Source organism: Sphingomonas sp. BK580 (genome assembly GCF_014194975.1).
GTDB lineage: Bacteria > Pseudomonadota > Alphaproteobacteria > Sphingomonadales > Sphingomonadaceae > Sphingomonas.
The window spans coordinates 1-111,734 of sequence record NZ_JACIAY010000011.1 but is presented as its reverse complement, the minus strand read 5'-3'; the positions used below and the strand labels follow the sequence as shown (position 1 = coordinate 111,734).

Sequence of the window (111,734 nt, the reverse complement as noted above, 5' to 3'; positions counted from 1 at the left end):
TTCCCGCCTCCGCCACGATCGCGCCCGCGCGTCGCCGTGCCATCTTCGCCGGCTACACCGCGCAGCAGCTGCTCCTCGGTGCGGCCCTCCTGGTCGCGCTGGTTTGGGCGATGTGGATCACCAAGGCGGTGACCGCGGAGAAGCCGCAGCACATCGTCAAGGCGGATCTCTCCAAGATCGTCGGCGAGTACGTCCAGGCGCAGGCGCGCAGTGCAACCCCGCCCGAGCAGGTCCAGGCGCAGATGCGCACCTTCATGGCAACGCTCGACGGCGAGCTGCAGCGCCGCGGCGCGGCTGGCCAGGTGGTGCTCGTCGGTGAGGCGGTGCTCTCCAAGAGCGTGCCCGACATCACCGCCGAGGTCGCCAAGGCGGTCTATGCCGCGGGCGTCAAGGTGCCGCAGGCGGCATCGCCCGCGCAGATGGGCGCGATGATGCGCGGACAGGCACCGGTTGCGCAGGTCGCGCCAGCCGCAGCCCCCTCCCCGGTCGAGCTCGCGCAGACGCCGACCAACGTTCCGGCCGGCTCGCCGTTCGGGCCAGTGCCCTCGACGGACGCGAGCGTTGCAGCGCCTGCCCCCGACATGGCGGCTCAGGGCGCCAGCGTCTCGACCTTCGGTGGTCCCGGTGGCCAGTAAGGCCGCCGCCCTCCCGGCGCCGGTCGCCGGCGAGCGCTTTCGCCCGCGCAAGCGGCTGTGGGCGGCGCTCGGGCTCTTCACGGCAGGCGGGTTGTCGTTGAACGCGCTGGCGAGCTGGCGCGAGAACCACGCGCTGCTCATCAACTCCTCGCAATCGCTGCCCAACTGGGCCTTCGTGATCCACAAGACCGCGACGCCAGCGCGGGGCGAGTACGTGTTCTTCGTGCCGCCCAAGGCGCCGCTCGTTGTGCGCCACTTCGGCGCCAAGAAGCAGATGTTCGGCAAGATCGTCTACGGCATGCCCGGAGACCTGGTCGAGCACCGCGGTGCCGACGTCATCGTCGCGGGCAAGCTCGTCGCGCACATGAAGCCCGTCAGCAAGTTCGGCGAGCGTCTCGTGCCCGGGCCGACCGGCATCATCCCCCGCGGCTGCTACTTCGTCGGCAGCCCGCACAAGGACGGCTTCGACAGCCGCTACGCTGCGATCGGTTACGCCTGCACCGCCGCGATCGTCGGCGTCGGAAAGCCGATCCTGTGAAGCGCGCGCTAGAGTCCGCCGCCATTGTGGCGCTGCTCTCGATATCGCTGACCTCGGCGACGCGCGCGCGCGATCATGGCGTCGTGGGTCAGACCTTCCCGATCGCGGAGCCCGACTTGCTGGCGACGATCGAGGCGAAGCTGCAGCGCCTGCAGGCCGAAGGCGAGATCGACCGCATGAACGCCGCCTTTGCCAAGCGGACCGAGGCGCGCGTGCGTCGGCCCAAGCCGGTCGCGGGGATCACGCCGGCGTCGGAAGCGCGGACCTGGGCCTATGATCCCACGATCACGATCGAGCGCGACGTGCAGGATCAGAAGGGCAATTACATCGCGCGCCGCGGGCAGACGGTGAACCCGCTCGACTTCACCGCCGTCACCCAGGCGCTCGTCTTTATCGACGGTGACAACGACGCCGAGATGGCGTGGGCGACGGCCAACTACAGCGATCTCAAAGCCAAGATCATCCTCGTGAACGGCTCTCCGATCGACGAGATGACCCAGCGCCAGCGCCGCTTCTACTTCGACCAGGAGGGTCGGCTGACCGGCAAACTCGGCATCCGCCACACGCCCGCGGTCGCCATCCAGGACGGCCGCGTCATGAAACTCTCCGAGATCAAGCTGAAAGGGAACAGCTGATGCCGCTCTGGCTCGACATGATGAAGACGCCGATGGCGGCGCCGGAGACGGACGAGCTTCGCGGCATGCGCCGGACCTTCCAGGTGCTCTGCGTGGCTTCCGCGGTCGGCGTTCTGTCGATCAGCACGCTGGTGCAGCTGTTCGGTCGGCTCGCCTCCTTCGTGGTGGCTGCCGTCCTCGCAGTGACCGCGCTTCACACGACACTCTACGTGTTCCGGAAGAACCGTGCCGACAACGCCTACCTCGACGCCGCCACCTCGTCGGAGGAGGTCGCGTGAAGGCGCTGCGCCTTCTCACCCTCGCGCTCTTCGCCTTCGCCCTGTCGGCGGTGCTGAGCCCGCGCGCGGAGGCGCAGTCGAAGTGTACCGGCAAGTTCGTCAACCCGATCACGGACGTCTGCTGGTCCTGCCTCTTTCCGCTCTCGGTAGGCGGGCTGAAGATCTGGCCGAGCAACCGGCCTGACACCGACAACCCCAACCTGCCGGTCTGCGCCTGCGGCTCGCCTGTGCCGCGGATCGGCATCGCGGCGGGCTTCTGGGAGCCTGTGCGTCTAGCCGACGTCTCCACCAAGCCGTGGTGCTTCGTGAACCTGGGCGGCACCAAGATCTCGCCCGGCTTCGACATCGGCCAAGGCCAGCTCTCCGGCCCGTCGCAGAAGGGCGGCAATGGGCAGAACACGTCCAAGTGGCACGTCCACTGGTACGTCTACCCCCTGCTCTACTGGATGGAGATCCTCGCCGATTTCGCGTGCTTCGAGCAGTCGTCGTTCGACATCGCCTACATGACGGAGGTCGACCCGCTCTGGCAGGATGACTCGCTCACCGCCCTCATCAATCCGGAAGCCGTGCTCTTCTCCTCGCCGATCGCGCAGGCGGCGTGCGCGGGCGACTGCATAGCTGCGACCGCCAAGCTGCCGCTCGATGCGACCTTCTGGTGCGCCGGCTGTCAGGGGCCGATGTATCCCATCAACGGCAACATCGCCGCCTCGGTCGGTCACGTGCAGGCGTCGCGCCTCGCGCTCGCCCGGTTCGCCTTCAAGATCCACCGCGAGGGCCTCGCCTGGGGGACGATGGGCTCCAAGGGCCTGTGCAACAAGTACCCGATGCCGGTGCTGAAGAAGCAGCAATACCGCGTCCAGATGACCAACCCGATCCCGACCGTCAGCGGCAAGGCGGCGTGCTCGCCGCTCGGCGCCTCGACGATGCCGCCGCAGGCCGGCCGTGCCTTCCCCGTGAAGGGCGAGGACATGGGCTACCTCGTCTGGCGCAAGCGCAACTGCTGCGTGCTGTGAGGAGACCCTGATGCGCCGCTTCCTCCTTGTCGCTGCCGGGATCGCCGGGCTCGCCGGCATCCAGGCCATCGGTCAGACGGTCGACGGGCTCGACCTCGAGGCGATCAAGCGCCGCTCGGCCGCCATGCAGGGCGATGCCGAGACCTTCGCCGAGCAGGTCCGCAACCGCGGCGACGCCTTCCGCCAGGAAGCGGTCGCGGTGCAGGACAAGGCGACCGGCAACCTCACCGAGCTGGCCAAGGCCGACCTACCGATCAACGGTGACGGTGCGTTCGACTTCGACGAGATCATCAAGGGCGCAAGCCAGAACGTGTCGTCGACCGGCCGCGGTGACGCGCCGCAGTTCATCACCTTCGCCAGCCTGTCGATGCCGGCGCCGGCGCTGCGCCAGCTCATCGCCGACACCGCCAAGGCGGGCGGCGTGGTCGTGTTTCGCGGCTTCCCGAACAATTCGATGAAGGCGTTCAGCGAGGCGCTGAGCAAGGTCGTGACCGAGAAGGATCAGCTCTCCAACGTTGGCATCGACCCGCGCCTGTTCCGCGCCTTCGATGTTCAGGCGGTGCCGACCTACGTCGCGGTCTCCTCCGACTTCGACCTGTGCTCCGGCCTCAACTGCCGCACCGCCGTCCCGGCGTTCGATCGCATCACCGGCAACGTGTCGGTGCGCTATGTGCTCGACACCTTCGTTGACGGGCGCGGACCTGGCGCTGGCGTCGCATCCGTGGCGCTGCGCAACATGGGCAAGGGCGCGTAGGTGAAGCGCCTCGCCGCCTCGCTTTTCCTCGCCGTCATTGCGGGCGGCGCCAGCGGCGTCATCGCGCAGACGACGATCGAGCAGGCGCGCCAGGAAGGCAACGCCATGGGCAAGGCGATGCGCGCGGACGAGAGCCTGGGACCCAGCGACGCCAAGCTGCAGGAGCTGCCCGGCTACGGCGGCACGGACCTGCCCGAGAAGGTCTATTTCGACGATCCCGACAAGCTGACGATGGACGGCAAAGGCGCGGCGCCGACCAGCGACGCCTATGGCACCGTCGTCGACACGGCCGGCACCCGCCCGAGCTTCAGCAACTCGGAAATCCTCGCGGCGACCTCGCGCGGCACCGCGATCGAGAAGGACCCCGAGACCTACCTCGGCGGGCAGAACATCGGCGGCACGACGGGCACCTGCACCGCTCTCCCGCCCTCGGTCGGCTCGAAGGGCTATTACGAGGCGACCTGCAACAAGGGCTCCAAGGTCACCCAGGCCAACGAGACTTGCCGCGGCACCATGGTGCCGAGCGTCATCAACACCTCACGCTGGTTCTACTACGGTGCGCCGGACAAGAACGAGGGCAACGGCTTTGCTCGCAATACGGTGATGCAGGCCAAGGTCGCGGCCGGTATCTGCCGCGCCGAGCCGGTGTCCAAGCACGTCTGCGATGCCCAAATCGAGATGGGCGCCGGTGGCACGAACATCGAGGACTACCGCAAATTCTGTAAGAGCAAGGTCAGCGGCACCGCGCAGCTTTACTCCTGCTCGACCGAGATCCCGCAGGGCGAGATCCCGGCCCACTTTAACTTCAAAACGAACACCGTCTTCCTCAAGAAGGAGGGCGAGACGACCGTCACCGTGACGCGCAACGAGGGCACGTGCCCCGCGTTGGCCGCCGACACGAGCTGCACCGCACAGGTCGCCGAGGTGTGCACAGAGGGGCCGGAGACGCGCACGATCGAGGGCGTGGCGGTGACGCAGAGCTGCTGGGCCTGGTCGCGGAGTTTCACCTGCCAGCGGCTCCAGCCGGCGAGCGACTGCAGCGCGCTCGACGACAACAAGCAGTGCAAGTTCCTCCGCGACGAGTGCCTCGACGATCCGAGAGACGGCGCCTGCAAGGTGTCGCAGCGCGTCTACAGCTGTCCGCTGCCTGACGATCCTGCTGCGACCGACAAGCAGTATGTCTGCGGCAACGACGTCTACTGCATCAACGGCGATTGCGAGCAGATCGAGCGTGAGGCCTCGACCGAGTTCAAGGACGCGCTGGTGGCGCTCCACGCGATCGGCGATGCGGGCAAGCAGTTCGACCCGGACAAGCTCACGGTCTTCTCGGGCGAGCGCAACACCTGCAACAAGAAGATCTTCGGCGCCTCCAACTGCTGCTCCGGCAAGGGCGTGCCGCTGTTGACGCCGTGGCTGTGCAGCTCGGCCGAGAAGCAGCTCGACGAGAAGGACGACAAGGGGCTCTGCCATAAGGTCGGATCCTACTGCTCGGACAAGATCCTCGGCGTCTGCGTAACGTCGAAGGACGCCTACTGCTGTTTCGGCAGCAAGCTTTCCCGGATCCTGCAGGAGCAAGGTCGCCTGCAGATCAACAAGCCATGGGGCAAACCCAAGGACGAAACCTGCAAGGGCTTCACGATCGAGGAGTTTCAGCGCCTCGACCTGTCCCGGATGGATTTCTCCGAGGTCTATGCCGAGTTCATGGACGCAGCGAAGCTGCCGGATGAGGTCAGCGTAATGAACGACATCCAGCAAAAGATTCAGGGGTATTATGACCTTCACGGGCGCAAATGATGCGGACGGTCCGGGGGGGCCGTGCATGATCGACATGTCGGTGCTCGATCTGGCGGTGTTCCTTCGTATTCATCGCTCGAGCCGCGGCACCTCCGCGGGCGAGGTCGCGCAGACGGTTAGCCACTGGTTCCAGTGCGACGTCGACCCGCGCGAGGTCGAGCGCTCCTTCCCGCGCATGGTCGATGCCGGGTGGCTGGTTCGCCGCCCGACAGGCATGCGCGCCACGATCAAGGGCCGCAAGCACGGCCGCAGCCACCTGCGCGGGATCGTCCGCATGCTCGATCAGGGCACCAAGATGCTCGACGTCGCGCGGATGATGTCGGTCCTTCAACTCGCAATGATTGAGCTCGACGGGGAGCATGACGATGACGACGATCAGGGATAACCGCCGCGGCCGCTTCGCCGCCACGCTCCTCATGCTGCTCGCCGCGGCCGCGCCGATCGCGGCGCCCGCGCAGTCGTTGGATCTCCAGTCCGCCTCCATGGCGGACGTTGGCGAAGGCGAAACTGCCGAGGACCAGGCGCAGCCGGAGGTCCTTGAGGTAAGCGCGGCTGGGCCGGCGCAGGGTGACGACTTCTACTGCGGCCAGCGCCGTCTAGGGCAGTGGTTCTACTGCGAGCGCCCCAAGGCGCTCCCTAAGACGCCGCAGGCCGTGCAGCAGGCGCAGGCTTCGGCAACCGATCGCATGAAGGCCATCACGCGGCAGCTCAACGAACTGAAGAACAAGGCCATCCTCGAGCCGACCGAGGCCAACGTGATCGCCTACGTCCGCTTCCAGCGTGAGCAGCTCGACCGCGCCTCGGTGTTTTCCGACACCTGGCAGCGCGCGCTCTGGCAGAACCCCGACATCGACTACACGCTGCAGCGACCGGTCTCGACGGTTGGCAAGCGCGCGTGGACCGACAACCGCAGCGCGACCCGCGATCAGGCGCTGGCGCGTATCGGCCAGCGCTACGGCATGTTCTATTTCTTCGCGCAGAGCTGCGCGGCTTGTGAGGTGTTCTCGCCCATCCTCCGCTCGGTCGCCGACAGCCACCGCATGACGGTGATGGCGGTCTCGACTGACGGCGGGCCGAGCCGCTCCTTCCCCAACTACGTCGTCGACAGCGGCCAGCGCGAGCGCATGGGCGTGCCGCTCGCCACGCCGGCGCTGGTGCTCTTCGACACCGTCACCCGCAAGACCGTCCCCATCGGCTTCGGCGTCATGTCGGCCGACGAGATCATGGAGCGCATCTTCATGCTCACCAACACCAAGCCCGGCGAGGACTTCTGATGCCCGCCCGCTCCCCTCGCCCTTCACCCTTCCGCGTGCTGATGCGGCGTACCGCCGCGGCCATCGCGGTGCTCGGCGCCGCGAGCATGATCCCGGTCGACATCGCTCGTGCCGACGTTGCCGGTCAGATGAACAGCTTCTTCCAGGATGCTGGGGGCGCAGCCAATGTGACCGGCCCTTCTGCCTACCAGGGGCAGACCGCAGGCTATTACTCGATGGGCAACGTCTGGACGCGCTTCCCGCAGAAGAGCGTGCAGCCGTTCAACCTGCAGATGCCGAGCGTGCGCGCCGGCTGCGGCGGCATCGACATTTTCACGGGCTCCTTCTCCTTCATCAACGGCGCCGAGATGGTCGCCATGCTGAAGGCGACCGCCAACAATGCGCTCGGCTTCGCCTTCCAGCTCGCTATCGACAGCGTGTCCCCGGAGATCGGGAAGGTCATGGACGGCATGGCCAACAAGGCGCAGCAGATGAACCAGATGAACATCTCGTCCTGCGAGGCCGCGCAGGGTCTGGTGGGTGGCCTGTGGCCCAAGATGGCCGGCGCACGCTCGAACGTCTGCGCCGCGATCGGCAACAGCGAGGGCATGTTCTCCGATTGGGCGCGCTCGCGGCAGGAATGCGGCCCCGGCGGCAAGCAGGAAGCGACGATCGACGCCAGCAAGGACCCCAAGATGGCCGAGAACGCGGCCGGCGCGCCGCGCAACTACACCTGGGACGCAATCCAGAAATCGAACAAGTTCGGCACCTACGACCAGGGCTTCTCCGAGTACCTGATGACGCTGGTCGGCACGATCGTCGTCGACCCGAAGGGTGCGCCGGATGGCGGCCCAATGGTCGCCTTCCACGGTCCTGCCGAAGAGGCGGTCGTCACTGCCCTGCTCGACGGCACCGGCACTGGCGGCACACCGGTCAAGTTCCTGAAGTGCGATGAGCAGCTGAAGTGCCTCAAGGTGACGGAGCAGCAGCTGCAGATCGCCGTCGGACTGCGGACGAAGATCAAGGGAATGATCGACTCGATCAACTCCAAGATCCGCACGGACAGCGCGCTCGACGTCGCGGAGCAGCAGCTGCTCAACATGACCTCGCTACCGCTCTACAAAATGCTGGCGGTGCAGGCGATGGCGCACCAGAGCTTCAACCCCGGCGAGACCAGCGCGCTCGCCGAGATCGTGGCGATCAACCTGCTCTCGGCGATGATCGACAACATGCTCGATCGGATCAGCCAGTCGTCGGTGCAGGTTCAGTCGGGCGATGTCGATGTGAGCAAGGCGTGGCGTGAGCAGCTTGCGGCCGCGCGCGAGCGCTATGCGCAGCGTGACTTCAAACTGAAGGACACGCTCAACCAGACGATCTTCCTCATCAACAAATCGGTGATGCTCGAGTCGACGCTGCAGAACAGCATGTCGCCGGCGATGGCAGCGTCGCTCAACTTCTCGCGCGGGCTGAGCGCGCAGGGCCTCAACTAAGGACAGCGAGCGATGGTCGAGGTCTTCACGATTGGTGGCGGCGAATACATCGTCAACACGTTCAACGCGGTTGCCGCGTGGACAGGCGGAGGCGGCTATCGCGCCCTGCTACGGGTGGTGATGATCCTCGGCCTGATCTACACGCTCATGTCGGTCGCGTTCACGATGAACTGGCGCGTCTGGATGAACTGGTTCCTCGGCTCGACGCTGATCTACTCGTGCCTCATGGTGCCGACCGTCAGTGTGAAGGTGACCGACCGCATCAATCCCTCGCTTGCGCCTGCGACGATCGCCAACGTGCCTCTCGGGCTCGGCGTCATGGCGAGCTTCACCAGCCAGGTCGGCGACTGGCTGACGCGGACGGCCGAGACCGTCTTCACGATGCCAAGCCAGCTCAACTACTCGACCAACGGCATGGTCTACGGCGCACGCCTGTTCGACGCGACGCGCAATTTCGAGATTCGCGACGCCGAGTTCGCTACCAACCTCTCGGCGCACTTCAAGAACTGCGTCTTCGGCGACATCATGCTCGGGCAGAAGTCGATGACCGACCTCGCCAACGCCAAGGACCTCTGGAACGCGATGGGTCCGGGCTCAGTCGCGCGGTCGCAGCCGTGGACCAGCCGCGCCGGTGCAGCGGTCACGACCGACATCATCACCTGCAACAACGCCTACAACCTGCTTTCCGAGCAGTGGACGCCCATGATCGCAGCGCACACGCCGCTCTGGTCGAAGCAGGCCTATCCGAAGCTCTCGACGGCAGTCGCCTCGGCTAAGCTCCGGGAGGACGTGCCGATCGTCAATCAGGCCTTCACCGCCGCGAGCCCCAACTTTGAGGCTGTCATGCGCCAGAACACGGCCATCAACGCCTTTATGCAGGCGCGTGACGGCATGGCAGGCGGGCCAGGCGCGGCGTCGATCGATACGTTCGCCACCACACGCGCGGACATTCAGGCGCGCAACACGTACAACTCGATCGCGCAGCAGGCGATGAGCTGGGTGCCGATCCTCAACATCGTGCTGACCGTCGTGTTCTACGCGATGTTCCCGGTGATTTTCCCGCTGTTCCTGATGCCGCAGACGGGTGTCGGAGCACTGAAGGGATACCTGACCGGCTTCTTCTATCTCGCCTCGTGGGGACCGCTCTACGTCATCCTTCACATGATCTGCATGACCCGCGCGACGATCGCGGCGAAGGGCGTGGCCGAGGGTGGCATGACTCTTGGCACCTACGCCGGGATCGGGGCCGTCAACGCCGAGACCGCGACGATCGCGGGGTTCATGCTGATGAGTGTGCCGTTCCTCGCTGCTGGTCTCGCCAAGGGCGCGATGAGCATTTCGGGTCAGGCGACGTCGATCCTCAGCCCGGCGCAAAACGCCGCGGAAGCTGCCGCTGCCGAGCAGACGACCGGCAACTACTCGTACGGGAATACGAGCTTCGCCAACTCGACCTCCAACATGCGCCAGAGCGACCAGTGGTCGAATGCACCGATGTTCTCCTCAGCTGCGACGGCGGGCTCCTCGTTCCGCTACGATGATGGAACCACAACGAGCAGCTATGGCAACGGCCAGTCGGTCTTCGATGTCACGCCCGGCATGAGTAAGCTTGCTGTTCAACCGACGATGTCCTCCGGGTATGTCGCGGAGATGAGGCAGGCAGCTAGTGACGCTGAGAGAGCGTCGCGAAGCGAGCTGGAAGCAGCGGCCGCAATCAGGTCGGCTACGCACACGAACCGGAGTTCAACCGGTCGATCGACGACCATCGGCTCCGGCTTCGAGACTGGTCAGGGCGGCCAAACAGGAACCTCGTTCGAGACGTTTGATCGCGACACTGGATCTGTCTCTAACGGTATTGAGAACCGCTCGTCGACCGGACAGACCCTTCGATCGACAGACGCTAAGAGCCGCAGCGCAGAAACCCTTCATCAAGTGCAAGGAGGCATCGAAGCGGGCTCTCCGACGCGTACACGACGTGCGGAGCCAGCCCAAAAAGCAGATCAGGGCACTGGGACTGCTCCAGCGGCCAACCAAACAACGAATGCCCCACGAGGTCGGTTGGATCGAATCCTTGACGCTGTCCCGATCCCAAAGGTTTCAGGGAGCGTCACTTGGACTGGTGCTCAGCGTGATGGCCTCAACCATAGTGCAGATCGCACCCGGACTGACGATACGAATAGCAGCTCTTCTGACGCAGCTCGCAATGAGCATGCGAACGGTGATTCCGCCGGAACCTCAAGCGGTACGTACACCAAAGTAGGGACCTACACGCGCGCCTCTACGGATCGCACATCTTCCGTGAGTGAGGAGGACGCGCTCGCGATGGCATACTCACATGAGCAACGTGCTCAGAAGCTACACGAACTATCCCAGCAGCTGACCCGCGATGCTAGCTTCGCTGAGTCCCACGGTCTCCAAATGAGCGAGAACCTTAGTCAGGAATTTAGCCAATGGTACACTCGGATGGCGGCAGAGAAGCCCGGACTTAATGCGCCAAGCCTCCATCAGGCCACTTTCACTCAGCAAGAACGACTGACAAGGGACGGTATGCTGGCGACATTCCTGGCGCAGAAGAAGCAGGAAATTTATGACCAGGTTGCTCCAAGTTTGCATCAGCCGGACTTGGTGCAAGTTGCGCCGCCCCCGGTCAGCTCAGATGCAGACGTCATAGCAAGGCATCATCCGAAGGGCCTAGCGTCGCTCCCCGCAGCGCCGACGCTACCGAGTGGCGAGCAAGCGCGGGAGCGTGTCCGGACTGGAAAGGCCGCGTTGCAGTCGGAGCAAGATGCTCAGGGCGTTATGCGGCAAGGTGCTGTTCAGGCAGGAAGTCAGGTCCAGTCGGAGGTGAACAAGGACTTAAACCGCCAATTCTTCACCGACCCAACAAGGCGGGAATAGTGCCTACAGGGCAAACCAGCAGTAGAGAAAGCCGCTTAGCAATACGATAGAACCGATCATCTGTCCAAGGCGCACCCCACGGCTTGTTGCTGCTTCATCGTTGCAGTATTGTGTGTCAGCATCATCGTCCGTCGACTTTGTCGCGTACACCGGTCCGCCAGGACTATCTACGGTCAAGTAGTATAGGGTATTATCGAACTTTTGCATGGCAAACGCCTCCGCGCGGAGGCTATGCTAAGGAGGGTTTTTTGGCAAGCGCGCAAACCTCGCCCGAGGCTGGTTCAAGGGCGCAAGCCATCGACGGCCTGCTGCTAGCGTTTTCGTGGCTGCTCGTCACCGCGATCGGATTGATGCCCCTTGCGGAAGCAGGGCTGCAGCGATCTCCATCTATAGCCTTTCCCACCACGGTTGCGTTCTTCGTAGCCGTTGGCAGCGGAATCCTGCTGCGTCGGAGATTTTCATGGGTCGGCGTAGTTCTTCATATCTACGGCCAGATTGCGATATGGCTTTCGCTATTCGTCATGTCGCTCGCGGCTGTCCTGGCGCTTCTCGGTGCGAAGTGACGATCGGATCAGGCCTGAGAGGTAGTGTCCCCGAATGCCTGCGTCACGAGCTCAGCAACCTGTTCCTCGGTGATGCCTGAGAGGCCCTCGAGTGTGCCAATGACCTCGAGTTTAAGAAGGTTGTCGACCTCTTCGCGCAAGGCCTCCGAGCTGTCACCGCGAGCGGCACGGATCAGCTCGAGCATGACATCGAGCGGGATGGTGATTGAGGTGCTCTCGAGCAAGGTCGGCAGGTCGGTCAAAGCGGTCTCCTTCGCCGCGTCAACGCGGTAGACCCGCCTTTCGGCGCACTCCGCACAGCTCCGTCACATCGACCAGCGAAGCATGACGCACCTTGTCGCTGCCCTTCAGATGCCGAACCCGGACGCGCATCTGCGGCTCGATCCAACGTGCCTTTTTAGATCTCGGCATCCCGGCAAGCGGCTTGTCTCGCCTGAGCTGCTCCGTTGCAGCGTAGAAGACCTCTCGGATCGGAGCTGCGAGCGTCACCGCTGCTCCGCCGGCGTATTCTAGGCCACCTTCGGTCTCGCGAGCCAGGAGCGCGGACACCGGCTCGCCCGGTGTCACTTCCGTTCCTACGACCAGGAACTCCTCCTCGGTCCAAGCCTTGATCTTGAGCCAGCTTTTGGTCCGCCCGCTCTGGTAGCGGCTGCCGCGCTTTTTCGACACGATCCCTTCCAGCCCCATCCGATCAACGGCCGCGAAGAAGTCAGGGCCGCCCCCACGGACCTCCGCGCTGTAGTGGATGGGATTGCCGGGATCGAAGGCGCCGATGATCTCCTCGAGGCGCTCGCGACGCTGCTCCAGCGGGAGTGATCGGAGGTTCGTCCCATCGGCATGGAGGCAGTGAAGGCCATGAAGACGAGGCGCTCCGGGTTACGGCCGATCGCCAAGCGGAGTGAGTTGAAATCGCTCCGCCCGGCTTCATCCTGAACGATCATCTCACCATCGATGATCGCGCGCGAGCAGTGGAGCTGGCGAGCCGCCTCGACTACCGGCCGGTACTGCGCGGTCCAATCATGACCGTTTCTCGTGAACGCGCGCACGCCAGTCGGCTCGATCACAAGCTGTGTCCGGTAGCCATCGTACTTGATCTCGTGGCTCCAGCCATCCCCGTCGGGAGCCACATCGACCAACGTCGGGAGCATGGGCTCGACAAACGCCAGCGGCGGAGCCGCGGTGGTTGGCGGCAGGGGCTCGTGGCCGGGCTCGTCATGGTGAAGGACGTCGCCGAGCTTGCGGCAGTCCACGTCCTGGCCGCACTCCGGACAGGTGATGAAGTGCATCGCGTCGACCGGAAGATCCGGCGCCGTGACGGGACAGGCGTTCAGCGCCTCCCGCGTCGAGGATCGAGCTCGCTTCACCGGGATGAATCACCCGCGGCGCGGACTCGTTCCTTGAGCTGCCTCAGGTGACTCAGGCGGCGTGTAAGGTGTTGTTTTTTCTCGCCCCACGGGAACGGGGTGGCCCGGGCGAGGTTCAGAGGGTGACCGTAGCCGACCCCATTAGCCGCGGTTCGATTGGCGCCTCGCCGCTCCTCCCCCCCCCCAGATCGGCGGGGCGCCACTCACCCCGCCGTCTCGAGCAGGTCACTCCACGAGCGCAGCTCTTTGCGCACGCGAGCGCAGGAAGGCTTCGCCGCGCTCCGCCATTCGGTCCCACGTCGCGGCCGATTGCAGGTGACGCTCCTGAACCCGCGCCAGATCAGTGGCAGCAGCCGCGCGCCGCTCGACCTCGGCGCGTTGCCGGCAGAACTTCGGATCTTCGTTCATGATCGTTCCTCCCGCGTCACAAACGCGAGCCTGCCACCTTGGATGCGGGCGGCAATCTCGTTTCACCGTAGGAGGTTAGCGAGTTGCCGCGCCCAGACCGGCTGAACCCGACCAATCCCTTGATCGTTAGGAGCACCAACGATCCAGGAGTGTGTCATGGCTGACGATAAGACAAACCGCGGCGAGCAGGATCGCGCCCGGGTTTCCGGCAGCGAGCCGTACGAGGTCGAGTATTTCGCCTCCAAGCACGGCCTCAGCCAGGAACAGGCCCGGGAGCTGATCGCCTCCGTCGGGAACGATCGAGAGAAGCTCGACCAAGCTGCGGCCGGCATCAAAGGCGAACGTGGCAACGGGTGAGCCGTATCACCTAAAGGAGATATGCATGTCGGATGATGCGCAAGCTGGCGAGGGCGCGTTCGAGCGCGACGCCGACATCGAGGATGATCCGCATGAGGCTGGGACGAAAGATCCGGGCAAGGACGGCGAGGACGAGGACATCCTCGGCAAGAAGCAGGACGAGCTCACCGCCGATGATCTGCGCGGAGACACTCGCCAGAAGCAGGGTCAGTAGCCCGAGCGGATCGGCCCTTCCCTGTTTGTAAGGAGAGCACCAGTGGCACGATCGAGCGAAAAGCCGGCACGCCCCGGGCCACGTGACGGGTCCCGGCTGTTGTTTAGCACGCTGGGCGGTGTTGTGGTGGGTCTGATCGTCTACATCTTGAAGCTTGGGATTGCACCGGCTGCGCCGCCTGAGAACGTCCTTTTCTTCGTAGCGGGCGGAGCGATCCTGGGCCTTCTCTGGGCCTTTCTGCTCGGCCGCAAAGACCGGAGTCGGGCTCCGAGGATCTGAGTTGGCAATCAGTGCTCGCGCGGCATGAGGGAGCGTAAGCCCGATCGATCGGGCTCGAGGGCTGAGCCCATCATCCAAGGCTACGAGTTGCACCGGGGGAGCGGCCTTTCCTCGATGGGATTAGGCCGCGCATCAAACCGGAGAGTGCCATGGCCGTGAGCCTGAAGCCTATTGCCGAGCAGATCATCGTCATCACCGGCGCGAGTAGCGGCAACGGGCTGGCAACGGCACGTGAGGCCGTCCGCCGCGGCGCTGCAGTTGTGATTGCGGCGCGCAATGCCGAGGCACTGGAGCGCGTCGCGGCCGACCTCAGGACTGCAGGAGGTCGCGTGGCTGTCGTCGCGGGCGATGTGGCCAACGAGACCGATGTCGAGCGTATCGCTGACACCGCGATCGAGACGTTTGGCGGCTTTGACAGCTGGGTGAACAACGCAGCGGCCGCAACCTACGGCACCGTGGAGCAGGTGCCGGTCGCAGATCACCGCAGGGCGTTCGACGTGAACTATTTCGGCACCCTTCAGGGCAGCCTCGTCGCAGCGCGTCATCTACGCACCCGCGGAGGCGGCGCGATCATCAACGTCGGCTCCATCCTCGGCGATCGCGCCATCATCCAGCAGGGCCCGTACTCCGCGACAAAGCACGCCGTTCAGGCCCTGACCGATGCCCTTCGGATGGAGCTGGAGCGTGACCGCGCCGGCATCTCCGTTACCCTCATTAAGCCCGGCGCCATCGACACGCCTTATCCTGAGCACGCGCGCAACTTCATGGACAAGGCACCGCGGCTGCCCCCGCCGCTCTACGATCCGTCACTGGTCGCCGACGCGATCCTTTTCGCCTGCGCCAATCAGCGCCGCGAGCTGTACGTCGGTGGTGGTGGCGTCCTGTCCTCGCTGGTGGGTCAGATCGCCCCCCGCCTGACCGACCTCGCCATGGAGGTGATCGGCACTCGGATCCAGCAGAAGCCGAGCGACCCAGGCGACCCTGATCGTCGAGACAATCTCTACGAGGCACGGAGCGACGGCACGACGCATGGCTCGCAGAAGGTGCATGCGAGGTCGACGAGCCTCATGCTGGAGGCGCAGAAGCTGCCTTGGGCCGCCGGTGGGTTGGTGGCGCTTGGCGTCGGCGCGATCGTGGGGCTGAGCCGGGCGGCAACGCCGAAGCGCTGAGTTTGCGAGCCTCGGCCTGTAAGGAAGACCGTTCAATCCGGTTCATTCGTCCAATGCGCACAGCGGCGCGCCTGCTAGAGCGCGAGGGCGACCCGAAGGGCTTCCATGAGGGGGGGCTCTTTCTGGGGGCGGCGCGAAGGCGTCGCCCCCTTTTTTGCGACTGAAGCCTACGGCTTCTTCTCGGCGGCCAGCTCTTCGAGCATCTGGACCAGAGCGCGCGCGCCGGCGAGCGCCTCCTCGGCGCGGCCGTGAACCTCACCCAAGTCCTCGACATCGTGGCTAAGACGCATTGCAGCGAGCTTGGCGTACGCTTGATCGAGCGCCGCCTGCGTCTCCTCGATTTCGCGAAAGGCGTCCATCATCCACTCCCTGGCTAACAGGTGATCTGGTCGACCTTTGCGCGTGTGCGCAACCCGTCGCGACCGATCTGGACCGTATTCTTCAAGGCTGTCTCCGTCCGCTGGAACGCTCGCCGGCGATCTTGGTTAATAACCAAGCTGGGTCACTACGGATGACGTACAACTCCCTGAAGCCCTGGTACGATGGGCCCAGCCATTTGCCTCAAGATCTGAGGCCCATCGATGCGTCCTTCTGCAGATCGGTGGGCCACCTTTTCGGCCGGCCCCAGCTGCCGGCTGACCGCTATCGCCGCAATGCCGGGATCGCCGAAAGCGAAGCGTGCCCGCGCCTACCGCACCCACGGCAGCGTAACCGCACCATCTTGGTCGCAATCTCGCCGTCGCCTTTGAAGCGCTCAAGGATCCGCTCGGCAGGGAAGTTGATGGTGCGGCCGCACGCGCAGACGATCCGCATGTCGGCGCGATCAGCCGCCCACTCGCCAAGCGTTCGGTAGGAGGCGTCGTTCGTCGTCCGGCTGCTCACAGTGGCGAAACGTCCTCGTACCGCCCTGCTTTCCGCAGCTGCCGCACGATCCCGTTGAAGGCGGCGGTCACGCCCTGGGCGCGCCCGATCTCGTTCGTCTGCGAGGCGGCGTCCCAGTAGAGTTCGAGCGGCCAGCGCTCCGGGCAGTGCGGCAGCAGGCAGCGCAGCGCGAGCCGCACCTCTATCCCGTCGACCGTCGTCTCCGAGCATTTCGCCACGCCGGCGCGCAGGATGTGCACCGATAGCGCGATCACGACGCGCTGGTGCCGAGGCAGCGTCGCCACGGATCAGTGAAAGTCGTGCGACTTGAAGCGCACGAGTTCCTCAGGATCCATGCCCTCGGCGTGGGGCGGCCAGTAGCAGTTGCGCGGCTCCGGGCTCCACTCCTTGTCGCCGCGATCGGGTGAGCCGAGGTGCTGGGCGGCGTCGCCCCGGCCGGTGCGATGCGGGAACGACATGTCGCCGACGCGATGGAGCAGGTCGCCATGGTCGACGATGCGGTCGCAGATGACGTGGATCACCTCGCCTTCCTTCTGCACCCGTCCTTTCAGGCCAACCATGGAGGCCGACATCACGGTGCGGCGCTGCGCCTCGAAGCGGTCGGGCCAGAGGATGCCGTTGGCGATGCCAGTCTCGTCCTCGATCGTGATGAACAGCACGCCCTTGGCCGATCCGGGCTTCTGGCGGACCAGGATGATGCCGGCGACCTCGACATGGCGGCCGTCGCGCACGCTGGCGAGATCCGCGCAGCGCGTTACGCCCCGGCGCGTCAGCTCGTCGCGCACGAATGACAGCGGATGCGCGCGGAGCGACAGCTGCAGGTTGCGGTAATCCTCGATGACCTCGCGGCCGTCGGTGAGCGAGCGGAGCTGGACCTCGGGCTCGATCCCCTCCCCGCTCTGCGTCTCGGCCGCGCGATCCGCCGCGGCGAACAGTGGCAGCGGTGCCTCGCCGAGCCCCCTCACCTTCCAGAGCCCCTGCCGGCGATCGGCGCCGAAGCTGTGGAAGGCATCGCCATCCGCGAGCTTCTCGATCGCGGCGCGCTGCGCACCCGAGCGGCGCCACACGTCCTCGACGCTGTCGTAGGCGGTGGTGCTGCGGGCAGAGACGATCTTGGCGCCGTCAGCGTTCGACAGCCCGCGGATCTGCCGGAGGCCGAGCCGCACGGCCAGGTAGCGTCCGCCTGTCCGCTCAAGGGTGCAGTCCCAGCGGCTCGCGTTGACGCAGGGCGGTCGCACCTCGACGCCATGCTCGCGCGCATCGCGGACGATCTGCGCCGGCGCGTAGAAACCCATCGGCTGCGCGTTCATCAGCGCGGCGCAGAACACGTCCGGATGATGGTGCTTCATCCAGCTGCTCGCGTAGGAGATCTTGGCGAAGCTGGCGGCGTGGCTCTCGGGAAAGCCGTAGGAACCAAAGCCCTCGAGCTGGCGGAAGGTGCGTTCGGCGAACTCGCGCGGGTAGCCCCGCTCGACCATGCCCCCGATCAGCTTCTCGCTGAAGTGGCTTACACCGCCGGTGAACTTGAAGGTGGCCATGGCGCGGCGCAGCTGGTCCGCCTCGGCCGGCGTGAAGCCCGCGCCGACGATCGCCACCTTCATCGCCTGCTCCTGAAACAGCGGCACGCCGAGCGTCTTCTCGAGCACCGCGCGCAGCTCGGGGCGCGGGTACTCGGGTCGCTCCAGCCCCTCACGCCGGCGCAGGTAAGGGTGGACCATGTCGCCCTGGATCGGACCCGGCCGCACGATCGCGACCTGAATGACGAGATCGTAGAAGCGCCGCGGCTTCATGCGCGGCAGCATGCTCATCTGTGCGCGGCTCTCGATCTGGAAGGTGCCGAGCGTGTCGGCCTTCTGGATCATGGCGTAGACGTCGGGATCGTCGTCCTGCAGGTCGGCCAGCCCGACGCGGATGCCCTTATCCTGCTCGAGCAGGTTGAAGGCCCGGTTCATACAGCCGAGCATCCCCAATCCGAGGACGTCGACCTTCATGAACTTGAGGGAGTCGATGTCGTCCTTATCCCACTCGATGATCTGGCGATCTTCCATGGCCGCCGGCTCGATCGGCACCAGGTCGTCGAGGCGGTCATGCGTCAGCACGAAGCCGCCCGGATGCTGCGACATATGGCGCGGCACGCCGATGAGCTTGCGCGCGAGGTCGAGCGTGAGCCGCAGGCGACGATCCGCGATGTCGAGGTTGAGCTCGTCGACCTGCTTCTCGCCGACACCCTCGGCCGACCAACCCCACACAAGGCCGGCGAGCGATGAGGTCAGATCCTCTGGCAGGCCGAGCGCTTTACCGACGTCGCGCACGGCGCCGCGCGCGCGGTAGCGGGTCACGACCGCGGTCAGCGCGGAGTGGTTGCGACCATAGGTCTCATAGATCCACTGGATGATCTCTTCGCGGCGCTCATGCTCGAAGTCGACGTCGATGTCGGGTGGCTCGCGGCGCTCGCCCGACACGAAGCGCTCGAACAGCAGCTCGTGCTTGATCGGGTCGATCGAGGTGACGCCGAGCACGAAGCATACGCAGCTGTTCGCGGCCGAGCCCCGGCCTTGGCAGAGGATCCCGCGCCGGCGCGCCTCGCGCACGATGGCGTAGACTGTGAGGAAGTAGGGCGCGTAGCCAAGCTCGCCGATCAGCCGCATCTCATGCGCGATCTGCGTGGTGTAGGCCTCCGGCACGTTGCCGTCGAACAGCCGCTCGACCGCCTCGGTCGCCAGCTTCTGTAAGGCCTCTTGCGCCGTCAGTCCCTCGATCAGGCGCTCGTGCGGGTACTGGTAGGCCAGCTCGCCGAGGTCAAAGGTGCACAGCTTCGCGATGTCGACGCTCGCCTGCAGCGCGTCGGGGTAGGCGCGAAAGCGGCGCACCATCTCGTCTGGCGATTTCAGCGCTCGGTCGGCGTTCACCTCGCGGCGGTAGCCGAGCTCGTCGACGGTGCATTTCTCGCGCACCGCGGTGACGACATCCTGCAGCAGCCGCGCCTCGGGCGCGTGGTAGAGCACGTCGCCGGTCACGACAGCGCGCACGCCGGCGCCGCCCGCCTGGCGCGCGAGCACGTCGATGCGCACTGCGTCGCCCGGTCGGCGCCGCTGGTAGAGCGCCATGTAGCCGCGGCGCCCGTAGACGGCCTTGAGGTCCTTCAGCGCCGCCAAGTTCTCCTCGTCCGCCTCATGGGGCAGCAGGATAGCGATGACACCCTCGGACCATGGCTCGAGGTCGTGCCAGTGGAGCAGGCATGCCCCCTTCCCTGCCCGCTTCTTGCCGACGGTGAGCAGCCGCGTGATGCGCGACCAGGCGGGACGATCGGTCGGGTAGAGCAGCAGGCGACGGCCGCAGGACAGGTCCACGCGCGTGCCCGCGATCGAGCGCACGCCGGTCGCCTTCTGCGCCTCCCAGGCACGCACGACACCCCCGACCGTGCCGATGTCGCTGACGCCGATCGCGGGATAGCCGAGCAGCGCCGCGGCCGCGAACAGCTCCTCAGGCGACGACGCGCCGCGCAACAGCGAGAAGTGCGTGAGCACCTGCAGCTCGACATAGTGGGTCATCCAAAGACCCCGTGCATCCACCAGCTGAGGTCGCCGGTGTCCTCCTCGAAGCCGTCACCGCGGCGGAACACCCAGTAGCGGCCGCCCTCCTCGTCCTCGACGCGGTAATAGTCACGCACCGCCCACACCTCCGCCTCCCGGCGCCACCACTCGCCATGGACGCGTTCGGGACCGTCGCCAGCGACGATCTTGTAGGTCTTGCCGCGCCACTCGAAGCGCCGCGGTGGCTGGTCGGGCATCAGCGCCATGACCCGCGCGAGCGGCTCGGGCCGCGCAAAAAGTCGGATGGGTCGCGGCCACTTCGGCCAGGGTCCCGGCGTTTCGTTCGGGTCGGAGCGGGCGACGGCTCGCTCCGGCACATGGCTCTCGACCGGCGCAACACGGAACACCGCGCGCGGGCCGATCCTGCCAGCGATCACGTCGACGAGGCGAGCGGGGTCGCGCACCAGCGTCTCGCCGGCGAGCACCGCGCCGAGGTCGACCGCGTCGAGCGGCTCGGTGTGCGGCGCCACGAGCCAGAATTGCTCCAGTCCCATGCCTGGGTCGATCCGCTCGATCTTGAGCTTCAGCAGACGGAGCAGGTGCGCGACCTCGCGCGTCGGCCGCGACGTGCCGACGGCGACCACCTGTTCGGTCCCGTCGACGCGCAGGCCGGTGAGCCGGAGGGCGCGCGCCCCAAGGCCGCGCTCCTGCAGCACGCCGGCGAGATCGCGCAGCAGGTCGCCCATGACCTGCTCTATCGCCTCGGCCGTGCCGATCGGCTCGAGCAGCCGGCGCTCGACAAGCGGCACCTCAGCATCCTCGCGCGGCGTGATCGGCTCCGCGACGGCGCCGAGCGCCTGGTCGAGCCGCGTGATCGCCGGCAGGCCGAGCCGGCGCCCGAGCGGCCCGCGTGCGACCGGCAGCAGATCCGCAACCCTCTCGAAGCCGAAGCGGCGCGCGGCACTGAGCGCATTGGGTGCGAGGCGCAGCGCCACGATCGGCAGCGGGGCGAGCGCGCTGGCCGTCGTGCCCGGCTCAGCGCGGATCAGGTCGCCGCGGCCGAAACGTGCGAGCGCGTGCGCGGCGCCCGGCGTGTCTGCGACTGCCACCCGTGCGGTGAAGCCCGCGCGCCGACAGAAGGCGAGCAACCGCCGGCAGAAGCGCTCCTCGCCCCCATGCAGGTGCTCGCAGCCAGCGAGATCGATCCAGAGACCATCACTTGGGGTAACCGCAGCGATCGGCGACCAGCGGCGTACCGCCAGGAGCGCGAGCCGATCGAGCAGCGCGGCGTCGGCCTCCGGCTCCGCCGGACGGAAATCGAGGTCGGACACGAGCGCGCGCGCGTGGGTCGCCGCCATGCCCGGATGCACACCCAGCGCACGCGCGCCGTCGCAGGCGGACACCACTTCTTCGCGTCGGCCGACCTTGCCGATGAGCGCGAGTGGCGCGTGCTCGAGCGGCTTGGCCGCAGGCACGCTGATGCGCGGCGCTGGTGTGGCCGCCTTGTAGGGGTGACTAGCAGCCTCCGAGCGCCGGCCGAGCTCGCGCATCGGCGGCTGCGCGTGCGTCGGCAGCGTCGCGATCTGCGCCTCGACGTCACCGCGCGATGGCATGCCCTCACGCGCCCAGCGCGCCCCTGGCCGCCATCCCCCGCCCCGCGGCACCGAACAGGCGCCGGGGTCGTCGTCTACCGGCAGCTCGAGGACTTGTCCGTCAGGCTGCCGCGAAGCGGACCGTTCCAACCGTCTCAACCGCTCCACGGCCAAGCTCGGCAGGAACAGCGAGACGACCCGTCTCATCGCTGCCCTCCACAATTAGGGAGAAGCCTTCACCCCCACGCTGACGGACGCACTCCACCGCCCATCTCGCTCTTCCTACACCCGCGACACCCAACCGCTCGGACGGCGCGGCACCGATCCGCCAGCGCGTCCACGCGGCCGAGGGTTCGGCGAACACGTCCTGGTTGAGCCCGCGCGCGCGGCGCAGCAGCAGCACGGGCATGTCGGCGTCGGCCGCAACGAGCTGCAGGCGGCGCGTCGCGACCATCGAGACCTTGCTCGCCTCCGCCACGATCGCAGCCGGCGTGCCGTCTCGCACCGCATCCTCGACCACGGCGAGCAGCGCGGCGTCGTCGCGTGGCTGGGCGTAGATCACGTTCGCCGATGGCAAGCCGGCCTGCTCGAGCGCGGGAGCGTAGAGGTCGGCGCGGCAGCTAGCCCACAGCACCGGCCCCCCTGCCCCTGCGGCCTCGCGCGCGGCGATGCCGGCGAGGAAGAGCGTGGTGGCGGCATCGTCGACCAGCGCTGCGCTCTGCGACGTCGCCTCATGCAGGGCTCCGGCGCGCAAGCCCCCTGCTCCAAGCTTGCTATCGAGCGCGTCCACGCCGAACGGCATGACGCGGTAGTCAGCGGCAGGCGTAGCGATCGTCCGCAGATGCGCTATGCTGGGCGCGAAGGAATCGAGGGCGGCGGACATCGTTTGCTAAGACTCTACTCGTTCCCTTTATGTTCCGTAAATGGGAGCCGCGGGTCAAGCTCCGATCGGCTCGGTTCATCGATTTGAGGAGAACGGCACCGCAACGAAGCGCCAACAATGCGGGAAAAGGCGCTTTCCAATGTTCCCGACGTGACTCATAGCATGCGGATGCCGATCCGCGCTGAGAACCGCTGGCTCTACCCGATCGACTGGCAGCAGCTGTCAGGCAGGATCCGGTTCGAGCGCGCGGGCAAGCGTTGCGAGCAATGTAGCCGGCCGCACCTTCAGCGTGTCGCACATCTCGGTGACGGCCGCTGGTGGGACGCGGAGGCGGCTTGTTGGAGATCGGACCGTGGCAAGCGGATCGCCGTGAGGGGCGGCTTCACGCTCGCCAGCGTACGAGTGACTTACGTCGTCCTTGCCTGCGCGCATCTCGATCATGATCCGAGCAACAGCGCACCAGCCAATCTCAAGGCGCTATGCCAGCGGTGCCACATGATCCACGATGCCGCTGAGCATCGCTGGCAACGCTGGTGGAACGCTTTCCGGCTGCGCGCGCTGCGCGACCTTTACGAGGATCCCAGGACCACAAGGGAGCGCCAGGTCGGGCGATGATCGCGCGGGGACAGCCATTGAGAACTCGCGATCATGCATTCGCCAGAGGAGTGGCGATCACGATTCCGGCATCAAAGAAGGTCGCGTCCACGCATGCCAAGGTCCTGAGGACAAGCTCTAAGGCATGCGCGTCGGTAGGTTAGCTCGCCGGCGCTGATGGAAGGTCTGGCTCCTATTTAGGTGCTTGCCGAGCGCTGAGGAACCGAGCCTGCGACAAGCGGAACAACGGTCGCAGGCTCGGAAGATCGAAATTGAGATTTTAGCCTAAACAAGCGATGGCCGGAGGCCGCCGGGCAAGCGCTGCCGCCCGTCCCGCGGTCGTCTAAGGCACAGTCCCATAAGCCCAAAGCCAACGATCATCATCATCCACGTCGCCGGCTCCGGCACCGCTGTGGACCCAGCGAGGACGTCGAACATTCCCTGACCGATCAGGTTGTGAACCTTACCCGTCGGATGAAAATTGTTCCAGTACGCCAGCTGGCCGATGTTTTCAGCCTTTTCACCGCAAGCCTCTGTTGTTTTAACTCCGGCGGGATCGGTTGGGGGCAGTCCTATGTCGTAGCAGTATCCAACAGTGTTTGTGATACCGTACGATGACGCGTTCGAGATGATCTGTTTTGAATAGCCAAATAGATCAAACTGCCGAATAGAAGCACCGCTTCCAGTTAGCTTACCAAGCTCACTTGCGAGAAGCCCGTTGTAGGTTCGAGAGTTTGCCGTCGCGAGCTCCGATAGGGCCATACCACCAGCTAAGAATGCAGGAGTAGCCCCGACATCGGGAACGTTCACGACGAAGATGTTTTTAGCACCAGCGTTCAAAAGACTTTGAATGCTCGAAATTTCCGACGAGACAGCGGTCGTAAGCGCGATCGCCCCAGTTCCGGAGCGGGTCGCGTTCGCAACATCATTTCCACCAATAAAAACGGTGTAGAGTGCGTCCCCGTCAGCTACCCCACTGCTCCTGTCGAGATAAGCGTCGACCTGGAAAGGTAGATTGATTGCTCCGATTCCTCCGCCGGCGGAAGCAGTAGCGTCCGCGACAGCGTAGTTGGTACCAGGAGCATAGCCCGCTGGGAATAGCCCAGCATCGTCATTGAAGTTGTTGAGCCAAAGAGACGGGTCGGCCTTAAGATCGAGCTTGGACGCGAGCACACTGACGGCGACGGGCCCATCTGTGAAGCTATAATGAAAGCTTGGTGGATCGATCCACCGGGCGCCAAAGGCCTCAGCCAAGTTGCCGCGATCTGATAGGCTATCTCCGAACACGTACATAGCCGAGTACTCACCAGCTGACGCTGTAGGTGCAGCAATCAGCGCAACGGCAAGGCCCAGCGCTTTCAAATAGCTATTCATTCTACATCTCCCTGCTAACTACCTGCCTGCTAATAGCTCAACACCAGGCGTTTCTTTTTCCATCTGCAGGCAAGCTGCCGAGACGCTGATGGACACGCTCAGAAGTTTACGGCTGCTCTAATTGCGAGGCTTTTGGAACGGTAGCCAGAGCCGCCATCCTGCGCATACTCAAGGCTGAACCGAGCTTTCCGCGTTTCTAGTACGAATCCAAGGCGCGCCCGTGCGATAACATCCGCAACAGGACTCGCCACGCGAAAGCTGCTACCATCTTCGACAGCAAAGTTCGCTCGAGAAACCCATTCGCTCTGGCTAGCAAACTGAGCTCCGACGTTACCAAAAAGCCTAAGCACATGTTCCTGTCCGACGGAGATTTTGGCCCCCATCTCCAAGGACGGATCCAGAAGCGCGACTACGTGCGTATCACTAGCAAAGGACAATCCAAGCTTCTGAAGACTGTGCTCCCGATGGAATGGGGTGTGTAGTCCCAGCACACCGATGGACAAGCCCGGACGTAAGTAAGCTACGCCCAAGGAGATGTCGTTCGAGACCGAGAGCCGAGCCGCGAGCTGGAACTGCGTTAAACGGCCGTCGGCTTCTCCCGCTACATCTCCCACCGCGATCGTTCGCAAGCTTCTATAACGCCCAATGCCGCTAGCTAACGCCGCCTGGAATGACCATTCGGAAGGCGAGTATCCGATTGCGAGGCCAAGTCTGGCAGATGAACCGCGAATCTGCGTGAAACTTTGATTTCCGGTAAAGTGGTTCTCGTCGTAAGAGAGTCCACTCGAGAGCGTCCAATCCTCTCCTATGGCTGCTTCCGTGCCAAATTGCATAGCCCACCCGCGCTGCCGGAAGCCGCTATCGCCAGTCTGGCTAGAATCGCTATCTACAATCCTGCCCCACGAACACGCGTCTGCTTCCCCGGCATCACCACAGCCAACCTCAAGATTGTTCAAGAACACACGAGCATTAGCAAACTGAAAGGTAGCGACTGATTCAACTGCCCCGCCGGAAAGGGCAGCCAATGATTGCTCATAGCTGCTCGTTTCATCTATCGAAGCCAGAGCCGTGAACAGGCTGCTCGCATCCACCCCATCGTCCCACATAGTTTGCAATGCCTCAGCGAGCGCCATCTCGTTGGCATCGAGGCCAGCAGTAGCCTGCTGAAAATGGGCGTGAGGCGTCACTACAAGGGCGTTTCCTGTATTCTCCGCCGTAAAGGTGTATAATTTTGTCGGCTCGATTTGAACCGGCGAGTTAGTGGTAATGCCGCCGGCCGCGTTGATTAGGACGACTGACTTATTCCGTAAGCTGCTGGGTTCAATCTTGAGACCACCAAAAAGTATCGCACGCCCCGCGACCTCTATTGCAGGCTCACTAGACTCCAGATCCGCGGCCACGACAATCTGTCCGGTCGCCTTGCCGACGTAGTCTCCTCCTAGGATCACCGGACCTCTGCTAGCATCGACAATCCACCTTCCGGCATTCTCAAAACTGCCGCCCCCAAGCCTAATAGTTGAGGCCTCTATGATACCTGTGTTCTCTAGCGAACCGCTTCCGCCATTATTGGAGAGATTGACGGATCCGACGATTACGCCTGAATTTGTAACGATTGTTGTGCCATAATCGCCGAAGATTGCAGTGCCTCTAGCAGCCCCTAAGGAGGTTATTTTGCCGCGATTCGCTACGCGGTTCGGGCTGGATACAGTCATTCCTCCATGATCAAGATAGATTGCGGCTGTGGGATCACCGCTGCCATTGACCAGCGGCCCGCCAGAGATGCTTCCGGTTGATCCCACGATGATCGTAATAGGGGAGCTGGACGTCCTGTCACCAACACTCTGGGCAAAAATACCCCTCGACGCAGGGCCGTTGGCACTAACCTTCCCGTCGACTAAAACGTTGATAGCTCCCCCTCTACCGGTTCCTCCTGCGGTACCACTGAAGACGCCAGACTTGGTCACGACACGGCCGCCGCCTCCGCCAATGCTCTGCAGGATGAGAGCGGGCGCATTAGTACCCGATGTCGCGATTATCGAGGCAGGCCCGACCTTGATGTCAATGGCACCGCCACTGCCGTCGTGATTGACGCTCGCCTGAAAAGGCAATAGCTGCTCTGTCGCACCGCTGTCCCCTGCCAAGCCCCCTCCGCCGCCGATAGATTGGGCAAGGATGGCTGCTGCTCCCTGGCCGGTGGTGATGATGTTGCCGCCTGTTTCGATCCACAGGCCACTGTTTCCGGAATTTCGCTCCATATCATCGATGACAGATCCAGTCATTTTGCCGACGCCGAAATAGTCTTTGCTCGGCCTGACTGTTGGCGTTCCGCCGAGGAACAAACCGCCACCCCCAGCAATCGTTTGAGCCACGATCCCAAAGGAGTTGTCGCCAGAGGTTCGGATATCTGCGCCGCTGCGAGTGGTCACACGAACTAGCCCGCTTGCGCCATTTGTTGCCGCCGGCCCTCCAAAGCGTATGTTGGCGTCAAACTCTTTGGCTACGCCGCTATTTGCCTCTGTTTCGAGGCTGGTTGACATGAGCTTAACGATGCCTCCGCCACCTGCGATGCTTTGAGCGATAATGCCGGGGGAGTCATGTCCGCTCGTCTCGATATAACCGGTGTTCTCAACTATGGCTTGTCCCGAAGTCCCACTTGCAGCTCCGCTCCCCCCCACACTCAAGGAGGCAGAGTTGAACAAGGTGCTGGCGGCGGTACCTACACCAGCTGTCGACGCTGAAAGCCCTCCCACACCGCCGCCGCCAGATATGCTCTGCGTTATTATTCCTGCAGCCAGAGGGCCGGCTGTGGAGATCGCGCCTTGGTTGAGCACAATGGGCTGCCCCCCATTTCCGCCCGCGCCGCCTGTACCGCCGACAACAAGCTGTCCTGTGTCTTTCGCCGACTGAGCTGGGTTCGACGCGCCGCCCTTTCCGCCACCGCCGCCAATGGCTTGAGCGACGATCCCGTCCGCAAGCGCGCCTCGCGTCCGCAGCTCCCCGGTATTGGTGACGGTGATCGCACCGGCCGCGCCCCCTGTTCCTCCCTTTCCACCTACGGCGAGTACGAGGTTGATGGCGCTCGATGGCTCGCCTCGGATCGAAGTTTGCGACTGCAAGCTGGCTCCCGCAGCCTTGCCGCCCACCCCGCCGCCCCCGCCAATACTCTGTGCGAGAATACCGGCCGCGTCTCCGCCTGCGGTTTCGATCAAGCCCGTGTTGTCTACCCGCATCGTGCCCGTACCGAAGGTGCCGCCTCCGGAGCCGGCAAGGCCGCCGACGTTCAAGGAAAGCGAGTAATCCCCACTTGCCGATCCAGCTCCTCCACCCGCCCGCCCTCCGCCGCCTCCTACCGTTTGAGCGGTTATGCCGTTCGCTCCTGCACCCTGCGTGGAGATTCGACCGCCATTGTTGGCGATCACAGGCCCGCCGCTACCGCCACCGCCGCCATCGCCGCCGATTGCCATAGTCAAAGCCACATTGAGTTTGCCGTCGCTGCTCTCCGACGTGCCGTCGCCGAAGCCACCACTTCCGCCGCCACCTCCAATCGATTGCGCTAGCAGGCCGTCCGCATCTGCGCCCGCTGTGGCGATGTCGCCCAGGTTCTCGATCGTTACGGCACCACCTTCCCCGGCCGCCTTCCCCCTTCCACCCACGGCGATGCTGGCCGAAAGGTTGACGCTCTTTCCGGAAGATGAGGCTTGTGCAGAGGCATCCCCAGCGACGCCACCGCCGCCGCCAATGCTTTGCCCTGCGATGCCTATAGCGCCGCTTCCGCCCGTCACAATCGTACCGGTGTTCCCGAGGCGCACAGCGTTGCCCCTTCCACCCTTGCCGCCGGAACCACCGACCGCGAATGCGATCGACAGCGTAGGAAAATCTCTGAAGCCTGACGTCTCTGCGATAGCGATTGATGAGCCGCCTGCTCCACCACCGCCGCCGATTGATTGGCCTAGAATTCCGAAGGCATCGGCACCGAACGTCTCGATGCTCCCGGCGTTCGTTGTGTCTCGCCCTGAAGCGTAGTCTACGATCCCACCGGCGCCGCCGTCGCCGCCTGATCCACCAACGCTCATTGATAGCCCGAACACCTTCGAGCTTATTTTGCCATACGCTGAACCTCCGTCACCGCCTCCACCACCGATGCTCTGCAGCCGTATTCCGTCTGCATGATTCCCGCGCGTGACAACGTCACTTCCAGTGTTGAGGGATCCATTGACGGCGCCTCCGGAGCCCCCTCCGCCAGCCGTGCCGCCGATGACCAGTCCGATACCCAGAGATGAACTTCTCGCGTCGCCTCCACTGCCACCTCCGCCGCCAATGCTCTGCGCGGCGACGCCCGCGGATTTGTAGCCGAACGTCCCAACCGATCCGGCGACATCGATTGTCACGTCTCGGCCTGTCACAGCGTTCGCCCCGCTGCCGCCGATCGAGAAAATACCGCTGGCACTGCCACCGTTGCCGCCCCCCCCACCGATTGATTGTGCGAGGATGCCGGGCGCGGTCTCTCCGGAGAAGGGCGCGCCGTCTGTACCGGTCACGATGGAGAAATTACTTCCCTTGATCGTGACGTTGCCTGATGCACCTCCACGGCTACCAGCGCCCCCGTTTGACCCTACCGCCCACGGAGAACCGCTTCCGCCATTCGCACCGGCGCCGCCGAGCGACTGAGCCAGAAGGCCGGGAGAGAAGCTGCTCTGCGTCCGGAGAGAGCCTCCAGCGATGTCAACGATGACGTTCGCCGCCGCTCCGCCCGTACCCGCGCGCCCTCCTGAGCCCCCGCTGCCGCCGCTTCCTCCCGCACCACCCTGAGATTGCACCAACAGAGCGGCATAAAGAGGTGTGCTGCTGTAGACATCTGCCGCGCGCCCTATAGTAACCGCAACGTTCCCCGCGGCTCCACCATTGCCTCCGGCACCTCCACTGCCGCCCGAGCCGCCTCCACCGTCACCCCCGGCGCCCCCGCTACCGCCTGCACTAAGTATCGACGCACCGGTGAGCCGACCATAGAGGAGGGCGTTCAGCGTAGCTCGGACCTCACCCCCGGCTCCTCCATTCGTACCATCGGGCGCAAGCGTACTGTACCCTGCTGCGTAGGAACGTCCCCGCCCTCCCTGACCACCTGCGCTCTGTATGAAGAGGCCAGTGCCTTGAGTGGCATTCCAACCGCCATTGATCTCAGCGTCGATCCGACCTGCGTTCCCGCCGAGTCCGGCTCTCCCAGGAGGACCGTTGTAGTTGCCTATGCCGGCAGCCCCGCCCACTCCCCCGACGCTGACGATAGTCGCCGCGTTCGCCGCTGAGATCGACAGACCACCGACGTCCGCTCCTGTTACGGCCCGGATCGCGCCCGCGTCACCCCCTCTGCCGCCGTCGCCGCCGTGTTTCGAGAAGCTCCCCTGTGTAGCATTCGATCCCTGTTCGCCAGCCGCACCGCGTGAACTAAGGTCGAGAGGAGACGTCAGACCACTCTCCCGGAACACGCGCGCGCCTGATAGATCCAGCTCAATGCCTGTAGCGCTGCCGCCATCGCCGCCCGCATTACCGTCACCATCAAGCGGGAAGGAGGGCGCGCCCTTTGCTGGTGTGGCCGCCCTCCCGGTACGACCGACCGTGCAAGCCTGGCCGACCATCACGCAATCGTCGGCCGCGGCGACGCCCCCGGTTGTGAACGCCACTAGGCACAACGACGCTGAAGCCGATGCCCGCACCACAACCGTCATCCCCGTCATAAGCGCTCCTGCTTAGTGGGATAGCTCGAAGGTCACGCAAGCTCCTCAACGACCCGGCAGAAACAATGCGCCGCGGATCAACAAACCTAGGTTCAAAAGCGGTAGGTTAGTTTCGCAACACCAGTCTGCGACGTATAACGATCTCCGAACTCGGGAACGTACTGCACCGACAGATCTACGTTCTTTGCCCCAAGTAGGTCTACACCAAGCCTAATCCGCTTAAGGGTGCCTGGAACTGCGGTGCGAGCGGTGAAGGCGCTGCCGCCTGCTTGAGAGGCAAAGCGGGCAGTGGTCACCCAATCCGGATCATTGCTGACGTCAACCTCTCCTCCGAGATATGGCTTTAGATATGAACCGTTACCGAGGGGAACTCTGCTGCCAAGTTCGATGCCGAAGCCACCACTCAGCCAGGTGTCGCTTTTCCCCTCAACCGCGAGGTTGAAGGGAGAATTCCCGCTCTCGAGATACGAGTTCGCTCGGACGCGAATGGCGTGAAGGTTGAGACTTGGCTTAACGTAAAGCTGGGAAAGGTCGATCATATAGGACACTTGCGAGTGTAGGCCGACACCCCACTCTCTCGGCTTGGCGCGCGCAACATCTCCTGTGCCACCGACGGCGATAGTGCGCTTGCTTCGGAACCAATCATATCCCGCATCGAGCGCGGCACTGGCGCTCCATTGGCCGCTGACAAATTTAAGGCTTGCGCCGGCGATCACGCCGTCGCCCTTCACACGCGCAGTGCGTCCGTCGTCACGGAATTTGGTGCTTTGGTACGCCGCCGCCACTGCGACCGACAGGTTAGAAGAGAGCTCGTGCTCGGCACCAAGCTGAAATGCTATCGCATCCGCATGATAGCCGAGCGAGCCCACGGTCTGGTCTTGCTGCGTCCAGGTACCGTACGCGCGAGCCCAGACGCAATCGGTCTTAGCTCGATCGCTCTCCGGATTACATCCGTTAGTGAGGTTGTTCGCGAAGGCCCGGCTGGCATTGTAACGGAACGCTCCGATGGCGCCTAGGGCCTGCCCCGCGAGCGCATCGAGCACAGCGGAATATTCATCAGCTCCAACTGCAGAAAGCGCCGTGAAGCCGCCGTCCATCGAGGCGCCGCTATCGAATAGGCGTTGGAGATTGGTCGCGACCGCCTTTTTCGTGCCGCCGAGATTAGAGGCAGCGTCAGCCAGCCTCGCAACCGGCTGGATCCGTAGTTCGTTGCCATCGGCGATCACAGGGAAGTCAAACAGCGCTGACGAGTCCGTCTGCCGTAGCTCGGGAACAAGGGTTACTCCCTCCGTCGCGGTCAGGACGGACACCGGCTTGTTCGACACGGTCGTCGGTGCCACGACGACGGTGCCCCCCAAGGTCGCGGCGCCGTTGATCTCAAGACGATCGGCCTGGCCACCAGCAAGATCCGCATCGATGTGTAGCGTGCCGCCCGCCTGTTGGATTAGGCTTCCGGTCATAACTGTTTTCGCGATCTGGCCGCGTCCTCCAATGCTGAGTGCACCAGCGTTGTTGAGCACGCCGCTGCCTAGACTCAGCTCAGGACCCGCCTCAAGAAGGCCACCCGCGAGATTATTTATTGTGACAGCCGACCCAAGGCTTCCGCTTTCCTTCAGGATGCCGCCACCCGTAACGCTGCCCCGGATGACTCCGGAGTTGTTGACCGTGTAGGGCAGTTCGCGGCCGCTTGACCCGCCCCAACCCGTCACGGCTACCTTGTTCTCGCTTTGCGAGCCGTCGATCAAGCCAGCATTATCGAGAATGCCCTGGTACTGGGCCGCAACGAGGACTCCAGCGACAGCCTTTCCGGTCGCGAGAATTCTGGCATTCTGATTTACGATTATATGAACGGAGTTACTGTTCTGCACTCCTCCGACCGAGATACCCGCAACGCCGATAGCGGAAGCCCCGCTCACAGCCACAGTTGTCGGGTTTGTTCCATCGCCGATAGAAACCGTAATGTGCCCGGCACAGAGTGAGTTGTTGCCACATGACGTTCCTCGGTTATCTGGCTGAAGGCCGAAGAACACAAACCCATACCCGTCTTCTCGACCTAGGATTCCGCCGCCGTTCTGCGCAGCTTGTGCGAGGATACCATGAGCATAGTTTCCGGTGGTGGTAATGTTACTATTTACCTGCATCGTAATGGCGCCGGCATCACCGGCATTCCAATCATTGCCGGTTTGGCCGCGATCGGGAACGGACGAGTTTATGTGACTCGTATCGAGAAGATTAACGCCCCTTAAGCCATTGATGTTGAGACCGCCTCCACCTATTGTCTGCGCGACGATGCCCGCTGCGCCTGCCCCCGTGGTGGTAATTGAGCTGCCCCAGTCGGTGTTGATGAAGACGTTTCCGCCATTGTTCTGGTTCACGAACTCATTGGCGCAGCTTTGGAACAGGTCGCAACTTGCGTTGATTGTGCTGACAGCGTTTACAACGGCGACGCCGCCGCCTCCGCCGATTGATTGCGCGAATATGCCAAATGCGTTCACCCCCGATGTCGCGATGGTGCCCGTTTCATGAAGGTTCACTGTCGCAGTGCCCCCATTGCTGCCGGCGCCAGGGTTAGTGAGCTGAACAGCGACGTTCTGGCTCAGTAGATTGGTCGCGCTATGGGCAAATCCTAGAGCATCATAGACTTGGCCCGTCAGCGAAGCGAAACCCCCGCCGCCGCCTATTGACTGCGCGAACATGCCGTAGGCGTCGTTGCCATTGGTGGTGAGGTGCCCGTCGTTGTCCAACTGTACTGCGCCGCCAGCGCCTCCTGAGGCGGCATCGGCGCCCATGGTGATCGACAACCCGCCTGGCGCCGATGCTGTCGTCGCCTTCGATGCACCGCCAACTCCGCCGCCACCACCGACAGAAAGCCCATACATGGCATGTGCGAGATCGCGCGTTGTCGCGATCGAGGCATTCGGCGTGTTTGCACCTCCGTTGGTGAGGGTGACGAAGCCACCATCACCACGACTGCCATTCTTACCGCCAAGGCCAATGGCCGCCGCGAAGGTCGACTCCTCTGGCCTGTCGTTGGTCGATGCCGCTGTCGCTGCACCGCCAGTTCCGCCGCCCGCACCCACGGACTGGCCGAACATCCCGTACGACCCGGATCCGAGGGTCTGGATAGCGCCATTGTTGGTCAGGTTGACCGAGCCTCCTCCGCCGGCAGCTCCTCCGTTTCCGGCGCGGCCGGCGCCGATATCGATCTTGAAATCAGCCTCCTGCCCTCCGTTCGCCTCCGGCTCCGGGGCCTCTTCGTCGTTCGAAGCTTTATATCCTTCGAACAATGAATTGAGCTTCTCGAGATCATCGTAGCCGTTGGTGACGGTCTCCTTCCAATCCCAAAAGCCCTCGTTGATCTGCGTCACAGCGTCGTTGCCGAGAGCATCTGCTCCTTGGGTGGCGAGCCACTGAGGGTAATACTCCTTCGGATCGTTGCCGGACCCGGTTGTCGCGTTACCGCCGTTTCCACCGCCGCCCCCGACTGACTGTCCAAAGATCGCCGGCGAGTTCGCCGCCGCGGTCAAGATCGCCCCTTGGCCTGCATCAACAATGACCGAGCCGCCGTCGCCGCCGGCGCCTCCACTGCCGCCGATCGCCACATTGACGGAGATTTTACCACCCCCGCCGTTTCCCACTCCATCACCTGCGTTGCCGCCTCCCCCGCCGATGGACTGTGCAAGGATTCCAGGCGCAGAAAGTCCCGCGGTCAGAATGCCGCCCTGGCCGATCTTGCTGGAGTCAGGGGCATTGCCCGCACTGAAATTGTTATTGGCGTTGACGTAGTTATAGACCAGGACGTCTCCACCGTCGCCGCCCTTGCCGCCCTTGCCGCCAATACCGACGGAGCTCTCGACGCTCCAGCCCTCGGCTTCCTCAAACGCCCCCTGATTGGTTGAGCCGAGGCCGCCAGTTCCCCCGCCGCCCCCGACCGATTGAGCGAAGACACCGACGGACCCCCGACCTAGCGTTTGGACAAGGCCGCTGTTCGCGACGGTGACCGATCCGCCGGTGCTTCCATCACCACTGTCGCCGCCGAGAGCTACGTTAGCCGTAAGACTGGACTGAATGTAGGCCTGGCTTATGGCGGTAGCGTCTCCGCCGTTGCCGCCACCACCTCCGATGGATTGTGCCAGGACACCGAACGCCTGAGCGCCTTGTGTGGCGATCAGGTGAGTGTTGTAGAGCCTGACCACTCCGCCGTAACCGCCAGCCCCGCCCTTACCTCCGATGGCTAGATCGAGCGTGAACGTGGGGATGGGGCTGTCCGGAGGGTTCACAGCGAAGGCTTCGGCAAGGCTCGAGCCAGCGTTGCCTCCTCCGCCTCCGACGGATTGCGCCACCAGTCCGATCGCATTGTTCCCGGTCGTGACCACCTGACCCAAATTGTAGATTTGCGCGAGATCTCCATTACCGCCTACGCCGCCGGTCCCGCCGATCGCTGTTGCCGAGGTAAGGACCGATCCGATGGTGATCGCGAGGGCAGACCCTCCGGCACCTCCGCCGCCCCCAATCGACTGAGCGAGGGCGCCAATCGACTGGTCACCCTCAGTCTGGATTATCCCGAAGTTGGAAATCGTCGCATCGCGTGCGTCGCCGCCAGAGCCACCATTGCCGCCGATCACCAGCGAGCCAACGCCCGCAGCTGCACCAGTCGCATTGCCGCCGCGCCCTCCGGATCCACCGATGCTTTCAACGAGGATGCCGAACGAGTTCGCGCCGAGCGTATGGATCTGGTAACCTTTGACAAAGTTCGCGCCGTTCCAGACGCCGTTGTCGATCCCTGTTGATCCGCCGACGCCGCCGCTGCCGCCGCTGCCGCCGTGTTGGACCGTAAAGCCGAAGCCGCCGCCATTCACGTCGCCGCCGATCCCGCCGCCGCCCCCGACAGACTGGACGATCACGCCGTCAGATTGGGTGCCGTTCGTCGTGATTAGCGCATAGTCGTTGGCGGGATCGAAGGATGAGGATTGCAGCAGCGAGACATAGGCTTGCCCGCCGTTCCCTCCCCGGCCACCGCTTCCGCCGTATTTTGCGAAGGCTCCACCAACGTCCTGCGTGCCGCCACCTGCGCCTCCTACGCTCGACGCGATGACACCAACCGCGTTATCACCTGTCGTGCTGACCACCCCTCGATCTCGGAACGGCTGGTACCCCCCGGTCGTCTGGTAGATGCCCGACCCACCGAGATTTACACTTACGGTGCCGCCGGCACCTGCGTTTCCGCCGTTGCCCGCTTTGGCTACGGTACCGTTGGCGCTCCCATCCGTACCTCCGACACCGCCGATGGACTGCGCAAGGATGGCAGCATCCACGCCTTCCAACGAAACGACCACGCTGCCGGAGCCGCCGGGCACATTGACCTCGACTTCGTTCGCTGCGCCACTACCGCGGGTGCTGATTGAGCCACCTGTTTGCCCGAAGACTACAGTGCCGCCATCACCGCCAGCAGCGCCGGCCCCACCATAGCCGGCACCGATCCGCGAGTTGCCGTTTCCACCCTGGCCGCCATTGCCACCGATACTGGTCATGTTCACGCCAGTGCCGACTGTGTCCGACATGTTCAGCGCGATGTCCGCCCTGATGTCGCCGCCGTTTGAGCCTGCTGCGCCATTTATACCATTGCTGTTCTCAATCTGTGTCTCCGTATCTCCTCCAGCACCTCCGTTACCGCCACGTGAATACAAAAGTATGTCGGTTGAACCCGCCTGAGACGAGATGTAGTTATAGACGGATGGCACAACCGTGTTTTGCAGTGCTGTGAAGGTTATGTTACCTGCGATGCCAGCAGCACCAGGTTGCCCCCCAGTTTCGGTCTCGCTACCTGGCGTCTCACCCTTTCCGCCGTTTCCGGCAATTGCTCGTATGTCAAACGCGTAAGAATCCGGCCTGCCCGCCAGCTGCTCGAATGCCCAATAGCCGCCGGCATTAGTCGGCGGGGTGGCGGTGATATCGATGTTGCCGCTGCTGCCGCCATTTCCGCCGCGCGCGCCTGGCGAGCCCCCATCGCCGCCCTGCGCGGCCTGACTGCCGTTTCCGCCAACGGAATAGATGCTGACGAGTGCCCCTTCACGGTCAGATCGGATGAACGCGCTTGTGTCGACAGTTACATTCCATCCGTCAGCGTTGCCGCCATCTCTACCGGCCCCGGAAGCGGGTTCCTCATTCGTGTGGTCGACCCCCTTGTTCGAAAGCGCCGTACCCGCTTGCGTCGTAGCGTCGATCGTTGCTGAACTCTGCGGCAGTTGAGCGCTTGCGGTCGAAGCATTGAGGCCAGACACGCATAAAACAGCCGTCATGGCCGAACTGAGCCGAAGCATAGACAATCTCAAAGCTCGGCGTTGCGGCATTGCGCTGTGGCTACGTGCGGCGCAGTTCTGGAGCTTGATCAGCTTAGACAAGGCAGTGCCCCCCCGGTTTGACGCGAATGGCCCAAATACATCGTGCCGCGTGACATAACCGCTGTTAGTAACCCAGGTGGACTACGCGACTGAGCACCCGACCATTCTCGCCCGGAGTACATACCACCCAATGCGGCGCCTTTCCTTGCAGCAACCGTGCTGAAACTTTGCAAAATCCGTGGTATGAGTGTCGCCTTGACTCACAGCCCCGACGCTGGGGAACGGCAAACCCTTACGAGGTAGAAGGCAAGCCGAAACGAAGGAGGAATCGACGGGGAGCAAGCGGGCTTCTTGCTTATCCCTTCTACAAGTCCAGGTGCTTCATGAGATACCTTAACCATAGGGCCAGGAAGTGGTGATAGCGGTTCATCCAGAAATCAGGCGCACTGGGGCGGGCGTGACGATTGCCGTCGACCATGCGCACTTGGAATGTGAGTTTAACCTCGTACTCTTTGGTTCAGGCGTGTACCACTTCGATGATAAGGCTTTTGATATAGGCCCCGGCAGTTTGATCTGGCTCGCACCAGGCAAGCGGCATCGGCTTGAGCGATCCGCCGACCTAGACATGTGGGTAGCTACGATCTCAGATGGCGCACTAGATAACAGCTTTCTCAGCGACGTTCTAAGCCGTCCTCATCGAACTTTGTCAGCTGAGGACGCCGTAGCCCTTGATCGCCTCCTTCGGCATGTCAGTCAGGATGCGGCGGAACCGCGTCTCTATAACGCGGGCATTTATTATGCCTTCCGCACAGCATGGCGCATGACCATGATGGGCGTTGAAGGTCGTTTCAAACGGCCTCATTCGGCCGTTATCAAAATCGTTGAAATACTGTCCGCGGATCCCTCGGTGACTACCTTAGGCGTAGCTGCTGAGCGATGCGGGCTATCTGCGGATTACGTCGGCCACCTTTTACCGCAGCAGCTTGGGGTTAGCTTCAAGGAATTACTAAATCGCACACGGCTAAATAGGTTCTTCTCGATTTACCCGACCTCAAGGAATATACTTACCGCGGCACTTGATGCTGGCTTCGGTAGTTACACGCAATTCTATCGAGTTTTCTGTGATATCGTTGGACAACCGCCGCGAGCTTGGCTGGGAGGCGACTCGCACGTCCCGCCGCTTGATCTTATGCCTTTTTCAACGATTGTGACGCGGAAAACAGATTCAGAAGATGGAGTATACCCTTTTAGCTTTATGGTTTCTCAAGATTTTACGAGCCTTAGACGTTGGTTCGGCTCGACGTTTCCTACCTGCTTAGAGCGGGCTTTGGGTGAGGAATCCGCAGCTCCGCCGATAGCAACTGGTATCTGCAATCTGTCCGACCTCCGTCGCTTTGAGGAGGATCTCGTCGACGAAGTCTCGGCTTCTAATTCCGAGAACGCCCTTATGTTGGCGGATTTTTTTCGCAGGCAAAATGTTCTTGCAACCTATGCGCAATCACACGGCCAGTGGCAACTCGGTACGTCCGACCTTGCGATGATTGTTGGACTGGATTTCGTACTGGGGCTAATGTTGGCGAGATCGAGGCCGCTTCCGTCACGGGAACAGATCCTCCCGATCTGTTATCGCTTCCGAGAGGCCTTCTGCAATTTGAATACCTTCGCGAATGCTACTTCGGACGAGGTTCAGCGTACGTCAATGGCAGCAATTGTTAGCTCAGTTCTGAAACTGCATGCGCTTAGAGCAGCAATGGCCAGGGAGAGTAGGTCAACTTTTGAGCAGATTGCAGCGTGCAGTCGCAGCGTGATGTTAGCGACGGTCGGAATAGACCCTCTTTCGACCGCGATCGAGATATAGGCGGCGTCTTTTTATGCATAGCCTTTGCGCGGAGCCCGCGCCCTTGCAGCACGCCGGAGAGATCCCCTAGCAGGTCGCCCGTGAGCTGCTCGATCGCCTCGGCCAAGCCGATCGGCTCGAGCAGCCGGCGCTCGACGAGCGGCACCTCGGCGTCCTCGCGCGGCGTGATCGGCTCTGCGACAGCGTCCAGCGCCTGGTCGATACGCGTGATCGCCGGCAGGCCAAGCCGACGCGCGACCGACAGCAGATCCGCGATCCAGACGCCGGCAGAAGCGCTCCTCGCCGCCATGCCGGGATGCACGCCGAGCGCTCGTGCGCCGTCGTAGGCTGCGACAGCCTCCTCGCGCCGGCCAACCTCGTGTATAAAGAAGCAGTGGTCTTCGGGCATGAGCTCCTTCGGCAAGGTTCGATACGACAAGAAGGCGGCTGGGCCTCTCCCCTTAACCCGGTAACTTGTCTTATCCGGTAACTGGTAGCGGCGTTGGTTCCCGACAGCCATCCTCGCTACGATGTCAATTCCGGCGGAACGGCAGCGCAACGAGGCGCCAACAAAGCGGAAAGAAGCGCGTTTCAAGGTGACCGGCCTGACCCATAGAATCCGTTTGCCGATCCGCGCTGAGAACCGTTGGCTCTACCCGATCAGGGTATGTCCGGCATCGCGCTTGCCAAGCTACTGCGGAGCCGTTGCCAAGCTGCCTGTCGTGTTGACGAGCGTTTACAGTCACATCCTCCCCGCTGAGGGGAACCATGGGTTCGAGCTCCTCCAAAAGCCTTATACCGCCGACGGCCTCGCGCGTGTGCTGGAGGAGGGATGGCTTCTAAGCATCGTCAGTGCTCGATGAACCCGCCCTCGGGAATGCCGGCTAACTGCCCAGTGAACTGGCTACTGCCATCCGTGCAGCGCTGACGGGCGACAACGCGGCCTCCTCGCAGCACATCGACGCCAGCCTCGAAGCTCGGATCGTTCGTTCCGTGGAAGCTGGTTCTGACGGTGCGTTCGTAGACGACGTAGGTCCATGGGCCGTTGCGGAAGGCAGCCTGCAGTTCCCCTCCGCCTGAGAACCCCTCCTGGGCGTAGCGTCCATGAGGGACCTCCAACTCGACCCGGCCCCGCCGTACGGAGCGATATATCAAGTTCGACCCGATCCTGACGACTGCGGCAGTCCGGTCGCCCATGCGGCACGCAAAGACCGTCCGGTCGGATGGGGAGGCTGCTGCTGCAATCAGGAGCGCAAGTAGTATCGTCACGAGCTACACTCGTCAGGGCCCGAAGGGCGACGCCGCCTGCGACCGTTCATGGTCATTGCGCGACGGTCAACGCGCCTTCCACGCTCACCTGATTTCCGCCGCTCCGCTTTGCGCTTCGAAGCTGCTGCCACGCCGCGTCGAGCAGCGCCTCCACTTCGCGGCCGCGGCTGGCTACGACGCCGGCAGATAGCGAGATCCGGCCAAGCGGCGCGTCGCTCTCGCGTACCTTCAACTCGCGCGCGCCGATCGCCTCGCATGCGGCTGTAACCATCTCTCCTGCGGCGCGCAGATCCATGCCTTCGATGAGAAGTGCGAAGGTGCCACCATCCCACCGGCTGACGAGATGGCTGCGGCCGTAGTCGGCGAGCGCACGTGCTACGACCTTCAGCAGGCGGTCACCAACCCCCGGCGAGTGACCGTCATTGACCTGGCGCAGCCCATCGATGTCCACGAGCGCGACGCATGTCGGGCTTCTGAGATCGCCTGCTAGCCGTTCTTGGAAGGCCGTCCTGTTCGTCAGCCCTGTAAGAGGATCGTGCTTCCCCTCCGCTTGTAGCGCGGTCAGCTCGGCTCGTATCTGCCGCGCGCGGGCCGCAGCTTCAGCGAAACTCGCCTCTGCGCTCTCCGCGCGGCGCAGCATCGTGGCTAGCAGCGGTCCGACGCTAGCGCCGGGCTCGTTAAGCAGCGCTGCCGACGCGGTAACCAGCTCACGGCTGAGATCGGTCGTGACGGCCATCGCATCCCCGACAACGTCGATCACGCGCATGGTGATGTGGTCCAGCTCGGGGGCAAGCTCCGCCCGTACTGCTGGGCGAAGCTCCTGAACCTGCTCCTCGGTGAGCCGGACACCGCCGTCGATCGCGCCGTTCACTCGCTCTCGAAGCTGCTCATTGTCGCCGTTCAGGTACTCGTGGCCGAAGGCATAATGTTCAGGGGTGTGGGCGAGACGATGCCGATCAAGGAAGACGAGAACGTCGGCTCCGCCCTGCGGTCGCTTGCGTCGATCTACCATCATCACCCTCCGTCGTGATGCCCGGTCCCTCCCCTCCCTGTGCGGGTAAGCTAGCGATTACAGATCTATGTTGCGATCCTTCATCGCCCCGCGGCGAGGTCACCGATCGGACCGGTGCCACCGACCATCTCGAAAACGGCCGCGACGTCATGCTCTTCCAGCTTCGAGAGCATGAGCCGGATCGCACTGGTGCTCGCGTCGTCGAGCACGATCGTTGTCTCAGCGCCTGTCATCAGTATGGTCCCCCCGTTTTCTCAGGGAGTACGAATAGCATGAACGTTGGTGAGCTGGCCAAGGGCGTCGCGGCTGCGACCGGCACGAGTGAGGCGGACGCGAAGAAGACGATCACCGCGGTGTTCGACCAGATCGCGGCTGCAGCTTCGAAGGGAGAGGAGGTCTCGATCAATGGCTTCGGCAAGTTCACCGTCAAGGATCGACCTGAGCGTGAAGGCCGCAACCCGGCGACTGGCGAAACCATGACGATCGCGGCGTCCAAGAAGGTCGCCTTCACGGCTGCCAAGGGCCTGAAGGACAAGCTCTGATGCATGCGCGCCGGCGAGGTAGCTCGCCGGCGCTAACAGGAGGCGCGGATGTGTAATCGGTATCGGCTCACGGCCAAGCAGGCCGAGGTGATGGCGACGTTCGGCATCCGCCCGCCCTACGAACCAGACGAGACGTTTCCCGCCGGCGACATCTTCCCCACCGGCAACAAGACGTCCTTCTACGGCGCCGTGATCGTGAAGGACGGCGACGATCGCCGGCTCGAGCGCATGGAGTGGGGCGTACCGACGCAGGTGCCCAGCAAGCGCGATCCATCGGTCAAGCTGACGAAGTACGTGACCAACGTACGCAACCTAAGCTCCAGCTTCTGGCGATCGATGCTGACCACGCCGGCGCGTCGCTGTCTGGTGCCGGTTACGTCATTCTCGGAATATGGGATCGCTCCCGGTGAGGATGGCAAAAAGCCGCTGCACTGGTTCGACGTACCGAGCCGTCCGATCTTCGCATTCGCGGGCATTTGGCGGCCGACCGAGCGCGGCAACGCCTACGGCTTCCTCACTACGGAGCCAAACGCGGTCGTGGCGCCGATACATCCGAAGGCCATGCCGGTGATCCTAGATGATGACGATTATGATCACTGGCTGACCGCGCCTTGGGAGAAGATCAGCGGGCTCGTTGCCCCCTATCCTTCTCAGTTGATGACGGTCTCGCGTGATGAGCGTCACGAGGTTGGCTGACGTGGTTACGGTCGCTCGTCGGCTCCACCACTAATTGGAAGCCCTGAGACGCGAGCGCGCAGGAACATATCATGACCCGCGAGGATTGAGCTTAGGTTCACAAGGAGGTCAGCTTGGCTCGCTCCTACCGATCTATCGCGCCCCGCCCCGCTTCAGTGCAATCACCAAAGCCCCAGAGCTTGGTTCCCCTGACCGCACTCGGCGCTGGATTAGTCAATATAGTTGGCGGAGGAGTGGCGCTAAAAGCTTGGATCTTCAACGCCGGGCAAACCTACTACGAAGCGCTGTTCCGAGGCTTTTGGTTGGCACCCGGCGCTCTGCAACTGCCTGAAGCAACGATCACGGCAGCTGGGTACCAGGTTCTGAGAGACTCAACCGAGCTTGGTTTCCTTGGACTTATAGTTGGGCTACCCGCCGCGCTGTTGGTGTCACTCCTTATCTACATGCTAGTCTCTTTGGCAGGCTATTGGGTAAGACGACTTACGTCATTCAGGGGGTTGTCACCCTCCGCCAAAGCTAAATGGGGACGAGGCTACCTACTTTTTGTTGGCACTCTCACAGTCATCTACCTATGCCTTCTCTTATACGTTGGCCTGTATCAATTCCCGCGTGCTGCTCAGCTAGCTGGCGAACAGCGCCATAGCTGGTTCAAGCAGCAGATGCATTCTAAGTGCGCCGACTGTCCCGAGTGGGGAGAAAAAAAGGTCAGAGGCATCGCGATCGCATCAGACGGCAAGCAGACCCTTATAGCCACGCTGACCGGAGTGAAGTCACTTAACCAAGAGGGCCTTGATCAAACGTGGCAGGCCAAAGGCATAACCAGGGATAAGAAGACGCTACCTTCGCAGAGAGAAAGGTGACGATCACTCGTTTGCGAACAGCTGCCACCGTGAAAGGCCCAGCCCCTTCATCGCTGCGGGTACGATTGCTAGAAGAAGACGTTCCTCGCGACCCTTGTCCTCCTCAATCATCTCTTCGTATGAGACCGGATAGCTCTGCTCACGGCTTCGATCTGTCTCTGCGACGTAGGACGAAAGCAATTTCGCGACCTCAAGAGGCAAGGCTAGTTCGCCAAGGTCGGCATAGCGTCTCAACAAGCGAGAAGCGTCCGCGCCGCGATCTGAAGCCCGTTTTCGCCAATCCTCATCATACCTGGATTTTAGGAATGTCTCACGCCAGTGTATCTCCGACAGGCGCTGCATATCGTGGATCGCCTCTATGACCGCTGCGCAGCCGTCGAAGCGTCTTTGCCACCAACGCTCCCTGTAAAATCGCTTTAAGGATAGCCACATAGTCGCGAGGCTTGCGGACACGCCGCTGAGGACGGCAACTATTAGCGATTGATACCAAGTCATCGATCCTGATCCTAACTCGCGAGAAGCCGATCGCCGCTCTCCTGGTCAAAGCCGTAGACGTTGGCACGAAAAATCGTGAGCTTGCGGGCAAGATGGGCGGGACGAACACGTCTGGCGAGTAGCGCGAGGACGATGTACCGATCAACGCGTCCATTCCCGCCGGTGCGTCATCAATGGGTGCCTGCCTCAGGTTGGTGCGCTGAGCAGCGCCTTGTGACGACGATGCTGACCTCGTGCCTCTTGCGCCCATGGACCCGCTGCGACAGCGGCGAGCACGGACCGTCGGCAACCGGCCGCTCACGCCCAATCCCGGTTACCAAACCCATGATTGCCTCGCCGAACTGCGGTTGTCCGTTCACCCGCCTGAAAGCAGTTCCACGAAGCTAGTGACCTTGCAGTCTGCACCCTTTATCGGCTGAAGCATGATCGTTCGAGAATATGCTTCATGCGATGAGTGCGGAACCGTCCACGTACTGCGCATCGGGATGGGTGGTGAGCCGATCCAGGCGCACCACTTCGAGTGCCGGAATTGCCGGCAGGAAATGGGGATCACGCTCGAAGACAACGTTGGCATGACGTTTGGTCCGAATGCCACTAGGGCCACGCATGATGATAGTGGGCCCGTCGTCAACCTTCACCCGAGCTTCGTATTCACAAGGGAGGACATCGGACGCGCCGACGCCTTTCCCAGCCTCGATTTTGGTAGCAAGCTCGTGGGCGCCATGCTCGAGGCACGCACGCGGTTTGGGTTACCAGGGGAGCTTTCACCTGTTCCTGAATTGCCGGCGCGCGCTCGTGTGACCGAGGAATGGCCGCCGTTGCGTGCGGCTTGGTCGCTTTCCCGCAACGGCAAGGCCGATCTGGCGCAAAGGCGGATTGACTCCTTCGTCAGCACCGCCGGCTATGAGGACACACCGAGGTCGATCCAGGACTGGCTTTTCCAGTTTATCGGCGACCTGACGCGTCCTTATTTCGATCGGCTCTGGGAAGGACTACTTGAGCAGCTCAGCGTGGCGGTCCAGAAGGCCGACTTCGGGCGCTTTGTCGCGTTTTATGATACCGAACTCAGCGCGGCGCATAGCCGCCGCTACTTCGAGATGTGCAAGGCCTATCTCGGGGCTTTTTCCGAATTTTCACAGGTACATCAGCTCGTCGCCTCCGACATCCCCGTCGACAACGGCCACGTCGCCGCGTCGTCGAACTTCGACCTGACTCGAATGTTTTACGGCAATGCTTATGAGGCGTTTGGCGACAATGTGGAGATTCTGACCGCGATTAACAACCTGATCGAGGACCGCCCGTTCGACCAACTGGCATCGATTACAATCGAGAAGTACCGTGCGACCGACAAAGCCGGCCGCACGCGCGCCTTCGGCGACAATCCGGCGCTTTCGGCGGTCGCAGCCGAGTTCGACAATCAGTTGCGCAATGCGTCGCATCACGGTGGCATGACATTCAATCGGGCATCGGGCCTGATTGAGTATCGTGCCGGCAAAGGTGGGCAGGGCGACGCCGAGAACATAAGCTACGCGGCCTATCTGGCGCGCAGCTCCCGGCTGTTCATCCAGCTGATGCTGCTCTTTAGGCTAGAGTTACTGATCGCGGACAAGTTTGGCGCACGCCTGCCAATCTGAACTGGCGTCAGAAGGCGAACGGCGGTCGCCGGTTACCAGGATGCCATTTTGAACAGCCGGCCGCTTTCGCCCTCGTCATGGAGCAGCAGCACAATCTCCTCCTTCTCGAAGAAGGGCTGGTCGGCCGGGCGCTTTGGCAAATCTGAATCGATCAGCGAAGCGATCGATTGGATCCCCATACCAGTGTAGCGCCGCAGCACCGAGATCAACAGCTCCTTCTTCCGGTCGTCGAGCGATTCCAGCACGCCGTCATGATAGGCGAAGCGTGGGAAGGCTTCGCCGCCGTGCGCTCGGATTAGCGCGAGATCGAACGCGACGCACAGCAGCTTTCGGTAGCTGTGGCCGCGATCGGCGCTAGTGGCGTTTCCAGCCTCGTCGAGTAGTTCGGCCTTGAACTCGAGATGACCCAGCCGGTTGACCGAGACGTTAAGCAGGGCCTTGCTGTCGATGACCTCCTCGACAATCTCGTTGAAGTAGAGACGGATCGCCGAGAACAGGCTGTCAGGACTCGCGCTCTTTGTCTCAACATCGGCCTCGATCGCGCTCTGCAGGTGGATCTTTTCCTCCTGCAGCGAGCGAATATCGGTGCGCAGCTGCTGCAGGCGGTGGACGAAATCGCGCTGACGCTGGAGCGACTGGATGTCCGCGCGCAAGGTAACCAGTTCACTGGTGAAGCGGCGGTATTTAGCGAAGGTGTCCGTCTCACTCAGGAAGGCCAGCATCTCGGCTCGGCGTTTGCCCGCCGTGTTGAGTTCGGCGTTTACCACCTTCAGCTCGGCGTCGATCTCGGCGCGCTCCTCGACCAAATAGCCTTGGCGCTCCTCGGTGATCGCCTTGTTGAAATCGATCAGCTGCTGAAAGTCGCGCTTGATCTGCCCGCCAAAGAGCACGCCTGCCTCCTCAAACAGCTCGGCAGCTTCGTCGGGGTTAAAAAGAATTTGGTCGTCCTGCAGCGAAGCCACAATCTTCTTACGGTTGGCCAACAGAGAATAGCGACGCGCGTTCAGCACGGCGATCCGCTCGTCCACCTTGTCGACGAGCGTCTTGGTTTCCGACTTGTCTTCGCTACGGAAATCGAAGCCATCAAGCAGCGCCTGCTTCTTCTCAACCTCTTTCATTTTCAGAAGAAGGATGCCATCGATCTTGCCAGCATCTTCAATATCACCGCCACCAAGCTCCTGCCGGATGGTGACGGACTTCGCTTCCAGGTCCGTGAGTTCTGACTCCTTGGCGTAGTGTTTGCTGATCAGCGCCGCATCGAACCCGAGGATGTGAGCCAGGAACGGCTTCCAGTCGGCATGCGAGTTCGCGAAACGTCGCAGTTGGAAGACGTCCCCGAAATCCTCCTGTGAGCGGAGGAAATAGCCGAGGCCTTTGCGGTAGCGCCATGGCTTGAGCGCCCGCCAGTCCAGATAGCTGTCGAGGAGCTCCCTTGCCCGCTCGAATGGCACATTGACATGGTCCCACTCGCGCTCGGCAAGGTCGGAGAAATCCTGGTGGCGAGCGGTGTGCTTCTTGAAGGCGATGCGGCTTTGGTCGGCGACACCGCGACGCACGGTCACGTAGGTGCCGTCGAGCAGTTCGATCTCGAGGAAGAACACGAAATCCGCGAACCGGTCCTCATGCCGGTACAGGAAGAATTTCGGGTCCCTTCCAGCAAGGAAGCCGAAATCGAGCAGGCGACCGAGCGTCGTCTTGCCCAGGTTGTGCGTATCGCGGTCTTGGTTCTCCGGCAGGCGGATCTCAGCGAGCACCACGTTGAGCTCGGGCGTAAACTCGACCGCGGCAAAGCGATCCGGTTGATCGGTGTAGAGTCTAGACGGCTTCATTCAGGCCAACATATTCAAACGAGTCTGTTTTCGGATGATAGACGACCAGCCCGAGCAGAAAAAGGAAGTTGAGCGAGGGCAGGAACAGCACGTCGCCCCCCGAGACGGCCTTGCGCGCATAGGCGAACAGCGAGCTGTAGTCCGCCAGCCGCTTGTCCTTCAGCCGCTTGAGCAAAAGCATCGCGACGTTGACGACCGTCCGATCGGGATGAGCATGTTTGCTAGGCCTCAACATTGTCTGCCCCTAGCCCAATGTCGCAATTCCAGTACATGTAAAAGACGACCGCGCGTGTCAGCCGCTTGTGCTGGCGGAGCACCGGGTCGCGGTCGAACAGCAGATCAACGAGATAGTTCATCACCGCGTCAAAGTTTTGGTGGTCTTTCCGCTTGGCGATAATCTTGAGCTCGAATTCCTCCACTGCCGTCTCGTACCGCTTGAGGATGTGCATGTTTTCCGGCGCGGCAAGGAAGGCGCGGATCTGGGCGGTGTCTTTCAGATACAGCCGGCGCTGCAGCTTCGCATATTCCGGTGTCATCTGGTTGAGAACGTTCTTTACCTCATAAGGCGTTCGCGCTTCGGGCGGCGCGTCAACCGCTTCGGTGACGAGCACGCTATGGGCTGCGAACGCCTCGACGACCTCGGCCAGCTCGTCGGGTGAGACTATGAGCGGAGAGTCAACTGGATCGAGCTTGGCGAGCTTGGCAACCTCCGGGTATTGCTTCAGCCAGGATTCGAGCTGCTCGATGCCGCAGAGATAGATTGAGCCCTCGGGCAAGCCGGTAGCCTTCGCGAGGTAGGCGGTGATCGTTTGCTCGGCATTACCGGCGAGCCGCCGGTTCGAGAACAGCATGTAGTGGTCGATCTGCTTGGCATCACGCAGCTTCTTGACGCGCAGCACCTCCTCGCCGATCACCGTCTTCTCGGATTTTAAGCTATGAAAATCGGTTTCTGAGAAGCTCTTATTGTAGCCGTTGGTATGCTTTGCTTGGACGATGACCGTGCCTGTCCAGGGAGCCGCGGTGCTCGGCATAAGCTGCGCAGTGCCGACGAACTTCGCGTCACGGCCGCCGTCCGGACCCTTCGCAAAGCCCTTGACGCCGGCGCCGAGCAGGTAGCGACATAAGAAGACGATCAACGCCTCGAATTGATCGTCGCCCAGGTCCTCATAACGGTACATCATACGGACGCGTACAGCCGGGGCGGCTTCTCAAGCTCGCCCGCCTTACAAAATTGATGGCCCGCGCAATCCATAGATCGCCCTTCTATCTGAACCTCACGCTGCGCCAAGCATGGAAATCAGGCGATTGTAGCGCCGCTCGGCCCACACCGGCCCCGCTAGGCGGGTGGAGCAGGCTAAACGCGGCGTGAGGCACGGACACGGCCGCTTCGCGGTGAGCGAGGGGGACTGCGCTGATCTGGCTAAGTTGGTCCCGCTTGTGACCTTGCGCTGATTAGCCGGACGGTCATGATTGGACGGCGGCCACGTGCCAGCCGCGCGTCGATGCGGCGAGCCGCTCTTCACCAGCAACCAGCAATCAGGCGTCTTGCTCAATCACGTGAACGAGTCAGCGTTTTGCAGCGTCGCTATTCGAAAGCGGCCGTTCCGGTTTCCTGCCACAGTTCGGTGGTCGGCAGCGCCTCACCAAGCGCGCGGGGCTCCCCCGACCCTCTTAGCTGCGGCCGCTTCCACGTCGTTCAGATCGGCCTGCGTCAGTACGCCAGCGGCGAGAACCTTTCGCATAAGCTCGTCCAGAAGGGCGGCCAAAAAGTGAACCTCCGCTCTCTCTGACTCGGTGTCTTCACCTTCTGAGTTCACGTGCATGCCACAACACCTCCCGCGATAAACTCGCCGGAATGATGATCGCCGCCTGGGACGGACGAAGCAACAGGGATGCTGGAGTCTGCGTAGGCGGCCTACGCTATGACGCGCCATATGTGACGACAGTCTATTGGGTAGAGGAAGGCGTGCTCAGGACGGATCGGCAGCCGTCCCCTCCCCTGCACTGGCCGCCGGCGCCTCGCCTGCGCTCGATCGCTGCGGCGGTTGGCCTGGCATGAAGCGGTAAACGGTGCCGCGGGATATCCCGAGCTGACGCGCGATGTGCGACGGTCGAACGCCCTCAGCAGCCAGCCTGCGCACGGCCTCCGGGTCGATGCGCGACTTGCCTCCCTTGTAGGCGCCTCTCGCCTTCGCTGCCTGTATGCCCTCCGCCTGGCGCTCCTTGCGCAAGTTCGTCTCAAACTCGGCGAAGACCCCGAGCATGTCGAGGAAGGCCTTCCCAGCTGCCGTCCCGGTGTCGATCGGCTGCTCGGTGGCCTTAAGCGACACTCCCCTGCCTTTTAGCTCGTGGACGATGTCCTGCAGGTCCTTCATCGACCGCGCGAGCCGATCGATGCGCGTCACCAACAGTGTGTCGCCCTCGCGCAGGAAGTCGAGCAGGATCTGGAGCTCGGTGCGCGAGCCGCGGTCAGCCCCGGACTTCTTCTCCGACCGGATCGTTTGGCAGCCCGCAGCGCGAAGCGCCGCCTCCTGGATGCCGAGGTCCTGGTCGATTGTTGATACCCGCGCATAGCCGAAGAGCGTCATGCTGACCCTTTCTGTTCGATCAGCCTCTAGACCCTCACAGCCGAGTGTTCAATATCTCTGCGACTGACCCTGATTGAACGGGAAAGCTGTTCCACGTTCCATGTGTCGTCAGGGTATTCTCCACTTAGTCATCGTCGCTCTGAGCTACGGGTCAGCTAAGGTGTCAGCCCGGACCGAGAGCCTCAATTATTCGACAGTCGGCCACCGTATTGCGGCTACAGGAGTCGATCAGCGCATCTAGCTCGCTCGCGAGTGCCGTCAGGTCAGCGATCTTTCGCGTGATGGCATCTCGATGTTGGTTGGCAATCACGTCCACGGCCATGCAGGATTGTTCGCGACGATCGGCGAGCGCCATCAACTCCCGGACCTGGTCGATCGAGAAGCCGAGATCGCGCGCCCGACGGATGAAGGACAGGCGCCGCAGATGCTCGCCCTCGTAGGTCCGGTAATTTCCGGCCGACCGCGCTGGTGCCGGCAGCAAGCCGATCTGCTCGTAATAGCGGATCGTCTCGACCTTTGTGCCCGTCGCCGAGGCCAGCTTCCCGATCGTCAGTTTCTCAGACACAGTGCTTGACCCTCTAGCGACTAGAGGGTGCATATAGGCTGCCAGATCGATTCTATCGAGGTGGCGAAATGGCCTGCACGAGCTGCGCGTCTGATAAGGCGGGCACCCTCAACGACCCGAAGTGGCGGCGCGCGCTGTGGATCGCGCTCGCGATCAATGGCGGTATGTTCGCAATCGAGATCGTCGCAGGGATCACGGGCGGGTCGAAAGCGCTCCAGGCCGACGCGCTCGACTTCTTCGGTGACGCCGCCAATTACGCCATCAGCCTTGGTGTCGCCGGAATGGCGATAGCCTGGCGCGCGCGCGCAGCGATGCTGAAGGGAGCGACGCTTGCCCTGCTCGGGCTCTATGTTCTGCTCGCGGCGGGGTGGGGTGCGCTCCACGGCGCTGTGCCCCATGCCGAGGTCATGGGCGTCGTGGGGATTGCGGCGCTGATCGCGAATGCCGTGGTCGCGGTGATGCTGTATCGCTTCCGCAGCGGGGACGCGAACATGCGTTCGGTGTGGATCTGCTCGCGCAACGATGCGATCGGCAATGTCGCCGTGGTGCTGGCCGCAGGCGGCGTCTTCGGGCTGAACAGCGCGTGGCCCGATCTAGTGGTGGCCGCGTTGATGGCCGTGCTCGGTCTGTCGGGCGGATTCCAGATCATGCGACAGGCGCGGGCCGAACTGCGATACGCTTCCACGCCTGCCCCTTCCACTTACAGGCAGCCGTTACATGGCGTTCGCTAAGCTGCTAAGGCGAAGGCCGATGCATCGGCTTTCCGCCTTGTTCCTCTGTCTCATGCTCGTGCTGTCGCTTGGGCTGGGATCGGTCGCGCATGCGACCGAAGGCGTGAGATGCGTCGATACGGCCGCTGCCAGCTCGCTTGAACATAGCGATGGCGACGGGGACCAGGTGCCGGCCGATGCCGACAAGTCCTACCCGCACCATCATGGCAGCTGCCACGGCCATCATATCGGTGTTCCGTTCGAGGCTGGTCGTGTCGCCTCCGTGAGCGGGCTGCCCATGGCGCCTGCCGCGTGGAGCGACGACCCGATGGCACGGATGTCATCGGACCCAGCTCTGCGACCTCCCCAAGCCTGACAAGCGCCTAATCCGCCGGGAGCTTCCCGCGCGGCAATCCAGGTTCGTCAGGAGTTCGTCACCATGTCCCGTTTCATTGCGGCCTTATTGGCCGTGGCGTCGTGCGCGTCGATCGCGCACGCGCAATCATCTGAGCCGGCATCGACCAGTCCCCCGCTCACGCTGGAGCGGGCGCTGGCGCTCGCCGGCGCAACCGCGCCCAGTCTCGAAGCCGCCACAGCAGGGGTCAGGGCGGCCGAGGCGGGCCGGACCGTCGCCGGCTATCGCCCCAACCCGTCGATCGTTGCCGAAACCGAGAACATCGCCGGCAGCGGCCAATATCGTGGCCTCCGCAGTGCGGAGACGACTGCAGGCTTGGCGCTCCCGATCGAGTTGGGCGGCAAGAGGTCGGCCCGGATCGCGGTCGCAGAGGCGATCGGCAATCGGGCGCGGATCGGAACGGCGCTGGCCGAGGCCGACCTCCGGCTCGCCGTCACCCAGCTCTACATTCAGGCAGCATCGGCCGAACGCCGCCTCGTCACAGCTCGCGAACAGGCCGGTATCGCCCGGGAGGCGCTCCGCGCAGCCGGTGTCCGCGTGCAGGCGGGGCGTGCGTCACCGCTCGAACAGCAGCGTGCCGATGTGCTGCGTATCAACGCAGAGACGGCGGTGGAACGTGCCCAGCGGCTTGCCGAGGTGGCGCGGGACAATCTCGCGCGTCGGATCGGCCAGCCCGTGACCGGGCCGCTCGACCTCGCATGGTATGATCGTGTTGAGGGCTTTGGACCGGCACGGCCGATTGAACCCGGTGGTACGCTGGCACTGGCGGCCGCCCGTGCCGACGCGACGACGGCCGAGGCACAGGTCCGGCTCGCCCGATCGCAGCGCATTCCCGATGTGACGTTGAGCGCCAGCGCACGACGGCTCGAGGCTACCAACGACGTCGCCGCGGTGTTCGGGGTCTCCATCCCATTTCCCGTCTTCAACAACGGCAAAGCCGCCATCGCCCAGGCGCGCGCCCAGAGCGACCAGGCGCAGGCCCTGCGGCGTGCCGCCGAGCTGGACGCGGCGCAGGACATCGCGAACGCCCAGGCGGAGGTGGCGAACGCCGCCACGTCCGCACGCAATGCGAGCGGTCCGGTGCTGGCGTCGGCTGCCGAGGCTGCGCGCATCGCCCGGATCGGCTACCGCGAGGGCAAGTTCGGCCAGCTCGACTTGCTCGATGCCGAGCGGACCCTGTCCGAGACGCGCACCGCCGCGATCGACGCGCTCGCCACCTATCATGACGCAAAGGCACGCCTGGAACGGCTCGTTGCCGCCGCGCCCTCTCCTGAGGAAAACAATCAATGACGAAGAACATCATGCGGGCGCTGGCGCCCGTGACGCTGGCCCTCATCCTTGCGGGATGCGGCGGGACCGGCAGCGGCGGTGAAGCCGGCGAGAAGGCCGGAGCCGAGAAGGCCGAAGGTGCCGAGGCCAGCGAGGCCAAAGAAGGTCCAAAGGATGCCGTCATCCTCTCCGCGCAGCAGATCGCGGACGCCGGGATCGAGGTCACGCGGCCAACGGTCGGCGGGGAGGCTGGTGCGATCGAGCTTTCGGCAACGATCGAAGGCGATCCGCAAGGCGTGCAGGTGGTGTCGGCGTCGGTCGGCGGGCGGCTCGTCTCGCTGACCCGCAATCTCGGCCAGCCCGTCGATCGCGGCGATCCTCTCGCCATCATCGAGAGCCGCGAAGCAGCCTCGCTCAAGGCGGAGGTGGAGGCCGCTCGCGCGCGTGCCGCCCTCGCGCAAACGAACCTTCGTCGTGAGCAGCGCCTGTTCGCCGAGCGCGTCTCGCCGGAACAGGATCTTGTCGCGGCGCGGACCGCCGCGACCGAAGCCAGCATCGCGCTTCGCCTGGCGCAGCAGCAATTGTCCGCGACCGGCAGCGGGGGCGGTGCGCTCAACCGCATCGCAGTGCGCTCACCAATCGCCGGTCAGGTCATCGCGCGCTCGGCTACGCTCGGGCAGACCGTTGCAGCCGACGCCGAGCTTTTCCGGGTCGCCAACCTTTCCAAGGTCACGGTTGCGACCTCGCTGGTGCCCAGCGATGCGGGCCGGGTGAAGCCCGGTGCCCGCGTCGAGGTAACAGCGGCGGGGCGCCGTCAGGAAGGGCGCGTCACGTTCGTCTCGCCCATTCTGGACGAGACGACGCGCTTGGTGCCGGTGATCGTCACCCTCGACAATGGCGGCAGCACCTGGCGCGTTGGCGAGACGGTCAATGTTTCCATCCTGGTTCCGGCAACCGGCGACCGTACCGTCGCCGTGCCGTCGGCTGCGGTCCAGATGATCGAGGACAAGTCGTTCGTCTTCGTGCGGACCCCGACCGGCTTTCGGGCAACGCCGGTGACATTGGGGCGCACCAACGGCGGCCAGGTCGTCGTGACGTCCGGGCTGACCGGTTCGGAGCGGATCGCCTCCACCAACAGCTTCACGCTCAAAGCCGAACTCGGCAAGGGCGAAGGCGGGGACGAGGACTGAACCATGATCGGTCGCATCGTCACCCTCTCCGTCGAGAAGCGTTGGCTAGTCCTGCTTCTCACCGTCGCCGCTGCGCTGCTCGGGATAGGCGCGCTGCGCCAACTCCCGATCGACGCCGTTCCCGACATCACCAATAACCAGGTGCAGATCAACGTCGTCGCCCCTGCCCTTTCCCCCGACCAGATCGAGAAACAGGTCGCGTTCACGGTCGAAACCGCGCTCGCCGGCATCCCTGGCCTCGAATATACCCGTTCACTCAGCCGCAACGGCTTCGCCCAGGTCACGGCCGTCTTCACCGAGAAGACCGATATCTACTTCGCCCGTCAGCAGGTGGCGGAGCGGCTGCGGACTGCGGAGGAAGACCTTCCCGAGGGCGTAAACCCTGAAATGGGGCCGATCGCGACCGGGCTCGGCGACATCTTCATGTGGACGGTCGAGTACCGTGAACTGGATCAGGTCCATCACCGCAACGGTGAGCCCGGTCTGCAACGCGACGGCAGCTACATCACGCCGGAAGGCGATCACCTCGTCAGCGAGGCCGACAAGGCCACCTACCTGCGCACTGTCCAGGACTGGATCGTCACGCCGCAGCTCAAGAGCACGGAGGGACTGGCGGGGGTCGACTCCCTTGGCGGGTACACCAAGGAATATCTCGTCGTCCCCGACGTGCAGCGCATGGCCGCAATGCGGCTGACGCTGCAGGATCTCACCACGGCGCTGGAGCGCAACAACACCAGCGCCGGCGCCGGTGTCGTCAACCGTAACGGCGAAGGGCTCTCTGTCCGCTCCGACGGGCGCGTGCGCAACGCCGACGAGCTTGCCCGAACCGTCGTCGCCACCCGCGAGGGTGTGCCGATCCTGCTCAACCAGATCGCAACAGTTCGGACCGGCCAGGCTCTGCGCATGGGCTCCGCGTCCGAAAACGGCCATGAGGTGGTCGTCGGGACCGCCGTCATGCGGATCGGCGAGAACAGCCGTACCGTCTCGACCGGGGTCGCCGAACGGCTGACCCAGATCGGCCGCTCGCTGCCGGTCGACGTTGTCGTGAAACCGGTGATGAACCGCACCGAGCTGGTGAACTCCACCATATCGACGGTCGCCCGCAATCTCGCCGAAGGCGCGCTGTTGGTCATCGTCGTCCTGTTCGCCTTGCTCGGCAACTTCCGGGCGGCGCTGATCGCGGCTCTCGTCATCCCGATCACGATGCTGCTCACCAGCATCGGCATGTTGGAGGCGGGCGTTTCGGCCAATCTGATGAGCCTCGGCGCGCTCGACTTCGGCCTGATCGTGGACGGTGCCGTCATCATCGTCGAGAACGCATTGCGGCGCCTTGCCGAAGCCCAGCATGGCCGGGACGGCGAACTGACGATGGAACAGCGGCTCGGGCTGGTCGCCGCGTCCGCCCGCGAGATGATCCGTCCGTCCGTTTACGGGCAGGCGATCATCATCCTGGTCTATGCGCCCTTGCTGACCTTCACCGGTGTCGAGGGCAAGATGTTCGAGCCAATGGCGCTCACCGTCATCATCGCGCTCGTGTTCGCCTTCATCCTGTCGCTGACCTTTGTGCCCGCGGCGATCGCCATTTGGCTCAGCAAGCGGGTGGAGGAGAAGGAAAGCCGGGCCGTGACGTTCCTTCGACAGCGCTACGAGCCGGGGCTCGATGGGGCGATGCGTCGCCCGACGCTCACCATCGGCATTGCGGTCGGCGCTTTGGCGCTCGCCGGTGTCGCCTTCACCACCTTGGGGCAGGAGTTCCTGCCGCAGCTCGACGAGGGCAATATCCTCGTCCAGGCCGTGCGGATCCCGGGCACGTCGGTCGACCAAAGCCAGGCGATGCAGTTCCAGGTCGAGAAGGCGTTGGCCAAGGTGCCGGAGGTCCGCTTCGCCTTCTCGCGCACGGGCACCTCCGAGATCGCATCGGACCCGATGCCAGCGAACGCCACGGACACCTTCGTTATCCTGAAGCCGAAGGCGCAGTGGCCCGATCCAGGTCTCTCCAAGGAAGAGCTGGTGGAGCGTCTGGAGAAGCGTCTCTCCACCCTCCCCGGCAACGCCTACGAGATCACCCAGCCGATCCAGATGCGGTTCAACGAGCTGATCGCGGGCGTGCGCGGCGACATCGCCATCAAGGTGTTCGGCGACGATTTTGGCGAGATGAATGCGACCGCGGACCGGATCGCCGGTATCCTTCGCCGGACCCGGGGTGCCGCAGACGTGCGGGTCGAACAGACCGAGGGCCTGCCGATGCTCGACATCCGGCCGAACCGCACCGCCATGTCGCGCGTCGGCGTAACCGCCGGCGACGTGCAGGACACGGTTGCCGCAGCCATCGGTGGCCGGCAGGCTGGCATGATCTTTGAGGGGGATCGCCGCTTCCCCGTCATGATCCGAATGGCCGAAAGCTCGCGCTCGGACCTCACGGCGGTCGCTCAGGTGCCGGTACCGACTGCCGGTGGTGGCTTCGTACCGCTGTCGACCGTCGCCGATATCGCTGTCGTCGATGGACCGAACCAGATCAGCCGCGAGAATGGCAAGCGGCGTGTGGTGGTGCAGGCGAACGTCCGTGATCGTGACGTGGCGGGCGTCGTTGCCGATGCCCGGGCGGCGATCGACACTCAGGTGAAGCTGCCGGCAGGAACGTACCTCGAATGGGGCGGTCAGTTCGAGAACCTTGCGTCCGCTCGGGACCGGCTCGCTATCGTGGTGCCGATCTGTTTCGTGGTCATCATGCTGCTGCTCTATGGGGCGCTCGGCTCCGTTCGGGATGCGCTGATTGTGTTCACCGGCGTCCCTCTGGCGCTGGTGGGAGGGGTGCTCGCGCTTGTGCTGCGCGGGATGCCCTTCTCCATTTCCGCGGCCGTCGGCTTCATTGCGCTATCCGGCATCGCAGTTCTCAACGGGTTGGTCATGGTGACGTCCATCCATGACCTGATGCGCGATGGCATGGATCGCGCGGCTGCGGCGCATCGAGGCGCGCTGGCCCGGCTCAGGCCTGTCGCGATGACTGCGCTTGTGGCTTCACTCGGTTTCGTACCGATGGCGCTGGGACATGGAGCGGGCGCCGAGGTGCAAAAACCGCTCGCAACCGTGGTTATTGGCGGCCTCATATCCGCGACGCTGCTCACATTGTTCGTGCTGCCGACGCTCTATGCCCGTTTCGGCAGCCGAGAGCTGCCGGTCCCGGAAAGCGATCGGCAAACTGCCGCTCCTGACGAGAAGGTGCCGGCATGAGCGAAGAGAGCTTCGACCTCGACACGGCCGAGAAGCGCCGGACGCTTTGGATAGTCCTGTTGCTCAATCTGGGCCTGGCGGCAGGCTTCGGGGTGTCCGGCGTCATGGCGGATTCCAGCGCCCTGATCGCAAACGGCTTGGACAACGCCTCCGATGGCATCGTCTACATCATCAGCTTGCTTGCCCTCTCGCGCTCACAGGCGTGGAAGCGGGGGGCCGCGGTGACATCGGGCATCCTGCTGCTGCTCTTTGCCGCGGGTGTGCTGCTCGATGCCGGGCGGCGCTATTTCTCGGGAAGCGAGCCGATCGGCCCCACTATGATCGGGATGGCGATCATCGCGGCGGTCGTTAACGGGCTTTGCTTGTGGCTGTTGAAGCGATTGCGCGAGCCCGATGTGAATATGCGCGCTGCGACAACCTTCAGCCTCAACGACTTCGTGTCCAATGGGGGCATCATTCTAGCCGGCGTGATCGTCGTTTGGACGGGCCAGAACTGGCCTGACCTTATCGTCGGCATCGCTGTTGCCGCTATCGCGGTGAAAGGCGGCCTCGAAATCCTGCGAGACGCTCGCTCGGACGCGGGCACGAAAGGAGCCAATCAATGAGCGCAGGCCATGACCATGGGGGGCATGCCCACGACCACACCGCTGGCGCGAATGCCCAGATGCTGAGCTGGGCGCTGGCGCTCACGACCGCCTATCTGGTTGCCGAGGTTGTTGGTGCGTTCGTCTTCAACAGCCTCGCGCTTCTATCTGACGCAGCGCATATGCTGACAGACGTGGCAGCACTGGTGATTGCGCTGCTCGCGATCCGGTTCGGACAGAAACCGGCCGACGACAAGCGGACGTTCGGCTATAAGCGGTTCGAGATCCTGGCCGCTGCTTTCAACGCCCTGCTGCTCTTCGGTGTGGCGATCTACGTGCTGGTGGAGGCGGTGCAGCGCTTCCGCCAGCCCGAGGCGGTCCAGTCGACCGGGATGATGATCGTCGCCGCGATCGGCCTGGTGGTGAACCTCATATCCATGAAGCTGCTCACGTCGGGCAAGGATGCGAGTATGAACGTCAAGGGCGCCTACCTTGAGGTCTGGGCCGACATGATCGGGTCGGTAGGCGTGATCGCGGGTGCGCTCGCGATCCGGTTCACCGGTTGGACGTGGGTCGATCCGATCGTCGCGGTGGGGATCGGCTTATGGGTGCTGCCCCGAACATGGGTGCTGCTCCGGGACACGACCAACGTGTTGCTCGAGGGCGTTCCTGGAGGGATCAAGCTGCCCGAGTTGCGTGCCGGCATCGCCGGCCTGTCCGGCGTGGCTGGCGTCCACGACCTCCATGTCTGGTCGATGGCCTCGGACGACATCAACTGCACCGCACACGTCACGCTTGCCGAGGGTGCCGATGCCGATGCGGTCAGGAAGAGGGTCGCGGACATGCTCGATAGCCGGTTTGGGATCGAGCATTGTACGATCCAGACCGAGGCAGCGGCCGAGCTGTGCGCGGACACAGGGCACCTGCACCCGTGAACGCGCGGTGGCCATGAGAAAGCCGCGGCGCTGGACGGAAGAAGCCGACGCAGAGCTTCGCCAGCGGATCGTCGCGAAACAGCCATTGGCGACGATCGCGAGGGAGATGGGTAGAACGATGGATGGCGTTCGGGGGAGGGCGGCTGCGCTGCGGGTCGCCCTTCCGTCTCCTACGCGGCCCTGGCGTGAAACAGTGAAGCGGGGGCCTGCGCCGAAGCCGATGAAGGATCAGGCTAAAGGTGACGAATGAAGGCACCCGGCTGAGGGACGAGCCGGCGCCGTGCGTACTCCTCAGTGGGCGGGGGCTCACGCGGAGAATGACCGATGCACCATCAGATGAGCGCGGAGATGCAGGCTTGCATGGACGCCTGTCACCACTGTCACGTCACCTGCCTTTCGATGACCACGCAGCATTGCCTTCAGGTGGGCGGCGCACATGCCGCGCCCGACCACATCAAGATCATGCTCGACTGCGCGCAGATTTGCGCCACCTCACTCGACTTCATGGCCCGCGGGTCCGACCAGCATAAGGTCGTATGCGGCATCTGCGCTCAGATCTGCCGGGCTTGCGCGGAGAGCTGCCGGGGGCTCGACGGCATGGAAGAGTGCGTCGCCGCGTGCGAGCGTTGTGCCGACGCATGCGAGAAGATGGCCGCCTGATCTTTGACGGGCGGGTGGCGATCGGCCGCCCGCTCCTCACATCGCCGTTGCGGGGGGCTCGAGCATCCCCAGCCAGGCGACCAGCGCCAGGATCGTGATGGCACAGCTCGCCTCGATCGCGAGGCTGCGCCGCAGAGCACCAAGCGTGGCCCGATGATCGCCCGCGGCAATCGAGCGCTCGAAAGCCGGCGTCAGCCGGAAACGATTGAGGGAGGCCAGCCCGAGCATCGCGCCAAACAGTACCAGCTTGGCGAGGAGGAGCTGGCCGTAAAGGGTGGTCAGAAGTCTCGGTAAATTGCCGGCACCGACCAGCAGCCAGCCATTGACCAGGCCCGTCACAACGATCGTGCCGACCACGAGCGTGCCGACCAGACCGAAGCCGTGCAACGCCCGGTGGGTCAGTCTGAGATGCGCGACGTCGACGCGAACTGCCGGTCGCACCACGAGCAGCGTCAACCCGAGCAGTGCGCCGACCCAGGCTCCGGCCGCCAACAGATGCAGAATATCGGCCAGCAGATGGACCCAGCCCGTCGCGCCCTCATCCATCGCGCCATGGCCTGTCCAGGCGAGCGTCGCGAGCGCAATGCCCGCCGTGAGCGCCACCATGCCGAGCGGCGCGGTACGTCCTGCCGCGATCAGCGCGGCGATCACGGCCACAATCAGCGCGACCATGCGCGCTTCCCACGCCGTGCCCGTCGCGGAGCCGGTGATCAGCATTCCGATCGCTTCCCGATCGATCGGCCACGGCGGCGCTCCAGCCATTGCCGCGGCGAGCAGGACGAGCGCAATGCCTGAAAACAGAAGGCCGAGCAGCCCGGTCCCCACCAGCCAGGGGCGCAAGGCGAGTGCGTCTGCGCGCTTCCCGGCCTTGAGCCCGTAGAGGCTGAACGCCGACAGGCCGAACAGCCCGCTCAACGTCGCATAAAGCGCGAAGCGGACCCCGATCAGCGGCCAGTCGGCATCCACCTTACTTCACCGCGAAGGCGAAGTTGCCCGACACCCGATGCGTGTCGGCCGAGACGACGTGCCATGCGACGCTGTAGCGGCCCGCGCCGAGCGGCGACTTGGGCACCACGACCAGCGTTCGGCCATCGGGTGCAACCTGGGTGGTGGTTGCAACCTTCATCGGTGGGTGCGTGGTGCCGCCATGGCCCGTCATCATCAAGTCCGCACCGGAGAATTTCGGCATCAGCCTCTCGCTGAACTGCAAAGCGACACGCGCGGGCTTGGCAACGGTCGCGTTGGGCGCGGGTGAGGCCACAACGAGCTTCGGGTGAGCCTGCGCCGCACTGGCGAGGCTCAGGAGAGTGAGGGCGGCAGGAAGGGCGAGACTACGCATGGGGTACTCCGACGAGGTTCGTGCACCCTTCTACGCGGCGCGCTGCCCGACCCCTCACCGGCGGTTGAGGGATGATGGGCAGCGATGCGTATCCGATGATAGAGGGGCGGAGTGGAAAGCATGGACGATCTAGACAGAGCATTGGCGCGACTAGCGGGCGCACCCGCCCCGGCCGCTTTGGAGGGTATCGAGGACCAAGTCCTCAGACGGATCGGCAGCCGCCCCGCCGTGCGCGGAGCCGGGCTCGGGATCGGTGTGATAACCGCCGCGGCGCTCGGTATCGGGATCGTCGGTGCCGAGCTGCCTGCGACGGCAAGCCCTGCTGTCTCGCTGGCGCCGCTCGGCGGAGCCTCCCCCCTTGCCCCTTCCGCGTTACTGATCGGCGAGCCATGACCTCGACCAAGCGGGTTGTCCTGTGCGCCTTGCTCGCCTTCCTGGCGGCGATTGGTGGTGTCTTTATCGGGCGCGCGCTGCTGCCGCAGCCCAAGCAACCCGGTGCGGCGCTCCACGAGGTGCTGCACCACAAGCTCGCGCTCGATGGCGACCAGCAGGCCCGATTGAAGGTGCTCGAAGACCGGTTCGCGGTGCAACGCCGCGCCCTCGAGCTGGAGATGCGTGCCGCCAATGCCCGCCTTGCCGAGGCGATCGAGGCCGAGCACGGCAATGGTCCGCGGGTGGCCGCTGCGGTCGACCAGAGCCATGCCGCGATGGGCGAGCTGCAGAAGGCGACGCTGGCGCACATCTTCGCCATGCGTCAGCTTCTCCGGCCCGATCAGACCTCTCAATTCGATGATGCGGTGGTGAAGGCGCTCACCGACGGCCAGGGGTGAGCCTCGATTGGACCGCGTTGTCGGATGGCGAACTGGCGACGCTCAGCATCGCCGGCCGACAAGCCGCTTTCGCCGAGATCGTGCGACGCTATCGGCAGCCGATGTTCCGGCTTTCGCGCGCCTTCCTCGGCGACGCCGACGACGCGCTGGACGTGACCCAGGAAGCGTTCGTGGCCGCACATCAGGCCTTGTCGCGCTACGATCCCAACCGATCGATGCAGGCGTGGCTCACGACCATCGCCGTCAACAAATGCCGCGATTGGGCGCGCAAGCGTGCCGTGCGCCGGTTTCTGTCGTTCGCGCTGCCGAACGACGAACACGTCCAGAGCATCGTCGACGAACAGGTGCCGATCGACGACGCAGCCGGCGATCGGCAGGAACTCGATCGTGTGACCCGCGCCATCTCAACCTTGCCCGCGAACCTGAAGGAGCCTTTGGTACTTCGGACGATCGAAGGCCTGAGCCAGGCCGAGACGGCCGAGGTGCTGGGGATCAGCCAGAAGGCGGTCGAAACCCGCCTCTATCGCGCGCGAGCACGGCTACTCGAAAATCTAGGGAACCGCTGAGGGCTGGACGGATCGGCCGCGTAGAAGAAGCGACGGCCCCTTCACGGCCACATTCTTAGGAGCTTGCATGTCGCGCGTTCTCGACCGCCGCCAGGTGCTGCGCGGTGCCAGTCTGGCAGGCGGAGGCCTCGCCTTGTCGGCCTATATGCCAGCATGGGCGCAGCCCGTGTCCGCCGGCATCGCCAAGCCGTTACCCACGGTGTCGGGCGAGGACATCACGCTGAAGGTCGCGCACCAGATGATGATGATCGACGGGCGCCAGAGCCACGCCATCGGCATCAACGGCACCGTGCCCGCTCCGCTCATCCGCCTGCGTGAGGGACAGAACGTCCGGCTCCACGTCGTCAACGAGCTCGACGAGGAAACCTCGATCCACTGGCACGGGCTGCTGCTCCCCTTCCAGATGGACGGGGTGCCCGGGATCGCCTTCCCCGGCATTCCGGCGCGGTCGACCTTCACCTACGAGTTCCCGATCATCCAGAGCGGGACGTACTGGTATCACAGCCATTCCGGGCTTCAGGAGCAGGAGGGGCATTACGGCCCGATCCTGATCGATCCGAAGAACCCCGACCCCGTGCAGTTCGATCGCGAGCATGTGGTCGTGCTGTCCGATCACAGCTTTCACCACCCGCACTACCTCTTCGATCGGCTGAAGAAGGAGTCGGGCTACTTCAATCGCCAGCGTCAGACCCTGGCCGGGCTTCTCGCCGGCAAGGATCAGTCGCTGAAAGAGCGGTTGGAGTGGGGCAAGATGCGGATGGACCCCGCCGACGTCGCCGACGTCACGGGCTCGGTCTACACCTACCTGGTCAACGGCTACGGCCCCAAGGACAATTGGACCGCGCTGTTCCGCCCCGGCGAGCGGGTACGGCTGCGTTTCATCAACGCCTCGTCGATGACCACCTTCAACGTCCGCATTCCGGGCCTGCCGATGACGATCGTCGCGGCCGACGGCTTGAACGTGCGCCCCGTCGAGATCGACGAGTTCCAGTTCGGCCCGGCCGAAACCTATGACGCGATCGTCACCCCGCCCGACCTGCGCGCCTATACGCTGGTAGGTGAGAGCGTCGATCGCTCCGGAATGGCCCGCGCGACGCTCGCCCCGCGTGAGGGCATGGCGGCCGAGGTGCCCCCGCTCCGCAAGCGCCCGCTCGCGACCATGAAGGACATGGGCATGGGCGGCATGGATCATGGCACGATGGATCACGGCGCTATGGATCATGGTGCCATGGGCGCCGCCGCGGGATCGATGTCCGGCATGGACCATGCTGCGATGGGGCATGGCGCAGGCACCGGCACGATGCCGGGTATGGATCATGCGCAGATGAACCACGGCGCGGCCGGCGCCACGGCAGGCGGCATGGCGGGCATGGACCACGGCCAGGCTCAGGGCGGCGCCATGGCAGGAATGGATCACGGCTCCGGCACGATGCCCGGCATGGCAGGCGATCAGCCGATGGCCGGCATGGACATGGGAGGCATGGACATGGGCAACATGAACATGCGCGACTTCTCGAAGGCACCGGAGGTCAAGAAGGGACCGGGCGTACAGACCATCTCGCCGATGCCGGTCGATCGGACCGGCGATCCCGGGCAGGGGCTGGAGAACGTCGGGCACCGCGTTCTCACCTATCGCGACCTCATGGCGCTCGACCGCAACCCAGACACACGCGCACCGGAGCGGGAGATCAAGCTCCACCTCACCGGCAACATGGAGCGCTACATGTGGGGCTTCGATGGCGAGAAGCTGTCGGAGAACCCCGACCCGATCACGCTGCTCCACGGCGAGCGGGTACGGGTGACGCTCATCAACGACACGATGATGGGGCATCCGATCCACATCCACGGCCACTTCTTCGACTTGGTGACCGGCAAGGGCGCCTACGCGCCCCGCAAGCATACAGTGCTGGTGCAGCCGGGAGGCACGGTAAGCTGGGACGTGACCGGCGAGGAAGGCGACTGGGCCTTCCACTGCCACATGCTCTACCACATGCACGCGGGCATGATGCGTGTCGTCCAGGTCCGCAAGGCCGGGGAGGCTTCGGCGTGATCCGGGCGCTCCTCCTCGCCGGTATGGCGCCGCTCGCCCTTGCGACACCCGCATTCGGGCAGACCATGGACCATTCCATGCACAACATGCCGGGTATGACGATGCCGGCAAAGCCGGCGGCCAAACCGGCCGCCAAGCCGAAAGCGAAGGCTGCGGCCAAGCCCGCGACTAAGCGTAAGGCCCCTGTCCGACGCACCGCGCCGCGGCGCGCGCCACCGGCGACGACGCAGGCTCCCGACCCTCATGCCGGACATGACATGAGCGAAATGCAGGGGATGGATATGGGCGGTCAGCAGCAGGCTGCGCCCACCCAGGACCCGCACGCCGGGCACGATATGTCCGCCATGCCCGGGATGGCGGCATCGACAGGTGCGGGGCAGGACCCGCATGCCGGCCACGACATGAGCGCGATGCCGGGCATGGCGATGCCCGGCGATCAGCCCGCTGCCAAGGTCGGAACTGACCTTCCCCCCGGCAACAAGCCCGCTCCCGCCCCGGCCGGCGACCACCTCGCCGATCGCTTCTGGGGCGCCGACGCCATGGCCAGCTCGCGCGAGAACGATCTGCGCCGCGAGCATGGCGGGATGACCGTCTACCAGGTCCTCTTCAACCTCGCCGAATATCAGGCACGCAAGGGCGGCGACGGCTATCGCTGGGACGAAGAGGCCTGGATCGGGGGCGACATCAATCGCTTCACGTTGAAATCCGAGGGCGAAGGCACGTTCGGCAAGCCGCTCGAACAGGCCGAGGTGCAGGCGCTCTACAGCCGCGCGCTCGATCCCTATTGGAATCTCCAGGCCGGCGTTCGCTACGACTTCAAGCCCAACCCCTCGCGCACCTACGCGACGGTAGGGATCGAGGGGCTGGCCCCCGGTTGGTTCGAGGTAGAGGGCGCATTGTTCCTCTCCGACAAGGGTGACGTGCTTGGCCGCGCAGAGGGCTATTACGACCAGCGCATCACCAACTGGTTCGTGCTGCAGCCCAGGGTGGAGGCCAATTTCTCCGCGCAGGACGTGCCCGAAACCGGCACCGGCTCCGGGCTCACGGACCTCGAGGCCGGGCTTCGGCTTCGCTACGAGGGCCGGCGCGAGTTCGCGCCCTATATCGGCGTGTCGTGGGAACGGCAGTTCGGCGACACCGCGCGCTTCACCCGCGCACGCGGTGACAATACGGGCGGCTTCAGCTTCGTCGCGGGCGTGAGGACCTGGTTCTGAGCCCGCGGCTCCGCCTCCATGTCGGGGCAAGCAAGGTTCACCGCTGGCTTGCGCTCCTGATCGGGGCACAGGCGATCGTCTGGTTCACCAGCGGGCTCGTCATGAGCCTGCTGCCGATCGACACCGTGCATGGCGATCACCGGATCGACCGGAACGTGGAACCAGCCCTGATCGCCACCCAGAATTTCGCGCCCGTCCCTGCCCTTATCGCATCGGCCGGAGCGCCGGTGCGTCAGCTTCAGCACCGGATGCTGCTGGGGCGGCCGATCGTCGAAGCCCAGCTCGGCGACGGCAAGGTGCGTTTGCTGGACGCCCGCACCGCAAAGCCGTTGCCCCCGGTCGACGGCGCGGCCGCAGCGCTGATCGCAAAACAGGCGTATCGCGGCGAAACTGGTTCGGCGCCCGTCGTCGAGCGGATCGATCGCCCGAGCACCGAGTACCGCGGTGCCCTCCCCGCCTGGCGGGCCTCGTTCCCCGATGACGACGGGACCCGCATCTACGTGGCGGCGGAGACTGGCCGGCTGACTTCGGTGCGAACCGGCACGTGGCGGCTCTACGACTTCTTCTGGGGCCTCCACATCATGGATTGGACCGAGCACGAACGGTTCAACACGCCATGGCTCAACGCTTTCGCAGCGGGCGGACTCGTGTTCGCCGTCGCCGGGGCGATCCTGCTCTTCATGCGCTGGCCCCGTCGACGCCGCAGAAAAGCTCAAGGGGTCCGCTAGAGAGCCGCGTATCCTTCAGTGGGTGGGGCCGAACAGGAGAGCGCGAGATGGACCACGACCCCGACTCCAAACACGGCAGCGCTATGGGGATGAGCTACGGGCGCTTCGCTGCGATGATCGCGACGTCGACGGTCGTGATGTTCGGCCTCATGTATCTCAACACCTACGCGCTGAGCCATGTCGAATACAGTCAGACCAGAACATGGATGGCCATCGTCATGGGCGCGGTGATGGCGATCATCATGCTCGGCTTCATGTGGGGCATGTACCCCAACCGCCGTGCCAATCTCGGCATCGTGGCCGCTTCGATCGCGGTGTTCGCCGGTGCCTTGTGGCTTGTCCGCAGCCAGGAAACGGTCGGCGACGTTGCCTATATGAAGGCCATGATCCCGCATCACTCGATCGCGATCATGACCAGCGAGCGCGCGCATATTAAAGACCCCGAGGTGCGGAAGCTGGCGGACGGGATCATCGACGCCCAAGTGCGTGAAATCACCCAGATGAAGCGCGCGATTGCCCGTCTCGAAGCGCACCCTACGCCTGACAATGCGCCCGACCTTCCCTCCTATCGCGACAAGCAGGTAGCTCCTCCCGCGCCGGAGACGGATGAAAGTGTCGGCGTGAACACGCTTCAGCCGATCCGGTAAATTTGGCCGCCTTGAGGGGTAGTGCAGCGGGGCGCGTATCATCTTCACGGGCGGGGGCCACGTGGAGAATTCAGATGAAGATGATCGCGACCATGACCGCCGCCCTACTCGCCGCCTCGCCGGCTCTGGCGCAGCAAGCCGGCCACCAAGGCATGAACCATCAAGGCATGAATCACGCCGGCATGATGCAGCCGACGGCAGCCGACCCCTACGGCCCGGACATGATGAAGATGCACGACCGCATGATGGCGGTGAAGGGTGCCGACGCCGGCGAGACGTGGATTCGGCAGATGATCGAGCACCACCGCGGCGCTATCGCCATGTCGCAGACGGCGCTCCGAAGCACCCAGAATGCTGAAATTCGGCGCGAGGCACAGAAGACCATCGCCAGCCAGAACCGCGAGATCGCGACGCTGAATGCTATGCTTCGCAAGATGGGCAAGCGCGCCCAATAACGAGCGCAAGCCTAGCCCTCCTTCCTGTAAGGGGGGCAGGCTTTCGAGGATTTGAGAATGAACCGATCTTTCCGCGTCGCGATGGCAGCTCTGTTACTAGGTATCCCGGCGACTGCGATGGCCGCGGCCGACATCGCCATGCACCGCGATCCGGGATGCCCGTGCTGCGAGAAATGGGCGCAGCAGGTAAAAGCACAATTCGGCCGTGCCGTGCGCGTCGTCGACGATGCGAACCGGCCGGCGTTCATGAAGGCACGCGGTGTGCCTCGGGACCTCGCCTCGTGTCACACTGCCATCATCGACGGTATGACCTTCGAAGGCCACGTCCCGATCGCTGACATGAAGCGCGTCCTTGCCACGCATCCGAAGGGCGTCACCGGCCTCGCGGTCGCCGGAATGCCGATGGGCTCGCCGGGCATGGAAATGCCGGGCATGAAGGCCCAGGCCTATGATGTGATCGCGTTCGGGCCGAGCGGCCGCAGGGTGTTCGCCCGCCATTGAAAAGGGGAGGCGCGAACGCCTCCCCTCCACGCTTACTTCTTCTGCATGCCCGACATGTCGTGACCGGCGTGCTCGCCGTGCTTCATGTCGGCGCAGCAGTCCTTCTTCGCGCCGTCCTTGTCCTTGCAGCAATCGGCGCCGTCCTTGCAGCATTCCTTCCCCGCGCAGCAGTCAGCGGCGGCAAAGGCCGTGGCGGGAACGAGAGCGAGCGCGACGGCCGCGCCGATGAATTTGATGGTCTTCATGCGTAATTGTCCTCGAATACACTGATTGATCGAAATCGGCGTCGATCAGGCAGTTCGGGGAGGTGGCGGCGCAGGGCCGCCCGAGTGACCATCAAGGGCAAGAGGCTCGCGTGTGGGCTCTGCCGCGCGCACGGCGAGCTGCGGCACGGGAGATGTGTGAACATCGAGGGCGGTTGCGATGCAGGCTCCTACGCAGTCCACCGGAGGTGCCTTTTTGACGGGAGTGGGCGGCGCTCGATCGCAATCAGTCATGACGGCATGCGCGCCCGCAAGCGGAGCCGCCTGCGCCATGGTCTCGCACATCGGACCCATCCGCACGAGCAGCATCGCGCCCAGCAGGACTAGCGCGAACGTGCGGACGAGACGGCCGAAGCTCATGCGGTCCTTCTACGTTGCGCCGAGCCGCCGCGCCAGATCAGTGCGCGACGCCCAGCACCATCCAGATCGCCATGGCGACCATCATCACGTTCTCGGTCAATGACAGGAAGCCCAGCGGCACATTGCTGTCGCCGCCCACGCACGCGCATTTCAGCTCGCGCTTGTCGACATAGACGGCCTTGATGACCGAGACCGCTCCGATCGTCCCGATTACCAGCGCGATCGGCACCGACAACCAGGTCAACACACCGGCGGCCATCAGCACGCCCGCCGCGCCTTCCGCGTAGGGGTATATATAGGAGTATGGCACCCAGCGCTTCGCGAGCAGGTCGTAGTTGAGGAACATCGTCGCGAACTTCTCGACGTTCTGGAGCTTCAAGAGCGCCAGCACACACATCGAGAAGGCGATGAACCACTCACCCGCGCGTATCGTGAAGGGTGTGCCGAGCACGGCATAGCTGGCAGCCAGCGCCATCAATGCCGTCATCGCGAACACAACCGCGACCGGTCGGTAGGTCACCGCCTTGGGGTCGGCCACGGTCTTGCCGAAGAACCGGCGCAGATCGTCATAGCCCCCTACCCGCTCGCCACCGATGAAAGTCTGGGGTGTCGTCTTGACCCCGTGCTCGGCTTTGAATGCATCGGTTTCCTCGCGCGTCCTCAGCCAATGGTCCTCGACCTCGTAGCCGTGTCGTTGCAGCAGGTCCTTTGCCTTCAAGCCGTAGGGGCAGGTGTGCGTCGGCATCACCATGCGATAGATCGTTGCCCTCTTGGGCGCCGCGGTCGCCATGTTCTTCTCCACCATATTCGCGACACCTATATGGGGGCCGTACTATGGTACGGAGTCAAGGCATGGCCGACGTGACAATCGCAGGGCTCGCGCGCGAGGGCGGCGTCGGTGTGGAAACGGTGCGCTATTATCAGCGCAGAGGGTTGCTCGAGACGCCGGCGAGGCCTGAAGGATCGGGCTCGAGTGGCGGTATTCGCCGCTACACAGCGGACGATGTTCGCCGGCTCCGTTTCATCCGATCTGCGCAGGCCGCTGGCTTTACGTTGGAGCAGATCGGAGAACTGGTGGCGATGGACGCGACCGATGATCGCGCTCGGGCACGCCAGCTTGCCAACGAGCGGATCGCGGCGCTGGATGCGAAGATCCAGGAACTGAAGCGCGTCCGCGCATCGCTCGAGCGGCTTGCTCATGAATGTGGGTCGGGCTCGGAAGGCCCCTGCCCCATCCTGACCGCGTTCGACGCCGACTGATCCACTCTAGGCTATACTTCTTCCGCGCTGATCGTCTCTTGCTCCGGCGCGGGAAGGTGGCGGTAGAGCGTCGGGACAGAAACGCCGATCGCCGGCGCGATCTCGCGCATCGGCATCCCGGACGCCAGGAGCTTGCGGGCGGCCTCAAGCCGCTTGGGCGTCATCACCGTTTTGCGACCGCCTACTCGACCCTCGCGCTTGGCTACCATCAAGGCGGCCGTCGTGCGCTCGCGGTTCAGGTCTCGCTCCATTTCCGCCATGGCCGCCATGATGTGGAAGACGAGCTTGCCGGCTGTGCCGGCGGTATCGATTCCATCCGTCAACGAGCGGAAGCCAATACCCCGCTCCGCCAGCTCGGCCGCAAGATCAACCAAGCCTTTCATCGTTCGGCCGAGCCGGTCGAGCTTCCAGACCACCAGCACATCCCCGGCGCGGGCGTGTGACAGGGCATCGGCCAAGCCGATCCTGTTCGCCTTCGCACCGCTCGCCTTGTCGCTGAAGGTCGGCTCACACCCCGCTTCGCGCAGTGCATCGAGTTGCGGCGTCAAATCCTGTTCGGAGGTCGACACCCGCGCGTAGCCGATCAGCATGGCACCTTCTCAAAACTCATCTCACGTGCCTAACACGACCGATCGCAATCGAGAATGTGTTTTGATACACGCTCCGCGCCTGCTAAACGTTCTCACATGACCGCGGATCAAAATCGATCGTTTATGAGAGCCAGTCACTACAGGTGACTGTCACATCTGAGTGGTACCAATGTGACATGTTCAATGGTCTCACCAGCCGGCCAAAAACGGTGCTGTCAGTCAGGGTATACTCCGCTGAGGCAGGTTCCAACCGGAAGGGCAATTTCTTGTATGGACTAGCCACCGTGGCGATAAGCGGAGTCCTTGCCACAGGAAGCTCAGAGGGGTTGGATGCGTTCGGTCGGGGCAAGCGGACGATCGCGATGGAGGGCCGGGATTTGCGGGTCGCTCTAGAGCGTGGGATCGGTCTTGACCGGGTCATCGCGGCGAAAAGTCGCCGTGCTGCTGAAACGGGAGCGGTGTTCTCGCCGGTGATGGAGCTGTTTCCATGACGCACGACTGGCGCGTTACCGATCTGTCAGCGCTTGCCGACCGTCTGCGCAAAACCAAGCGGCACAAGAAGCTGGTGGGGCTGATCGCTCGGGCAGCAGCCGCCGGAACGATCCGAGAGGACTTGCTCGAGGCTGAGCGATGCCTGGAGGAGATCGAGCGCATCCAGGCGGGGCGGAATCAATCCGAGGCCGAGGTGGATGCTCGTGAAGTAACGATCACGGGAGCGCTGTTCTCACATGCGGTCGTGCTCTACGGTCGTGCGACATTCACCTCCTCCGAGGAGCGGCGCGGCTTGCTCGGCGAGGACCACCTGACCGTGCCGCTTCGCGCCGCACACCGTGCCATAAAGAAGCTCAGGAACTCAGGTATCGCCCATTACGGTCGAGCTGAGCACCTCCCCGACGGCCCTTTGGTGCGGGAAGCCGTGGTCTACATCTTCTGGCGGACGGATGGCCATGTCAGAGATCAGGTGAATGTCCTGTCTACTCGCGCGCAGCACAAGGTGAGGGTTCAGCGACAGCTAAAGGGTCTCGTCCGGGCTCAGCTCGACCATCTCGCCCTCTCACAGCAGGACTATTTGACTGCTGTGCGCGAGGAACTCGAGATCGCGATGAAGGCCGACAGCGATCTTGGGCGAATGCTGCCAACGCTGCCGTTCGATCCTTATGCCTTCTGTGCGTCACCTGAGGCAGCGTTGAAACTTGCTGTCAACCTGCAGCGGGGGGAACTCGGCAATCACAGCTACGCGGTCGGCATACCTGATGCTGTCGCTGACGGCTCAGGATCGCCGGCGTGAGGCGGCAGCGGATGCGCCATGTCCCTCGTAGATCTGGGGTGTTCGCTCATCATCGGTACGCCCCGAAATGAAGGTCAGGGTCGTGCGGGGAACATTCGCGCCGAAGCGGACCGCAGGCCCATCGGGAAGACGGCGTTGCGCATCCGAATAGGTGGCGACCTGGGTAGGCTCCGCGAGCCGCCGCAAGCCGGCGGGAACCAGCCTATCGTCGTCGCGCTGGATGCGGCGCCACTCTTCAGCGAGACGCTCGCGTACGGCGTCGGGCGTGGGAACGAATCCGCCAGGCTCCGTCCCCGCGCAGAGAAGAAGGTCGAGCCCGAAGAGGTGCGGCTGCAAGTGACTGAGCCGCTTATGATGTAGGCGCCGTCGCGGCACCTCGCCCTCGGCATCAAGCTTGAGCTGGAGCTCATTGGCGATGTCATGCGCGAAGGCCAGGTTTACGCCGGTCACCTCCGGATGCGTACCGTTGAAATGCGGGTCCATCGAAGCAGAGCGATGATTGTAGAACATGTAGAGTGGCAGGTGGGCGCCTGCCTCGGCGAGCAGCGTCTTATACTGATACTCTGCCGTTTTCGGCACCTTGTGCAGTAATTCCCGGTACGACCGATGCGCGATCGCAACCGCCTTCCCGTTGTTGGTGCTTGCATTCAATCGCTTTGCTTGGACGCGGATCAACGTGCGCCGGCGTGACGCGGCATGCCAGAACTCAAGGTCCAGATCACCGCCGGTGGCAACCTCGTCTGGGTATTCGATCACAAGCTCCGGGCCGGCGAAAGCCGCCAGTGAGGCGGTCAGGACGTCCGTCAGCGTCTCCTCGCGAAACCGGCCCTTTTTAAGCTTCGCCTCACGATCGAGTAGGGTCCCAATCAGCCGGGGAAGTGTGGAGGCGAGTTCGCAAAGGTTGGCAGCCATTGCGGATAGCTGCCAGACGTCCTTCCGCGAGGCTATACCAAGGCACCGGATCGAAGACGAAATGGCGGAGATCATGAAGATGGAGGCGGCGCGGGAAGCGGTTGAGACGCTGAAGCTGGTGACGCCGGCCGCGATCGGGACCATCGCTGGGCTGCTGCAGGACGACATGCGCGATCATCCACGCGCCGTTGCGGCCAACTATCGCAAAGCGGGGGACCAGATTTCGGACGCGGAAAAGCGCGACCTTGGCATTCGGAAGAACGCCTTTCTCTCCAGGGAAGCGCTGGCCCGGCTTACAATCGAAGGCCGCTTAGAGCCCCTCACCGCTCACGAGCGCACGCTTCTGCGCGCCACGTTCACTCTGATCCGAGGTCGACGCATCGCCAAGGAGGTTGAGCTGCAAGTCCAACTGGGCAAGGCCTTTTTGGGCTTCGAGCATGAGATTTTGGGTCGGCAATGTCCGGCCTGCAATCGACTTGACGGGATTGTCAGCGACGCAGCAAACGCCCACGTGCTTCCGCCATCCGACTGCGTCGCGGGTTGTACGGCAAACTACGGCCTCAGGCCAAAGATCGACTTCCTCGCCGACCTAGACTGAGCTGCGCTCACCATTCCCAGCGGGTGGCTTGCGGCCCCCTCACCTCGCGCCTGCGCGTCGGCCGATCTAAGGCGCTGAATGACGCTTGACGGCTGCGGTAGGGCAACCTCACGATCAACGAGACGGGCAGATGAGGGGTCTCACGTGTTCAGCACTCCAGTCGAAGATTACACGCACGACCTTTTTGGCGATGATAACCTGCAGGCTCAGTTGATCGCCATTAAGGTCTTTGTCGCACATTCCCGACGCATTGAGGATGCTGAGGCAAAGGAGATCAAGGAGATTTCCGATAGGGTTCGTTCTTCCGAGGATGAAAGCCTCATCGACGTGCATATAGAAGCGCTTGAGGCGTCGGTCTACAGCGGGGCCGCTCATAGCGCAGCGCTGGTGGGGATCTTAGCACCGTTTGTAGAAAATCTCTTCACAGGCATCTTTCGTGGAATCGGCGAGAAGGAAGACGATTACCTTGGAAGAGAGCCCAAGTGTAAACGATCTATCTATTCACGACAGAGCTTTTGGGACCCGCACTTCACCTACACAAAGGAAGGTGTGAAAGCTGGCTTTGTGGAAGGTGTTATGCAGCTCGCAGAGGCAACGCGACTAAAGGAGCGGATGCCGAGCGACAGCAGGTTGGTTCTGGAGTCTCTTTTCGAATATCGGAATGCCATGCTGCACAATGGCTTCGAGTGGCCATCCCAGCGACGGGCTGCCTTTAGCAAGGTGGCCGCCAAAGCAAATGCAGATTGGTTCGTCTGCTCCTCAATCAATAATGAGCCCTGGATTTGGTACATGAGCGATATTTTCATAAGTCGGATTATGGCCTTTATAGATGAGGTTGTTGTGGCGGTCGGGGAGCACGTTAAGTCCACCTATCACCCAACCTAACGCGCATTTGGTTGTGAGCCTTATTAGATACTGCGCCACACTGCCCTCATCTGCTGCCACCCCTCGCCTCACCAAAGGCTGGGCCTTGTCTATGCTCGTGAGTTCGTCCGCACTTTCAGTAACGGAGCTTAAATGGTGAGGGTGCATTTTAATTGGTACGGCTTCGAATTTCAGAATGCCGTACAAGGCCTTTGGGATGGTTACTCCGCAGCGAACCTTGGCTTGGAGGACCAACGCAACCACGCCTACAATAGTATCGATGATTATGACACCAGGCGCGATCAAGGGCAGCTCGAGCCATTCGAAGCCGATGAAATATCAGAGAATGGCTTCGTACGCCAAAGCTACAGGGAATTTCTTGTTTACCGTGCGCATAATCTTGAGAACCAGGCTCATGATCTGAGGCTCGCCTATTCGCTGATGCTATACCATCAATGGGAACGAAGCGCGCGATCCTGGGTAAAGCATGACCATGGAAGCTTTGAAGGGCTCAAGTCACGTGTTAAGGCTCGGGGTATTTTCGTTGATCCGGCTTTAGACGATCTGCACGTTCTGGTTAACCTATTGAAACACAACAACGCGAAGCACGGCCAGAAGCTGTCCATCGCTCGACCGGATCTATTCGGAGACAGTGATGTTTCTGACATGACCCACCGGGATTGGTTCAGCGGTGTCGAGGTCTCCCATCACGCCCTTGAGGTCTTCTTCATGGTAGTCAAGAACTCCGGCCCTGACAGTAGCTCCGAGATTTGGGAGCAAGGCGAAGCTCCGTTTTGAACGCTGGACAACTCCTTGCTACGGTCTACGTCAATCGATGCCGTTCTCGTTAGCCTATTGATTGTCGCGCGACCCATCCGATCGCGAGGGCCACAGCCCAACCAAGCCAGTTAAGCCGATAGCCGACGATACGCCACCTCTCACGCCTATCTCGAAGAGCTATACCAAGGGCCTTGATCGTCGCGCGATCGTCAGCTCCGTCGTGGAGGCGCTGTAAAATGCGCGTGAGACTGGCGGGCATGTCGATCCGTCGGATCAAAGGCAACGAGGCCTCGTCCACCGTGGTAAGGTCCGAGACCATCATCGGTTCTGAGGGATAGTGCCGCACGGCTGCCTCGAGCGGAGGCGAGCGCCAACGAAAGCCGAAGCGGCCATAGAAGCTCGTCAGCTTCGCGAGCTCATGGTTCCACTCCTCGTCACTGCTAGTCGCGGCCCTCACCAGCGTGATCGGCTCTACTGCCGCGTCTCGGTGGTGCAGCTGGGCCCACCTGATCGAGGCATTCAGGACGAGGTAGCCGAGGCCACGCCCGCGCAGCGCGGCACGATGGATCATCACGTCGCCGGTGGTAAGCTTCACCCAACCTCGGCGCACTTCCCTCCCCTCGCCTGTCATAACGTGCGGGAGCTGCGGCGTTGTCTCCCCGATATCGACAACGAGAGCCTGGTGCCTGGGTCCAGAACTCCCCTCCGTTTCTACCGTCCCGATTGCGACGAGCGTACGACCCCAACGCGTTCCGTCCTTAGGCAGCACCTCGAAAAAGGTCCAAGCGAATGGTGACGACCATCTGCCCGCATCATCGAGCAGCGTTGCGTCATCGTCGGATAACTCCATCTTCTGCTCCTATGGGTCAGGCTTCGGCTGTTCACCGGGCATAGCCTATTCTGGGACAGGCTTTCTTACCGATCGCATGTGCAAAAAACGCCTCTAGCCATTAGTCCTAAGTGGCGGCACAAGAGTTGCTATCGTCAGTGTGGGAGGTTCAGGCCTCCCTTAGTAACCATAATGCCACACGACGGGTCGCCACAGTCGAAGGTAAGAGGTTCGGTCATGCAGGGTGCCGAGATGCTTCAGACGCTGGAGAGGCATCATCAAACAATCAGAGCTGGCATCGCCGAGATACAACGGCATTGCGAAGAGGGTTGTCGGGACATAGCTGGTCTGAGCCGCGCCCGCTTGAACCTTACGTCGGCGAGCCGCCGTAGGTCGCAGTTCATTAGCGATGTCGTCTCTCCGTTCCTGCTAGAGGGCGCCGACGAACAGAGCCGCTTGGACCTCGCCGATTTTCTAGTCGCGTTCAGAGCACGGCGCCTCCTATCCGACGAGCATATCGCGACCTGGTCCGACGATCATATCCGGAGTGATCCGCAGGGCTACTGCGTCGCCGCGAAGGCGATTTGGGCTATGATGGAAGACCAGATGGACCGTGAGGCCAGGATATTGGGCGGGCAGCTAAGACGACACATGGAGACGTTCGCTCCCGTTCGCTGACATTTGCGCCCCTATCTCGGGGTCACAGGCTCAGCGTCAGCCGCTACCAACCGGATTAAGCGAATTACCGGATAAGGAAGATAATCCGGTATGTGTGCGCCGCTCTACCCCTCGTTGCGGTTCAGGTAGAGCTCCCACGCCTCCTCAATGATGACGCCCTGAGTGACGCCCCGGCGCTGAGCTTCGTTGGCGATCGCGTCGGACACGTGCGGCAATACCTTGGCGTGGATCTGACCAGTCCGGGGACTTGGCTGCCGCCCTCTCCGCCCAGTCGGGCTCGTGCGCGCGACGAAGCCATGGTCTGCGGCCGTCGCGTCCGCGGCGGCCACGGTACGCTCGTCAGTCCGCTTCCCCACGCTCTTAAGGCGGGTTAGGTCGATGCTGAACGGGGCATCACTCATTGTTCAAGCCCTCCATCAGGCGCTTCATCACCGCTTTGGCGAACTGCTCGGCGTTGTTGCGGGCCGCGTCCGCGTTGCCCTGGGGTGGCATTGTGTAGAGATCACCGCCAAACTCGAACAGGCTCGAGAATGCCGCGCGTTCGAGAAGATCGGGCTCGATGACGTGGACACCCTGCCCTCTCAACGAGGCCGCGATGCCAGAGTGCTGCTTAGATTTGACAGTCTTCGTCATCGTGAAGACGACGGATAAAGGAATCGTTCGACCTAGTGCTTCCTCTTCCTCCTGGATCAGGGCCACCGTACGCGAGCCGACCGTGGCGTCGAGCGTCGTCGCCCTCATCGGCGTTAGAACCAAGTCGGCCTGAGAAATGGCACGTGACATCAGGCGAGATGCCACGCCCTCTAGATCCACAACCACGATGTGCCCGTCACGATCATTCTCTTTGATCGTCTTGATGATGGTGGACTCGCTCACCTCAGCAATGACCTTGATACGCTCCGGCCGTTGGCCCCGAGAAGCCCACAGACTGACCGATCGGTTCGGGTCGCAGTCGAGCAAAGTCACCGGAACGCCGGCATGAGCCAGCTGTGTCGCAAGGATAACCGCTGTTGTGCTCTTCCCTGCGCCACCCTTCGGTGACGCGATGGCGATCGTCGGCATCCAACCTCCTCAACCCCTACCCGCGCTAACCGGATGATTCCTCTAACCCGGTAATCACCGGGTGCGCATCAACACCGGATTAGCAAACATACCCGGTTGCTCATCAGACCGGATAACGTCGATAACCCGGTTATAGCTCACACCCGGTTTTTCTCGCAATCCGGTTTTTTCGCAAATCCGGTTAGTGCAGTCATCCGGTTGAGGTCCAAACCGGGTATTGTGGCTTATCCGGTAAGCGAGCGCCCCATCTGGCGAATATGCCCGCCATCGTCGACCGGCCGAGTTAGCCCGCGCTTGCCCTTAGGATATGCTTTCTAGCTCCTGTGCCTGAGCGTAGCTGCGGCGCTTGGCTCCCGGGTTATCAGCTTACCGGGTAATCGCCCAAATCCGGTGTTTCGGCTAACCGGATTAGTCCTGATTAGATGCTGACACCCGTAAGCACCAGCATGAGTGCGAAGGCCGCGGCAGCGAGCTTGCCGGCGCCCATCACCTTCGCTGCCGTTCCATACCGGAGCCTGCGCCAGGTCAGATCAACGCCCGTCCGCAAGGCTAGTATGCCGTCCACCGCGAGCACCGACCCAATCAGGAAAAGGAGGAGGGTGAATGCTTTGACAAACTCGCGAGCGGAAGAGGGTGTGACGATGAACGCTAGGACCAAGCTTAGCGTGGCAATGCCGTACAGTGACGTCCCGGCGCTCAGCAGACCAGTGCCTAATATCCGGCTTGGTCGAGTCCAGAAAATCGTGATGAAAACGGACGGCCGCTTACACGATTGACAGGGCTCAATGATGCCTTCCGGCGGCCACGGCGCAAATGGCGTTCGGCAGTAGCCGCAAACAGGCGAGCTAAGGTGACGTACGTGCTGCATATGTTTTACGACGATCTCCTCGCCGCGGCGTCTTCCGTCGACTGAAGGCCTTCATAGCAGACCGGATCGCAGAAGAGCATCGGGCGGCCCCGGCACGTGAGATGTTCGCCTTCGATCATAACCGGTCGATGGGCGAGCCGGTGACAGGGGCGATTATCTTTGGCGGTGTAGCCGCATGGTATGGCGATGGGCGGAGCCGGCCACTCCGGCGCCTTCGACACCGCGCCATCGCACCAGCTATCTGCCGTCGACTGAAATAGATCGCGTTGGCGGGTCTGCGGCTTCATCGCTGCGCCTTTGGTTTGGAGGGGAGAGGAGGGTGGGGTTCGGACAGCACATCGACCATCCGTCCCTTCCTCTCCCCCTCTCTTCACTGCCTAGGAGCAGCGGTGTTCGAGACAGGCGGACTTCCGGCAACGACGCCGGTCGCTGCCGGCGGAGCTTGCGGGGTAGGGGAGGCAACGACAGCGGGTGCGATGCGCGATTGCGCCTGCGTCGTCAGCTTCCGGAAGGCGTCAAGCATGGCAAGCGAGGTTATCTTCCCCATGTCGGTGCTGGTGTAGGTTCCGCCGAGTGCGCCGACGCCGGCGTTATCGAGGAGGCCCCCACCAAGTACGGAGATGTCCTTCTTTCTTGCCGACCCGGTCGCGATCGCCTGCTGAATGCCGGTCTTCACCTCGACCAGTGTCAGCATGGTCTGGCTCGATTTGACCTTCTGCTTGAAGCCGAGGCCGCCGGGGAACATCGACCCGAGCCCACCTCCGCTGCCACCGGAGTCGTTGTCCGAGTAGAGCACCTTCGCCTGGAGCAGGTAGTCGGCCGCCTTGAGCGTCGCTTGGTTGTTCGCTCCGGCAACCGAGCCGCCGGCAGCGAGCTGGCGCTCGCGTTGGAGAGCGTCGAAGCCCTCACCGCGGTCGACCACCTGGAAGCAACCCGACTGCGCTACGAGCAGCTTTAGGAGGGGGAGGGGGTCGACACGCTGGCTTCCCCCATTTTGCGCCTGCGCCATCCGCATCATAGCGGCGAGACCGGGCGGCAGACCTTCCTCGGGGCCGCCTGCAGCACGTTCCTCAACCAGCGCGATCGTCCCAAGCGAACGGTCGCATCGCGGCACCTCAGTGGTCTCGTCGATGCCGATGCCGCCCTTGCCGGTCTTCTGTGCCAGCGCTGGCGCCGTTGTCAGCGCCAGCAGCGAAATGAGTGCGAGTGTCCTGTGCATTGTACCCTCCCTTGGTTCAATTCAGTGGCTTCGGATCTTTGATGTTGATGCTCGTATGGAGAGTGCCGGCCGGTGATCGATGAAGATCGATCCCGGCGCCGCGCCGGCGGGTGAAGACCATCGGTCGCACGACCGTCTCGTACGTCGTCGACGGCCCAAAATAGCTCGTCGTGCCGTGCCATTTGTCCCCCTCGATGATCTTCATCCGGTAGGTGCCAGGAGGCACGGGGACTGTGACATCATCGTTACGATGAACATAGACCGAGATAACGTGAGCGTCTGTTTCGGGCTTGAAAAGCTGGACGACGGCGTTGGCCTGGTCGGTTGCGACCGTCATCCGCGAGGTCGCACTGAGCGGGTTGACGTCGTTGCTCACGGTGACGGTACCGGTTGCCGGGAACGCGATCTCTGGTGTTCTGTCCGGGAACCAGCCGGCCCGCTTTGCCTCACGATAGGCCGGGATGAGGATGCCGACCGCTGACAGAAGCAGCACCAATCCCTGCAAGGGGTGCGGCTTGAAGAGGGGAGGGGGAGGGCGGAAGCGCCCCTTCTGATAGTCGAAGCCGCGGTTCTTGGCTGCGAACCAGGCACCGCCTCCGCTCCCGCTGCTCTTCGTCTTAATCGGCTTACCGATCCAGCTGGCGCTACCGAGCGGCACCGCCTTCTTGTAGCCGGCGCTGGACTGCTCACGCCGTGCCTTCTTGTCGTTCCAGGTCGTCTCGCCTTGGTCGAGGCCCTGACGCTTTCGATAGCGCTCGCGCATGTAGTCACGGTCATCGAGGCCCATCGAGCTGCTCCCCCTGTCGAAGCTGCTGCAGGCGCCTGCGGCGGTGGATCGCAGCCAGCTGGTCGGCAAAGGCAGCGACCACCTCACCGAAATAGTCCGCGACCTCACGCTCCTGCTCACACTCGGGCGCCAGCGTGGCAGCGGCGAGGACGAGGTGGGCCGCGGCGACGTTCGATCGCTCCATGATCTTGAAGGCGAGGGTACGATACTCGGCCGCCAGCTCCGCCAGGTCGGCACCGCCTTCAGCGACATCGTTGGCAACAACGCGCGTCACGCGGGCTGACCATCGAGGGTCGGCGAGATCGGAAGGCGGAGGTGGCCTACGATCGCGACGACGTCGTGGTAGTTGGGTTGGACGCGGCCGGGGATGCGGATCGTCCGGTAACCCGCATGCCCGGTCATCTCGTCACGTACGCGGTCGCGCCCGGCATGGTGACTGCGGTCATCGACCTCGATCAGAGCGAGGATCGCGCCAGTCGCTCGGTCCTGTGCCACGAAGTCGACGATCTTCTGCGAGAATGCGTTGCGATCGGACAGCTTGCGCTTGCGCAGTGGGTTATTCGGCACCTGCAGCAGCGCGCCCATCGCAACCTGGGCGTGGATGCGGCAGTGGGGCAGGGCACGCTCCAGCGTCGTCAGCATCGCTGTCTCGCGCGGCGTCAGGAAGCGCTTGGCAACCGGTCGCGGCGGACCGAACAGGTTGCCCGCGCCGAGCGCTTTCAGGATAGCAATGACGCATACGATGGCGACGAGCAGAGCTATCGACCGGTCCATTGGCTACCTCCGGCTACCTGCAGAGCACGTCTTGCCGCTATGTTCTTGCCGGTCTCGTCCGGCTTTCCTGCGAGATGGACCGTGCGACCAGCAGCTGCCTCCAGCTCGACGATGCACGCGATCGCCGCGGCGATCATGGGATCGCGCCCGCCTGGGCCGGACGCCATGAAAAGGATGCTGCCGGGCGCTCCGGCCAACCAGCGCCGAACTGAGACGCGAGGCCGCTTGCCCTCGTACGGACAAAAGCTGCAGCTCAGGACGAGGTAGGCGAGCACAGAGAAGGACAGGCGATCCGCCTCGTCACCGGACGCAAGCTCGAGGCGTTCAAGCCACGACCTCACCTCACCGGGTTGAAGCGACAGGGCCCGCTTTCGCACACCGGCGAGACTGCCGCCCGGCTCGCCGGCTTCGCTGTGCAAGAACTCCTCAACCAGCAGGGCGGTCACCTGATGGAAGAACAACCCTCCGTGCGGCGACGCCGTGATCGCCTCTGCCGCTCGCGCGAAATCCTGATGCGATAGGTGATCGGCGAAGAAGTCCCAATTTCCGAACGCCGGGTCGAGCAGGAGGTCGATCTGCGGATCGGCAATCGTCGACGGCAGATCGTAGCCATTGTCGATGATGACCAGGCGCTCGCCATCGCGTCGCGCCAGATCGACCAAATCCCGCAGCACTGCCTTCGGGAGGGTGTCTAAAGTGCCTTCAACGATAAGGGTCATGTCGCTCCTCACATGTCCAGGCCAAGGTGCTTCTGCGGCAATCCGGGTATCTGGTCGGCAATTGCAGGCATGGCGGGCAGGGCGCTCAGGTCGTCCATGTTGAGCGGCCGCAGCCCGAGCTCGTCATCCTTGCGCAATTCGGCGGGCTTCTCGTGATCCTCGCCGTTCTTACGATCGGTCGACGGGGTGTCGGCGTCGAATTGCTTCGGATCGGAGTAATCCGTCTCCGACTTGCCCATGTCGGGCAGGTCGGTGAGATCGAGGCTGGCAACGTCGAAGAGCGTCTTGCCGACCTCATCATGGTCAAGTGACGCGGCCGCGGCACTCAGGGCATCGTCTGCCAACTGGTTGCGCGAGGATGTGCCGTCGATGTCGAGGCGACCTAGGCTTTCCAAGGACGCAGTCTTGTCACCGCGGTTGCGATCGAGCTGCCGCTCGAGCTTCTCCTGATTGTCGACCACCATGGTTAGGTCGAAGCGGATGCGGGTCACCCCGACGTTGAAGAGGCGCTGATTGGAGAGGTTGCGCTCGTAACTGAGCATCACCGTGATGGCTTTGTTTGTCGTAACACCCTGCGCCATGTGCATGTTGAGCGAGTAGGCGAGGTCCATCCGCTGCATCATCGGATCACCTTTCTCGAGTGTGAGCTTCTCCTTGTTCGCCAGCTCGACGGTGACCTTGCCGCCCTCAATCCCCGTGATGGTCGCCAAGGAGGCATTGTCGATGCCGCGTTCCTTGTCGTTGTCGGTCCAGCGGATGCGGTCGCCTTCGTGGATCTTGATCGTCTCGAGCGTGGCAAGCGACATGCGATCCCGGCCGATCATGGGATCAATCTTCTGCGGATCGAACCTGATCCGTTGGCCGTCTTTGACAATCTCGACCTTCCCGTTCGCGAAGACGCGCGTCACCTCCGCCGAGCCGCGTTTGAGATCGAGCTCGGCGACGTAGCCCTTCACCTCGAGCCGCTGGCCCTTCGCGTAGGACTGGGCGTAACGGAGGTCCTCCTTCGGCAGGTTGACGTTCTGAATGACGGTCACGAACAACCCGTCGCCCTTCAGCGTATCCTCATCCAGCAAGCCCTTCTGCACCGCCTTGTTGATGGCCGCTCGGGTCGCGCGCCCGGAAGCGAAGATGGCAGTTTCTGCCCGCTCCGCGGGTGTCAGCTCCAGCCACAGCTCGGACGCCTTCGCTGCGGGATCCTCATGCTCGACCACCTTGTCGCCGAGCACCTTCATCGCCTGGCCGGAGCGGCCGACGTTGGCGAGGGCGGCCACGGTCTTCAGCTGGTCGGTCTGCTGGCGCAGGTTCTCATCCATGCGCGCCAAACCGATCCTGGCCGCCTGCATCATCGCGAACGCCTTACCGGCGTTGATGGGGAGCAGCTGCTGGCGGTCGCCGATGAGCGCGATCTTCTCGATGCCGAGCGCCTCCGCGATCGTCAGCATCTTCAGCATCTGATCGTTCGACACCATCGACGTCTCGTCGACGACGATGACGGTATCCTTCAGCTCGTCGCGCCGAGCCTGCGCTGCGGGCGTGTTCGGGTTGGTGGCGTGCTTCTCGTTGTGCCAAATGAAGTGAGCGAGCGTCTCAGCGCTGACGCCGACCGCCTCCATCTGATCGACCGACATCTCCCGCGCCGGAATGGCGTCGGGCCGCGCCATGCCCTGCTTCATGTCGGTCACCATCTTGTTCTGAAAGGCGAGGCCGAGCACCGACTTGCCCTCGGCCTCCACGACGCGCGCGACCGCCTGAAGCATGGTCGACTTGCCTGCGCCGGCGATGCCCTGAACGGCTACGACACGATCCGTGGTGGAGACGATCAGCGTGGCGGCTGCGAGCTGTCCCTCGTTGAGCGGGTGAGGGGAGGCGGCCTGCAGGCGGTCTGGAGCCTCTGAGGGCGCCACCAGCGCCTTTGCGCTGTCCTTGCCTGCCTCCACCCGCTCGAGGATCTTCTCCTCGGTCCTGAGCGCCTCCGGCGTCGTCACGGCTTCCACCATCCGCCCTTCGTGGCGGATCTCTCCCGGCAGCAGCTTGCCCTTCTCGATCAGCTGCTCGATGCGGGCCTCGACCTGTTCGATCGTGACTCCGGATATGTTGTAGTTGAGCGCCTTCTTGGCGATCTGGTTCTTCTCGATGGCAGCCTCGTTCTCGCTGAGGCTGCGGATTGCTGAGGCGACAGCGATCTGCGCGCCGGCCTGACCGGGGGTCTGCGACAGGCGAACGATGCCGCGATCAATCAAAGGATCCGGCGAGCGCAGCATCCCGGACACGGTGTCGCGCGCAACCTTCACGGCGTCGGCGATGGCGTGGTAGCTGCGCGCGATCGGCCCGGCGCCTTCACGCTGCTCCATTTTGGCAGCGAGCCGCGTCGCGTTGTCGAGCAGCTCCTTTCCGTCGAAACCTTTCTCGGCCGCCTCCTTCATCCACTCGAGCACCAGGCCATCGCGATCCTCGATGCTGAGCTTCGGATCGCGGGTGGTGACGGTGACGCCGTCGCGCCCTTTGGGTGAGACGATGCCGAGCTCGGCCGCCTTCTCGAGGATCTGTTCACGGCGCTGGCTGAAGGTGTCGAGCACCTCCTTCGGCACGCCGACGATCTCGAACGTACCGTTCTTGCCGCTGGCGACCAGCTGGTAGCCGAGCTTCTCCAGCTCGTTGCGCAGGTAGGCGTGATAGATCGCACCGATGAGGGTGTTGTTGGCCCAGATCTTGTCGGCGTGCAGCGCGTGCCACTCGCCGTCCGGTCCCATCGTCATGTTGGCGGTGATCGCGTGGATGTGGGCCTGCGGGTCGAGCGCGCGGCTCGTGTCATGCTGGAAGAGCGCATAGACCAGGTTGCCGGTCTTCACCGTCTCGGTCTTGCCGTCCTTGGTGATGCGGGTCTCGGCGAGGTTCTTCTCGACCCAGCGCATCGTCTGCTGAACCGCCTTGGTGTGCGCGCCGTCGGGCCCGAGGATGCGCTTGTCTCCAGCGATATAGGCCATGATCGACACCGACTTCGGCGCCGAGAAGGTGAGGTCGTAGCCTGTGCGGCGACCGGCGCGCTGGTCGACCTCCTCGCCCGACGGCAGCTCGCCGTGCAGGACCTTGCTGAACGCCTCCTGCGTGACGGTACCGGTGAGGCCGGCTGCGGCCGCGCCTTCACCGCCCCACAGGCTGACCTCGCCGGCTTTCTCGTCGGTGTAATAGGCACCGGCGACATAGTCGTCCTTGGTGAAGTATTTCGCCGCGCCCGAGGCCGACTTCACGCTTGCGATCGAGTGCATGTCAGTCGCCCATGCCCAGGCCGTCGTCGATCTCATCGGGGAAGGCGTCGCGTGCCTCCCGGATCGACAGATCCTCGGAGCGTTCGTCCATCGACGTGCGGTCGCCGCGGTCACGATGCTCCGGCTGCGGCACTACGCTTTGGCCGTTCATCGACTTAGCGCGCTCGTCGCGATCTTCGTCGCTGGTACGCTCGCTGGAAGACGCGGCACGCGGGTCGCCACTGCCCCTTGCAGTGGCATCGAGCGACAGGCCGTCGTTGGACCGGTCCAGCTCGCCCTCGGTCGGCTGTGAGAGGATGCTGGCGGCGAGGTTGTTCGCCTCGTTCGCGGGCGTCACCTCGTCCTCCGTCAGCGCCAGCGACTCCCCACGCCCGCCTTCGTCATCACCACCTTTCGGCTTGCCTCCACCTCCGCGCACACTCGACCCGGCGTCGTCCGGCTTGTCCGGTTTGCGGGGCACGAAGCCCTCCGCGACCTTGGGATAATGCTCCCACTCGAGCTGAATGCGCGCGGCGGGAAAACCGTCGGGAAATTTGATGAAGCCGTGCATCGACGGCAGGTTCGTGATGTCGTCGGGGATGACGAGCGGCTCGATCTGCTTGCGGGGCGTCAGGGTCGAGGCGTCTCGGGTGCTGTTGTAGCCGTAGCTATACCCCTCATCCATCTGCCGGATCTCGCGGTTCCCGATGTATCGTGCGCACTGCTCGGCAGTGTCGAGGTCGGCTGCGGCGAGGATCAGCTTGGTGCGCGCGAGTGACGACAGGTTGCGCGCGTTTTCCTCGCCGTAGACCTGCACGAGCTTGTCGAACGAGTGCAGACCGAGGATCATCGCCCCGCCGTAGTTTCGCGCGGTCTGGAGGCCGCTTTCGATCGCCGGCAGGCGGTGCAGCGCGCCCAGCTCGTCAAACATGAACCAGGTCCTGAGCGACCGGGTTTTCGCCATCGTCATGAGCGAGTGGATCGCGAGGTTGGACCACAGCGTCAGCAGCGCCCGGTTCATCTCGAGGTCGGTGTAGTTGGAGGTGATGAAGAGGATCGAGCCGGGCTTTTTCTCGCCGGTCATCCATCCCCTGATCGAGTAGGTCGGACCGGTGTCGGGGAGGAAGCGCAGCACCTGCGCATTGGTGTTGAAAACGGCCCGGATCGACTCTGCCATCTTCGCCGCTTCGGGCGCCGTGATCGGGTCCGCGATCGTCTTCGCAAGGTGCTTGTGAACCTGCTTCAGGTCGGCCGTCATGAGGTTGTCGGCCAGTGCCTGGTTCGACATCATGTTCTTCTCGATGAGCTTCATGCACATCTCGATGAACAGGGTGCGCGCGGCGAGCGCCCAGAAGGGCTCAGCCGCCCCGCCATCCGACGGGATCAGGGCGGCTGCCGCGGCGGTGAACTCGCTGTAGGTGGTGCAGTCGTTGAAGATCGACCAGGCCGGGCAGCGCGCATCGAGCGGGTTCAGGATCGTGTCGCGCTCGGGGTCGTAGAAGGCCTCCACATAGGCCCCCGTCAGGTCGAAGACGACGGCGCTGTCCTGGCGCTCGCGCATCTGCTGGATGTGCTTGCGCAGCGCCGTTGTTTTGCCCGAGCCGGTGGTGCCGAGCAGCATCGTATGGGACTGCTCGAGGCGGTGCGGGTAGGGGATGCCGGCGATGTAATAGGGGTGGTGGATGCCGCCGGCTTTCCGCGCCCCGAACGGCAGCTTCAGCACCTCCTTCGCGGTCTTGCCGGGGAAGAGGGTCTGAGCCTCCTTCACGAACTCGATTTTGTTGTGCTGGACGATCTCGGCGTAGAGCAGATCGCGCTCGACCAGCATGGCGCCGCGCTCGTGGCGCTCCTGGATCATCGCCTTGCCACGGCGCTTGGAGAAATCGACGAACCAGATGGCCAGCGGCACCGTCACACAGGTGGCAATCATCGCCGATCCGATGACGCCGCGAACCGCCTTGTCCCAGGCGCGCACGACCTCCGGGACGTAGGACACATAGCCCATGATCGTGCGGTGCAGGCTACCATCCGGCATGCGGAGATCGACCTGCTTCAGATTGTCGAGAGCGACCCAATTCCAGAGGCTCGAGAGGATCCGCATGCAGATGAGCTGCACGTTGTTCTCGTCGAGAGTGATGGAGAGGATGATGACGTAGGCGAGGGCGAACACGCCGAGCCACATCAGGACCGGCAGTTTGGCCCCCTGCAGCCACATCAGCACCTGGGTGTTCAGGAGCTGCGAACCGCGGGTGAAATTGCCTGAGTTGCGGGGAGTATCGCCGCGCGAGGAATGGTGCTCCTGCGGGATCGCCAGACGGTTGTTGCGGATGTCGCGCCGCGTGCCCTTGGGGTCATCGCGCGCCATGGTAACGCTCCATGCGGCGGTCCGTCTCGAGCACCAGCGTATCGCGCAGCTCCGGGTGTTCTTCCCGGATGATCGCGTCGAGCGCAACCTGCGTGTATTCGGCGACGCGGAGGTGGCGTAGCTCGCTATCCGACAGTCGCTGATGACCATCGAGATAATGGACAACTGCGCGTCGAATTAGCTCAGACGGTAAGCACCTCTGGCGCTCAGCCTGAGCGTCGATGCGCTCACGCAGATCGTGAGGCACGCGGAGCGTGTAAGGGCGCGAGGTTTTCAACGAACCAGCCTCCTAGCAGGGGGGCTGGTGGTTCCTAAGGAGGACCCTCTGCTTACTCGATCAGTCCTCGTGATGCAAGATCGATCTAGCGGCAGAGACGAGGGCGTACTACATCGTCTTACGCACAAACCGGCGGAAATCTGCCGATTTCTTGGTGTAATACACTGTACCGCAAAGCGTACCGCAATGTAATCAGCACTTGAGCACCTCAAAAGCCGCAGAAAACCTGGGAAAACGGCAAGCGAAGCTTGCGTAGGGTGTGCACTACTGTAGTCCCGAATCCTCCGTGCCGCTTTGACCCCCTTGGTCCTTCGAGGAGGCTCCGGGCGTGTCCCGGTCTTCCGCCGGGATCTGCCCCGCCGTGAGGCGGAATAGCAGGCTTTCAGTGGCGCCTCGCGCCGGGTTGGCGAGGCGCGGCCAAGGCTGTTTCATAGGTCGTCTCCGGGGTTGCTCGCCGGTGCTGCGAGGTGGCTTCCAGATCGCGAGTGTGGTCGGTATAACAGCGCCGTTCAGAAGCCGATGAGCCTGACCGAAAGGCAAGACTATGGCGAAGTCACTGGACGCTGAAATGGCCGCGATCGAGGCCGATGAGCGGAAGCTCGCCGAGCGCCGTCAGGCGCATCAGGCGAAGGTCCGTGAGGCGGCTGTCGGAACGGTCGAGAGGGCAGGGCTGCTGAAGCTCCCGCTCGATCGACTTGAGGGGCTGATGAAGGCGGTGAAGACGCTGGGCGTCGACGAGGTGGAGAAGCGGCTCACGGCGACAGCCTGAGCCGGTTCGAGACCGATGGTCACGGCGATGGCCGCACGGGGCTGCTACCCTGTGCGGCCGTTCTCTTTTCGGTCGGGAAGAGGCGCAGCCGGCTTGAGATTCGCAGGCAAAAAAAAGGGACGCGCCAGCCGTTAGGCTGGGCGTCCCTGTGGGTCGCTGTCGGTGTCGAGCAGGGCCGTCAGGCCCATGCGAGATGATACTCGCCGTCGACCGATTTCAGCGCCGCCATGGTGGTCAATGCCTCGACGTAGCGGGTCATGTGCGGATCGTCGTCGAGCCGTCGCCGGATACGCGGATCCATGAGCCGCTCGCGCACCTCCGACATCGGCACGGCACCGCAGCTTTCCTCGTCCAGACCGAGGCTGGCGAGGATCGCGTAGGCATTGCCGTTGGCGACCTCCAACTCGGGCGCAGCGTCGGGGTTGAGGCCAAGACCGAGCCTGATGTCACCGCCCGGTTCGGTCTGCCAGATGCGCGCGCGGCGGCCGAGGAACTGAGCCTCGTCGACGACGGTGATAACGGCCGGGTCCCAGTCGAAACAGCGCGCGATCGACGCGAGCGCGAGCGGGCAGACGCGGACCTCGATCTCGAACGATCCGGCCGCCGGATCGCCATGGATCGGGACCACCATGGCGACGCCGCTGCGCACGACATGGCGGCCGAGCAGATCGCGCAACGCGCCGAGCTGGTCGGGGGTGATGACGGCAGGGGAGGGCGACAGGATGTTATGGCCGTCGTCGACGCGGAACGTGATGGTCATTTCGACCTCCTTCGTTGAAACCGCGTCTCTCTTTCTCCCTCCTCTCCGGCGAGGATGTGCTGCCCGCTCGTTGTGGCGAAAGGGCTGTCATGGCCCGGTGTAGACTGACCTCGCCGACCGCCGCGCGAGCAGCGCCAGGGCGGGCTCGATGCCCGCCATGGCGCTTCCCCGGGCCGAGGCGTAGCGAGGGCGGCCCGACGGGGCCGCACGATGCGAGCGAGCCGGACCGGGGCAGGGGTCAAGCCCGCAACGAAAAGGGCCGCCCGGTCGCCCGAGCAGCCCTTGTTTTCGACAGGTGGAGCGGAGCCTCACGGCCCCGCTGACTTACTTGACGAGCTGCACGTAGCTGGCGATCCCGACCAGTGCGGTGCCCTGCAAAATCAGGAACCACTTGAGGCCGTCGATCGAGGTCTGCATGCCCTTCAAACCGGCTTCGAGTTTCGCCTCCATGGTGCCGAGCTTGGCATCCACGGTCGTGCGAAGTGCCGACATCTCGGCCTGAAGTGGTTTGATCGCGTCCCCGACAGTCATGTCGATGTGTTCCTCGACAGCGGCGACTGCACGCGCAGCCACATCCTCGGCGATATTAGCCGAAATCAGGGCCTGAAACAACGTGACCTGCATGTCTGTTCCTCCTTCGTCTCTGTGACGATGCTCACGCGTCGGTCGGGGCGGCGAGGGTCAAGGACCGCGAAGCGGCCGCGTCAGCGGCGGTGGGGGTCACGATTTTGCGTAGCAAAATGGTGGGGCCCCGCCGTCCTTGAGGCTCGCCGCCCCGGCCGACACACTGGGACGACTTGAGAGAGAGTTTCCCCCCGCGGCAGCAGCGTCGGGGCGGGCTCGATGCCCGCACCGGCGCTTGCCCGGCCGACGCGTAGCAAGGGGAGGCCGAAGGGCCGGACCGAAGCGAGCGAGCCGGGCGCCGCGCGCGCCTCGAGCCTCACCCCGGCGTGGGGCGTGCCGCGAGGATCATCAGCGCCGCTTCGTCGGTGCGGCCCTGTGCGATGATGATTCCGCGCGCGTTCCCGCGTGCTGCTTCGGCCGCGATGCCCTCGGCGAACTTGTGTGCGTCCTCATAGTCGGCGGAGCAGTCTTCATCGACCACCATCTCCTCCAGCTCCAGATCCCAGCGTCCGGTGTATCGGCCGGCCCATCCGTCACGCTCCCGGAGCGCATTCTCCAGTCGCCGGATGGTCTGGAACCCGTGGCGTTGCGCGGCGAGGTAGCCGGCTTCGTGGGTGGCGTAGCTGCGCTGCGTGTTGATGGTGTCCATGACCGTCTCCTTCGTCTTGATGACGGTGTCCTCGCGTTGGTCGGGGCGGTGAGGGTCAAGGACCGCGAAGCGGCCGCGTCAGCGGCGGTGGGGGTCACGATTATGCGGAGCAAAATGGTGGGGCCCCGCCGTCCTTGAGGCTCGCCGCCCCGGCCAACACACTGGGACGTCTTGAGAGAGAGTTTTTTCTCGCGGCAGCAGCGCCGGGGCGGGCTCGATGCCCGCGCCGGCGCTTCCCCGGTCGAGGCGTAGCAAGGGCAGGCCGAAGGGCCGGACCGAAGCGAGCGAGAGGGGTGGGGCGGGGGTTGTCCACGGCCGACCCGAAACCCCTTTCAGCGGGAAGACGGTCGCCAAGATGGCGGTGGCAGATCCCGGGTACCGCTCGCCAGCTGGCCGGGCCGTCATCCCCCGGTCGGCCGTGGACGACGCGGCTCTAGCGTGCAGGTCCTAACAAACTGCGGTGTATCTCGGCGCAGCTCGCCGGCGCCGCGGGCGTGCGGCAGCGCCTTACCGGAAGGGGGAAGGTGATCGGGCGCGCGGCGACCAGGTGCGGCCCGCCGGGGCCGCGCCAAGGCGTCGCGCGCCCGATCACCTGGCGTGGGGGAAACCAGTAGGGTTTCCCCCACAAAGCGACACTGGCGAAAAGGGGCCAGCGCCGGGGCTCGCCCGTCGCTGGCCTAGTGGTTTCCTGCCAAGGAAAGGGGAGGGCGGCGCGAGGGGGAGCGCGCCGCCCGAGCCGGTCAACCGAACGCGGCGCGCTGGGTAGCGACGGGGGCGGGGGCCTGTCCGTCGATCCGGAAAGCGTGGGTGGGAATGCGGGCGGTTTTCAGCACCTGCAACAGGTTGGATTGAAGGCCGGAACCCTGACAGACAACCGCCTCAACCGGGTTGAGGTTGGCCAGCTGCTCGTTGCGGACGAACCCGGCGCGCTTGCCATAGCGGGCGGTGTTCGGGGTGAAGGCGATAAGGGTCACGTCGCGGCTCGCGGCCCATGATGCGGCGATGGCGTCGGCGCCTTTGCGCTGCGCGGTGGTGCAAAGCGTCATGTGGGGCACGCGCGCCTTGATCTGGTCGAGTTTCGCCCAAAGCTGTTGCCAGTCGTGCCACTCCTGACCGCCCGAGAAGACGACAAGCGGGCCGGTGGGATTGCGCTTCTCGCGGTGGTCGGTCGCGCGCGCTTTCAGGAAGTCGATTGCGGCGATCTGGCTTGCCGTTCCGCCGCTCGATACCTTCGAGCCGCGCGCCGGGGACCAAGGGTGGCCGGTCTGCGCGCGGTAGCAGTCGGCGGCATAGTCGCGCATGCATTCGATAGCGGCGCGCTGCTCGGTCTTGGTCTGGGCGCGAAGCTGCAATTCCTCCATCTCCACCGCGAAGATTTCGGAAGGGTCCATGCGGCGCGTCATGTCGGAAAGCTCGGCGCAAAGCCGATCCTCCTCGCGCTCGAGCTTCTGCGCCTCGTAGTGGAAGGAATTGACGAAGCCCCACGCGATGGCCTGCGCGCTCGCCTCTAGGCGGGTGTCGCGGAACAGATCGAACAAGGTTGCCATGATCGCCGCGCAATCTTGCTGCGCCTCGATCGGCTCGGGCATGTCCAATTCCTGCCGCTCGCCGCCCAACTCCACGATGGACAGCGCGCCGACGTCGCCGAACGCGTCCTGAAAGTTGGTGGTGGCGGTCGCCTCGGCGTGGCTCTCGGCGGCATCGTCGGCCGCGTCGGTCGCGCGCTGGTCGTGCTCGGCGCTGTCGTCCTGCGCGCTGCAATCGGGCGTGTCGTTGCGGGCGGCGGGGTTCAGGGCTTCGCCCATGGCAGCGAAGCTGGTAAAGCGGCGGGAGGTCGGGCCGTTCGTCATGGCTGCAAATCCTTTGGCAGGGTGGTTTCGGCTAGGGCTGGGGGAGGGTTGCACCCCTCTCCCCGCCCGTCTCGGTGGTGGTTACATCTGCGGGACGTAATCCGGGTCGTTCACCTGCTCGTCGGTGATCTGACCATCGTCGGTCGCGTTGCCCGCGAAGTCGTCGGCGTTGGTGGTGCGGGCGGCGCGGCGGTTGCTGCGGCTGCCGTCCAGATTGGACTGGCGCGGCTCGGGGCGGTTCCACACGACGCGGTAACCTTCCTCCATGTTGCCGAAGAGCATGATCTGCAGCGGCTCGCTCAGGCTGGGGTCGTCGAGCTTGCCCTGAAAGAAGACCTCGCCGGTGCTGTTGCTCTTAAGCTCCCACAGCGCGCCGATCTGCACCCAGCGCTTAGCGACGTTCAGGACCATGATCTCGAAGGCGGGCGCGCGCTCGTTGGTGCTGTTGGTCGCGCGCAGGCCGAGGCGCGGCAGGTCGATGGTGGCGGTAGCGATCGAGCCGAGAAGCTGGCCCTTGACGACGGCGAACTGACCGATGTTCATAGCACTTACTCCATCTAGGCGGGGGCCTGTCCCCCTGTTGTCTGGGCTTGGGGCCTTTCCCCTCCCGACATCTTTCTTTTACCCCCTTCCCTCCAAGTATTGAAGCACATTGATTTCTTGACGCCTTTGTCATCGTACCTGGTGAGTCCGAGCACAAATAGCTCCCGACTAGGGAGCGTAACTAATCGAATCAAATACGCATTGATCGCGCTAGCGAGCAATTCAGATTAACAGGAACGATGTTTGATGGGCGTAGCCCCGGCCTGTGATCTCATCGCACCCGGAGCCGTCCTCGCAGGGGCTCAAGAGGCAGGCGCGGCCGGCGGGGTCAACACGAATCACGGAGTGTCTGCCGCTTTAGCGGTAGAAACCGTTATTCTTGTTGAGGCGTCTTCAAACAAATAAAAGCATTGCCAGCTCTGCTGGCAATTCTCCTTTGACGCCGACCCCGTCGGACGGGTCTGGCACGCAGAGACACTGAGAGACGGCGAAGGGTGCGATGAGATCATTGGCCCAACAAACAATCATCATGCGCGCAAGCGCATGATTCCCCAGCCGCAGGCTGCCGGCGGTGCCCGCCGAGCTGGATAAGCCGCGTGAGGAGAGGGCAGGGGGCAGCGCCGCGCATCCGCGTCAGACGCCTCAGGAGCGCCGTGGAGGCGTCTCGGGACCCGGACAAGGGATCGTGACCGCTTGCGGCGGAGACCCGCTTCAGCGGGGCTCCGGTCGGCTTTAGCCGACTAGAGCCCGGCCCCGCCCCTCGGGCGGGGTGGCCCTGCAACTCAGATGGCGAGCTGAAGCGTGAAGCCGTTGGAGCTAAGCTCCTAAGAGACCCACTTCATCTGGGGTTTGCCGTCGAGGCGCCAGCCCTGCGACGTCCGAACATAGCGCGACACGAGACCTCCTCCGCACAAGCCCGAGCAAGTGTAGCTCCATTCGACAGTTGCGGACTTCCCATCGGCAGAAACCTTGGGAACGCCGAAGCTGTAGATGAACGTAGGTGAAATGGGCTTTCCGGGTACAGGAGCGTGAACATTGGCGCGTGACCACGCCGCGTTATCCGCGGCTGAATACCCCGCAGGAAGCATCTCGCGAAGCTCAGGACAGGATTTCAACAGGCCCGGATGGGTCGGGTCAACGTCGACATAGTAGGAGGTGTCACCCGATTTTGAATGAGGAATCTCGAGGTCTCGAAGCGCAACGCGGCCGACTTCGCAAACCACTGCCGGCGTGGGTGCGTCAGCGGTAGAGACACCGGCGAACAAAATGACAATCAAATCTAACATAGCGTCCTCTCAGTCCGACAAGACCCGTTATTTGCTCTTCGCAGGCGTCGAAAGGCACCAGGAGCCAGATTGAGTCCGATGTGTAGGAATGAAAAGCCGATCATCCGCTCGTACGGCTACGGTTACGCAGGAGGATGGCGCGACTGATCCACAGGGTGAATGGCCAAGAGACATACCCCGCCTCGACAAGGACAGGGCCGGGCGGGAAGCCGTCGATCGGGAGGGTGTCGGGCTGCCACCACGGCCATGGGAAGGCGAGGTAGAAGCCTCCTGCAAGCATGAGCAAGGGCAGGGCGGAGCCGATCGCAACGTAGACCAGGTGAGGCAGGGGCGACCCGCTCAGCCGCTTGGCCGCCAGAGCGATACCAGCGGTGATGCTGGCAGCGATCAGCGCCGGGATGCCGATGAGTATGGCATGGAAGAAGAGGATCGTCGCGAGGACCTGTGGGTCGAACGGTTGCACCAGCTACGCTCTGGATCAGGCCGTGTAGCTCGACACCGCGCATGCGCTGCGCACGTCGGTGATGCGCAGGTCGCAGGTGAGGCGCACCTGTGACGGGTGCCAGGAGCCGCTCCAGGTCACTGCGCCGACGATGGGGTTCCCGGCGCCGTTGAAGAGGCGGATCTGAAGGCTCTGCGGACCTTGTCGAGGCATCGCGAACTCGCGTCGTGCAGCCGGGCTGACGCACCGGCTACCGACGGTCTGACATTGTGCGATCCGCTGGTCTGGCGCGAGCGTGCCGCTTCGAAGAGGGTCACTGCCTGCCTCGCCGTAGATGAGCATCAGTGGCGAGTTGCGTCCACCTTGCGGCGTTCGAACGTCGACGACGACCTCTGGCATGACCGGACGACGGTTCATGGAGTGGACGTATGTAGCGCCGGCGATCAGCACGGCGGCTATCGCAGGGACAGTCAGGATAACGGCTGTGGCTGTTGAAAAAGTCCTACTGAAGGCTGCCGATCGTCTGTCGAAATCGCCTTTTTAGATTATGCGAGAGGTTTGCTTATCCGGTTCCACCTGAGACATCAGGAGCCACCTTGGGGTCGGGATCCTGTGCCTTGCCGGTTGCGGGTGCCGCTTTCTGGCTCGGCATAGCGGTGAGATAAGCAACGATCGCGTCAACGTCCTTCTCGGCCACCGGCGCCTTGTACACCTCACGCATCTTGGTGACGGTCGCCTTCCACTGGTCCGCCGATAGCGCAGGCTGAGTTAGCGCCATGCTGGCCGAGTGGCACGAAGTGCAGTTGGCGTTGATGACGTCGGCGTGCGGACCATCGGGGTAGGTAGCGTCATCGACCGGCAGGTCGACGCTGGTCGAGGCGAGCGAAAAGCCGCGGGCTGAGACGCTGGTGGGCGGTGCCGGCTCGGATGTCTCGGAGATCGGGGCAGGCGCCTTGCGGCTGCTCGGCGCCCCGATCGAGACGAGGATAATGCCGGTCAGGCCGATCAGGCCAGCGGCCATGATGCCGGGAGACGGGGTCTTCATGCTACTCGCTCCTCAGGCCGCGATGATGGTGGTGGTCTCGATATTGCCGCGCATGAACCCGCCGGGATTCCAGATCGGCTTCATCGGCTGAGCGACACCGTTGGTGTTCCAGCAGCGCACCATGATGGGGTTAGGCCCGCGTCTCAGCGGCACCCGCCCGTCCCAGCGCCGGAAGCTGTACCTTCCTTCGTCCGCTCCGAGCGTCGTCCTGTACCAGGTGCGGCCACCGTCCGACGACACATCGACCTTGGCGACGCCGCAGTCGCCGCCCATTGCGATGCCGCCGACCGGGATCGACGCTTCAAAGGCGATCGCCTGACCATCGGGCAGGCTGGTCATCCAGCTACGCGGGATCATGCGGTTGATGGGGACAGTCGGGAAGTCTCTGGCGCCGGGCGCGACATTCGCGCCCGGCGTCGCGGGGATCTTGTAGGCCTTGGCCATCCAATACTGGTCGTCGGGGCCGGGCAGTACCTCGATCGAGTTCAGCATCTTGACCCAATAGGTCGAGTACCAGCCCGGCACGATCAGCCGGCAGGGAAAGCCATTGAGGAGCGGCAGCTGCTCGCCGTTCATGCCGAAGGCGATTATCACTTCGCCGTCGCGGGCATGGTCGATGTCGAGCGCCTTCTCGAAGTCAGGGGCGCCCGCCACGACCGGCTGATCGAGAGCGCCGAAGCGCACCTGCACCGCGCCTGCCTTGACCCCGGCGAGGTCGAGCACGTCGCGCAGGCGCACACCGAGCCACTTGGCGTTGCCCATCGCGCCATTGCCCCATTGCGCGCCGGCGACGCGCGGCTGGAACAGCCCGCGGCTGTTGCCCGAGCACTGGTTCACCGCCGCCATCTCGACCCGCGGCAGGCGCAGCAGCTGAGCGAGGCTGATCGACAGCGGCCGATTGACGTGGCCGAAGACGTTGAGGCGGAAAGTCTCGACATCGATCGAGGTCGGGATATCGGCCCAGTGCCAGCGGACGAAGAACTGGTCGTTGGGGGTGAACACCGACTTGTCGAACACCTCCATCGGCGTCTCCAGCAAAGGCGGATGGACGCGCTGAAGGATCATGCTGCCTTTGCCGGGAAAGGCGCTGGTCATCGGCCGTTCGGCATTGCCGCCGGGCAGCTTCAGGTCGACGAGCTGCTGCGCCAGCGCAGGCGCGGCGGCAAGGCCGGCGGTACCGAGCGCGGCATGCCTGAGAAAGCGGCGACGGCTGGTCTCACTCGCCAGCCCGGCGTCGAAATTGTCCATGACAAGGCTCTCCTGTGGCCAGTCACGCTGGCGGATCGAAGGGGCGTTCTGCAAGTGATCGGACCGACTGATCCGATCATCATGGCGGATCAGTTCGGGGTGGCGATGCAGGGTGAGACGAACAGGTTGCCGCGCCATGCGCCGGCCAGCGTCTTGGCGCCGACGAGCAGCCACATCGCCGCAAGCGCGACTGTCAGCACCGTGCCGACGAAACCGAAGAAACCGAGGTTCAGCGTCGTGCCTAGGCGGAAGGTGGCGACGGTGTAGACGCCGAGCGGAAAGGTATAGCCCCACCAGCCCAGGTTGAACGGGACGCCGGCGCGCCAGTAGCGGATGGTGATGAGCGTCGCGAGCGCCAGCCACCACAGGCCGAAGCCCCACAGGCAGAGTCCGGCCACAACGCCGATCCCCTGCGCGACGGTACCGACACCGGCCAGCCCGTGCGCCGCGAGGATCGCCGGCGCGTCCGCCCCGAGCACCAGCATGCCCAGAGCACCCGTGCCGATCGGTCCCAGCGCCAGCCAGGAGGACGCCGCCATGCTCTCATGCGGCAGCCTGTGGAGCGCCATGCGCAGGATGAGGATGGCGAGGATGCCGAACGCGACCGGCACCGAATAGGCCCACAGCACATAGGAGGTCGCAAGCGTGACTAGCTGCGCATGAGGATCGGTTAGATGCGGCGCGAGCAGCCCGCCGCTGGCGCCCGCCACTTCGGCAGCGACGACCGGCAGCAGCCATACGGCGGTCATGCCGTCCAGGCTGTGCTCGTGGCGGGTAAACATCAGGTAGGGGATCAGCACGCCGCAAGCGAGCGACATGGCGACATCAATCCACCACAAGACCTGCGCGACCGGCACGATGCCGTCCCCGAACCGCGCGATGCCGAAGGCAAGGCAACCGTTGATGATCGTCGCCAGCCCCATCGGGATGGTCCCGATGAACATCGACACGGTGTTGTGCCCGAAGATGCGCCGCGCCTCGTGCCCGAACATCGTCCAGCGAGCGCCATAGAGGCCGGCGAACAGCGCGAAGAGCGCGATATTGAAGAACCACAACACCTCGCCGACAGGTTTAAGCGAAGGCCCGATGCCGGGCACCTGCGGCAGCGCGAGGGCAAGGATGCCCGTGCCCATCGTCGCGGCGAACCAGTTGGGGGTGAACTGGCGGATCATCTCGCGGGGGTGATCGAGCCGGCTGAGCGGCTTGAGGCCGCTGAGAACGGAGTGCGTGTCGGCAGTCATGCGACCTGCTCCTTGATAAGATCCGTCAGCGCGTCGGCCGCGCGGGTGCGATAGCGTTCCTTGTGGCGCAGCGCGTGAAAGGCGCGGTCGGGCAGCCCGAGCGGCAGCTCGACCAGATCGCCGGCCTTGAGCGCGCGCGCGACGACCAATCGCGACAAGACGGCAACGCCGGCACCGGCCTCGACGGCGGTGCGCACCGCCTCGTTGGACGGCAGCGTCATCGCTATCGTCAGCTGGGCCGGATCAAACCCGCGCGTTCGCAGCACGTCCTCGAAGGTCGAGCGTGTACCCGATCCCTGCTCACGGACGATCCAGCGTGCAGTGCGCAGCCAGGCCTCGTCGATGCGTTCGGCTTCCTCGCGGCCGACCAGCACCATCGGGTCACGCCCGACCTTCCAGTGGGCGAGCGCCGGTTCATCCACCTCGCCCTCGACAAAGCCGAGTTCCGCCGCGCCGCTCAGCACCTGCGCTGCCGCGCCCTCGGTGTTGTCGATCGCCAGCTCGACCGCAATCTGCGGGTGGCGTTCGTGGAAGGCGGCGAGCTTTGCCGGCAACCAATAGCTCGCGATCGTTTGGCTGGCGACGATCCGCAACGAACCACGCGCAAGCCCGGCATAGTCCGCTAGCATCGTCTCGGCATGCGCTGCCCGCCCCAGCACCGCGCGCGCTTCCTCCAGAAAGCCGCGGCCCGCCTCGGTCAGCTGGATGCCACGCCCGACGCGGTGAAACAGAGGAACCCCGTAGCGCGCTTCGAGGGCCGCAACCGCGCCGGAGGCAGCAGACTGCGTGACGTTCAGCGCCTCCGCTGCCTTGGTGACGTGTTCGCGCTCCGCGACGCCGACGAATATTCTGAGCTGCTCCAGGGTCATGCAGCATATATCGCGCGTCTTGATCGATACGACCAACCGTTTGGTATGGTCATTCCAATCTGGATATCGGAATGATCGGCAGCCTTTCGTCTGCGAAGGTCTCGAAGACTTGAAGCGTTACGCGTGCCCGCGACGTTTGATCGTCCATGACCGATATGATCGAGCGCAGTTCTGATCCCTACAATGCCGAGCCGACGCCCGGTGCGTTGATCGAGCGGTTTCTGACGCCGCAGGCGCTGTTCTACGTGCGCAGCCACGGGCCGGTGCCGGATCTGCCCGCCAATCATCGGATCGAGGTGAGCGGGAGGGGCATGGCGAGCCGCTTCTTCTCGGTGCAGGAACTGAAGAGCACGTTTGCCACGCGCACGGTAACGGCGGTTCTCCAGTGCGCCGGCAACCGGCGTACCGATCTCCAGCAGGTCGCCAACACCTCCGGCGATCCGTGGGACGTAGGCGCGATCGGCAATGCGGAGTGGACCGGCGTACGCTTGGCCGATGTGCTCGATGCGGTCGGCGCGCCGGATGCGTCCGAGCTGTTCGTGGCGTTCACCGGCGCGGACGAGGTGGACGTGGAGGGTGAAGAAGCCTTGTTCGGGGTATCGATCGCCATGAGCAAGGCGCGGGAGCCCGACGTACTCCTCGCCTGGGCGATGAATGGCGAGCCGCTGACGCCCGAACATGGCGCCCCGCTCCGCATGGTGGTGCCTGGCTATGCCGGGGTCCGGAGCGCCAAATGGCTGACACGGATCGAGGTGCGTGAAACGCCCTCCGAGGCACCGATCCAGGCGCACGACTACAAGCTCTTCCCCGCCGCTGTGACGAGCGACACCGTCGACTGGAGCCAGGGTCTGACGATCAATGCCATGCCGCTCAACGCCGCGATCTGCTCGCCCGGTGCGGGCGAGAGTTTGGCCGCCGGAGAGGTGCGGATTGAGGGATATGCCATTGCCTATGACCGCCGTATTTCTCGGATCGAAGTGTCGGTGAACGGCGGTCGCGACTGGCAACAGGCGACCTTCGCCGATGATCCGGAGACGCGCTGGGGCTGGCGGCGCTGGATCCTTGACGCCACACTTGCCAAGGGACGCCAGCACCTTGTCGCCCGTGCCTTCGACGAGACCGGGCAGGGACAGCCCGAGCGGCCGGATACGATGTGGAATTTCGCCGGCTATCTGTGCACCGCCTGGCATCACGTTCACGTGCTGGTCGAATGATCGAAGCATCAGCGGCATCGGACGTCGCTTTCTGGATCGATGCGATTGGCCGGCTGGTGGTGGCGACCGCGGCCGGGATGGTGCTCGGCTGGGAACGCTCGCGTGAGAACCGGCAGATCATGGGCCTGCGGACGCTGGGTCTGGTCGGTCTGGCGAGTTGCATCGCCGTTCAGGCGATCGTGCATAGTGGCTTGCCGAACGTGAACGCCGATGCCGCAGGACGGGCGATGCAGGGCATTCTGTCCGGCGTCGGCTTCATCGGTGCCGGTGCGGTGCTGCGGGTCGGCCAGGGTCAGGAAGTGCATGGATTGGCGACCGCCGCGTGCATCTGGGTGACAGCCACGATCGGCGCGGCAGCAGGGTTGGCGGTGTGGCCGCTCATCATCGGCGGGGTGAGCCTTGCAATGCTCGTCCTGTTCGTCGGCGCGCCGCTGGAACGCCGCATCCGCGAGCGAGCCCGTCTGACGCCGGCCGAGACCGACAGGAAGGATGTCGAGCGCAAGCCGTGATCGCGCTGGACCGCCCGGTGCCCGTCGGCGTCGGGATGCGGCAAGGTGCAATCAGGACACCAGCGCCGCATCGGCCTGGCGCCGGACCTCGTCGGCGATCGGATGCAGTTCGGCCGCGGGTCGCTCGCCCACCACACTATAGCCGATCCCGTCGACCGCCCATGTGACCCGGCCCATGGTCCCGCTGGACGTGCTGGTCATGCTCGCGGTCTTGTCGATCTGCATGGGCCTCGTCAGCACCGCAAGTTTCGACGCTTGCGGTCCGTCGTAGAGGAGCAGTGCCGCAGGGCCGTGGGGCGTCGCGACCAGTCGCCCCCCGCCATAGCGATAGCCGGCCGTGCTAAGGTCCGGGATCGTGACGCGCTCACCCAATCGAGCGGAGGTCCATCGGATCAGCATGGCGCGCTGGTCGGGGCCGATCTCCGCCGGTCGTATCCGGTCGGCGGCATAGACACGGAAATTATCACTCGCCTCGTTGGCCAGCGCCGCGATGCCCGCGCGGGGTTCGCCGCTCCACCGCGCGCTCGACCAGCCACCGCCAAACCCCAACGCCAGCAGAAGTGACGCGGCGATGGCGAGCTGCCAACGCGGTTGCCGTTGCCGTCCCCTGATCGCTGCCACGCGCATCGTCGCCGGGATCGGTTCATCCGCGACGGGGGCGAACAGGGATGCAAGGGCTCGCGCCTGCTCCGCCTGCTCTCGCACACGGGCATGCACGTCCGGCTGGCCTTCAAGATAGGCGTCGACCAGGCGCTGCCGCTCGGGCGACAGCCTGCCATCGATCCATGCGGCCAGATCGTCCTCGCCGATCGGGCTGGTCATTGCACGCTCCTCAATCGCGGCCGTTCACCCTCCCGGAGGAGGGTCGCCAGACGGTCGCGCCCCCGCGATATGCGCGACATTACCGTGCCCAGCGGCACGCCGACTACGGCAGCGACCTCCGCATAGGGCAGGCCCTCGACCGAGACCAGGAGCAGCACCGTTCGCTGTTCTTCAGGCAACGCATCAAGCGCGCGCAGCAGGTCGCGGTGGTGCAGGCCTGTGTCCTGATCGGCCGGGCGGCCGAGCGCGGCGTCGTCCACGAGGTGGAGCGGAACCGCCGTACCTCGCCGGCTATGCTGCCGCTGATGATCGACCAACAAATTGTGCAGGATCGCATAGACCCACGGGCGGACCTCCGCACCCCGTCGCTGTCGCCAGCGCCCGACCGCGCGCTCCAGGCAATCCTGCACCACGTCATCCGCCATCACCCGGTCGCGCAACCACGACCGGGCATAGCGGCGCAGCCCGGGGATCAGCGGTTCGATCGCGGCGGCAAGCGGGTCCATCTCAGTCGCGCTGCACCTGCACGATGCGCCCCGGCGCGCCGTTCACCACCTCCGCAACCGCCAGAAAGCGCCGGGGTGTCGCGGTGCTGCCCTGAACGATCTGGCGGATCGGACCCGATGCGTTGACGATCGCCGCACCTGCCGGGTTGCTCATGAAGTTCGCAAGCGGCTCTACAGCGCCGCTGCCGTCCGCATTGGCGGTCAGTACGAGCATGTAAGGCTTCTTGGGCTGCAAACCGGTAACGGCACTCTGCACGACCTGAATGATGCCCTGGTCGAAGAGGGTGATGCTGCTTGCCGTACCTTTGCCGCCAATCGGCCCCATGGTCAGATGCAGCGCCTTGCCCGCTGTGCCGAGCGGCTGGAGATTGTCGGTGCCGGGGCCTGTCGGAACTGCGTTCGACACATAGGCGATCGCCTGCGGTGCCTGTCCGACCGGCACGGTAGCGACGACCGTGTTGCCGGCAGTGTCGATCGCGGCCAGCTCATCGGAATTCTCTAGCCCGACATAAACGCGCCGGCCGTCGCCCGATGGCCAAACACCGTGCGGCATCTTGCCGACCGGAATTGTTGCCACCGGCGTGAAGTCGGACGTGCGGAACACCTTGACCACATTCTCTCCGCCGACCGTCACATACGCGAACTGCCCCTTGGCCGTGCGGGCGAAATTGACATGGTTCGTGATAGGCCCGGTATCCAGCACCTTCAGGATCGCGAAGGGTGGCCGAGCATCGAATGCGACCGTCTTGCCGATGTCCTTCAGCGTAAACCACACTTGCTTGCCGTCCGGCGTCGCGGCGATGTTGGGGCAGAAGGGGCTTGGCTGCGCCACCTGTCCGACCTGCGCGTGGGTCGCAACATCGAACACAGCCAATACCGGATTGAACGAAGAGCAGACATAGCCGTACCGGCCAGCGGGAGAGAAGATCGTCATGCCCGGACCACCGGGCGTCTTGATGCGCCCCGTCTCCTTGTACGTCGTGGGGTCGAGCACGGCGATATAATCCTCGCCGCGGACCGTGACCCACACCTCCTTGCCGTCCGGCGTGAAGAACGCCTCGTGCGGACTGCGCCCGACATAGGTCGTGTGCTTGACGGTGTTGGTGGCGGTGTCGATCCACGACACGGCGTTCGATCCGATCGACACGACCGCCAAGGTCTTCCCGTCCGGCGAGAAGCCCAGGCCGTGAACCAGCACCTGTCCCTTGTAGAGCGGGGAGAAGTTCATCGGCTGGGGATCGCCGAGTTTGATGACGCCGAGCAGCCGGTTGTCGGCCGGGTCGGTCACCGACACCGTGTTGGAGAATTGTTCAGACGCATAGACGCGGTCGCGGTGGCTGACGGGCATGTCCTTAGCGTTCCACGGCGCCTGCTGGGCCACGGCGAGGCCCGGTGCGGCGCTCATCAGCAAGGCGGCCGAGCGCAGGATGGTCCGGATCATGTCAGTGCTCCATAGGGCTATGGTGGTCGCCGCCCTGCGTCGGGGCTGGCGTCGAAGGCGGTAGCGGCTGGCCGATCGCCAGCTTCATGGCGGCGATCTCCTGCTGCTGATCGATGATGATTTCCTGCGCGATGCGCTTGAGCTGCTCGTTATGGCCGTAGCGCAGCTCCGCCACCGCCATATCGATGGCACCCTGATGATGCGGAAGCATCATCGCCACGAAGTCGCGGTCGACGTCACCGGACGGCTTGACCATCATGCCCGCCATCATCCGGTCCATCGCGACAGACATCATGGTAGCGTAGCCATCGGCGGGGGCGGCCGCGACTGCGCCTGTAAGTAGGGCCGGAGCAGTCAGACCCAGCATCCAGTTTCGTCTATGCATAAGCCTCCGGCGCATCAGTCCTGAAAGCATAGACGACGCTCGTCCGGGTTTATTCCATGGGTGAGCCGGTTATCAGCCTTCCCGATTGGGAACCTCCAACGGGACGACCGTGACCGACACAAAAATCCGCTGTATGCCCGCCGGGGCTTTCCCAAAATATGTTCCCGAAATATCAGTCCCGAAATTCGCTGTTTGAGATGGGATAACGGGACTCATGCTGGTTGGTTATGCGCGTGTCTCGACCTCCGACCAGGACCTGACGCTACAAACCGATGCGCTGACCAAGGCTGGCTGTGAAAAGCTGTTCACCGACAAGGTGAGCGGCGCGAAGCTGAACCGTCCCGGTCTGACCGAAGCTCTCAATTTCGTGCGGGCCGGTGACACGCTGGTGATATGGAAGCTCGATCGCCTTGGCCGATCGATCGGGGGCCTGATCGAACTGGCGGCGGACTTGTCCGCTCGGAAGATTGATTTCCGGTCCCTGACGGACGGGTTCGACACGGCAACCCCATCGGGCCGTCTGCTGTTCCATATCCTCGCTTCTGTCGCGGAGATGGAGCGCGAACTGATAAAGGAACGGACGATTGCCGGTTTGGCAGCGGCACGGGCCAAGGGCGGCACGGGCGGAGGCCGCAAGTCGGTCATGACGCCTGACATGCTCGATACCGCCCGCAAGCTGCTCAAGGCTGGCGACAAACCGGCGAAGGTCGCGAAGCTGCTCCAGGTCGGCCGTTCTACCTTCTATCGCCACTTCCCTGCGGCCGAGCGCGAACCCGGCAACCGGCGTCAGAAGATCGTCGCGTAGTAGGATTGCTCGAACCGGCCACGGCTGATCCGGGCCATGCGCTCGATGCGTTCCGGCACCGGGGGCGGGCGACGGTTCCGGGCCGGTCTTGCGTCGGTGCGGGCTAACAGCACGAGATTGGCAATGGCCGCGCCCAACAGAAACTCTTCTTCGGCACCGCGCAGTCCGCGAAGGTGCAGGCGGGTCAGCCCTCGCTTGCCTTTGGCATCGGCGAACACCCGCTCGACACCCCGGCGCAGCCGCATCGACCGCTTGAATAGCGGCGTCTGCATCTCGCCGCGCACCATCTCACGCACGTCCTCATACTCGCTGTGCGTGACCGACCTGTTGCTGCCTGCGGTGCATTTCCGTTTGAGGTGACAGGCGCGGCAATCGGCAGGACTGGCGCTGTATCGGAGAAAGCCCGCCCGACGATCGGCACCGCGAAAGGGCAGTATCTTCCCAGCGGGGCAGACATAGCGGTCCTGCTCCCGCTCATAGCGGAAGGCTTCGCGGGGGAATTTGCCCTTGGTCTGTTCGGATCGTTCCAGCACCGGGATATGCGGGATGGTGCCGCGATCGGTGACGAACGCCAGGAACGCAGCGCTGCCATAGGCGGTGTCGGCCGCGACACGCTTTGGCCGATAGCCGAACCGATTGTCGGCCCGTGCCAGCATGGTCCGCCCCGCATCGACTTCCGCGGCGAAGCGGGCGGGACTGGCCTCCACGTCGATCGCCACCCCTCCCGGCGTGTCAATCAGGACATTGAAGGCATAGCCGAACCGGCCCCGCGCCGTGCGCGCCGACCATGCCGACGCCGGATCGGTGCGTGACACCTCGGCCGGTTTGCCACGCGGTACGCCATGTTCCTGCGGTGGAGCATTGGCCTGATCCGCCAGCCATTCACAAACCGGGCGGGGAAGCCGGGGCGCGGCCATGTCGGCGTCCCGCATCTTGCGCTGCCAGCTTGCATCGGCCGCGACGAACGATGCATCGATTGCGGCATCCTTGTGGGCGATCAGCCCCGCATCGGCGCAGCGCCGCACCGTCTGCTCGAACAGGATGCGGAAGATGCTAGCATCGCGGAAGCGGCCATGCCGGTTCTTGCTAAACGTCGAGTGGTGCGGCACCGGCGCGTTGAGCGGCAATCGGCAGAACCAGCGATAGGCGAGGTTGAAGCGGACTTCCTCACACAGACGGCGCTCCGACGTGATGCAATAGAGGCGAGCGATCAGCGCCATGCGGACCAGCAATTCAGGCGCGATCGAGGGACGCCCACGGCAACTGTAGTGCGGCGCGAGCGCATCGCGCAGTTCACCCAGGTCGATCAGCCCGTCTATCCCCGGCTGTTTTCATGATGCCTCACCTGACAGGTGTTGCCGCGGCGCCGGCCGGCGCAGGTGCTGGAAGGCCTGCACGTCGGGGAAGAGCAGGCGAGGGAGGTCGAGGAGCCAACCCGACGTGGTCCAGCATCCGATCGCCGCCAGTAGCCAGACGCCGATGTAGGATTGGCCGGCGACGTCGTCGGCCAGGCTGCCGTAGGACCTCATGAGCCAGACGAGCAGGGCAGCAAATAGGAACGTGCGCTTCCAGGTGTAGCGATCCGTGATGCCCCGCAGGCGGCGCTCGAGGTCGATCACCGGATCTCGGCCGGGATGTCTGCGGTGCTGATCCATGCTGCCGTTCTCCCTGCGATCATCGATAGCGCAGGCTGCAGAGCGGGGAAACTCGACTGCCGTCAATCTTGCTCCAAATCAGCCGCGAAGCTCCTAAATAGGCCGCATGGCCTCGAACGACACCGGCGCGTTGCGCCGCCTCATCTACACCAGCCGCGCGAACGATCACGATCTGGTGGACATCCTGCGGGTGAGCCGCGCGAACAATGGCATCGACGGGATCAGCGGCCTGTTGCTGGCGAAGCACGGCATGTTCGTTCAGGTGCTCGAAGGCCCGCCCGAGAGCGTAGCGACCACTTTCGAGCGCATTCGACATGACAACCGGCACTCGCACGTGGAGGTGCTGAGCGACACGGCCGAAGCGGAGCGGGCGTTCGGCGACTGGGCCATGGCGGGTCTACCCGGCGAGGACGATGTATCGGTGCGCGAGCGCTTGGCGGTGCTGACGAATGGGGCGCCGGCGACGATCAAGACGGTCTTTCAGGGTTCCTGACGTGACGTAAGGATGCCGAAGACGCGGTGCGCAGCGATTTAGCGAACGCCCGGTGGATGGGGCGCTGCGATCCAGGCGTCGATGTCGCGGCCAGCCTCCTCCCGCAACTCGCGCATGTCGTTGCGGGTGAGCCGGCCGTCGGCCCACGCGGCGCTATAAGCAGCGGCTCCCTTCGGGCCGGCTCGCGCCAGCACCTGCGCGGCACGCTGCTCGCTCAAGGAGACCGTCGCCAGGTTGAAGAAGCACCACATAGCGGCAGCGGCGCAAAGACAGGCGAGGCCCGTCCCGATGCCGACGAATGCCTCTCGCCGCATGGGTCAGCTGCTCCGCAACACGCCGAGGCGCGCCCGTAGATAGCCGAGGCCGAAGACGTAGATCGGGACGACGATAATGGCGGACGCTCCCCACACCCACGGGTCGACGTCTGCGTAGATGAGCAGGGCGACCACCGCGAACCAGTAGGCCGTGTCGACGAGGTTCATGACGGACTTGAGGTGATCCCGGCGGCTGGTCTCGGGGATAGCGAGACGTGCTCTGTCAGGCTCGGCCATGATCGTCGCTCCCGTTGAGTTCGAAACGAACATACCGCACTCGGCATCGAAGCCAACCGGGGTTGCCTCCGATCAGACAGCGTTCCGTAGCGGCTCCGGCTTCTTGCCATCCGGCAGTATGGCGCGAAGGTGCTGGTGGACCATGGGCGTCGAGAAGGGCTTGCTCAGGAAGGTCGCCTTGTCGGGCAGGTCGCCGTCCTCCGGCTTCACGCGGCCGCTCGCGATCACGATCTCGATCCACGGGTAGAGCTCGGCGACGTGCCGCGCCAAGGCAAAGCCATCGGTGTCACCCGGCATGTCGACGTCGGAGAAGAGCAGGGTGATGGTATGGGCGTACTCGGGCAGCATCAGGATCGCAGCGTCACCGTCGTTCGCTTCGTGTGTCCGGAACCCCGCGTCTTCCAGGATGCCGGAGGCATCCATGAGGATGATCGGATCGTCGTCGACGACGAGCGCGAATGGGATGGTGGAAGATTCCATCCGCCATGAACCCTTGATCGCCATCAAGGTCCCGTATGTAAATGATTTTCCCTTTGCCCTGTCCCTTCGTGGAGCGGTACGCCGCACGCCTCACCTGTCGAGGCGGTCGTGACCTTGGAACCAGGCGTACGAGCGGAGCCGGTTCTGCACCGCGAGCACCGCGAAGGCGATGGACCAGCCAAACAGCACTGCTAGCAGCGCGTTGGTTGGCGCGTGCGCCAGCAACAGCACGATCATCGAGATCGACGCCGCAGCGCCGAGGACGAGCAGCTGACTGCCATTCGCCGGCTGTGGAAGGCCGGCGCGATCAACACGCCAATCATGAGGCTTCGACGCATGCCGCCAAGCAATGACAGCGTTCCAGGCGGCAATCGCGAGCGCGATAAGCGTTCCGGCGGTCAAGACGGTGTTCATCGGCGTCCACAATCTCTCTTCGAGATAGATGTGAAGCTTGGCCGATGGTCAAGCTGAGCGAGCCGAGCGCACAAAGATGGGTGTCCGGTGAGAAAGAGACTTGCGCACCCCGTTCGCGTTATGTTCAATGGCCGCCACAGGAGGAAGGCCATGAAGTTGAAGGACGCGATGCGCGGCTACGATTACGATCTGCCGCTGAAGGACGCGCTGAACGATCGCGAGCTGTCGGTTGATCGTCGGGTCATGGCCGGCGCGACCGTCGGGATCGGCCTGGACGTGGCGTACCTATCGGTGTGTCAGCTCGAGGAGGCGTTCGCCGCGCTGGCCACGGATCTCAGCAACGGCGTCGAGCAGGGTCGCGGATACGAGGACCTGGCGGACATCCTCAAGGATCAGAGCCCGTATCAGATGCGGATCTGGCACCTGCTGGACACAACGCCGCTCGAGCTCGCGCTCGAGGACCTCGCGTGGCTCAAGAGCCTGACCTACCGGCGCGCGCGCATGGCACGCGTCGTCAGCGAGGAGAAGCTGGCGATCCCGTATGTGACCGACGAGGCGCTGTGCGAGGGCGTGACCGCGTCGCAACTGATGGCGCGGGTTTCCGCGGCTGATTGATCGCGGGCCGTCAGGCGACCTGGGCGAGCATCGTCTCGGGCGCCTGCGGCCGGCGACGCGAGACGCGGAACGGCTGGACCGGATTGCCGGTGCGCACCACGAACTGATCGACGCCTGTCGCCTCGCGCAGCTGCACAGCCACGGCATAGGCATTGTCGAACGAGGCAAGCGTACGCGCTGCGGGTGCGATGATGCTCATGGCGTAATCCTTGGTGGTGCGACGATGGGACGCGGGCGTGCGCCGGCGTTCATGGATTGTTGAGCTGGATCGGTATAGCAAAGCGAGCGGACCGGATTCGATGCGCCTGCGTTCTTCCAGTCCATCCGCCGTTTCGACGGAGGATCCTTTGGATGACGGGGTCGGGGCCGCTGCTATCGGCTTCGGCCCTGTTTTCGTTTCAGCGCTTGCCGCCGTAAAGGTCGGTCCTCGGCGGGAGCTTGCGCGCCAAGGTCGCTGATACGCCGAGCAGGATCAGGGCGATGACCTGAGCCACACCGGCCTGCATCTCGCCATCAAGCAGCAACGAGGCAAGCGCGAACGCAAACGCGCCGAGTGCGGGCACGACACCGATAATAAGGTGATGAAGCGTTCGCGCGCGAATGAACGTCAGAAGGAGCGCCGCACCAAGGTTGATTGATGCCACAAACATCGTCATGCTATAGAGCGCTGTCCCGAAAATCATACGACACGTCCTCTATTTAACATAAGTCTTATTATCGATCCGATGGCGTGTAAGCGGGTGCATTCTAGATTGAAGTGCGAAAACCTAGCTTTAATGCGGGTTCCACCCGGCTGAGGGTTGCGCATGGGCCGCTACACGCATCTGGATCTCGACGAACGCCGCAGGCTATATCAGCTCACCAGCGCCGGCATAAGTCCGCGCCAGGCCGCAGCCGAGCTCGGCCGCCACTCGTCGACGATCTACCGCGAGCTGAAGCGCAACCACCGGTTCGACGAAGAGCCGATGTTCCGAGGATATTTTCCGCTGACGGCGCAAGCCATGGCAGCCGGTCGACGGCTGAGAGGCGCTAAGATCAGCCGCTATCCCGAGCTCGCCAGCTACGTCGTGGACCGACTGGAAGCCGCATGGTCGCCGGAGCAGATCGCCGGCTACCTTCGGCACCGCGCCGCAGGCCCGCTGCGGGTGAGCCATGAGACGATCTATCAGTTCGTGTACGGGCCCGATGGCCAGGCGGCCAAGCTGGCACGCCTGCTGCCCACCGGCAGGCGAAAACGCCGACGTCGCTACGCTCGCAAGCCACGTGGCCTGAACATCCCGCCCGCCCACACCATCGCGGCACGACCGCCAAGCATCGCTGGGCGTGCCGACTTTGGCCATTGGGAGGGCGACCTCATCGCATTCAAGGTGCATCACGGTAAGGCCAACCTCACCTCGCTGGTTGAGCGTCGAAGCCGCTTCACCGTGCTTACGCCCAACAGCAGCCGTCACTCCGCCGGCATCATGGATGGCATCGAGCGCCAACTCGGCACCCTTCCCCCTTCCCTCCGTCGCACCATCACGCTCGACCGGGGCACCGAGTTCGCCGGATACGCGCGCCTACGGGAGAGCCTGGGCATGACCGCGTACTTCTGCCAGCCTTCAGCGCCCTGGCAGAAGGGGAGCGTGGAGAACAGCAACGGCAGGATACGGCGCTTCCTGCCCTCGGACACGAACATCGCACAGGTACCGCGGGCCGAGCTCGAGCAGCTGGTTGACCGCCTAAATCGAACGCCGCGCAAGTGCCTCGCCTATCGGACGCCGAATGAGGTTTTGGCTGAGCAGGTGAACCTCGTGCTCGGAGTAGATTCCTGACAACCTCTGTGCCCCCCCCCTCCGCGAACGTCTCTTTGCCGGTCCTCTACCCTCGTCGTAAGGGCAGAGTATCACCGATTCCTATGCCGCGCCCGCTCAAGCCAAGGTCTCTTGGAGTCCAATGCCGACTGAAGCCGAACCGACACTTAAAGTGTACAACGAGCAATCGCGGTGGTATTCTATAGCCGCTCCGTATCGATCACCTATTGGTTTCAAAGCATTTTCAGCGTTAAGCGAAGGTTCTTTCTCTACCTGAACTCCGCCGACATTACTCAAAAGGTTACCGCGCGGTTTGCGCCGTAACAAGCGTCACCGATCCCGCCATATAGTCGATGATGATGTCATATCCCTTTAGGAGGCCGGTCCCGATCAAACCGTCGCTCGCCGATGGAACGGCGTTATCGTGAACAACAGCAACGTTGACAGGCGAGAGGTCACCTATATCAAGGCGAGCCTGTGTTAATCCTGCCACCCTGCGGAGGGCTCCTTCGCCCCGAACCTCGAAGCGCTCGCCTCCGCCCTTTTCCGAGCCGTTTCTCACTGGGACCTTGCCCGACTTTACACGAATTTGTCCATTGTATCCGAGATCAACGGTCAGTCGCAGAGCAACTCCGTCAACTTCTGCGTTTATCGAGCCTGACGAGGAGAGCGGCAGGGTATGCCCGTTCGCCTTCGCATTGATGCTACCCGGCTGCGAGATGAAGACGCGATGTCTACTATTCTGGATAAAAAGTGAGACGCTCGCTAGGTAGTCCCTTCCTAGGATCACATCGACCTGATGGCCCAGAGCTGCCGAGACACCGGTCGTCGCCGCAATAAGCGCCTCACCTTTGAAGGTGGCCTGGAAAGGAACAGATAACTCAAAGTTTCTCGCAAGCGAGGAGCGTACGCGAGCCGTTCCCGTGCTGATGGCGGGCCCCTCACGATAGCGCACGAGGCCCGCTAACTGCGCGAACGAAGGCGAGACCATCGTCCGGGCTGCACCCGTGTCCACGAGGACGCTACACTGTTTACCATTGAGCACGCCCTGGACGATGATGATGCCTCCTCGATCGTCGAAGATCGTCGGAGCGAAGTGATCCGAACCAACAAAGGTTACCGAGCCACCGGCTCCGAGAAGATTATTATCGCCGCGAGCCTTAGGGTTCTCGCCACGCTCCCCGACTCCTTGAAGGTTTGATGACTGGACCAAAGATGGGGATAGTGGCGGCTGCGTTGCTGGTTGGAGCAGCAGCGCCGTGAGCGCGAAATATCCCATCCCAGTCTCCTGATCACCGATTACACCGAGTGGAAGTGCGGCACGTCACTCCACGCTAAAACGAGGGATTCCTCGACCTGATGATGGTTGAGCCGACCTTCGCCCTTGAACATTCATCCGCGAGAGGTTAATCACTAAGATCACGTAGGATCGTTTCCTAATTCACATTAATGCGTCATGTACGAACGCCCGCAAGTGGGTGCTCGTTACCATCCACTTGCGTGACCGAGCCCGTTGCTAGCGCAGCGGGTCCGAAGGTCCAAGAGCCGAGATGATGGCGCATCAGCGTGGCCAGCGCTGCGCTGCTGGGGGGGGCTACACGCTGGCCACGCTGCCACAAGGCGTGTCGCACTTCGGCTTGAAACCGCAGCGCTAAGTACAAATGGCACCAGCCCGCTAGATAGAAATGGCACTCTGCGGTGCTATCGGCGGGTCGCCGGTGTCATAGCCGTTCTCGGCAACGAGGACGCGCATTGTATGACGGTGC

Annotated in this window: 112 protein-coding genes and 2 pseudogenes (1 of these 114 running past the window's edge); 51 read left to right on the top strand and 63 right to left on the bottom strand. The window is 63.8% G+C overall.

The window, feature by feature from the left end:
- From FHY05_RS17580 to FHY05_RS17525, 12 genes are all read left to right on the top strand, one after another.
- Positions 1-635: the 3' portion of a type-F conjugative transfer system protein TrbI gene (locus tag FHY05_RS17580; protein ID WP_260181678.1), read on the top strand. Its footprint begins 67 nt before the window's first position; 635 of the gene's 702 nt are visible here — the last part of the coding sequence; its start codon lies off the left edge, out of view; the stop codon is at positions 633-635.
- Positions 625-1,173 (top strand): S26 family signal peptidase, encoded by a 549-nt coding sequence (locus tag FHY05_RS17575; protein ID WP_311732513.1) that lies wholly within the window; start codon positions 625-627, stop codon positions 1,171-1,173. The genes FHY05_RS17580 and FHY05_RS17575 overlap by 11 nt, the downstream gene beginning before the upstream one ends.
- Complete coding sequence (traW, locus tag FHY05_RS17570; protein WP_183945727.1) at positions 1,170-1,808, top strand: type-F conjugative transfer system protein TraW; 639 nt, start codon at positions 1,170-1,172, stop codon at positions 1,806-1,808. The genes FHY05_RS17575 and traW overlap by 4 nt, the downstream gene beginning before the upstream one ends.
- A complete protein-coding gene (locus FHY05_RS17565) occupies positions 1,808-2,086 on the top strand; it encodes a hypothetical protein (protein ID WP_183945726.1) in 279 nt (92 codons plus the stop codon). Before traW ends, FHY05_RS17565 begins: the two co-directional genes overlap by 1 nt.
- On the top strand, positions 2,083-3,099 hold the full coding sequence (traU, locus tag FHY05_RS17560) for a conjugal transfer pilus assembly protein TraU (protein ID WP_132910724.1): 1,017 nt from the start codon (positions 2,083-2,085) through the stop codon (positions 3,097-3,099). Before FHY05_RS17565 ends, traU begins: the two co-directional genes overlap by 4 nt.
- A gap of 10 nt (positions 3,100-3,109) precedes the next feature.
- The gene (gene trbC, locus FHY05_RS17555) at positions 3,110-3,853 is read left to right on the top strand and encodes a type-F conjugative transfer system pilin assembly protein TrbC (RefSeq protein ID WP_183945725.1); all 744 of its coding nucleotides are present in this window, start codon (positions 3,110-3,112) and stop codon (positions 3,851-3,853) included.
- Entirely contained in the window at positions 3,854-5,647 is a 1,794-nt protein-coding gene (locus FHY05_RS17550; RefSeq protein ID WP_183945724.1) for a conjugal transfer protein TraN, read from the top strand.
- The gene (locus FHY05_RS17545; protein WP_183945723.1) at positions 5,625-6,032 is read left to right on the top strand and encodes a hypothetical protein; all 408 of its coding nucleotides are present in this window, start codon (positions 5,625-5,627) and stop codon (positions 6,030-6,032) included. Before FHY05_RS17550 ends, FHY05_RS17545 begins: the two co-directional genes overlap by 23 nt.
- Entirely contained in the window at positions 6,013-6,921 is a 909-nt protein-coding gene (locus FHY05_RS17540; RefSeq protein WP_260181677.1) for a conjugal transfer protein TraF, read from the top strand. The genes FHY05_RS17545 and FHY05_RS17540 overlap by 20 nt, the downstream gene beginning before the upstream one ends.
- Positions 6,922-6,962: 41 nt before the next feature.
- Positions 6,963-8,390: a conjugal transfer protein TraH gene (locus tag FHY05_RS17535; RefSeq protein ID WP_260181676.1), complete on the top strand. Its 1,428-nt coding sequence runs from the start codon at positions 6,963-6,965 to the stop codon at positions 8,388-8,390.
- A gap of 12 nt (positions 8,391-8,402) precedes the next feature.
- Entirely contained in the window at positions 8,403-11,285 is a 2,883-nt protein-coding gene (locus FHY05_RS17530) for a conjugal transfer protein TraG N-terminal domain-containing protein (protein ID WP_183945721.1), read from the top strand.
- Positions 11,286-11,533: 248 nt separating this feature from the next.
- Positions 11,534-11,848, top strand: a complete 315-nt coding sequence (locus tag FHY05_RS17525) for a hypothetical protein (RefSeq protein WP_243693850.1) — start codon at positions 11,534-11,536, stop codon at positions 11,846-11,848.
- Between the two features lie 8 nt (positions 11,849-11,856).
- Here FHY05_RS17525 and FHY05_RS17520 read toward each other — a convergent pair whose 3' ends face one another.
- From FHY05_RS17520 to FHY05_RS17505, 4 genes and pseudogenes are all read right to left on the bottom strand, one after another.
- Entirely contained in the window at positions 11,857-12,090 is a 234-nt protein-coding gene (locus tag FHY05_RS17520; protein ID WP_183945720.1) for a hypothetical protein, read from the bottom strand.
- Between the two features lie 19 nt (positions 12,091-12,109).
- Positions 12,110-12,682, bottom strand: a pseudogene (locus tag FHY05_RS17515) (hypothetical protein); the annotation flags it as partial.
- An 83-nt stretch (positions 12,683-12,765) separates the two neighbouring features.
- Positions 12,766-12,996, bottom strand: a pseudogene (locus FHY05_RS22910) (hypothetical protein); the annotation flags it as partial.
- A 441-nt stretch (positions 12,997-13,437) separates the two neighbouring features.
- The gene (locus FHY05_RS17505; protein ID WP_183945718.1) at positions 13,438-13,620 is read right to left on the bottom strand and encodes a hypothetical protein; all 183 of its coding nucleotides are present in this window, start codon (positions 13,618-13,620) and stop codon (positions 13,438-13,440) included.
- Positions 13,621-13,776: 156 nt separating this feature from the next.
- Here FHY05_RS17505 and FHY05_RS17500 point away from each other — a divergent pair, with 156 nt between their 5' ends.
- The 3 genes from FHY05_RS17500 (at position 13,777) to FHY05_RS17490 (ending at position 15,639) form a co-directional block, all read left to right on the top strand.
- Positions 13,777-13,977 (top strand): DUF3606 domain-containing protein, encoded by a 201-nt coding sequence (locus FHY05_RS17500; RefSeq protein WP_183945717.1) that lies wholly within the window; start codon positions 13,777-13,779, stop codon positions 13,975-13,977.
- Positions 13,978-14,002: 25 nt separating this feature from the next.
- Positions 14,003-14,191, top strand: a complete 189-nt coding sequence (locus tag FHY05_RS17495; RefSeq protein WP_132910715.1) for a hypothetical protein — start codon at positions 14,003-14,005, stop codon at positions 14,189-14,191.
- Positions 14,192-14,619: 428 nt separating this feature from the next.
- Positions 14,620-15,639, top strand: coding sequence for an SDR family oxidoreductase (locus FHY05_RS17490; RefSeq protein WP_183945716.1), 1,020 nt, complete (start codon positions 14,620-14,622; stop codon positions 15,637-15,639).
- A 167-nt stretch (positions 15,640-15,806) separates the two neighbouring features.
- On the opposite strand, the gene FHY05_RS17485 is transcribed toward FHY05_RS17490, so the two are convergent.
- Complete coding sequence (locus tag FHY05_RS17485; protein WP_183945715.1) at positions 15,807-15,998, bottom strand: hypothetical protein; 192 nt, start codon at positions 15,996-15,998, stop codon at positions 15,807-15,809.
- A 21-nt stretch (positions 15,999-16,019) separates the two neighbouring features.
- Here FHY05_RS17485 and FHY05_RS22905 point away from each other — a divergent pair, with 21 nt between their 5' ends.
- Positions 16,020-16,154 (top strand): hypothetical protein, encoded by a 135-nt coding sequence (locus FHY05_RS22905; RefSeq protein WP_409321845.1) that lies wholly within the window; start codon positions 16,020-16,022, stop codon positions 16,152-16,154.
- A gap of 363 nt (positions 16,155-16,517) precedes the next feature.
- Here the strand turns inward: FHY05_RS22905 and FHY05_RS17480 are convergent, their stop codons facing one another.
- From FHY05_RS17480 to FHY05_RS17465, 4 genes are all read right to left on the bottom strand, one after another.
- A complete protein-coding gene (locus FHY05_RS17480; protein ID WP_132910712.1) occupies positions 16,518-16,805 on the bottom strand; it encodes a hypothetical protein in 288 nt (95 codons plus the stop codon).
- A 3-nt stretch (positions 16,806-16,808) separates the two neighbouring features.
- Positions 16,809-20,072 (bottom strand): error-prone DNA polymerase, encoded by a 3,264-nt coding sequence (locus tag FHY05_RS17475; RefSeq protein ID WP_183945714.1) that lies wholly within the window; start codon positions 20,070-20,072, stop codon positions 16,809-16,811.
- Positions 20,069-21,667 carry a DNA polymerase Y family protein gene (locus FHY05_RS17470; protein ID WP_260181675.1) on the bottom strand — a complete coding sequence of 533 codons (1,599 nt, stop codon included), beginning with the start codon at positions 21,665-21,667 and terminating at the stop codon, positions 20,069-20,071. Before FHY05_RS17470 ends, FHY05_RS17475 begins: the two co-directional genes overlap by 4 nt.
- A 100-nt stretch (positions 21,668-21,767) precedes the next feature.
- Positions 21,768-22,448: an ImuA family protein gene (locus tag FHY05_RS17465; protein WP_409321844.1), complete on the bottom strand. Its 681-nt coding sequence runs from the start codon at positions 22,446-22,448 to the stop codon at positions 21,768-21,770.
- 249 nt (positions 22,449-22,697) lie between these two features.
- On the opposite strand from FHY05_RS17465, the gene FHY05_RS17460 reads away from it, so the two are divergent.
- On the top strand, positions 22,698-23,144 hold the full coding sequence (locus FHY05_RS17460; RefSeq protein WP_183945712.1) for a hypothetical protein: 447 nt from the start codon (positions 22,698-22,700) through the stop codon (positions 23,142-23,144).
- Positions 23,145-23,408: 264 nt separating this feature from the next.
- Here the strand turns inward: FHY05_RS17460 and FHY05_RS17455 are convergent, their stop codons facing one another.
- The 3 genes from FHY05_RS17455 to FHY05_RS17445 form a co-directional block, all read right to left on the bottom strand.
- Positions 23,409-24,497, bottom strand: coding sequence for an SGNH/GDSL hydrolase family protein (locus tag FHY05_RS17455; RefSeq protein ID WP_183945711.1), 1,089 nt, complete (start codon positions 24,495-24,497; stop codon positions 23,409-23,411).
- A 98-nt stretch (positions 24,498-24,595) separates the two neighbouring features.
- Positions 24,596-28,570, bottom strand: coding sequence for an autotransporter outer membrane beta-barrel domain-containing protein (locus tag FHY05_RS17450; protein WP_183945710.1), 3,975 nt, complete (start codon positions 28,568-28,570; stop codon positions 24,596-24,598).
- Positions 28,571-30,318: 1,748 nt separating this feature from the next.
- On the bottom strand, positions 30,319-36,546 hold the full coding sequence (locus FHY05_RS17445; RefSeq protein ID WP_183945709.1) for an autotransporter outer membrane beta-barrel domain-containing protein: 6,228 nt from the start codon (positions 36,544-36,546) through the stop codon (positions 30,319-30,321).
- A 433-nt stretch (positions 36,547-36,979) separates the two neighbouring features.
- Between FHY05_RS17445 and FHY05_RS22900 the strand changes: the two genes are divergently transcribed.
- Entirely contained in the window at positions 36,980-38,425 is a 1,446-nt protein-coding gene (locus tag FHY05_RS22900) for an AraC family transcriptional regulator (RefSeq protein ID WP_183945708.1), read from the top strand.
- Here FHY05_RS22900 and FHY05_RS17435 read toward each other — a convergent pair.
- The 4 genes from FHY05_RS17435 to FHY05_RS22640 all read right to left on the bottom strand — a co-directional run bounded on the left by FHY05_RS17435 (position 38,307) and on the right by FHY05_RS22640 (position 40,894).
- Entirely contained in the window at positions 38,307-38,813 is a 507-nt protein-coding gene (locus FHY05_RS17435) for a hypothetical protein (RefSeq protein WP_183945707.1), read from the bottom strand. The genes FHY05_RS22900 and FHY05_RS17435 overlap by 119 nt on opposite strands.
- Positions 38,814-39,253: 440 nt before the next feature.
- The gene (locus FHY05_RS17430; RefSeq protein WP_183945706.1) at positions 39,254-39,673 is read right to left on the bottom strand and encodes a hypothetical protein; all 420 of its coding nucleotides are present in this window, start codon (positions 39,671-39,673) and stop codon (positions 39,254-39,256) included.
- Between the two features lie 52 nt (positions 39,674-39,725).
- The gene (locus tag FHY05_RS17425) at positions 39,726-40,688 is read right to left on the bottom strand and encodes a GGDEF domain-containing protein (RefSeq protein WP_221191286.1); all 963 of its coding nucleotides are present in this window, start codon (positions 40,686-40,688) and stop codon (positions 39,726-39,728) included.
- A gap of 77 nt (positions 40,689-40,765) precedes the next feature.
- A complete protein-coding gene (locus tag FHY05_RS22640; RefSeq protein WP_260181672.1) occupies positions 40,766-40,894 on the bottom strand; it encodes a hypothetical protein in 129 nt (42 codons plus the stop codon).
- Between the two features lie 63 nt (positions 40,895-40,957).
- On the opposite strand from FHY05_RS22640, the gene FHY05_RS17420 reads away from it, so the two are divergent.
- Complete coding sequence (locus FHY05_RS17420) at positions 40,958-41,227, top strand: HU family DNA-binding protein (protein WP_183945704.1); 270 nt, start codon at positions 40,958-40,960, stop codon at positions 41,225-41,227.
- Between the two features lie 48 nt (positions 41,228-41,275).
- Positions 41,276-41,923, top strand: coding sequence for an SOS response-associated peptidase (locus FHY05_RS17415; protein WP_183945703.1), 648 nt, complete (start codon positions 41,276-41,278; stop codon positions 41,921-41,923).
- Between the two features lie 863 nt (positions 41,924-42,786).
- Here the strand turns inward: FHY05_RS17415 and FHY05_RS17410 are convergent.
- The gene (locus tag FHY05_RS17410; protein ID WP_183945702.1) at positions 42,787-43,278 is read right to left on the bottom strand and encodes a hypothetical protein; all 492 of its coding nucleotides are present in this window, start codon (positions 43,276-43,278) and stop codon (positions 42,787-42,789) included.
- A 422-nt stretch (positions 43,279-43,700) separates the two neighbouring features.
- On the opposite strand from FHY05_RS17410, the gene FHY05_RS17405 reads away from it, so the two are divergent.
- Entirely contained in the window at positions 43,701-44,912 is a 1,212-nt protein-coding gene (locus FHY05_RS17405; RefSeq protein ID WP_183945701.1) for a hypothetical protein, read from the top strand.
- Between the two features lie 32 nt (positions 44,913-44,944).
- Here the strand turns inward: FHY05_RS17405 and FHY05_RS17400 are convergent, their stop codons facing one another.
- The 5 genes from FHY05_RS17400 to FHY05_RS17380 all read right to left on the bottom strand — a co-directional run bounded on the left by FHY05_RS17400 (position 44,945) and on the right by FHY05_RS17380 (position 49,894).
- Entirely contained in the window at positions 44,945-46,741 is a 1,797-nt protein-coding gene (locus FHY05_RS17400; RefSeq protein ID WP_183945700.1) for a DUF2326 domain-containing protein, read from the bottom strand.
- Complete coding sequence (locus FHY05_RS17395; RefSeq protein WP_260181671.1) at positions 46,728-46,922, bottom strand: ABC-three component system middle component 8; 195 nt, start codon at positions 46,920-46,922, stop codon at positions 46,728-46,730. The genes FHY05_RS17400 and FHY05_RS17395 overlap by 14 nt, the downstream gene beginning before the upstream one ends.
- 40 nt (positions 46,923-46,962) lie before the next feature.
- The gene (locus FHY05_RS17390) at positions 46,963-47,919 is read right to left on the bottom strand and encodes an ABC-three component system protein (protein WP_260181670.1); all 957 of its coding nucleotides are present in this window, start codon (positions 47,917-47,919) and stop codon (positions 46,963-46,965) included.
- A gap of 792 nt (positions 47,920-48,711) precedes the next feature.
- Positions 48,712-49,329 (bottom strand): recombinase family protein, encoded by a 618-nt coding sequence (locus FHY05_RS17385; protein WP_260181669.1) that lies wholly within the window; start codon positions 49,327-49,329, stop codon positions 48,712-48,714.
- A gap of 163 nt (positions 49,330-49,492) precedes the next feature.
- Positions 49,493-49,894, bottom strand: coding sequence for a helix-turn-helix domain-containing protein (locus FHY05_RS17380; RefSeq protein WP_311732512.1), 402 nt, complete (start codon positions 49,892-49,894; stop codon positions 49,493-49,495).
- Positions 49,895-49,962: 68 nt separating this feature from the next.
- On the opposite strand from FHY05_RS17380, the gene FHY05_RS17375 reads away from it, so the two are divergent.
- The 8 genes from FHY05_RS17375 to FHY05_RS17340 all read left to right on the top strand — a co-directional run bounded on the left by FHY05_RS17375 (position 49,963) and on the right by FHY05_RS17340 (position 58,888).
- Positions 49,963-50,625, top strand: coding sequence for a cation transporter (locus FHY05_RS17375; protein ID WP_066779390.1), 663 nt, complete (start codon positions 49,963-49,965; stop codon positions 50,623-50,625).
- A gap of 19 nt (positions 50,626-50,644) precedes the next feature.
- On the top strand, positions 50,645-50,980 hold the full coding sequence (locus tag FHY05_RS17370) for a hypothetical protein (protein ID WP_066779386.1): 336 nt from the start codon (positions 50,645-50,647) through the stop codon (positions 50,978-50,980).
- Positions 50,981-51,043: 63 nt separating this feature from the next.
- Positions 51,044-52,309, top strand: a complete 1,266-nt coding sequence (locus FHY05_RS17365) for a TolC family protein (protein ID WP_085809868.1) — start codon at positions 51,044-51,046, stop codon at positions 52,307-52,309.
- On the top strand, positions 52,306-53,478 hold the full coding sequence (locus tag FHY05_RS17360) for an efflux RND transporter periplasmic adaptor subunit (RefSeq protein WP_066779381.1): 1,173 nt from the start codon (positions 52,306-52,308) through the stop codon (positions 53,476-53,478). The genes FHY05_RS17365 and FHY05_RS17360 overlap by 4 nt, the downstream gene beginning before the upstream one ends.
- A gap of 3 nt (positions 53,479-53,481) precedes the next feature.
- Positions 53,482-56,709, top strand: coding sequence for an efflux RND transporter permease subunit (locus tag FHY05_RS17355; RefSeq protein ID WP_183945696.1), 3,228 nt, complete (start codon positions 53,482-53,484; stop codon positions 56,707-56,709).
- A complete protein-coding gene (locus FHY05_RS17350; protein WP_085809865.1) occupies positions 56,706-57,314 on the top strand; it encodes a cation diffusion facilitator family transporter in 609 nt (202 codons plus the stop codon). The genes FHY05_RS17355 and FHY05_RS17350 overlap by 4 nt, the downstream gene beginning before the upstream one ends.
- On the top strand, positions 57,311-58,228 hold the full coding sequence (locus FHY05_RS17345; protein WP_183945695.1) for a cation diffusion facilitator family transporter: 918 nt from the start codon (positions 57,311-57,313) through the stop codon (positions 58,226-58,228). The genes FHY05_RS17350 and FHY05_RS17345 overlap by 4 nt, the downstream gene beginning before the upstream one ends.
- A 324-nt stretch (positions 58,229-58,552) precedes the next feature.
- Positions 58,553-58,888: a four-helix bundle copper-binding protein gene (locus tag FHY05_RS17340; RefSeq protein WP_085809864.1), complete on the top strand. Its 336-nt coding sequence runs from the start codon at positions 58,553-58,555 to the stop codon at positions 58,886-58,888.
- 36 nt (positions 58,889-58,924) lie between these two features.
- Here FHY05_RS17340 and copD read toward each other — a convergent pair whose 3' ends face one another.
- The gene (gene copD, locus FHY05_RS17335; RefSeq protein WP_183945694.1) at positions 58,925-59,854 is read right to left on the bottom strand and encodes a copper homeostasis membrane protein CopD; all 930 of its coding nucleotides are present in this window, start codon (positions 59,852-59,854) and stop codon (positions 58,925-58,927) included.
- A gap of 1 nt (position 59,855) precedes the next feature.
- The gene (copC, locus tag FHY05_RS17330) at positions 59,856-60,227 is read right to left on the bottom strand and encodes a copper homeostasis periplasmic binding protein CopC (protein ID WP_041043251.1); all 372 of its coding nucleotides are present in this window, start codon (positions 60,225-60,227) and stop codon (positions 59,856-59,858) included.
- A gap of 389 nt (positions 60,228-60,616) precedes the next feature.
- On the opposite strand from copC, the gene FHY05_RS17325 reads away from it, so the two are divergent.
- From FHY05_RS17325 to FHY05_RS17290, 8 genes are all read left to right on the top strand, one after another.
- The gene (locus tag FHY05_RS17325; protein WP_041043253.1) at positions 60,617-61,057 is read left to right on the top strand and encodes a periplasmic heavy metal sensor; all 441 of its coding nucleotides are present in this window, start codon (positions 60,617-60,619) and stop codon (positions 61,055-61,057) included.
- Positions 61,054-61,623, top strand: coding sequence for an RNA polymerase sigma factor (locus FHY05_RS17320; RefSeq protein WP_183945693.1), 570 nt, complete (start codon positions 61,054-61,056; stop codon positions 61,621-61,623). Before FHY05_RS17325 ends, FHY05_RS17320 begins: the two co-directional genes overlap by 4 nt.
- Before the next feature lie 67 nt (positions 61,624-61,690).
- Positions 61,691-63,673, top strand: coding sequence for a copper resistance system multicopper oxidase (locus FHY05_RS17315; RefSeq protein WP_183945692.1), 1,983 nt, complete (start codon positions 61,691-61,693; stop codon positions 63,671-63,673).
- A 23-nt stretch (positions 63,674-63,696) separates the two neighbouring features.
- A complete protein-coding gene (locus FHY05_RS17310; protein ID WP_183945788.1) occupies positions 63,697-64,887 on the top strand; it encodes a copper resistance protein B in 1,191 nt (396 codons plus the stop codon).
- On the top strand, positions 64,878-65,615 hold the full coding sequence (locus FHY05_RS17305) for a PepSY domain-containing protein (protein WP_183945789.1): 738 nt from the start codon (positions 64,878-64,880) through the stop codon (positions 65,613-65,615). Before FHY05_RS17310 ends, FHY05_RS17305 begins: the two co-directional genes overlap by 10 nt.
- A 47-nt stretch (positions 65,616-65,662) precedes the next feature.
- Entirely contained in the window at positions 65,663-66,262 is a 600-nt protein-coding gene (locus tag FHY05_RS17300) for a DUF305 domain-containing protein (protein ID WP_221191285.1), read from the top strand.
- Positions 66,263-66,336: 74 nt separating this feature from the next.
- A complete protein-coding gene (locus FHY05_RS17295) occupies positions 66,337-66,717 on the top strand; it encodes a DUF305 domain-containing protein (protein WP_183945691.1) in 381 nt (126 codons plus the stop codon).
- A gap of 57 nt (positions 66,718-66,774) precedes the next feature.
- Positions 66,775-67,218, top strand: a complete 444-nt coding sequence (locus tag FHY05_RS17290) for a DUF411 domain-containing protein (protein ID WP_260181667.1) — start codon at positions 66,775-66,777, stop codon at positions 67,216-67,218.
- Positions 67,219-67,250: 32 nt separating this feature from the next.
- Here FHY05_RS17290 and FHY05_RS17285 read toward each other — a convergent pair whose 3' ends face one another.
- Entirely contained in the window at positions 67,251-67,463 is a 213-nt protein-coding gene (locus FHY05_RS17285) for a hypothetical protein (RefSeq protein WP_183945690.1), read from the bottom strand.
- Positions 67,464-67,878: 415 nt separating this feature from the next.
- Positions 67,879-68,631, bottom strand: a complete 753-nt coding sequence (locus FHY05_RS17280) for a MauE/DoxX family redox-associated membrane protein (RefSeq protein WP_183945785.1) — start codon at positions 68,629-68,631, stop codon at positions 67,879-67,881.
- A gap of 62 nt (positions 68,632-68,693) precedes the next feature.
- On the opposite strand from FHY05_RS17280, the gene FHY05_RS17275 reads away from it, so the two are divergent.
- Positions 68,694-69,101 carry a MerR family DNA-binding protein gene (locus FHY05_RS17275; protein ID WP_183945689.1) on the top strand — a complete coding sequence of 136 codons (408 nt, stop codon included), beginning with the start codon at positions 68,694-68,696 and terminating at the stop codon, positions 69,099-69,101.
- An 11-nt stretch (positions 69,102-69,112) separates the two neighbouring features.
- On the opposite strand, the gene FHY05_RS17270 is transcribed toward FHY05_RS17275, so the two are convergent.
- Positions 69,113-69,691, bottom strand: a complete 579-nt coding sequence (locus FHY05_RS17270) for a recombinase family protein (protein ID WP_183945688.1) — start codon at positions 69,689-69,691, stop codon at positions 69,113-69,115.
- Between the two features lie 176 nt (positions 69,692-69,867).
- Between FHY05_RS17270 and FHY05_RS17265 the strand changes: the two genes are divergently transcribed.
- Positions 69,868-70,182, top strand: a complete 315-nt coding sequence (locus FHY05_RS17265; RefSeq protein WP_183945687.1) for a hypothetical protein — start codon at positions 69,868-69,870, stop codon at positions 70,180-70,182.
- Positions 70,179-70,979 (top strand): hypothetical protein, encoded by an 801-nt coding sequence (locus FHY05_RS17260; protein WP_183945686.1) that lies wholly within the window; start codon positions 70,179-70,181, stop codon positions 70,977-70,979. Before FHY05_RS17265 ends, FHY05_RS17260 begins: the two co-directional genes overlap by 4 nt.
- Here the strand turns inward: FHY05_RS17260 and FHY05_RS17255 are convergent.
- Positions 70,962-71,891, bottom strand: coding sequence for a DUF6615 family protein (locus FHY05_RS17255; RefSeq protein ID WP_183945685.1), 930 nt, complete (start codon positions 71,889-71,891; stop codon positions 70,962-70,964). The genes FHY05_RS17260 and FHY05_RS17255 overlap by 18 nt on opposite strands.
- Positions 71,892-71,952: 61 nt before the next feature.
- On the opposite strand from FHY05_RS17255, the gene FHY05_RS17250 reads away from it, so the two are divergent.
- From FHY05_RS17250 to FHY05_RS17240, 3 genes are all read left to right on the top strand, one after another.
- The gene (locus FHY05_RS17250; protein WP_183945684.1) at positions 71,953-72,489 is read left to right on the top strand and encodes a hypothetical protein; all 537 of its coding nucleotides are present in this window, start codon (positions 71,953-71,955) and stop codon (positions 72,487-72,489) included.
- Positions 72,490-72,567: 78 nt separating this feature from the next.
- Positions 72,568-73,374: a hypothetical protein gene (locus FHY05_RS17245; RefSeq protein WP_221191284.1), complete on the top strand. Its 807-nt coding sequence runs from the start codon at positions 72,568-72,570 to the stop codon at positions 73,372-73,374.
- Positions 73,375-73,509: 135 nt separating this feature from the next.
- Complete coding sequence (locus FHY05_RS17240; protein ID WP_183945682.1) at positions 73,510-74,151, top strand: hypothetical protein; 642 nt, start codon at positions 73,510-73,512, stop codon at positions 74,149-74,151.
- Between the two features lie 49 nt (positions 74,152-74,200).
- On the opposite strand, the gene FHY05_RS17235 is transcribed toward FHY05_RS17240, so the two are convergent.
- A complete protein-coding gene (locus tag FHY05_RS17235; protein WP_183945681.1) occupies positions 74,201-74,728 on the bottom strand; it encodes a hypothetical protein in 528 nt (175 codons plus the stop codon).
- A gap of 471 nt (positions 74,729-75,199) precedes the next feature.
- Between FHY05_RS17235 and FHY05_RS17230 the strand changes: the two genes are divergently transcribed.
- Positions 75,200-75,640, top strand: a complete 441-nt coding sequence (locus FHY05_RS17230) for a hypothetical protein (protein ID WP_183945680.1) — start codon at positions 75,200-75,202, stop codon at positions 75,638-75,640.
- 393 nt (positions 75,641-76,033) lie between these two features.
- Here FHY05_RS17230 and FHY05_RS17220 read toward each other — a convergent pair whose 3' ends face one another.
- The 9 genes from FHY05_RS17220 to FHY05_RS17180 form a co-directional block, all read right to left on the bottom strand.
- Positions 76,034-76,702 carry a ParA family protein gene (locus FHY05_RS17220; protein WP_183945678.1) on the bottom strand — a complete coding sequence of 223 codons (669 nt, stop codon included), beginning with the start codon at positions 76,700-76,702 and terminating at the stop codon, positions 76,034-76,036.
- A 1,238-nt stretch (positions 76,703-77,940) separates the two neighbouring features.
- Complete coding sequence (locus tag FHY05_RS17215) at positions 77,941-78,789, bottom strand: CsgG/HfaB family protein (protein WP_183945677.1); 849 nt, start codon at positions 78,787-78,789, stop codon at positions 77,941-77,943.
- 16 nt (positions 78,790-78,805) lie between these two features.
- Positions 78,806-79,576 (bottom strand): hypothetical protein, encoded by a 771-nt coding sequence (locus tag FHY05_RS17210; RefSeq protein WP_183945676.1) that lies wholly within the window; start codon positions 79,574-79,576, stop codon positions 78,806-78,808.
- Positions 79,563-79,850 carry a hypothetical protein gene (locus tag FHY05_RS17205; RefSeq protein ID WP_183945675.1) on the bottom strand — a complete coding sequence of 96 codons (288 nt, stop codon included), beginning with the start codon at positions 79,848-79,850 and terminating at the stop codon, positions 79,563-79,565. Before FHY05_RS17205 ends, FHY05_RS17210 begins: the two co-directional genes overlap by 14 nt.
- A complete protein-coding gene (locus FHY05_RS17200) occupies positions 79,847-80,350 on the bottom strand; it encodes a DUF2726 domain-containing protein (RefSeq protein WP_183945674.1) in 504 nt (167 codons plus the stop codon). The genes FHY05_RS17205 and FHY05_RS17200 overlap by 4 nt, the downstream gene beginning before the upstream one ends.
- The gene (locus tag FHY05_RS17195) at positions 80,335-81,069 is read right to left on the bottom strand and encodes a type IV secretion system DNA-binding domain-containing protein (RefSeq protein WP_183945673.1); all 735 of its coding nucleotides are present in this window, start codon (positions 81,067-81,069) and stop codon (positions 80,335-80,337) included. Before FHY05_RS17195 ends, FHY05_RS17200 begins: the two co-directional genes overlap by 16 nt.
- Positions 81,070-81,077: 8 nt before the next feature.
- Positions 81,078-84,338, bottom strand: coding sequence for a MobF family relaxase (mobF, locus tag FHY05_RS17190; RefSeq protein ID WP_183945672.1), 3,261 nt, complete (start codon positions 84,336-84,338; stop codon positions 81,078-81,080).
- Position 84,339: 1 nt separating this feature from the next.
- Positions 84,340-86,682 (bottom strand): type IV secretion system DNA-binding domain-containing protein, encoded by a 2,343-nt coding sequence (locus FHY05_RS17185; RefSeq protein WP_183945671.1) that lies wholly within the window; start codon positions 86,680-86,682, stop codon positions 84,340-84,342.
- Entirely contained in the window at positions 86,669-86,959 is a 291-nt protein-coding gene (locus tag FHY05_RS17180; protein ID WP_260181666.1) for a hypothetical protein, read from the bottom strand. Before FHY05_RS17180 ends, FHY05_RS17185 begins: the two co-directional genes overlap by 14 nt.
- A gap of 568 nt (positions 86,960-87,527) precedes the next feature.
- On the opposite strand from FHY05_RS17180, the gene FHY05_RS17175 reads away from it, so the two are divergent.
- Positions 87,528-87,728, top strand: a complete 201-nt coding sequence (locus FHY05_RS17175; protein ID WP_409321843.1) for a hypothetical protein — start codon at positions 87,528-87,530, stop codon at positions 87,726-87,728.
- A gap of 178 nt (positions 87,729-87,906) precedes the next feature.
- Here the strand turns inward: FHY05_RS17175 and FHY05_RS17170 are convergent, their stop codons facing one another.
- The 12 genes from FHY05_RS17170 to FHY05_RS17115 form a co-directional block, all read right to left on the bottom strand.
- Complete coding sequence (locus tag FHY05_RS17170; protein ID WP_183945669.1) at positions 87,907-88,488, bottom strand: hypothetical protein; 582 nt, start codon at positions 88,486-88,488, stop codon at positions 87,907-87,909.
- 324 nt (positions 88,489-88,812) lie between these two features.
- On the bottom strand, positions 88,813-89,112 hold the full coding sequence (locus tag FHY05_RS17165; RefSeq protein WP_132910653.1) for a hypothetical protein: 300 nt from the start codon (positions 89,110-89,112) through the stop codon (positions 88,813-88,815).
- Positions 89,113-89,428: 316 nt separating this feature from the next.
- Positions 89,429-89,761 carry a hypothetical protein gene (locus FHY05_RS17160; RefSeq protein WP_183945668.1) on the bottom strand — a complete coding sequence of 111 codons (333 nt, stop codon included), beginning with the start codon at positions 89,759-89,761 and terminating at the stop codon, positions 89,429-89,431.
- Between the two features lie 740 nt (positions 89,762-90,501).
- Complete coding sequence (locus tag FHY05_RS17155; protein ID WP_183945667.1) at positions 90,502-91,611, bottom strand: DUF2493 domain-containing protein; 1,110 nt, start codon at positions 91,609-91,611, stop codon at positions 90,502-90,504.
- A gap of 81 nt (positions 91,612-91,692) precedes the next feature.
- Entirely contained in the window at positions 91,693-92,154 is a 462-nt protein-coding gene (locus tag FHY05_RS17150; protein WP_183945666.1) for a DUF736 domain-containing protein, read from the bottom strand.
- 824 nt (positions 92,155-92,978) lie between these two features.
- Positions 92,979-93,440, bottom strand: coding sequence for a hypothetical protein (locus FHY05_RS17145; RefSeq protein WP_183945665.1), 462 nt, complete (start codon positions 93,438-93,440; stop codon positions 92,979-92,981).
- Positions 93,441-93,540: 100 nt separating this feature from the next.
- Entirely contained in the window at positions 93,541-93,903 is a 363-nt protein-coding gene (locus FHY05_RS17140) for a hypothetical protein (RefSeq protein ID WP_183945664.1), read from the bottom strand.
- A 15-nt stretch (positions 93,904-93,918) separates the two neighbouring features.
- Positions 93,919-94,299 carry a hypothetical protein gene (locus tag FHY05_RS17135; RefSeq protein ID WP_183945663.1) on the bottom strand — a complete coding sequence of 127 codons (381 nt, stop codon included), beginning with the start codon at positions 94,297-94,299 and terminating at the stop codon, positions 93,919-93,921.
- Between the two features lie 145 nt (positions 94,300-94,444).
- Complete coding sequence (locus FHY05_RS17130) at positions 94,445-94,927, bottom strand: cytochrome c (protein ID WP_021224435.1); 483 nt, start codon at positions 94,925-94,927, stop codon at positions 94,445-94,447.
- 12 nt (positions 94,928-94,939) lie between these two features.
- Positions 94,940-96,175 (bottom strand): molybdopterin-dependent oxidoreductase, encoded by a 1,236-nt coding sequence (locus tag FHY05_RS17125; RefSeq protein ID WP_183945783.1) that lies wholly within the window; start codon positions 96,173-96,175, stop codon positions 94,940-94,942.
- Positions 96,176-96,264: 89 nt separating this feature from the next.
- The gene (locus tag FHY05_RS17120) at positions 96,265-97,416 is read right to left on the bottom strand and encodes a TDT family transporter (RefSeq protein ID WP_183945662.1); all 1,152 of its coding nucleotides are present in this window, start codon (positions 97,414-97,416) and stop codon (positions 96,265-96,267) included.
- The gene (locus FHY05_RS17115) at positions 97,413-98,285 is read right to left on the bottom strand and encodes a LysR family transcriptional regulator (RefSeq protein WP_088368481.1); all 873 of its coding nucleotides are present in this window, start codon (positions 98,283-98,285) and stop codon (positions 97,413-97,415) included. The genes FHY05_RS17120 and FHY05_RS17115 overlap by 4 nt, the downstream gene beginning before the upstream one ends.
- A 146-nt stretch (positions 98,286-98,431) precedes the next feature.
- Here FHY05_RS17115 and FHY05_RS17110 point away from each other — a divergent pair, with 146 nt between their 5' ends.
- Positions 98,432-99,499, top strand: coding sequence for a molybdopterin-dependent oxidoreductase (locus tag FHY05_RS17110; protein ID WP_007406227.1), 1,068 nt, complete (start codon positions 98,432-98,434; stop codon positions 99,497-99,499).
- On the top strand, positions 99,496-100,008 hold the full coding sequence (locus FHY05_RS17105) for an MgtC/SapB family protein (protein ID WP_183945661.1): 513 nt from the start codon (positions 99,496-99,498) through the stop codon (positions 100,006-100,008). The genes FHY05_RS17110 and FHY05_RS17105 overlap by 4 nt, the downstream gene beginning before the upstream one ends.
- A 51-nt stretch (positions 100,009-100,059) precedes the next feature.
- Here the strand turns inward: FHY05_RS17105 and FHY05_RS17100 are convergent, their stop codons facing one another.
- The 4 genes from FHY05_RS17100 to FHY05_RS17085 are packed head-to-tail and all read right to left on the bottom strand — an operon-like array spanning position 100,060 to position 103,144.
- Positions 100,060-100,830 carry an anti-sigma factor gene (locus tag FHY05_RS17100; RefSeq protein WP_007406229.1) on the bottom strand — a complete coding sequence of 257 codons (771 nt, stop codon included), beginning with the start codon at positions 100,828-100,830 and terminating at the stop codon, positions 100,060-100,062.
- Entirely contained in the window at positions 100,827-101,336 is a 510-nt protein-coding gene (locus tag FHY05_RS17095) for an RNA polymerase sigma factor (RefSeq protein ID WP_007406239.1), read from the bottom strand. The genes FHY05_RS17100 and FHY05_RS17095 overlap by 4 nt, the downstream gene beginning before the upstream one ends.
- 1 nt (position 101,337) lies before the next feature.
- Positions 101,338-102,777 (bottom strand): YncE family protein, encoded by a 1,440-nt coding sequence (locus tag FHY05_RS17090; protein ID WP_183945660.1) that lies wholly within the window; start codon positions 102,775-102,777, stop codon positions 101,338-101,340.
- 1 nt (position 102,778) lies between these two features.
- Positions 102,779-103,144 (bottom strand): DUF305 domain-containing protein, encoded by a 366-nt coding sequence (locus FHY05_RS17085; RefSeq protein WP_221191283.1) that lies wholly within the window; start codon positions 103,142-103,144, stop codon positions 102,779-102,781.
- A gap of 232 nt (positions 103,145-103,376) precedes the next feature.
- Here FHY05_RS17085 and FHY05_RS17080 point away from each other — a divergent pair, with 232 nt between their 5' ends.
- On the top strand, positions 103,377-103,967 hold the full coding sequence (locus FHY05_RS17080; protein ID WP_183945658.1) for a recombinase family protein: 591 nt from the start codon (positions 103,377-103,379) through the stop codon (positions 103,965-103,967).
- On the opposite strand, the gene FHY05_RS17075 is transcribed toward FHY05_RS17080, so the two are convergent.
- Both FHY05_RS17075 and FHY05_RS17070 read right to left on the bottom strand, forming a co-directional pair.
- A complete protein-coding gene (locus tag FHY05_RS17075) occupies positions 103,949-105,187 on the bottom strand; it encodes a transposase (RefSeq protein ID WP_260181664.1) in 1,239 nt (412 codons plus the stop codon). The genes FHY05_RS17080 and FHY05_RS17075 overlap by 19 nt on opposite strands.
- A gap of 111 nt (positions 105,188-105,298) precedes the next feature.
- Complete coding sequence (locus FHY05_RS17070) at positions 105,299-105,622, bottom strand: hypothetical protein (protein WP_183945657.1); 324 nt, start codon at positions 105,620-105,622, stop codon at positions 105,299-105,301.
- Between the two features lie 106 nt (positions 105,623-105,728).
- On the opposite strand from FHY05_RS17070, the gene FHY05_RS17065 reads away from it, so the two are divergent.
- Entirely contained in the window at positions 105,729-106,115 is a 387-nt protein-coding gene (locus tag FHY05_RS17065; protein WP_183945656.1) for a BLUF domain-containing protein, read from the top strand.
- Between the two features lie 38 nt (positions 106,116-106,153).
- Here FHY05_RS17065 and FHY05_RS17060 read toward each other — a convergent pair whose 3' ends face one another.
- The 4 genes from FHY05_RS17060 to FHY05_RS17045 all read right to left on the bottom strand — a co-directional run bounded on the left by FHY05_RS17060 (position 106,154) and on the right by FHY05_RS17045 (position 107,560).
- Entirely contained in the window at positions 106,154-106,429 is a 276-nt protein-coding gene (locus tag FHY05_RS17060; RefSeq protein WP_183945655.1) for a hypothetical protein, read from the bottom strand.
- Between the two features lie 3 nt (positions 106,430-106,432).
- Positions 106,433-106,666 (bottom strand): hypothetical protein, encoded by a 234-nt coding sequence (locus tag FHY05_RS17055; RefSeq protein ID WP_183945654.1) that lies wholly within the window; start codon positions 106,664-106,666, stop codon positions 106,433-106,435.
- A gap of 72 nt (positions 106,667-106,738) precedes the next feature.
- Positions 106,739-107,170, bottom strand: coding sequence for a response regulator (locus tag FHY05_RS17050; RefSeq protein WP_260181663.1), 432 nt, complete (start codon positions 107,168-107,170; stop codon positions 106,739-106,741).
- Positions 107,171-107,236: 66 nt separating this feature from the next.
- Entirely contained in the window at positions 107,237-107,560 is a 324-nt protein-coding gene (locus FHY05_RS17045; RefSeq protein ID WP_183945653.1) for a hypothetical protein, read from the bottom strand.
- 150 nt (positions 107,561-107,710) lie between these two features.
- On the opposite strand from FHY05_RS17045, the gene FHY05_RS17040 reads away from it, so the two are divergent.
- A complete protein-coding gene (locus tag FHY05_RS17040) occupies positions 107,711-108,175 on the top strand; it encodes a hypothetical protein (protein WP_183945652.1) in 465 nt (154 codons plus the stop codon).
- Positions 108,176-108,185: 10 nt separating this feature from the next.
- Here FHY05_RS17040 and FHY05_RS17035 read toward each other — a convergent pair whose 3' ends face one another.
- Positions 108,186-108,374, bottom strand: coding sequence for a hypothetical protein (locus FHY05_RS17035; RefSeq protein WP_183945651.1), 189 nt, complete (start codon positions 108,372-108,374; stop codon positions 108,186-108,188).
- 199 nt (positions 108,375-108,573) lie between these two features.
- Positions 108,574-108,831, bottom strand: a complete 258-nt coding sequence (locus FHY05_RS17030) for a hypothetical protein (RefSeq protein ID WP_183945650.1) — start codon at positions 108,829-108,831, stop codon at positions 108,574-108,576.
- 150 nt (positions 108,832-108,981) lie between these two features.
- On the opposite strand from FHY05_RS17030, the gene FHY05_RS17025 reads away from it, so the two are divergent.
- Positions 108,982-109,989 (top strand): IS30 family transposase, encoded by a 1,008-nt coding sequence (locus FHY05_RS17025; protein WP_183945649.1) that lies wholly within the window; start codon positions 108,982-108,984, stop codon positions 109,987-109,989.
- A gap of 280 nt (positions 109,990-110,269) precedes the next feature.
- On the opposite strand, the gene FHY05_RS17020 is transcribed toward FHY05_RS17025, so the two are convergent.
- Positions 110,270-111,247, bottom strand: a complete 978-nt coding sequence (locus FHY05_RS17020) for an aspartyl protease family protein (protein WP_183945648.1) — start codon at positions 111,245-111,247, stop codon at positions 110,270-110,272.
- Positions 111,248-111,734 lie beyond the last annotated feature (487 nt).

Excerpts from the sequence above, each read along its gene's own strand:
- FHY05_RS17565 (WP_183945726.1), top strand. The coding sequence starts at position 1,808 with ATGCCGCTCTGGCTCGACATGATGAAGACGCCGATGGCGGCGCCGGAG.
- trbC (WP_183945725.1), top strand. The coding sequence starts at position 3,110 with ATGCGCCGCTTCCTCCTTGTCGCTGCCGGGATCGCCGGGCTCGCCGGC.
- FHY05_RS17545 (WP_183945723.1), top strand. The coding sequence starts at position 5,625 with ATGACCTTCACGGGCGCAAATGATGCGGACGGTCCGGGGGGGCCGTGC.
- FHY05_RS17540 (WP_260181677.1), top strand. The coding sequence starts at position 6,013 with ATGACGACGATCAGGGATAACCGCCGCGGCCGCTTCGCCGCCACGCTC.
- FHY05_RS17535 (WP_260181676.1), top strand. The coding sequence starts at position 6,963 with ATGCGGCGTACCGCCGCGGCCATCGCGGTGCTCGGCGCCGCGAGCATG.
- FHY05_RS17530 (WP_183945721.1), top strand. The coding sequence starts at position 8,403 with ATGGTCGAGGTCTTCACGATTGGTGGCGGCGAATACATCGTCAACACG.
- FHY05_RS17505 (WP_183945718.1), bottom strand. The coding sequence starts at position 13,620 with ATGAACGAAGATCCGAAGTTCTGCCGGCAACGCGCCGAGGTCGAGCGG.
- FHY05_RS17500 (WP_183945717.1), top strand. The coding sequence starts at position 13,777 with ATGGCTGACGATAAGACAAACCGCGGCGAGCAGGATCGCGCCCGGGTT.
- FHY05_RS17495 (WP_132910715.1), top strand. The coding sequence starts at position 14,003 with ATGTCGGATGATGCGCAAGCTGGCGAGGGCGCGTTCGAGCGCGACGCC.
- FHY05_RS17490 (WP_183945716.1), top strand. The coding sequence starts at position 14,620 with ATGGCCGTGAGCCTGAAGCCTATTGCCGAGCAGATCATCGTCATCACC.
- FHY05_RS17485 (WP_183945715.1), bottom strand. The coding sequence starts at position 15,998 with ATGGACGCCTTTCGCGAAATCGAGGAGACGCAGGCGGCGCTCGATCAA.
- FHY05_RS17475 (WP_183945714.1), bottom strand. The coding sequence starts at position 20,072 with ATGACCCACTATGTCGAGCTGCAGGTGCTCACGCACTTCTCGCTGTTG.
- FHY05_RS17470 (WP_260181675.1), bottom strand. The coding sequence starts at position 21,667 with ATGCCATCGCGCGGTGACGTCGAGGCGCAGATCGCGACGCTGCCGACG.
- FHY05_RS17465 (WP_409321844.1), bottom strand. The coding sequence starts at position 22,448 with ATGCCGTTCGGCGTGGACGCGCTCGATAGCAAGCTTGGAGCAGGGGGC.
- FHY05_RS17460 (WP_183945712.1), top strand. The coding sequence starts at position 22,698 with ATGCCGATCCGCGCTGAGAACCGCTGGCTCTACCCGATCGACTGGCAG.
- FHY05_RS17455 (WP_183945711.1), bottom strand. The coding sequence starts at position 24,497 with ATGAATAGCTATTTGAAAGCGCTGGGCCTTGCCGTTGCGCTGATTGCT.
- FHY05_RS17450 (WP_183945710.1), bottom strand. The coding sequence starts at position 28,570 with ATGAGCGTTGGTGGATCAGGCGGCGACGGCGGCGCCGGTGGGATCGTA.
- FHY05_RS17445 (WP_183945709.1), bottom strand. The coding sequence starts at position 36,546 with ATGCTTCGGCTCAGTTCGGCCATGACGGCTGTTTTATGCGTGTCTGGC.
- FHY05_RS17435 (WP_183945707.1), bottom strand. The coding sequence starts at position 38,813 with ATGCCCGAAGACCACTGCTTCTTTATACACGAGGTTGGCCGGCGCGAG.
- FHY05_RS17425 (WP_221191286.1), bottom strand. The coding sequence starts at position 40,688 with ATGATGGTAGATCGACGCAAGCGACCGCAGGGCGGAGCCGACGTTCTC.
- FHY05_RS17420 (WP_183945704.1), top strand. The coding sequence starts at position 40,958 with ATGAACGTTGGTGAGCTGGCCAAGGGCGTCGCGGCTGCGACCGGCACG.
- FHY05_RS17415 (WP_183945703.1), top strand. The coding sequence starts at position 41,276 with ATGTGTAATCGGTATCGGCTCACGGCCAAGCAGGCCGAGGTGATGGCG.
- FHY05_RS17410 (WP_183945702.1), bottom strand. The coding sequence starts at position 43,278 with ATGACTTGGTATCAATCGCTAATAGTTGCCGTCCTCAGCGGCGTGTCC.
- FHY05_RS17405 (WP_183945701.1), top strand. The coding sequence starts at position 43,701 with ATGATCGTTCGAGAATATGCTTCATGCGATGAGTGCGGAACCGTCCAC.
- FHY05_RS17400 (WP_183945700.1), bottom strand. The coding sequence starts at position 46,741 with ATGAAGCCGTCTAGACTCTACACCGATCAACCGGATCGCTTTGCCGCG.
- FHY05_RS17395 (WP_260181671.1), bottom strand. The coding sequence starts at position 46,922 with ATGCTTTTGCTCAAGCGGCTGAAGGACAAGCGGCTGGCGGACTACAGC.
- FHY05_RS17390 (WP_260181670.1), bottom strand. The coding sequence starts at position 47,919 with ATGTACCGTTATGAGGACCTGGGCGACGATCAATTCGAGGCGTTGATC.
- FHY05_RS17385 (WP_260181669.1), bottom strand. The coding sequence starts at position 49,329 with ATGACGCTCTTCGGCTATGCGCGGGTATCAACAATCGACCAGGACCTC.
- FHY05_RS17375 (WP_066779390.1), top strand. The coding sequence starts at position 49,963 with ATGGCCTGCACGAGCTGCGCGTCTGATAAGGCGGGCACCCTCAACGAC.
- FHY05_RS17370 (WP_066779386.1), top strand. The coding sequence starts at position 50,645 with ATGCATCGGCTTTCCGCCTTGTTCCTCTGTCTCATGCTCGTGCTGTCG.
- FHY05_RS17365 (WP_085809868.1), top strand. The coding sequence starts at position 51,044 with ATGTCCCGTTTCATTGCGGCCTTATTGGCCGTGGCGTCGTGCGCGTCG.
- FHY05_RS17360 (WP_066779381.1), top strand. The coding sequence starts at position 52,306 with ATGACGAAGAACATCATGCGGGCGCTGGCGCCCGTGACGCTGGCCCTC.
- FHY05_RS17355 (WP_183945696.1), top strand. The coding sequence starts at position 53,482 with ATGATCGGTCGCATCGTCACCCTCTCCGTCGAGAAGCGTTGGCTAGTC.
- FHY05_RS17350 (WP_085809865.1), top strand. The coding sequence starts at position 56,706 with ATGAGCGAAGAGAGCTTCGACCTCGACACGGCCGAGAAGCGCCGGACG.
- FHY05_RS17345 (WP_183945695.1), top strand. The coding sequence starts at position 57,311 with ATGAGCGCAGGCCATGACCATGGGGGGCATGCCCACGACCACACCGCT.
- FHY05_RS17340 (WP_085809864.1), top strand. The coding sequence starts at position 58,553 with ATGCACCATCAGATGAGCGCGGAGATGCAGGCTTGCATGGACGCCTGT.
- copC (WP_041043251.1), bottom strand. The coding sequence starts at position 60,227 with ATGCGTAGTCTCGCCCTTCCTGCCGCCCTCACTCTCCTGAGCCTCGCC.
- FHY05_RS17325 (WP_041043253.1), top strand. The coding sequence starts at position 60,617 with ATGACCTCGACCAAGCGGGTTGTCCTGTGCGCCTTGCTCGCCTTCCTG.
- FHY05_RS17315 (WP_183945692.1), top strand. The coding sequence starts at position 61,691 with ATGTCGCGCGTTCTCGACCGCCGCCAGGTGCTGCGCGGTGCCAGTCTG.
- FHY05_RS17310 (WP_183945788.1), top strand. The coding sequence starts at position 63,697 with ATGGCGCCGCTCGCCCTTGCGACACCCGCATTCGGGCAGACCATGGAC.
- FHY05_RS17300 (WP_221191285.1), top strand. The coding sequence starts at position 65,663 with ATGGACCACGACCCCGACTCCAAACACGGCAGCGCTATGGGGATGAGC.
- FHY05_RS17295 (WP_183945691.1), top strand. The coding sequence starts at position 66,337 with ATGAAGATGATCGCGACCATGACCGCCGCCCTACTCGCCGCCTCGCCG.
- FHY05_RS17290 (WP_260181667.1), top strand. The coding sequence starts at position 66,775 with ATGAACCGATCTTTCCGCGTCGCGATGGCAGCTCTGTTACTAGGTATC.
- FHY05_RS17285 (WP_183945690.1), bottom strand. The coding sequence starts at position 67,463 with ATGAAGACCATCAAATTCATCGGCGCGGCCGTCGCGCTCGCTCTCGTT.
- FHY05_RS17280 (WP_183945785.1), bottom strand. The coding sequence starts at position 68,631 with ATGGCGACCGCGGCGCCCAAGAGGGCAACGATCTATCGCATGGTGATG.
- FHY05_RS17275 (WP_183945689.1), top strand. The coding sequence starts at position 68,694 with ATGGCCGACGTGACAATCGCAGGGCTCGCGCGCGAGGGCGGCGTCGGT.
- FHY05_RS17270 (WP_183945688.1), bottom strand. The coding sequence starts at position 69,691 with ATGCTGATCGGCTACGCGCGGGTGTCGACCTCCGAACAGGATTTGACG.
- FHY05_RS17265 (WP_183945687.1), top strand. The coding sequence starts at position 69,868 with ATGTTCAATGGTCTCACCAGCCGGCCAAAAACGGTGCTGTCAGTCAGG.
- FHY05_RS17260 (WP_183945686.1), top strand. The coding sequence starts at position 70,179 with ATGACGCACGACTGGCGCGTTACCGATCTGTCAGCGCTTGCCGACCGT.
- FHY05_RS17255 (WP_183945685.1), bottom strand. The coding sequence starts at position 71,891 with ATGGCTGCCAACCTTTGCGAACTCGCCTCCACACTTCCCCGGCTGATT.
- FHY05_RS17250 (WP_183945684.1), top strand. The coding sequence starts at position 71,953 with ATGGCGGAGATCATGAAGATGGAGGCGGCGCGGGAAGCGGTTGAGACG.
- FHY05_RS17245 (WP_221191284.1), top strand. The coding sequence starts at position 72,568 with ATGACGCTTGACGGCTGCGGTAGGGCAACCTCACGATCAACGAGACGG.
- FHY05_RS17230 (WP_183945680.1), top strand. The coding sequence starts at position 75,200 with ATGCAGGGTGCCGAGATGCTTCAGACGCTGGAGAGGCATCATCAAACA.
- FHY05_RS17220 (WP_183945678.1), bottom strand. The coding sequence starts at position 76,702 with ATGCCGACGATCGCCATCGCGTCACCGAAGGGTGGCGCAGGGAAGAGC.
- FHY05_RS17215 (WP_183945677.1), bottom strand. The coding sequence starts at position 78,789 with ATGCACAGGACACTCGCACTCATTTCGCTGCTGGCGCTGACAACGGCG.
- FHY05_RS17210 (WP_183945676.1), bottom strand. The coding sequence starts at position 79,576 with ATGGGCCTCGATGACCGTGACTACATGCGCGAGCGCTATCGAAAGCGT.
- FHY05_RS17200 (WP_183945674.1), bottom strand. The coding sequence starts at position 80,350 with ATGGACCGGTCGATAGCTCTGCTCGTCGCCATCGTATGCGTCATTGCT.
- FHY05_RS17195 (WP_183945673.1), bottom strand. The coding sequence starts at position 81,069 with ATGACCCTTATCGTTGAAGGCACTTTAGACACCCTCCCGAAGGCAGTG.
- mobF (WP_183945672.1), bottom strand. The coding sequence starts at position 84,338 with ATGCACTCGATCGCAAGCGTGAAGTCGGCCTCGGGCGCGGCGAAATAC.
- FHY05_RS17185 (WP_183945671.1), bottom strand. The coding sequence starts at position 86,682 with ATGGCGCGCGATGACCCCAAGGGCACGCGGCGCGACATCCGCAACAAC.
- FHY05_RS17175 (WP_409321843.1), top strand. The coding sequence starts at position 87,528 with ATGGCCGCGATCGAGGCCGATGAGCGGAAGCTCGCCGAGCGCCGTCAG.
- FHY05_RS17170 (WP_183945669.1), bottom strand. The coding sequence starts at position 88,488 with ATGACCATCACGTTCCGCGTCGACGACGGCCATAACATCCTGTCGCCC.
- FHY05_RS17165 (WP_132910653.1), bottom strand. The coding sequence starts at position 89,112 with ATGCAGGTCACGTTGTTTCAGGCCCTGATTTCGGCTAATATCGCCGAG.
- FHY05_RS17160 (WP_183945668.1), bottom strand. The coding sequence starts at position 89,761 with ATGGACACCATCAACACGCAGCGCAGCTACGCCACCCACGAAGCCGGC.
- FHY05_RS17155 (WP_183945667.1), bottom strand. The coding sequence starts at position 91,611 with ATGACGAACGGCCCGACCTCCCGCCGCTTTACCAGCTTCGCTGCCATG.
- FHY05_RS17150 (WP_183945666.1), bottom strand. The coding sequence starts at position 92,154 with ATGAACATCGGTCAGTTCGCCGTCGTCAAGGGCCAGCTTCTCGGCTCG.
- FHY05_RS17145 (WP_183945665.1), bottom strand. The coding sequence starts at position 93,440 with ATGTTAGATTTGATTGTCATTTTGTTCGCCGGTGTCTCTACCGCTGAC.
- FHY05_RS17135 (WP_183945663.1), bottom strand. The coding sequence starts at position 94,299 with ATGAACCGTCGTCCGGTCATGCCAGAGGTCGTCGTCGACGTTCGAACG.
- FHY05_RS17130 (WP_021224435.1), bottom strand. The coding sequence starts at position 94,927 with ATGAAGACCCCGTCTCCCGGCATCATGGCCGCTGGCCTGATCGGCCTG.
- FHY05_RS17125 (WP_183945783.1), bottom strand. The coding sequence starts at position 96,175 with ATGGACAATTTCGACGCCGGGCTGGCGAGTGAGACCAGCCGTCGCCGC.
- FHY05_RS17120 (WP_183945662.1), bottom strand. The coding sequence starts at position 97,416 with ATGACTGCCGACACGCACTCCGTTCTCAGCGGCCTCAAGCCGCTCAGC.
- FHY05_RS17115 (WP_088368481.1), bottom strand. The coding sequence starts at position 98,285 with ATGACCCTGGAGCAGCTCAGAATATTCGTCGGCGTCGCGGAGCGCGAA.
- FHY05_RS17110 (WP_007406227.1), top strand. The coding sequence starts at position 98,432 with ATGACCGATATGATCGAGCGCAGTTCTGATCCCTACAATGCCGAGCCG.
- FHY05_RS17105 (WP_183945661.1), top strand. The coding sequence starts at position 99,496 with ATGATCGAAGCATCAGCGGCATCGGACGTCGCTTTCTGGATCGATGCG.
- FHY05_RS17100 (WP_007406229.1), bottom strand. The coding sequence starts at position 100,830 with ATGACCAGCCCGATCGGCGAGGACGATCTGGCCGCATGGATCGATGGC.
- FHY05_RS17095 (WP_007406239.1), bottom strand. The coding sequence starts at position 101,336 with ATGGACCCGCTTGCCGCCGCGATCGAACCGCTGATCCCCGGGCTGCGC.
- FHY05_RS17090 (WP_183945660.1), bottom strand. The coding sequence starts at position 102,777 with ATGATCCGGACCATCCTGCGCTCGGCCGCCTTGCTGATGAGCGCCGCA.
- FHY05_RS17085 (WP_221191283.1), bottom strand. The coding sequence starts at position 103,144 with ATGCTGGGTCTGACTGCTCCGGCCCTACTTACAGGCGCAGTCGCGGCC.
- FHY05_RS17080 (WP_183945658.1), top strand. The coding sequence starts at position 103,377 with ATGCTGGTTGGTTATGCGCGTGTCTCGACCTCCGACCAGGACCTGACG.
- FHY05_RS17075 (WP_260181664.1), bottom strand. The coding sequence starts at position 105,187 with ATGGCGCTGATCGCTCGCCTCTATTGCATCACGTCGGAGCGCCGTCTG.
- FHY05_RS17070 (WP_183945657.1), bottom strand. The coding sequence starts at position 105,622 with ATGGATCAGCACCGCAGACATCCCGGCCGAGATCCGGTGATCGACCTC.
- FHY05_RS17065 (WP_183945656.1), top strand. The coding sequence starts at position 105,729 with ATGGCCTCGAACGACACCGGCGCGTTGCGCCGCCTCATCTACACCAGC.
- FHY05_RS17060 (WP_183945655.1), bottom strand. The coding sequence starts at position 106,429 with ATGCGGCGAGAGGCATTCGTCGGCATCGGGACGGGCCTCGCCTGTCTT.
- FHY05_RS17055 (WP_183945654.1), bottom strand. The coding sequence starts at position 106,666 with ATGGCCGAGCCTGACAGAGCACGTCTCGCTATCCCCGAGACCAGCCGC.
- FHY05_RS17050 (WP_260181663.1), bottom strand. The coding sequence starts at position 107,170 with ATGGCGATCAAGGGTTCATGGCGGATGGAATCTTCCACCATCCCATTC.
- FHY05_RS17045 (WP_183945653.1), bottom strand. The coding sequence starts at position 107,560 with ATGAACACCGTCTTGACCGCCGGAACGCTTATCGCGCTCGCGATTGCC.
- FHY05_RS17040 (WP_183945652.1), top strand. The coding sequence starts at position 107,711 with ATGAAGTTGAAGGACGCGATGCGCGGCTACGATTACGATCTGCCGCTG.
- FHY05_RS17035 (WP_183945651.1), bottom strand. The coding sequence starts at position 108,374 with ATGAGCATCATCGCACCCGCAGCGCGTACGCTTGCCTCGTTCGACAAT.
- FHY05_RS17030 (WP_183945650.1), bottom strand. The coding sequence starts at position 108,831 with ATGACGATGTTTGTGGCATCAATCAACCTTGGTGCGGCGCTCCTTCTG.
- FHY05_RS17025 (WP_183945649.1), top strand. The coding sequence starts at position 108,982 with ATGGGCCGCTACACGCATCTGGATCTCGACGAACGCCGCAGGCTATAT.
- FHY05_RS17020 (WP_183945648.1), bottom strand. The coding sequence starts at position 111,247 with ATGGGATATTTCGCGCTCACGGCGCTGCTGCTCCAACCAGCAACGCAG.